The following is an 86,034-nucleotide window of genomic DNA, read 5'->3' as shown; positions in this document are numbered from 1 at the left end:
CGGCATACGAGATTCGGCGTTGTTCTTGGAACCACGCTCGCGACCGTTCCGCCAAGGCTCGGTTGTATACGTAACGGACACAGCCGAACGTGCGAGCGAGCTGATCTTTCTGCTCCTCGGTGGGATAGAAGCGATACCGGTACGACCGCTTCACCACCTGCACGCTCACACGTGACACAGTAGCGCACTTTCGTGTCACACTTGCCGTGCGGCGGGCCGGCGCTGAACAACCGGGCATGCGCACTAAGTCTCTCGGCCATCAGTACATCCGTGCGAAATGAGGGAAAGGGGAACAACCATCGATGTTTCTACAGCATCCTCGCAGCGATGGTGTCGTACTGTGCAAAGTTGTTGCCGGGCAGAGAGATTGTGTCAAGCCCGCTGTTGCAGATATCCCGCCAAGCGGGTGAGCGCCGTTTCGATATCGGCGGTGGCGCCGGCGAAGGAAAGACGGATCGTCCGGTTCCCGTTCACGGTGTCGAAATCCAGGCCGGGCGCCAGAGCCACCCCGGTATGCGCCAATACGTCCGCGCACCATGCCATCGAATCCTCGGTGAGGTGCCCGATATCGGCGTAGGCGTAGAACGCGCCGTCGGCGGGGGCGAGATCGGTGATGCCCAGCGCGGCCAGCCCGTCCAGCAGGATCCGGCGGTTGGCGGCATACCGTCGCACATGGCCGTCCAGTTCGGTCCGGGACTCGGTGCCGAAGGCGTGCACCGCCGCATACTGCGAGATCGCGGGCGGGCAGACGGTCATATTCGACGCCAGCCGCTGCAACGCCGGCCGGATCGCCGCGGGGGCCAGCATCCAGCCCAGCCGCCAGCCGGTCATCGAGAAGTATTTCGATACCGATCCGATCACCACCGCTGACCGGGAGGTCTCCCAGGCCGACGCGGTGCGTTCTCCGCCATAGGTGATGCCGTGATAGATCTCGTCGGAGATCAGCAGCGTGCCGTGCGTATCGCACCAGTGGGCCACCGCGGCGAGTTCGGCGGGCTCGATCATGGTGCCCGTCGGGTTGGCCGGGCTGGCCACGATCAGTCCACGCGGCGGTTCGGGCAGGCTGTCCAGCATCGCGACAGTGGGCTGGAACCGTGTTTCGGCGCGGCAGTCCAGTTCCACCACCCGGCAGCCCAGCGCCGCCAGCGTGTTGCGGTAGGCCGGATAACCCGGCCGCGCCACCACCACCGTGTCGCCGGGGTCGAAGGCCGCCAGGAAGATCAGCGTGAAGGCGCCCGACGACCCGGTGGTGACCACGACATCGTCCGGATCGACCGGGTAACCGTAGGTGCGCCGATGATGATCCGCGATGGCCTCACGTAACGGCAGAATCCCGAAAGTCTCGGTGTAACCGAACAATTCGGCTTCTATCGCCGCCTTCGTAGCACGCAACACCGGCGCCGGAGCCGGGGTCGAGGGCTGGCCCGCGGCCAGGCTCAGCACATCACCGTGCGTTCGGGCGCGTTCGGCGGCGGCTTTCCAGACATCCATCACGTAAAAAGGTGGAATGGTCGAGCGCCGAGATTCAGTGGACACCCGACCGACGGTAGAACACCGCTTCGGACGCTTCGACGGCTATGGTCTGCTCTGATGCTCGACAAGGCCAGCCGGCCGGCCGCCGGCCCGCCATCCGCCGAGCCCGGATCGACCGCTTCCGGTAGCGGCCCCGGGCTCCTCCGGCGTAGCTGGAGGCGGGCGATCCGCCCGATATCGACGGCCGCCCGCCACGCCCCGGGCTCCACCGGCTCCGGCTCCACCGGCCGCGACGGTGCCGACGCCGGAAACTCCGAGATGCCTACCGCCGGGAATCCCACAGCATCCGGCACCGGACCGCCGAAGTATTCCCCCGGGTCCACAGACCACGGGCCGGCCGCCCTGCTCTCGGCACACACCGGCTCGACAACCGCCACTTCCGCCGCAGCCGAGCCCGGGATCGTGCCGGTCACGCTGGAGTCGGCAGCCGTCCCCACCGTGGTGCCGGCCCGGCCCGCACCGGCCGGGCCGCCCACCCGAACATACCCGGCCGAGTCGCCCATCGAGACTCGAACAACCGGGGCGCCCGCCCGGCCCCGGCCGAGCGGGCCGCACACCGGAACCCCTCCGGCCGGAATCTGCGCCGAGTATCCAGAGGAAGGGGCGCCGGCGAGCTCGGCCGAGCCGGAGGCCGCGGCAGGTACCGCAACATCGCCGGCTGGACCGGGTATCGGGTTCGACGCGCCGGTCCCCGCCAATCGGGATGACGGCCATCCACCGGTAGCCCCCGGCCGGCGGACGCCCCTTCGGCACGCGGTGGTACTCGGCGGTGGTCGGCTCATCGCGCCCGACTGGCGCAAACGCGCAGCGCAGGCTCGGGAAGCCCGCCCGGCGTTCCGGCAGCGGTCGGCCGCCGCGTACCGATGGACCCGTCGGCAACTCACCGCGCTGCGCTATCGCGTGCCGACCCGCGCCGAGATCGCCGAACTTCTCGACAGGCGGCCGTCGGCGCAGGAAATCGCCGACTCCGCGCGGCGGCACCGTTTCCTCCTCGGCGGTCTGGGACTCACCCTGCTCCTGGCCGCCGGGGATGCGGGCGCGGGACTACTGGTGTCCGAGCAGCCCCCCGCGCCCGGTATCGCGCACCGTGTGGCGGTCGCCCATCCCCTGCAACTGTCCACACCGGTGCCCTCGATACGCCGCTATCTCGATGCCATCGACAACGGTGAACGGCTCCGTGAACAGGCCGTGGTGGCCGCCGCCGCCCGCGCGACCCTGCAGCGCGCGAAAGCGGAGGCGGCCGCCGCGGCGGCGGGTCAGGAACAACCGTGGATCAACAGCGCGCCCGGCGCTCCCGAAGGTGCGCTACCACCCGGCGCCGTCCTGCCCGGGCCCGGCGGATTCGTCCTCCCGGCTCCCGGCACGTTCACCTCCGGATTCGGCAGCCGCTGGGGCACCTTCCATCGGGGTATCGATATCGCCGGGCCGATCGGCACGCCGATCTACGCCGTCGCCGACGGTACGGTCATCGACGCGGGCCCCGCCCAGGGGTTCGGCCTGTGGGTGCGGATCCGGCACAACGACGGCACCATTTCCGTTTACGGCCATATGTACGATTTCTTCGTTTCGGTCGGCGAGCGGGTGCCCGCCGGAATGCAGATCGCCCGAATGGGCAATCGCGGCGACTCCAGCGGTCCACATCTGCACTTCGAGATCATCATGGACGGCCGGCATGTGGATCCGCAGCGCTGGCTGGCACTACACGGCCTTTCGTACGGCTGACTTTCCCACCGGGCAAATACTCGGTACTCGGCGAGGTGCACCGCCCGACGTGCTCCGCAGTGTGATCGATACCTCAAAATCACCAGGTACAGCCATTTCTCTCAGGATAATAGAACCGACCGTTATCGGTTGATTCACCTTTTGTTAACCTTCCGCAATCATTCTGTGATTCGCCGGAAAACAGAGCGCAAGCCCGCCTATCACGGCAACGATATTCATCCGAATATCCACCGCCCCGCAATCGCCGCCCCATCGGCGCACGGGATACCGCGCTACCGGCCGCGGACAACTGAATCCTCAGATTCCACAACGCAATCACAAAAGGAAACAGCGCAACAACGGCGCCGGCGATATCGCGGCGGCGTGGATCCCGCGCTGCCGGAGTTCGTTATGTATCTACGAAAACTGTTGCCCCTGGCCGTTGTCGCCGCCGCCCTCGCGGTCCCCGTGCAGGCCGCCGCCGAAGCTCCGGTTGCCGGCGTACCCGCGGAGCTGCAAGGCCCCGCGCAACAACTGCAACAGCAGGCCCAGCACTGGCAACAGCAGTTGCCGCAACCGCAGCGGGATCAGCTACAACAGTTCGTCCAGCCCCTACCGCAACCGCTACCGCAGTTGCTCCCGTCGAGCTTCCCCGACAATCTCGACGGCTGGATCCGCAATGCACTGCACATCCTCGGCCGGCGCGGCATCCCGGCGAGCTACGAGGGGATCCACCGCACCGCCATGCGGGAGTCCGGCGGCAACCCGCACGCAATCAATCTCTGGGATTCCAATGCCGCGGCCGGTATCCCGTCGAAGGGGCTGATGCAGGTCATCGATCCCACCTTCGCCGCCTACCACGTGGAAGGCACCTCGTGGGATATCTACGATCCGGTCGCGAATATCGCCGCTGCCTGCAACTATGCCGCGGCCAGGTACGGCTCGATCGACAACGTCTTCGGGGCATACTGACCGCAACCGGTTCCGGGCGCGACGCCACAGCCTCCGGGCGGTCGGCGTCGCGAACCTCGGAAATTCAGCGTCCCGCGTCCGGTAGCTCGGCCTCCCGACTCGCGAACACGCACAGGTCGTCCTGCCCCGCCGGCCACACGGCACCACCCTGCCTCGAGTGTTCAGCCTTGCGCCAGGAAACACCGTCGCGGCCGGCGGTAGCTCTTCGCCGAGTGCTCGGCGAACGTATGCCCCGAGAGTCAGAGCTCGATACGGCCCTCGACCGCGGCCAGCCCGATATCCGAACGGTAGTGGCTGCCGGGCAGTTTGATCCCCGCCAAGCGGTCGTAGGCGGCAACGCGCGCGGCCGTCAGGTCCACACCGGTACCGACGATGCTCAGCACCCGGCCGCCCGCCGAGACCAGTGCACCGTCCGCACGCTGCGACGTTCCCGCGTGCAGGACGATCGCCGCAGCATCGGTCGACGCATCGTTCGCCCCGGTGATCACATCACCGGTACGCGGCCGCGCAGGATAATTCTCGGCGGCCAGCACGACCGTGATCGCCGCCCCACTATGCCAGCGCGGTTTCGGCGCTTCGGCCAGAGTTCCGGTCGCGGTGGCGAACAGCAGCTCACCCAGCGGGCTGTCCAGCAGAGCCAGCACCGCCTGTGTCTCCGGATCCCCGAATCGGCAGTTGAATTCGACCACCGCCGGGCCCGCCGCCCCCATCGCCAGGCCGGCGTACAGCAGACCGCTGAAAGGGCAGCCGCGCCGGGCCATTTCGGCGGCGACCGGGGCCACCACCTCATCGACGATCTGCGTGACCATCCCGTCGGGCAGCCACGGCAGCGGCGTATACGCGCCCATCCCGCCGGTATTGGGCCCGGTATCGCCGTCACCCACCCGCTTGTGGTCCTGCGCCGGCAGCAGCGGCACCACCGTCTCCCCGTCCACCAGGCAGAACAGCGATACCTCCGGACCGTCGAGGAAAGATTCCAGCAGCACCGGATGCCCTTGTTCGAGCAGTTCGGCGGCATGATCACGGGCGGCCAGGCGGTCCTGGGTGACCACGACCCCCTTGCCGGCGGCCAGGCCGTCGTCCTTCACCACCCAGGTCGGGCCGAAACGGTCCAGCGCGGCATCCAGTTCGGCGGGAGTGTCCACGACCTCGCTGTGCGCGGTGCGTACACCGGCCGCGGCCATCACATCCTTGGCGAACGCCTTCGAACCCTCGATCCGGGCGGCCGCGGCCGACGGACCGAAACAGGCGATACCGGCCGCCCGCACAGCATCGGCCACACCCAGGACCAGCGGTACCTCGGGACCGATCACCACCAGATCCGCGGCCACCTCCCGCGCCAGCGCGGCAACGGCCTCCGCGGATCCGGCGTCTACCGGGCGCACCTGTGCGTGCTGGGCGATACCGGCGTTGCCCGGTGCCGCGATGAGCGCACTCACCGCCGGGTCACGGCGCAGCGCAAGGACGAGGGCGTGTTCACGGGCTCCGGAACCGATGACGAGTACTCGCACCCGGACAGCTTAGAGCCTGCCGGGAAACGGGCCGCGCGGTGCCGGACGCTCATCGCCGCGCGCACGAGGGTCGCGGATGCCACGGCCGGAAAGTGGCCGGGCAGCCGGTCTCCGGCCTGCCGGGTCGTCCGGTTTATGCCGCGCGGCAGCGCCGTCACCAGCGCGTTCCCGCCGCTCGGCGCCCGCCCGGGCCTACCATGTGGATGATGGTGGTGAAACACCCGAAGCGGGCGGGCAATTCGCGCACCGGCCCGCCGGGGTGAAACGCGCGACGAGAGGACGGTCGTCATGGGTCTGATGGACGGGATCATGGGCAATGCCGGGCAGATGGAACCGGCGCAGGCACAACAGGAATTCCAGCGGCTACTGGGCAACGGCGAACAGATCTATTCGGCCTACATCCTGATTCGCGACGCCATGCTGTTCACCAATCGCCGCCTCATCCTCGTCGACAAGCAGGGATTGTCCGGCCGGAAGGTGAGCTATCACAGTATCCCGTACCGCGCGATCACCCATTTCTCGGTGGAAACCGCCGGCACCTTCGACCTGGACGCCGAACTGCTGGTGTGGATCTCCGGTTCCGACACACCCCTGCAGAAGAGGTTCAACCGCCAGGTCGATATCTACGAGGTCCAGGGCATCCTGTCCCACTTCGTCGGCGTGTAGCACACCCGGCGGTGACGGCCCGGCCCCGGCGCGCCATAAGCTCACCGTATGGCTTCTGTTTTCAGTGCGATCATCGCCGGGGATCTGCCGGGCCGGTTCGTCTGGGAGGACGACGAATTCGTCGGATTCCTCACCATCGCGCCGGTGACCCAGGGGCACACCCTGGTGGTCCCCCGCAAGGAAATCGATCAGTGGCAGGATATCGACCCCGAGGTCTTCGCCCGACTCAACGGCGTGGCACAGAAAGTCGGGCAGGCCGTGCGGGCGGCGTTCGACGCGCCCCGGGCGGGTCTGCTGATTGCCGGGTTGGAGGTCCCCCACCTGCACGTACACGTCTTCCCGGCCTTCACCATGGGTAACTTCGATATCTCCGGGGCGGACCCGGATCCCGCCCCGGAATCGCTTGACGACGCACAGACCAGGATCAAGCAGGCTCTGCGCGACCTGGGCTACGGAACCCACGTCCCCCGCTGATCAGCGAACAGCGTGATTCCAGCCGGCGACCGCTGCACAGCCGTATCCCCGGGATCGAGGAGATCGCCCCCTGGACTCGACGCGCCCACCTGCAGCGGACTAGGCCGTGTCCCGGCGGGTACACCGGTGCGCGCGCCGCGAATTTCCGGGAGCCGGCAGTCAATCAACGCGTTGCCCGCCGTCGGCCGCGCGCGGCAGCCGCACGGTGAACGTGGTGCCACGGCCCAGCTCGCTGTCCACCGCGACGGCGCCACCGTGCGCCGCGACCAGCGCCTGCACGATCGACAACCCCAGTCCGGCTCCGCCGCTGGCCCGGCTCCGGGAATCGTCCGCACGATAGAACCGCTCGAAAACCCGATCGGCCTGTGCGCGCGACATCCCCGGGCCGGTGTCGGCGACCTCCAGCAGCACCTCGTCCTCGCCGGGCGTGAGCCGCACCGTCACCGACGCGTCGGACGGCGTGTGTACGAGGGCGTTGTTCAGCAGATTCGCCAGGACCTGCCGCAGGCGGGCCGCATCCCCCGGCACCTCGGTGGTCCCGGTGCCCGGTAGCACCTCCAACTCGATCGATCGCCCCGTATCGCTCTGCATCGCCGCCACCGCGCGCGCACTGTGTACCGCATCGCCGGCCAGCGACAACACGTCCACCGGCGAATACTCCACCGGTCGTTCGGCATCCACCCGGGCCAGCATCAACAAATCCGCGACCAGCAGACCCATCCGCTTCGATTCCCGTTCGATGCGGTCCAGCAGCATATCGGTATCGCGCGTGGCACCCTGCCGGTACAACTCCGCGAAACCCTTGATCGTGGTCAGCGGGGTACGCAGCTCATGGCTGGCATCGGCCACGAACCGGCGCATCTTGTCCTCCGAACGCCGGGCCGCCTCCTCCGAGGCCTCGGTCGCGGCGAACCCCCGCTGGATCTGCGCGAGCATGGTGTTCAGCGACCGCGCCAGCCGGTCCACCTCGGTATTCGCCGGGCGCACCGGCACCCGGCGGTGCAGATCCCCGGCGGCGATATCGGCGGCGATCTCCTCCACCTGTTCCAGCCGGCGCAGACCGCGCCGGATCACAAAATATGCGGCCACCGCCAGCAGCACCAGCACCAGCGCGCCGATCACCACCTGTAGCACCACCAGCCGCTCGACGATCGCCTCGGTGTCGTCCAGCCGCAGCGCGACCAAACCGGTGCCGTATTCGTTCTCGGTGAAGCGAACCCGCCACTCACCGGAACCGTCCCCGGTCGATCCGGTAGTGAACGTCCCCGGCCGCAGATCCTCGGGCAGATCCGGTCCACCGTTACGGTCGTCCTGCAGGAACAACCGGCCGCCGGTGTCCTGCACGCGGGTGTAGAACTTTACCGGCGGCCGCTCCTTACCGGGCTCCCCGGGGAGCAAAACAGGTGGCCGCCCTCCCGGCCGGGCCCAGCTGTGTGCCGCCTCCTCGAGCTGCTGATCCACCCGGTCGATCAATGTGCTCCGCAGCGCGGACGTCACCGCCGCCCCCGAGGCCAGCAACCCCACCGCGGCGAGCGCCACCAGCGCCAGCACCAGTGTCACCCGCAGCGGTAGAGCGGCTAGCCGTGCCACCGGCCCCTTCGGCGGTGGAACCGTCGCAAACTCGGCACTCACGACCGGCCCGCGCGCGATTCGCGCATCACGTAGCCGACCCCGCGCAAGGTGTGGATCAGCCGCTGCGGGCCGGTATCGACCTTTTTCCGCAGATAGGAGACATAGGTTTCCACGACCCCGACCTCGCCGCCGAAGTCGTAGCGCCACACGTGATCCAGAATTCGCGGTTTACTCAGCACCGTTCCCGCGTTCACCATGAAATACCGCAGCAGCGTGAACTCCGTCGGCGACAGCGCGACCGGCTCACCGGCCTTGAAAACCTCGTGGGTGTCGTCGTCGAGCTCGATATCGGCGAACCGGATCCGCGTCCGTTCCCGCTCGGGGGTGGCCCCACGCGCACGCCGCAGGATCACCCGCAACCGGGCCACCACCTCTTCCAGGCTGAACGGTTTGGTGACGTAGTCATCCGCGCCCAAGGTCAGCCCGGTGACCTTGTCCTGCACATCGTCGCGGGCGGTGAGGAACAAGACCGGCGCATCGACCCCGTCGGCCCGCAACCGCCGCAGCAGCCCGAACCCGTCCATCCCCGGCATCATCACATCGACGATCAGCGCATCCGGCCGGAAGCTGCGCGCCACATCCAGTGCCTGTGCACCGTCGGACGCGGAAGACACCGCGAACCCTTGGAACCGCAAACTCACGGTCAGCAGCTCGACGATCATGGCCTCGTCGTCGACCACCAGTACCCGCGCCTCGAGCGCTGTATCCGGCGCACCACTCATGACCCCATCCTGAACCAGCGCCCTGGTTCCAGCCTGCGACTTCGCTGTGAACACGCTGTGCGCTCCGGGTCCATCGGTACACGGGCGCCGCCGTGGGCGTAGAAATGCGTCCGCCGCGCATAAGGCCACAAGGGCGACCGGCCGTGCGAACGCGAGAACTCGAGCCCGCTCGGACTCGATGCCACCACTGTTTGCCTCGAGCGCGAGACCGGGCCGGGCCACGGCGTGCCGCACCGATCCAGCCACGAGGCGGGTCCTATTCGGAGTAGTCGCCCCCGTCGCCCGAGTCTGCGACCAGGGCTTTTCCGGCTACCTGCCCCTTGGCGAGGGCATCGAGGAAGGCGCGGGCCCAGCGGTCGACATCGTGGGCGAGGACCTGGCGGCGCAAGGCGCGCATCCGGCGGCGGCGGGTTTCGCGGTCGTCGGTCAGGGCGGAGACGATGGCGTCCTTCACGCTGTCCAGGTCGTGCGGATTGCACAGATAGGACTGGCGTAGCTCGGCGGCTGCGCCGGTGAACTCGCTCAGGACAAGGGTGCCGTTGAGGCCGCTGTGGCAGGCCACGTACTCCTTGGCGACCAGGTTCATACCGTCACGCAGCGGGGTCACCAGCATGACGTCGGCGGCGACGAAGAAGGCGATGAGTTCCTCGCGGGCGATCGGCCGATGCAGATAATGAACCACCGGATAGCCGACCCGGGCGAACTCCCCGTTGATGCGCCCGACCTGGCGTTCGATATCGCCACGCATCTGGATATAGCTCTCGACCCGTTCACGGCTCGGTGTGGCGAGCTGCACCACCACTGTGTCGGCCGGGTCGATTCGACCCTCGTCGAGCAGTTCTTCCAGCGCGTTGAGCCGGATATCGATGCCTTTGGTGTAGTCGAGCCGGTCGACACCGAGCAGGACATGCTTGGGGCTGCCGAGTTCTGCACGGATCTGTGCGGCGCGCTCTCGTACCGAACGTCGCCGCGAATGCTCGTCCAACCCGGCGGAGTCGATGGAGATCGGGAACGCGCCCACTCGCACCGTCCGGAACCCGACCTGCACCACACCCATCTTCGACCGCACCCCGACCGTGCCGCGCGAGGTGGGCTGACCGGCCAGCCTGCGGGCCAGATACAGGAAATTCTGGGCACCGCCGGGCAGATGGAACCCGATCAGATCCGCCCCCAGCAGACCTTCCACGATCTCGGTGCGCCACGGCATCTGCATGAACAGTTCGACCGGCGGGAACGGAATATGCAGGAAGAAACCGATGGTGAGATCAGGCCGCAGCATCCGCAGCATCTTCGGCACCAGTTGCAACTGGTAATCCTGCACCCAGACCGTGGCCCCCTCGGCCGCGACCTTGGCCGTCTCCTCGGCGAAACGCCGGTTCACCTGTACGTAGGCCGACCACCAGGCCCGGTTGTACACCGGGCGGACGATCACATCGTGGTAGAGCGGCCACAGCGTCGCATTGGAGAAACCCTCGTAATAGTCGGCGACCTCCTGCGCCGACAGCGGCACCGGATACAACTCCAGCCCGTCTTCGACAATCGGGTCGACCTCGACATCGGGCACGCCTGCCCATCCCACCCAGGCGCCGCGATTGCTGCGCAGCACCGGCTCCAGCGCGGTCACCAGGCCGCCGGGACTCCGTTTCCAGCGGGTGCTCCCGTCCGGCAGTTTCTCCAGATCCACCGGAAGCCGGTTGGCCACGACGACGAAGCCGGAACCGGCCCCGCGTTCCCGCAGGGGTTCGGCGTCCACCGCCTCGGGCTGGGCCTCCACCAGGTCGATCGGACCCGTGACCGGCCCGGAGCCGTTACCGGTTCCGGACGGGCCCGCGGATACGCCGGTTTCATCCTGGGAGGTGGAATCTCTGGACGGCTGATCTGTCATCTGGTCCACTCACGCATCCTTACGCGCGGCGCTGTACGCCCCGTATATACGGCATGATCGGGAGCCCTGCGTGGCAACGCGCCGCTACCGCCTTCAGGCCTGACCCGCTCATGCCATGTAGTTGTGTGGATCCGCTGACGTCGCCGTTGGCGCCGGCGGCCCACATGACCGTCAGCGCCCGGAGGCGATAGCTTGCGTGACCAGGCGCTCGGCCATGCGGATAAGGCTCAGCTTATTCGGTTCGGGCGCCCGGGCCGATCCCCAACATCGACAGGAGCATCCGGCATTCGTCGGCATCGGCGGCATAGGCGGCCACGACCCGCTGCGCCTGACGAGCGGTCTCGTCGGCGAGGGGTTCCAGTTCGTCGTCGGCGATACCGTTGGCGCTGCTTTTCGCGGCCATCTCAATCCTCCCGGCAGGTGCGCTGGTATGTGAAATGTCAATGGTATCTGTCCCACGAAGCGGTCGCTGCGGCCGCGGTAACACTACGTCCCCCGGAGGGCTATACCGTGGGCAGCGGAAACGATCAGGAAGGGGCCGTCAGCATGCCGTTGGCCACGGTGAACGGAATATCGCTCAACTATCAGATCAAAGGAGACCGTTCCAAGGGCACCGATGTGAAAGGCGGCGGCCCGCTGGTCGTGCTGATCATGGGGACGGGCAGTCCGGGCCGTGTCTGGGAGTTGCATCAGGTACCGGCCCTGGTCGCCGCCGGCTATCGGGTCTGCACGTTCGACAACCGGGGAATCGCGCCCTCCTACGAGGCCGCCGGCGGTATGACCATCGAGGAGATGGTCGCCGATACGGCAGGGCTGATCGAGTTCCTGGACGAGGGCCCGGCGTTGGTGGCCGGTACGTCGATGGGCGCCCGGGTGGCGCAGGAACTCGCCCTCGCCCGGCCCGAGCTGGTGCGTAAGGCCGTGTTCCTGGCCGGGCACGGCCGGCTGGACCGGTTCCAGAAGACCCTCTCGCTGGGTGAACACGAACTCGACGAGAGCGGGGTGAAACTGCCGCCGAAGTACGAGGCCGCCCTCACCGCGGTGATGAACCTTTCCCCCGCGACGATGGCCGACACCAACGCGGCCCGCGACTGGCTGGACCTGTTCGAGTTCACCGGCGGTCCGGTGACCCCCGGGATCCGCGCCCAGCGCAAGATGGATCACGAATTCGACCGGGTGCACGCCTACCGGGCCATTCGGGTGCCGTGCCTGGCGGTGGGTTTCGCCGATGACCGGATGATCCCGCCGTACCTGTCGCGGGAGGTCGCCGAGGCCATTCCGGGCGGTCGCTACCAGGAAGTTCCGGATGCCGGCCATTACGGCTACCTGGAGCGACCCGATACAGTGAACAAGATCCTCCTGGAGTTCTTCGCGTCCTAGGGGGAACCCGAAGTTAACGCCGGCCTTGCTAGGGTCGACACATCGTTGGGTTCGCGAAACGGCAGCCGGAGGTTCCCCCTCCCTGCCGTGCCGGACCCGGACAGATCCGTACACATACGCGCGAGCACCCCTGTGAGGTGAAATGAGCACCAACCCGTTCGACGACGAGGACGGCCGCTTCTTCGTTTTGGTCAACGACGAAGAACAGCATTCCCTGTGGCCGGCCTTTGCCGAGGTCCCGGCCGGCTGGCGCGTGGTCTTCGGCGAGGACAGCCGCGCCGCCTGCGTGGAGTACGTGGAGCAGAACTGGACCGATATGCGGCCCAAGAGCCTGCGCGACGCCATGGCGGCCGACGAAGCGGCCCGCAAGTAGTTACCCTCTCCGCACAGCCCGGCCGGTACCGACGCCGTTCCGGTGCGGCTCCTTCGTTCGGGTGCCGCGCCGGACGGCTTCGAGTTCGACGGCCGGGCTGCGTAGTGTTCCGGCCCGATCCGAGTTCGCCTTCGCCGTGGTGTCCATCCGGACACCTCCCGTCCGTTGTCACGTGAATCGGGTTCGCGAACTCGACGGCAGCCCCGTATGATCGGCTGCCGAGCGACTCGTAGCCGGGCCGCTCCGCCGCCTTGGCGCAACTGGCAGCGCAACGTACTTGTAATGCGTAGGTTGAGGGTTCGAGTCCCTCAGGCGGCTCGTAATTTCGCTCCGGCTCACCGATGTGTCGGTGGGCCGGAGTAGTTTTCGCGGTATGAGGCGATGCCGGGGGTGTTCAGAGCTGCTCATGAAGCGCAGCCAGAAGCTGTACTGCACAACGAGTTGCCAGCAAGCAACGCAGCGCGAGGCGAAGACCCGGCATCGGCTCACGACCGGCGAGGCGGATGTGGGTAGCTACCAGGGCCACTACATTCGCGACTACCTGGCCCGAGCCCAAGGTAACCGCTGCGCGATCTGCGATATCGGCGACGAATGGCACGGCTTGCTACTCGTATTCGTCCTCGACCACATCAACGGCCACGCGACCGATAATCGACGCGAGAACTTGCGACGGGTCTGTCCGAACTGCGATTCGCAGCTCCCGACTTATAAGAGCCGGAACCGGGGCAACGGTCGGCACCTGCGGCGGGCGCGTTATGCGCACGGCCAGTCGTACTAGCCGACCGGACGGGTTGAGCACCTCCAACGAACCCACTTACTCATCGAAACGAGTCAATAGCGGAGAACTCGAACGGCGGCTCTACCCGTCAGCGGGTCAGATCGGAGTGACCGCGGAGACGAGCCACTGGTCGTCGGATTTGTCCAGGGCGACCCGGACGCGGCTGCCGGTGGTGGTGCCCTGGGGGGCTTCCTTACTGGTGGTGACCTGGTTCAGGAACAGCAGGACCTCGGCATGCGCGCGATCGGCGGAAACCACGCCGCCGGCCTGGGTGGTGGCCTTGACGGTCAGTTCCTTTTCCTTGGCGCCCGGTACGATCGCCTTCTCGATGAGCTGGATGAAATCGGCGCGGAAATCGGGGGCCAGGCTTTCGGCAGCCTTGGGCAGTTCCTTTTCCACCGTCTGGTGCTCATAGCTGAAGATGGCCGAGACCGTGCGGCTCGCGGCAGCGACGGCGTCGGTGCGCGACTGCTCCGATTGGCGGTAGTCCCAATACCGGTAGCCGCCGATACCGGCCACCACCGCGGCGGCGACGATCACAACCGCGGTGAGGCCGATCAGGATTTTGTTGCGCAGTTTCATGCCGGTCCTCTCGGCGGGGCGCGTGTCCTCGGTCATGCTGTGCTCCGCTGCCGGGCCTGCCTCGCTCATGCCACGAACTCCACGTCCGAGGCGGTCAGGGCGCCATCGTCGGCACGCTGCACGGTCACCCGGAAGCGGTAGTACCGCTGCTGTTCGCCTTCGGCGCCCGCATTGGTGAGGGTTTGTTTGGCGGCGACCAGGATCACCGCGGAGTTCTCGTCGTCGCGTTCCACGGCGGCCTCGACGACCTCACCCGTGGACTGCACCTTCGCCTGTTTGACGATTTCGGTGAACGGGTCGATCCGGCCGTCGAACTCGGTTTTGAACTCTCCGGAGGCCATGGTGAGGATGCGGTCGATGTCCTCCTTGGCCGTATCGGCGCGGATGGTGGTCAGATTGAGGACCGTCTGGCGTGCGGTGGCCACATATTCGGCCCGGCGTTCGTCGCGCTGCTCGGTGGATTGGACGGCGATCATCGAGACCACCGCGGCACCGACCAGGCCGATCACCAGCACCGCGGCCGCGGTGAGCGCGACGATCCGCTTCCACGAGCGGGAGCCGCCCTTCACGGCAGGTTCGGCGCCACCGGATTCGGTCGCCGCGGATTTCTCCATCGAGACGACGGTCGCGCCGGTTTCCTTGTCGGCGGTGTCCGATGTCCCGGCGGATTCCGCTGCGGTTTCGACCGGTGCCACGGTTCCCGCGGCGGACTTGTCGATCCGCACGGTTTCGTCGGTTGCTCCCGATTCGGCGACGGGCGCCGATTCGGTGGTGGTATCGATCCGTTCGGTGACATCCTCCGACTTCGCCGCAATGACACCCTCCGACTTCGCCGAAGCCACATCCTCCGACTTCGCCGCAGTGACACCCTCGGGCTTCGCCGCAGAGGCGTCCACAGACTTCTCCGCGGCGGTCCCCGCAGACTTGCCCGCGGCGGCGCTCACGGCCTCGCCGATGGCCTTGTCCGCAGTGGACCCGGCCGCCGCCGAATCCACGGTGAGCTTTTCGGTCGCGTCCTCGACCGGTGGACCCGCCGTCCGGCTGGCCCGCCTACGGGTACGGCGGGGGTCCTTGGTCTCGCTCATTTCTGCTGCTCCTCGAACATTGCCTGCCAATCCGCGGGTACGGCGCCCGATCCGCCGGGTGCGATATCGCCCTGACGGTAGCTGCGACCGTCGGTGCCGGTATAGACCCCGGTGGCCGGATCGTACGAGAGAGCGGCGGCGGGGGTGCTTGCGCCCGAGAAACTAGCAGGTGCCGGGGGTACTCCCGCAACCCCGGGCCCAGTGTCGGGCGCGGCGGCGGGTGCGACACCGGGTGCGGGCGCGGCGGCCGGGGCCACCGGCTGCGGCGGCCCGAACGGCGGGTTCGTGCCCTCGGGAACGAATCCGGTGCGGCACAGTTCCGGGGTCGGTGCGCGGCGGCCCGGGAATTCCATACACGGCGTGTTGCGGATACCGCGCACCGCGCTGATGTCGTTCTGCGGGGTCTTGCAGTACAGGCCCTCGGGCGTCGGAATCGTATCGAGCTGGTCGGGGCCGCGGCGCTGATCGGGCGGCAGGAACCCGGTGGTACAGGCCGGCGGATCGTTGAGCACCGTCATGAAGTCGACGAGCGCCCCGTACTCCATGGGGCCGCGTACGGCGGTGAGCAGCGCGGCGATCAGCGGCGGATACACGACCAGGATCTGTTCCAGGCCGGCGTGGTAGGTGACACCGACCTGCCCCACGCTCACCAGATTGTTCATCAGCAGCGGCAGGGTGGGCCGCAGTTCGTCGAACTGCTGGGTGACCCGTTCCATCGCCGCGGGACCGTTGGCGAGAATACTGCGCAGTGCCGGGTCGTGGGCGCGCAACTGATCGGTGACGACCGCCAGGTCGCGGGTCCACGATCGGATCGCGGCATCGGAGTCGACCTGGGTGTCGAGCAGTGGGCCGATCTGTTCGATCAGCTGTTTGGTCGGCTCGACGTTGTCGTTCGCCTCCTGCACCAGCAGGGCCGCGGAGTCGAGGAACCGTTGCAGATCCGGTCCTGCGCCGTTGAACGCCCGGAACGCTTCGTCGATGACCTGGCGCAGCCGGGTGTCGGCGACGCTGGCCAGCAGCCGGTCGGCCTGGTCCAGCAGAGCGCCCACATCCTGGGGCAGTTCGGTGCGGTCCACGGGGATCACGCTGCCGTCGTACAGGTTGGCGTCCCCGGGCTGCTCCGGCGGGACCAGGTCGACGTACTGCTCGCCGATCGCCGAAACACTGCGTACCAGCGCTTTGGAATCGGCCGGGATCTTGTAGTCGCTGTCGACCGACAGCCGGGCTTCCACGCCCTCGCTGGTGAGCCGGACCTCCCGGACCACGCCGACGTTCGTCCCGCGATAGGAGACGTTGGCGTTCTGGTAGAGCCCACCGGTGGCGGCGAGTTGCAGGGTGACCTCGATACGCCCGATGCCGAGCATGGCGGGTACGCCCACATAGGTGCCGCCCATGACGGCCAGGCCGACCACCGTGAGGATGGAGAAGATGATCAGCTGGATACGGACGAAACGGCTGAGCGTCACGGGCCCTCGCCCCCTTGCGGCTGCCCGGGCAGCGGCACCGTCAGCCCGGGAATGGCGGGCAGGCCGGGGATCGGCGGCAGCCCGGGAATGGTCGGTTGCGGCTGGTCGCCGGGCGCCGGCGCGCCGGGGGGCGGCGCCAGTGGTGTGGCCAGCGGGTTGCCCTGTTCGCCGGCGGGTCCGGCCACCTGGCCGAGTGCGACCTCCACACCGCCGAACATGCCGCCGAGCCCGGTACCGGTGAGGAAGTTCGAGTCCAGCCGTTTGGCGGTCATGTCCACCGTCATGAACAGGTTCAGGTAGTCGCCCTTGATCGCGTTGTCGAGGTTCGTCAACGGGAACGGGAACGAGGCGAGGATTTTCAGCGATTCGGTGAGGTCGCCGCCCGTATCGGCCAGCGTCTGCAGGACCGGAGCGAGGTTGGCCAAATTCGCCTTCAGATCGTCGCCGCTGTCGGCGATCAACCGGTTCACCACATCGCTGAGTTCACCGAGCTTGGTGATGGTTGTGGTGATGTTCTGCCGGCGATCGGCCAGCACGGTCAGTGCGGGATGGATTTCCTCGATCGCCGCTTCCACCACATCGGTCTGCTCGACGAACTGGCCGGAGAGCCGGTCAAGTCCGCTGATCGCGGAGATGATGTCGTCGCGCTGGGCGTTCAGGTTGCCGATCAGATCGTTCATCTGCGGGAGCAGATCCCGGATCTCCTCCTCGTTGCCGACCAGGGCCGAGTTGAGTTCGCGGGTGATGTTCTCCAGCTGCGAGATACCGCCGCCGTTGAGCACCACCGACAGTGAGGACAGCACCTGTTCGGTGGTCGGGAAGACACCGGCACGCTCCAGCGGGATCACGTCACCGTCGGCCAGCTGTCCCTCAGGGGCGGTATCGGCCGGCGGCGCGAGTTCCACATGGTTGCTGCCGAGCAGACTGGTCTGGCCGATCTTGGCGGTGGCGTTGGCGGGCAGCACCACATCGGGGTTCAGCGAGACCGTCACCAGCGCGTGCCAGTCCTCGACTTCGATATCGGTGACCGCCCCGACCGATACGTCATCGACGCGCACCGGCGAGTTGCGGGTCAGCGTGGTGACGTTCGGCATCTGGATCTGCACCGTGTAGGCACCTTCGCCGGTACCTTCCGTGCCCGGCATCGGCAACGAGTTGAGCCCGTCGTACTGACAGCCCGTGAGGGGGAGCGCCAGCGCGAGCCCGACGGCGAGCGCGGCCGCCCGGCGCCGGAAACCCGGCGCGGGCAACGTCGGCCGGATGTCCGGTACCCGCAGTGCGAGTCGGCGCATCATCGTCCTCCTCCGGGCAGGCCGGGAATTTCGGGGAGCTGAATACCCGGAATCGCCAGCCCCGCGACACCGGCTGGAACCGTGACGGGTGCGGGCGCGGGCGCCGCCGGGGGGCCGACCTTCTGCGGATCGACCCGGCCGGGCAGGTCCGGGGTGGTGTAGTCCAACTGGTCCGGGAACGCGGTGACACCGGTCGCGGGGTTGGTCATGATGGGTACGTAGTTCATCGCCAGCGAATTGATCACCGGAGCGAGGTATTCGGCGCACAGGTCGGCACTGGTATCGGATTCGTGCTGTTCCAGAGCTCGTACCGAACCGCACAGGAAGCTCACCGGATCGGCGAAGTTGTTCAGCGAGATGGCGCCGGTCAGGGTGCCCTGGGCGGGTTTGTAGATCTGGTAGAAGTTCACCAGCGCGTTCGGCCCGGAGTGCAGTGCCTGTTCCAGTTCCGGTCGTTTGTCGACCAGGATCTGGGTCACGTCGGCCAGCCGCTGAACGCCTTCGGTGAGTTCGGTTCCGCTGCCGTCCAGGAAGCGTTTCACGTCGGCCAGCGCCAGATCGAGATTGTCCAGGCCGGCGCCGAGATCCTCGGAGACCCCGGCGAGAACCGACGATACGGAGGCCAGCCGGCCACCGAACTGCACGATCTGCTCGTTGCTCTTGGAGAGCACGTCCACGAACTTCTGCAGATTGCGGATGGTGCCGAACAGGTCGGTGCGTCCGTCGGACAGTGTGGTCAGGGTGGCCGACAGTTCCCGCAGGGTGCTGCGGAATGCTTCGCCGTTACCGTCGAGGTTTTCCGCGGCGGTGTCCACGAAGCGGCCGAAGGAGCCCTGGGGGTCGTCGCCGACCGGGCCGAGCGCGGTGGAGAGTTTGTGGAGTTCGGTTTTGATGTCGTCCCATTCCACCGGAACGGCGGTCCGTTCGATGGGGATTTCCGCGCCGTCGCCCAGGGTGTCCCCACCGGTGTAGGCGGGGGCGATCTGGATGAAGCGCGCGGAGACCAGCGACGGCGCGATGATCACGGCCCGCGCGTCGGCGGGCAGGTCGACGCTGCCGTCGACCGTCATGGTCACCTTCGCCTGTTCTTTGCCGGGTTCGATGGAATCGATCTTGCCGATGGGCACGCCCAGCACTCGCACATCGTCACCGGGGTAGATTCCGGCGGTGGAAGTGAAGTACGCGGTGATCTCGTTCTTGGTGAGCTGGTTGTACGCCAGGTAACCGCCGGTGGCGACCAGCGCGATCACCAGTACCCCGGCGACGATTCCCACCCATTTCTTCGGCAGTGCGCGAAGTGTGTCCTTGACCGTACTCATCGCGGCGGCTCCTGTGCGGACGGGCCGATCGAGGGACCGGGTTCGAGCAGATATGCGCGTAGCGATTCGGGCAGATGCTGCGGCCAGACCAGCGCGTCCACCAGCGGATGCAAGGTTTCACTGCTGGCGTTGACGACGTAGGCGTTGAAGTACGGGCCGCTGCCGACCTGTTCACCCAGCGCCGCGGCGAACGGGCCGAGACCGTCGAGCGCCTCGACGATGTTGTCCCGGTTGCGCTCCAGAAGGTCGAGTACCGAGTTGAGCTTGTCCAGTGCCGGTTTCAACTGGGCCTCGTTGTCGTGGACGAGTCCGGACAGCTGCTGGGCGAGCGAGTTGACGTAGGTGATCATCTGGCTGATCGCGGTGCGCCGCCGGTCCAGTTCGCCGAGCAGCTGATTCCCGTCGACCAGTAGCGCGTTGATCGCGTCGGCGCGGTCGGCCAGGATCTTGGTCACGTTCTGCGCGCGGGAGAGCAGATCCGACAGCGCCTGGTCGCGGGCGTTGATGGTGCGTGACAGCGCTGTGACACCGTCCAGCGCCGAACGCAGCGGTGCCGGCGTATCGGCGAAGGCCGCCGACAATTCGTCCAGCGTCTGGTTCACCTTCTGCAGGTCCAGGTCCTGCACGGTCCGGCCGAGGTCGCCGAGCGCCTCGTTCAGCGAGTACGGCGAGGTGGTGCGTTCGATCGGAATGGTTTCGGTGACTGTCAGGGTCCCGTCGCCGTCCGGGTTCACCGCCAGCGATTTGCGGCCGAGGACGGTATTGGTCTTGATCGCGGCGGAGGTCTTGTCGCCCAGTCCGATCGAGTCGTCGACGCTGAACCGGACCAGTACCCGGTCGCCGTCGAGGCTCACTTCCTCGACGCGACCGGATTTCACCCCGGCGACCTCCACATCGTCACCGGTCACCAGCCCGCCGGCATCGGCGAAATGCGCGGTGTACACGGCGCCGCCGCGGATGAACGGCAGCCGTTCGAACTGCAGCGCCGACAGTGCCACCGCGACCGCCAGCACCAGTCCGACGACACCGATGGTCACCGCACGTGATTGCTCCTTCATTCGCTCGCACACCTTCCGGTCGTCTGCTCACCGGGCAGCTCGAGTAGCAGGGGCTTGCCGTCCGGGCCGTCGACCAGGAAGTTGGTCGCGCAGACGTAGATGTTCAGGAACGAGCCGTAGGCGCCGATACGGTTCAGCATCTTGTAGGCCCCCGGCAATTCGCCGAGGACGTACTGCACGGTGTCCGAACCATTGTCGAGGTTGGTGGCCAGCCGGCCGGTCTGGGCGATGGTCGCGGCCAGATCGGGGCGGGCCTGCACCAGCAGGTCGTTCGTCGCGCGCGTGGCATCGGCGATCCGCGGCAGTGCGGCGCCGATGGGGTCGCGGTCTTCGGCGAGACCGCTGACCAGGCGGCGCAGTTCGTAGATCGTGGTGGCGAACTGGTCGCCGCGGTCGTCGAGGGTTTTCAGCACCGAGTTCAGGTTGTTGATCACGCTGCCGATGAGCGCGTCCCGGTCGGCGAGGGTTTTGGTGAACGAGCCGCTGCTGTTGAGGAGCTCGACGAGGGTGCCCCCCTGGCCCTGGAAGATCTGCAGCAGCGCGTTGGTCAGGTCGTTGACCTGCGCCGGATCCAGCCCGCGCAACAGTGGTTTGAAACCACCCAGCAGCATGTCGAGGTCGAGGGCGGGTGCGGTCTTGTCCAGGCCGATGGTGCCGCCCTCGTGCAGGGTGGTCGCCTCCCCCGGACCCTCCAACAGTTCCAGGTAGCGGTCGCCGACCAGGTTCTCGTAGCGGATGGTGGCCTTGGTGCTGGTGAGCAGCTGGTACTTGGTGTCGACGTCGAATTCGACGTGCGCGTGGTATTCGTCGTCGACCTTCACCGACGAGACCGAGCCGACCGGTACCCCGGCGATCCGCACCTTGTCCCCGGGCAGCATGCCCGAGGCGCTGGTGAAGACAGCGTGGTAGCCGTTCTGGCTGGCGAAACGCACCTGGGAGAAGACGATCGCCAAACCGGCGAAGACCAGTGTCATCACCAAGGTGAAGATGGTGAGTTTGACTGTGGTTGCGGTGTTCTTCATGGCTGGTCCACCCCCGGGAGTCCGCCGAACAGGACCTGGAAAACCTTGGGAGCGTTGAGGTTCAGCTTGGTGGAGGGAATGTAGGGATGCCCTTCGGAGGTATCGGTGACGACATAGTCGGCATGGCTGCCGGGCACGCGGTCGGTTGTCCCGGCGCATCGCGGGCCGCCGGTGGCGTTCACCTTCGGCAGGTCGTTGGGATAGCTGTAGGGCGGCGTGCCGTACATGAAACCGGTGTTCAGGGCCACGCCCTCCTGGTTACCGCCGAAGACTGCCTCACCGATCGGCATTGCCTTGGCCGCACCGCCGATGAGGCAGGCCAGCGCGGGCTTGTACTCGTTGAGCAGTTCCGTGGTCGGGCGCAGCAGGTCGAGGGCGGTCCCCAGCTGTGCCTCGTTCTCGTGCAGGACCGCGCCGGTGGTGTCGGCGAGGCCGGTGAGGTTGGCCAGCAGCGCGTCGACATCCGATTCGGCTTCGGCGATGGTGCGGGTGCTCACCGTGACATTGTCGACGGTCCGCAGCAGATCGCCGGAGACATCCGCGTACAAGTTGCCCACGGCCGCGGTGGCCTGCAGGTCGCGCTGCAGGGTCGGCATCATGGGGTTGATCTCGTGGAGCAGCGAATTGCTGTTCACCAGCAGCTGGCCGAGGGATTCACCGCGACCCTGCAATGCGGTCCCGAGCGCGGTGAGTGTGGCGCTCATCTTCTCCGGTTCGACCTGGGCCAGTACATCGCTGAGGTGCTGGAAAATCGTGTTGAACTCGACGGTGACCTTATCGGTCGCCAGCCGGGCGCCCGGTTGCAGCGATTGCTCCTGCGGGTTCTGCGGGATCACGAAATTGATGTACTTGGCCCCGAATACCGTGGTCGACCGGATATCGACCGTGGCGTTGGCGGGAACCAGACTCAGCTTGTCCGGGTCCAGGGCCAGGCGCAGATCGGTTCCGTCGTCGGTGGTTTCCAGCGCGGCGACCCGGCCGATCTGAACACCGCGCACCTTCACCTTGGCGTCCGGGTCCAGCACCAGACCGCTTCGGGGTGCCGCCACCGTCACGGTGACACTGGGCGTGAATCCGCCGAAGAACATCGTCAAGGAGACGAACACAGCCGCCACCAAAACCAGCACCATCGCGCCGCCGGCCAGTTTGAACCCGAACTTCTTCTGGAAAGCGGCCCACCCGTTCACCGGGCGCAGCGGCGCCGCGGGCTCGCCGGGATCCTGGACGCCGCTCGTAGCGCCGGGATCACGTCCGAGTTGATTGCTGTCCGATCGCATCATTTCAGTCATGGCGCCTATCCGGAAAGGTTGAAGTTGCCGGAGGTGCCGTAGAGGGCCAGGGAGATCAGCAGGGTCACCGAGACGACCGCGATCAGCGAGGTACGGACCGCGTTACCCACGGCGATACCGACCCCGACCGGGCCGCCCGATGCTGTGAAGCCGTAATACGTATGGATCATCATCACCGCCAACGCCATGACAATGGCCTGAACGAACGACCACAGGATGTCGCTCGGGATGAGGAAGGTGGAGAAGTAGTGGTCGTACACGCCCGCCGACTGCCCGTAGATGACGACGGTGGCGAACCGGCTGGCCATGAAGGAGGCGATCACGGCCAGCGAGTACAGCGGCACGATCGCGATCATCCCGGCGAGCACCCGTGTCCCGACCAGGTACGGCATCGGCCGGATAGCCATGGATTCGAGCGCGTCGATCTCCTCGGCCACCCGCATCGCGCCCAGTTGTGCAGTGGATCCCGCACCGATGGTCGCGGCGAGGCCGATTCCGGAGATGACCGGTGCCGCGATACGGACGTTGAGGAATGCGGCGAAGAAGCCGGTCAGCGCCTCGACACCGATATTGCCGAGGGAGCTGTAGCCCTGGACGGCGATGGTGGCGCCGGAGAACAAGGTCAGGAAGCCGACGATCACCACGGTGCCGCCGATGACCGCCAGGGCACCGGTTCCCATGCTGATCTCGGCGATGAGGCGGACGGTTTCGGTGCGGTAGTGCACCAGCGCCCGCGGCATGGAACCGACCGCGCGTCCGTAGAACACGGCCTGTTTTCCGAGATCGTCGAACGAATTCGAGAATCTGCGGACGCGCCGCACCGCCCTGGGGAAGCGGGATTGGATGATCACCGAGGCCGACATCGCGTCACCGCACCGAGAACTTGAGGCCGACCGCCGTGACGACGACGTTCACCACGAACAGCGCCATGAAGGCGAAAACCACTGTCTGGTTCACCGCATCACCGACACTTTTGGGACCACCTTTGACATTCAAACCCAGGTAGCAGGCAACCAATCCGGCGATCAGGCCGAAAAGTCCGGCCTTTACCTCGGAAATGATCAGCTCGGGAAGATTGGTCAGCAGCGTGATGCCGTTGACGAATGCGCCCGGATTCACGTCCTGCAGAAATACCGAGAAAAGGAAGCCGCCGACGATACCGATGGTGCAGACCAGGCTGTTCAGCATCAGTGCCACGAACATCGAGGCCAGCACCCGGGGTACCACCAGCCGGTGGATCGGATCGATACCGAGCACCTTCATGGCGTCGATTTCTTCGCGGATGGTGCGGGCGCCGAGATCCGCGCAGATGGCGGTGGCGCCGGCACCGGCGACGATGAGCACCGTAACGATCGGCCCGACCTGGGTCACCGCGCCGAACGCCGCGCCGGCACCGCTGAGATCGGCGGCGCCGATTTCGCGCAGCAGAATATTCAGGACGAATACGACGAGCACGGTGAACGGTATGGCGACCAGAACGGTCGGCAAGATCGATACCCGCGCCACGAACCACGATTGGTCGATGAATTCGCGCAGCTGAAAAGGTCGCCGCAAACTCGCTCGGGCCACCGCCGCGGTGAGTTCGAAGAATCCGCCGACGGCCCGCAATGGGACGGCAAGGACGTCGTTCACTGTGGATCCTCCTTGCCTGACTGGTCCCGCTGGCGGCCGATGGGGTCACACCCCGGGACACGCCCCGCTAAGTAGAACACGTTCATTTCCTATTTGGGGCCATTTTGAGGCTTGTGAACTGTTGACTTGTAACAATCTCAGACAGCGAGACTGGAACCTGTTTCATACGCCTTGGGCATCATTGTGTGAGGCCGGGCACAGTACGAACCCTTTGTTTACCAACTACTGGACGTTTGTACAACTCTCACCGGCCGGGCCGCACGAACAAATCGCGCAACCCGCCTCGGCAGAATCGGGTCAACCCAGTTCATGCAGCGCCGTTGCAGAGAAGGTACGGCCTTCGTCGCGCCCGGCGAAGTAACCGGTCAGCGTGGTGGCCAGATCGTCATCAGACCATTGCGCACCCGCCGCGTCGAAGCGCTGTTCGACCTCCGGCGCCGCCATCAACGCGACCATCGGTCCGTAGACAACGAAGACTTGTCCGTTCACCCGTTCGGCGGCCGGGGAGGCGAGGTATGCCACCAGGCGCGCCACATGTTCGGGCGACAGCGGATCCACCTCGTCCTCGGGCGCGGCACTGAAGACCTGTTCGGTCATAGCGGTACGCGCCCGCGGGCAGATCGCGTTCGCGCGCACACCTACTCGCTCCAGCGCCCGGGAAGCCGACAATGTCAGAGCCGTGATCCCGGCCTTGGCCGCCGCGTAGTTGGCCTGCCCCGCGGGCCCCAGGAGTCCCGCCTCGGAAGAGGTGTTGACAATCCGGCCGTACACCGGGGCGCCGGCTTCCTTCGACCGCGCCCGCCAGTAGGCGCCCGCATTGCGGGTCAGCAGGAAATGCCCGCGCAGATGCACCGACAGGACCGCGTCCCAGTCCTCGTCGGACAGATTGAACAGCATCTTGTCGCGGGTGATGCCCGCATTGTTGACCACGATGTCCAGGCCGCCGAAGGATTCGGTGGCGGTGGTGATCAACGCGTCGGCGGTGGACCGCTCGGCGACACTGCCCGCGACGAACTCCGCTTTGGCACCGAGGGCCCGGATCTGCTCCAGCGTCTCGGTTACGGCGTCGGACTCGGCGAGGTCGTTGACCACCACCGAGGCCCCGGCTCCGGCCAGAGCGAGCGCTTCGGCCTTACCCAGGCCCGCACCCGCTCCGGTCACGATCGCAACTCGCCCGGCAAGGCTGGTATCTGTATCGCTCACCGGGCCGACTCTAGAACGTGTTCTTATTCACGGCAAGAGCAGATTCACAGCAAACGCAAAGCCGCTTTCGGACATTGCGCAACCGCATCCGCGACCGCGGACTCCTGGTCGGGGGCCACCTCACCCTCGGCGACGTGCAGCATGTCCTCGTCGTCGAGTTCAAACACGTCGGGAGCGATTCCCGCGCAGATTCCGTTTGCTTCGCACTGATCGAAGTCAACGCTGACCTTCATCGAAACTCCTTTTCCCGCCCAATGGCGCAAGCCTAACAAGCAAGGTTCGCGCGGGCAGGCTACATGGGCTGATTACCTTTCAATACTGGAACATGTTTCAGTGCATATGCAATGATCGGAGCCAGGTATCGGAGATCCTTCCGCGCTCCGCGAGGGTGAGCGCGGCACGATCCCACGTCCAAGCCCATCTCCAACCCGCAGAACGAAGGCTCGAGGTACCGCCATGCGCATCGCGTATACCCCGGAACACGACCAGCTACGCGCCGAGTTGCGCGCCTACTTCGCGCGCCTGATCACCCCGGAACGGCGGGCCGCGCTCAGCGCCCAGACCGGCGAATACGGGCAGGGCAATGTGTACCGGGAGGTCGTCGCCGAAATGGGCCGCGACGGCTGGCTCGCGCTGGGCTGGCCCGAGGAGTACGGCGGCCAGAACCGGCCCATGCTGGACCAGTTGATCTTCACCGACGAGGCCGCCATCGCCGGCGCCCCGGTACCGTTCCTGACCATCAACTCGGTCGCGCCGACGATCATGCACTACGGCAGCGAGGAACAGAAGAAATTCTTCCTTCCCAAGATCGCCGCCGGTGACCTGCACTTCGCCATCGGCTACTCCGAACCCGGCGCCGGCACCGACCTCGCCTCGCTGCGCACCACCGCCGTCCGCGACGGCGACGACTACGTGATCAACGGCCAGAAGATGTGGACCAGCCTCATCGCCTACGCCGACTACGTCTGGCTGGCCGTCCGCACCGACCCCGCCGCCAAAAAGCACAAGGGCATCAGCATGCTGATCGTGCCCACCACCGCCGAAGGTTTCTCCTACACCCCGGTGCACACCATGGCCGGCCCCGATACCAGCGCCACCTACTACCAGGATGTGCGCGTCCCGGTGACCTCCCTGGTGGGTCCGGAGAACGGTGGCTGGCCGCTGGTCACCAACCAGCTCAACCACGAACGGGTCGCCCTGACCTCCGCCGCCGCCCTGCAGCTGGCCGTGGCGCAGACGACCGCGTGGGCGAAGGAGACGAAGGCAGCGGACGGATCGCGGGTGTTCGACCGCGAATGGGTCCAGCTGAACCTGGCCCGCGTCCACGCCAAGGTCGAATACCTCAAGCTCATGAACTGGGAGATCGCCAGCCGCGCCGACGCGGGCGGCGACGCCGCCCCCCGGCCGTGGGACGCCTCGGCGTGCAAGGTGTACGGCACCGAACTGTCCACGGAGGCCTACCGGCTGCTCATGGAGGTGCTCGGCCCGCAAGCGTCGCTGCGCCAGGACTCCCCCGGTTCGGTACTGCGCGGCCGATTGGAGCGGATGCACCGCTCGGCGCTGATTCTCACCTTCGGCGGCGGCACCAACGAGGTCCAGCGCGACATCATCGCCATGACCGCGCTGAAGCAGCCCGCCTCCGCCCGCTGATCTCGCCCGATTCCAGAAGTAGGAAGTTCACCATGGATTTCACTCCCACCGAAGCCCAGCTGGACCTGGCCCGGCTCACCGGCGAGGTCTGCGAGAAACTGGTCACCGCCGACCGGCTGCGCGAACTGGACGGCGGCACCGCCAAGTTCGACGAACCGCTGTGGAAATCGCTCGCCGAGACCGGGGTGCTGGCGGCCGCGCTGCCCGAGGAAGTCGGCGGTAGCGGTTTCGGCACGCTGGAACAGACCGCGATCCTGCGCGAACTCGGCAAGTCCGTGGCGGCGGTCCCCTACCTGTGGTCGGTCGTTCTCGGCGCGGGCGCGCTGGCCCGGTTCGGTTCCGCGCCGCAGCGTGAACTCGCTGCCGCGGCTGCTGCCGGCACGTCGATTCTGACCGTTGCCGTGGCCGAGGAGCACAACTGGGATCCGGCTCGGCCGACCACCACTGCCGCCGAATCCGGCGGCAGCTGGCAGGTGACCGGTGTGAAGACCACCGTCCCCGTCGCCGACCGTGCCGCGCGGATTCTGGTGCCCGCCTCGGTAGCAGGGCAGCCCGCCGTCTTCCTGGTCGATCCGGCCCATGAATCCGTCACGGTCACCGCGCAACAGGTCACCGACCGCAGTGCGGAATCGCTGGTCGAATTCACCGGCTCCCCCGCCGAACTACTCGGCACCGTCGCCGACGGCGCACAGATCCTGGCCTGGCTGCTCGACCGCGCCTGGCTCGGCCTGGCCGCCCAGCAGCTGGGTACCCTCGAACGCTCCCTGGAACTGGTCGCCGGGTACGCCCGCGAACGCGAACAGTTCGGCCGCGCCGTCGGCAGCTTCCAGGCCGTGGCCCAGCGCCTGTCCGACAGCTACATCAGCGTCCAGGGCCTGCGCCTCACCACCACCCAGGCGGCCTGGCAGCTCAGCGAAGACCTCGACGCCACCGGTGCGATCCACACCGCGAAGTTCTGGGCGGCCGAAGCCGGTCACCAGGTGGCGCACACGCTGGTCCATGTACACGGCGGGGTCGGGATCGATCGCGACCACATCGCGCACAACTACTTCACCGCCGCCAAACACAACGAATTCGCCCTCGGCGGAGCAATTAACCACCTGCTCCCCTTGGCCCGGTTCGTTCCCGAATCGGCCTAGCGACTGCACGCTGGTCGGCGGTGGTGGCCGTCGACCTGGTGGCGCGCTGGTTGTTTCAGGAGTTTCGCCCGCTGAAGACATCGACCTCGGCCACCAGTCCAGTGAGGAAGTCGGCCGGGCTCATGGTGCGGGCCCGCGACCTTTCGTGCTCGGTGACCGGCACGACATTGATGATCTGCACACCCACCTCGTCGATCACGATGTAGTCCAGCATTTCCTTCTCGTATGGACCGGCCAGGAATACCGCCCCGCAACCAGCGAAGCCGGGAAACTCGGCATCCACGCCGAGCGTCTGCCCCCAGTCCAGCTGGTTTCCGGTGATCCACGGATGTGCGGCAATATTGGCCAGGTGTTTCGCGATCGCCGCTTCCTCGGGCTTGCTCATAGCACCCCGTCGCGCGAGGCGGAGTTCCGCACGATGAGCCCGACCTCCGGTATCCCCGACCGGCATCTGTTCGACGGACAATCCCACGGTCACGAACGAGGTCATTTCACCATCCGGACCGGGCCGGTAGACCAACACGTCGAGTCGTTCGATCGGTCCCGGTCCGTTGGGGAAGGTGTATCCATCGTCCTCGGCGCCGAAGGTTTCGTGAAAGGCTTGGTAGACACCGCGTAGCAAGGGTGAAGCAGGCATTTCCGTCCATTCGGGTATCAGCCCGGCCCCACGGGCACAGCCAGGCAGCAACCGTCAGGGGCCGGGCTTGGTGGCCGATCCGGAGCTCGGCACCAAGGTCAGTTCGGAATATGGGGTGCTGCACCGTTGCTGCCAGCGGCACTCCCCGTAGTCAGCCGCATCAGGAGGTCCAGAAAGACCGCCGTGGACGAGCCGGTGGATGAACCAGTGCCCGGATCACCACAGCCGGCGCACGCGGCAGCCGTGCCCGCTCCGACGCCGACAGAAGCGAGGGCAATGGCCAGGGTTGTGGCACCGATAATTCCGAACTTCTTCATGATGTGGAAACCTCCGCGACTCTTCCAGCATCGGCGTCGGGGGACAGCCGACTGCAGCAGTATCCCCAACCCGACACTTCCAGCCTTCCCACAACTGGAAAGCGCAGGTCACGGTGTGTGTTGATCCCATCTTGGACAACGGCTAACGGCCCGGGAAGAAGGCGCTTCTATGTTCCCAGCTCAGCGTAGGCCCCCTCCTTACGCCGCGGCGGAGGCCTCGTATGTGTGGTCGACCCGAGCATGAGATAATCTCGGCCGGCGAGTTCCTCGGCGAGACCGGCGAGCGATGCTCTCGGCATGCTGAAGCCGGGCGAAAGCCCGACCGTCGGTAACAGGTGCCCCTATCGCAGCGCATCACGAAGGCGTGCGTTTGTATCTTGCTGAGCGAGTCCGGCGCGAAGCCCTCCAAGCCGAGCGAGGCGAGGATGAGCGCCGACTCCTCGGGCGTGGCATAAGGGTCCGGCCGGGGGCGGCAGCGCCACACCGAGCCCTGCCCCCGACGTGATGGGTGCGGTGGCCGCCGCCCCCAGCGCGACCGCGAGAATCGCTACGAAGGCGAGGAAACGAGTGACATCCACGGACTCACTTTCGCTCGTAACGATCACGTCCCGCCGAGTTTCGCAGACGGTCACCCTGTTCTGCATGAGGTGATTCCCCGGATCCTGCCGCTGCAAGCAGCTCCTCAGTGAGCTGGGAAAGGCGTTCGGCTGCAGCCGGGTCGAGGGTGGGCAGCGACAGATCGAGAGCGCGGCCCCGGTCGATTGCACGGAGGGGCACCGCGGAGGGTGTATCGACGAAATGGTGAATCGGGTGGACCGCGGTGGTCACGGGCCGGGCGACGAGCGCGGCGAGCGTCCTGATGGCGGCCCTGACAACGGGATTCAGCGGTGAGAGATCACCGCTGCGGGTGAATCCGGGGTGATAGAGGACGTAGGCGATCTTTCCGCCGAATTGTCCGGCGAACGAAACCCCCAGCAGATCGTTCGCCCGGCCGGCCTGCAATTGGGCGCGGACCACGCTGTAACCGTGCACCAGATGCGGATCGTCCCAGTTCACCGCTCCTTTCCGGACCCCGACTCCGGCGATGTTCACGATCACCGGCTGGGCACTGCGCTCGAGCAGCGGAACCAACCCGTACGAGAGCAGATACCGGCTGAGGTAGTACAGCGCGAAGGTGCGCTCGAAACCCTCCTCGGTCTGGATGCGCTTCGGTGAGGTCCGGTTCGCGAACAGCAGCAGCGCATCGACTGCCGCGTACTCCGAATCTATGTCGGCGACGGCTTTTCGCGTCTCCGCTACCGAACTAAGATCGGCCCGCAGAAATCGCGCACGGGCCGAGTCGGGCCCGGCGGCAGCCAGCAACGCATCCCCCTTGGCCTGGTTGCTGCCGATCGCCACGACCCGATCGCCCCGGGCAAGCCGCTCCAGCGCGAACGCGCGCCCCATACCATCGGTACCACCACTGATAACAACGGTTCTCGTCATCGCACCTCCGTCGGTCCACCTGTCGATCCCCATCCTCGACAACGGTTACCGACCCCGGAAGAAGGCACTTCTATGTTCCCCACCCCAGCGCAGGCCCCCTCCTTCGCCGCGGCGGAACTCCCCGCGACCGTCCCCAGCGCCGACTACCAAACCTGCCCGGTCACCGATATCGTCCGAATCCTCGGCGACAAATGGACCTTGCTGGTGATCGCCCTACTCGCGCGCCGCCCCTACCACTACAACGAACTACACCGCTCGATCGAAGACATCAGCCGCCGCATGCTGACCCGAACCCTGCGCTCCCTGGAGGCCGACGGCCTGGTCGACCGGACGGCCTACCCCACCGTCCCACCAACGGTCCGATACAGCCTCACGCTCCTGGGCGAAACGCTCCTCGATCCCCTCTCGGCTATTGCCGGCTGGGCAGTGGATCATGCAGGCGATATCGCCGCAGCCAGACTGGCCCACACCGGAACGACAGCGCGGTGATACTGAACCTGGTCGATCGAATGCGTGGCACCGCCGACAGTAAAGCCGTCGAACGGGCAACGACCAAGACGAACTGGGCCAGGTCAGGGCGGGAAAATGTTTCGTACAAGTATGCCCGATAAATGTACACTTGCCCGCATGACTGCACTTCCTGAGTTCGACGCCTGGGAACTACCCGTCAGCGAAGCGCGTGACAAGCTGGCCGAGGTAGTCGCGGCCGCCGAGGCGGGCAAGGTCGTCCATCTGACCAGGCATGGCCGTCGCGTCGCGGCAGTTGTCCCGGAGGTGATGGCGGAAACCGCCGATAGCCAGGTCCGCGACTTGTCGAAACGGTTCGCGTCCAAGCACCGCGCACTGCTCGACAGGCTCGCGGAATGACCGCAGCGCAGATCTACTACCTGACCGCCGCAGATCTCCGTGCGATCGCAGGCGATGTCGCGGGCGGATACATCGTACGCGATCCGGGGCTTCTCGAATCCGCGACAGCCCGGCCGCAGGCAACAGTTTTCGGTGCTGACGCGTACCCGTCGCTGTGGGACAAGGCCGCGGCCCTACTGCATTCCATCGCCAAGAACCATCCGCTGATCGATGGGAACAAACGGCTGGCGATCACGGCCGGTGCGATTTTCCTCGCCCGCAACGGCGTGGATATCGACGGCTTGAACGACGACCTGGCGTACGACCTGACGATCGCGGTCGCCACTGGCGAACTGGACGAGGTCACCGATATCGCCGAACAACTCCGGAAAGCAATCGGATCTTCGCCTTCCGGATAACACGCGTATCCGTCACCAGCGCACCGTGCGAGGGCTGCCGCAACCATGCAGCAGCCCTCGTAGGTTCAGTCGCCGATTACGAAGAGCTACCCGCCTGGGAATGCTCATCGGCGTCGCGCTCCTCGGTATACGCCTTGGCCCACTTGTAGTCGGGCTTACCGGCCGGGGAGCGTTTGATCTCGTCGACGAACCACAGGCTGCGGGGCATCTTGTAGGAGGAGATCTCCTGGGTCAGCACCGGGCGCAGCTCCTCGAGGGTGGGTCGCTTACCGCCGCGGCACTGCACCACGGCCGCCACCCGCTGGCCCCAGCGTTCGTCGGGAACACCGACCACCAGGGCGTCGAAGATCTCGGGATGGCATTTCAGCGCGCCCTCGACCTCTTCGGGGTAGATCTTCTCGCCGCCGCTGTTGATGCTCACCGAACCGCGGCCCAGCATCGTGACGGTGCCGTCTTCCTCGACCCTCGCGTAATCGCCGGGAATCGAGTACCGGACGCCGTTGAACTCCTTGAACGTCGCCGCGGTTTTCACCGGGTCGTTGTAGTAGCCGACGGGGATATGCCCCTTGCGAGCCAGCAGGCCGACCTGCCCGGAGCCGGGTGCCACCGGGTTGCCGTCGTCGTCGATCACCGCGGTGGAGGCGTCGATCTTCACCCGCGGCCCACCAGTATGGGTGGCGCCCTTGGCGGCGATGGAGATACCGCCGAACCCGGTTTCCGAGGAGCCGATCGAATCGGTGATGACCGTATTCGGGAGCAGCTCGATGTAGCGGTCCTTGAGCGACGGTGAGAACAGTGCCGCGCTGCTCGCCATGGCCCACAGGCTGGTGTGCTGGTAAGGCTCGCCCGTTTCCGGATGGCCGGCCTCGAGCGCGTCCAGCATCGGCCGGGCCATGGCATCGCCGGTGATGAAGATCATGTTGATGGCGTGTGCATCGACGGCCTGCCAGACGGTGTGCGCGTCGAATTCCGGGATCATGATGGTCTTGCCGCCGTCGAACAGACCGTGGAAGACGGCGGTCTGCGAACCACCGTGGATCAGCGGCGGGATCGGGTACCGCACCATCTGGCCGCCGGCCGCGCCATTCTTGGCCTGCTGCCATTCGTCCTGCACGTATTCGCCGGTCATGAAGTTGATACCGCCGCCGAGCACGCGCCACCAGTCTTCGTGGCGCCACATGACGCCCTTGGGCATCCCGGTGGTGCCGCCGGTGTAGAGCATGAAGATGTCATCGTTGGAGCGGTCGCCGAAATCGCGTTCGCCGGACGATTCCGCCAGGGCCGCTTCGTAATCCACCGACCCCTCGGCGGTGGCGGCATCGGTGCCGTCGTCGACCACGAGCACGGTCTTCAACTGCTGCACCTTCGACCGGACATTGGTCACCTTGCCGGTGTAGCGGCGCTCGTGGATCAGCGCCACCATGTCCGAATTTTCGAAGATGTATTGCAACTCGTTCTCGACGTAGCGGAAGTTGACGTTGACCATCACTGCCCGCGCTTTGAAGACCGCCAGCATCGACTCGACGGCTTCGATGGTGTTGCGCGAGTAGATGCCGACCTTGTCGCCCGGCTGCACTCCGTGTTCCAGCAGGTAGTGCGCCAGTCTGTTGGCGCGGTCCTCCAGCTGGGCAAAGGTCGCCGAGCGGTGGTCGTCAGCCAGCGCAACCCGGTCGGGCATGAGGTCGATGGTGTGTTCGACGAGGTCGGCTATGTTGTAGCTCACAAGGTCAAAAATAGAACGTGTTACTGTTTCCTGCAAGGGTCCGAGTAACAGGAGAAACAACGATGCCTCAATGCCTCGTCGAGAAGCGCGGCCACGTCCTCATCGTCACCATGAACCGCCCCGAGGCCCGTAACGCACTCTCGGGCGAAATGATGGCGATCATGCGCGACGCCTGGGATCAGGTGGACAACGATCCGGAGATCCGGGTCGCGATCCTGACCGGTGCCGGCGGCGCCTTCTGCGCGGGCGCCGACCTCAAGGGTATGACCCAGCAGCATCCCGGGGACTCGTTTGCCGGAGGTGGCTGGGATCTGTCCAAGATCGAGGCACTGCTCAAGGGCCGCCGCCTCACGAAACCGCTCATCGCGGCTGTCGAGGGGGCTGCCATCGCCGGCGGTACCGAGATCCTGCAGGGCACCGATATCCGGGTCGCCGCCGAGAGCGCCAAGTTCGGTGTCTCCGAGGCGCGCTGGGGCCTGTTCCCGCTGGGCGGCTCCGCGGTCCGGCTGGTTCGCCAGGTCCCCTACACCGTGGCCGCGGATATCCTGCTGACCGGCCGGCATCTCACGGCTGCCGAAGCCAAGGAGATCGGTCTCGTCGGCCATGTGGTCCCGGACGGCCAGGCGCTGGACAAGGCCCTCGAACTGGCCGACCTGATCGCCGCCAACGGCCCGCTCGCGGTCCAGGCGATCCTGCAGACCATTCGCGATACCGAGTGCATGCCCGAGGAAGAGGCGTTCCAGATCGACGCCAAGCTCGGCATGGCGGTCTTCCAGTCCGCGGACGCCAAGGAGGGCCCGAAGGCCTTCAAGGAGAAGCGCAAGCCCACCTTCAGCGGGAAGTGAGCTTCGGGGGCGCGCATAGCCGACGCCCCGTCCGGCTCACGGCGGCGGCCGCGTAAGCGCGGACCGGGAACCCCGGTGCCGTGCCGACGTGACGGGACCGCGCAACCTCCAGGCCCCACAGCCTGCGGTACTCCGCGCAGACCGGCGGCGCTCCACAGGACCTCGCCCGGATACGTGGACAACCGGACTCGAGGTGCCGTGGTCGTACGGGCCCGAGCGGCAAGTCGCCGATTGTGGCCCTTGCTACTTCTGGAGCCGGAACCACTGTCGCCGGCAGAGCCGAGACAGCAGAATGTCCCGGTCGACACCTGTCGACCGGGACATTCGTATCGGTACGCGCTGTTATTCGGCGCCGGGGTAGTTCATGAAGAACGGCTCCCACTGGTGCCCATCCGGATCCAGGAAGGTGCGGCCGTGCATCCCGACCTGCGCTTCCTGCGCCTGCTTATCGGTGTTGACCTCTTCGGTACCGCCGGCGGCCACGGCCGCATCGGTGAGCCTGTCCACCTCGTCGGCGCTGCCGAGCGAAAGCGCATAAGCCGCTCCGGTGGCGGCTTTGGTATCCGCGATCGGACGCTTGCTGAATACCCCGAAGTGCTCGTGGGTGAGCAGCATCAGGCAGATATTGTCGTCGACCACGATGCAGGCGGCGTTCTCGTCGGTGAAATCGTCGTTCACCTTCCAGCCCAGCGATTCGTAGAAATTCTTGGAACGTGCCAGATCGGTAACGGGCAGGTTCACGAAAATCATTTTGCTGCTCACGGTTTCGGTCCTCTCGAAGCGGTGGTGTGGTCTCTGGCCGGCTTATGGGTAGAGACGGCGACCGCACCGGAAACTCATCGGCGGCGCCGGAAGCTTTCCGCGGCGGCCCGGGCCGCAACCCCGTCGAGCTTCGAAATCTGGGGCACCTTCCTGTCCACCCCCGGAGGACTGCGTGCACCCGCGTCGCACGGAGGCGCGAGGGCAAAACATGGCCACCGATCTCGGCGAGCGCCCGAATGGTCCGCGCGTCCGACGGGCCGCAGCGTGCCGGCGCGTTCGCCGATTCAGACGCCCCCTTCGTCCACAGGGGTGGACAACGATCGCCCGCGGAGTATCCGGCACATGGTTCGCGTCGGCGGACCATATGAGGACCGGACGACCGGGCGCATTGCCCCCCGGAAGGGCAGGACCGGCAGTGCCCCGGCACAAACCTGCCGCGCCGGGACATCGCCGGCCCCGCGCCTCGAAGGATGTCGCACATGTGGCGGTTGTGCCTACCGGGACTGCAGTGGCGCACCTGTGAACAGGCTTTTTCATCCTCTGTTCACGTGTCGGTGCGCTGTGCCACAGTGGCACCATGAGCGAGCAGACCGGCACGATCGACGCCGACGTACTGAGATCCTTCGAATCACATCGGCGTGAGCTCTGCGCCTACGCCTACCGCATGCTGGGTTCGTCCTTCGAGGCCGAGGACGCCGTCCAGGATGCCTTCACCCGCGCCTGGAAGTCCTACGACTCGTTCGAGGGCCGATCCAGTCTGCGCTCCTGGCTCTACAAGATCACCACCAATATCTGCCTGGATATGCTCGACGGGCCGCAGCGCCGGGCCCGTCCGATGGATCTGTCCAGTCCCGGCACCCCCGATCATCCGCTCGGCCCGCCCAAACCGGATTACGTCTGGGTCGAACCCATCCCGAACTCGCTCGCCTTCGGGTCCGATCCGGCCGAACACGTCAGTGCCAAGGACAGTCTGCGCCTGGCCTTCGTCGCGGCCTGCCAGCATCTGCCCGCCACCCAGCGCGCCATCCTGATCATGCGCGAGGTCCTGCGTTTCTCGGCCAACGAAACCGCCGAGGCACTCACCATGAGCACCGCCTCGGTGAACAGTGCCTTGCAGCGGGCTCGGGCCACCATGAGCAAGGTCAAGCCGGCCGATACCGACAGCTACGACGAAACCGATACCGATCAGCAAAAACTGATCAACGATTTCGTCACCGCCTTCGAGTCCTACGATATGGACGCGCTCACCGCCCTGCTGAAAACCGATGTGGCGCTGTCCATGCCGCCCTTCGATCTTTGGGTCTCCGGTCCGGAGAACGTTGCCGCTTTCATGCTCGGCACGGGCGCGGCCTGCCGCAATTCCCGGCTGGTGCCGCTGGGCGGCGCCAACGGCCATCCGGCCTTCGGCCATTACAAGCCGAGCGGCGAACCCGGCCGCTGGGTGCCGTGGTCGGTGACGGTCCTGGAAATGCAGGACGGCGTGATCGCGGGCCTGAATTTCTTCCTCGATACCGAACGGCTGTTCCCGCTGTTCGATCTGCCGCCGGAATGGACGGAGGAACCGGCGAGCTGACCGGCCTGAAGATGCTCTGGGTCGCCGTTATCGACCGCCGACCTCAGCATGATGACGCCACAGTGAAATCACTGCTAGCATTGAGTTCATGGCAACGATAACCATCCGCGACCTAGACAGCGACGTCAAGGAACGTCTGCGCCGACGCGCCGCAGCGCATGGACGAAGCATGGAAGCCGAAGCCCGGGATATTCTCGCCGCGGCAGTGCGCCCGAAGCGGCTATTGCATGAGCTCTACGAGCGCAGCCGGCCCTACGCCGCCGAGCTGCACATACCGGAGCAGCCCGAGGCCGGGTCGGCTCAGCTGTGATCATCGCCGATACGAACGTGGTATCCGAGCTGTTCAAACCCGCTCCCGCTAGCCAGGTACTGACCTGGCTGGGGGAATCAGTCGATGTCACGATCAGTGCAGTGACCATCGGCGAGATCTGGGCGGGGATCGAGAATCTGCCAGAGGGATCTCGTAAGGCAGGTCTGGCCACATTGGCGACGGAACTGTTCGACGAATTCGGCGACGACGTCGAACCCTACGATTTCCGTGCGGCACGTATCTACGGCCGAATTGTCACCGAACGTCGCCGCCGCGGCCGGCCGATCGGCTATGCGGATGCCCAGATTGCCGCGATCTGCCTAGCCAACGACTGCCCAGTGGCAACGCGGAACGTCAAAGACTTCACCGACTTGGGTCTCGCCATCATCAACCCATGGGAAGCAGCCGCAGCGCACTGAATAACGCTGTCGTGCGTTCCTGGGGCCCGGGCTGTGGCGGATCGAGGCACCTGGCGGGTAGCCGGAACGCCCCACATCGAGTGCCAGCGCTACCCCACGCGGAGCTCCTTCAATTCCGCGGCGAATTCCGGATGGGCGGCCGACACGATCAGCGTGGTCCGGCCTTCGTTCAGCCGGGCATGCAGTATCGGCCGCGCGTAGCTGAACGCGCCCCGGGCAGCCACGAGTAGCGAAAAGAAGGTCGTCGCGAGGGCCGAAAACAGCTCGACGAACAGAATGCTGTTGTCGTAGATGGCGAGCGAGCGAAACCAGTCCGGCGCGGCGATCGACAGGAGCGACGAGACGGGTATGAGCATCGCGACTCCGACGAGCACCCGGCCCATCCAGCGTAAGAACCGCATGCGACGCCGGCACAACCGGCAGCAGGGCCATTCCGTAGTAACCATCGCATCGGCTGCCGGGGCCCGGAAGGCGCTCATCACCGAGCCATGGCCGGGGCCGTCGACTATGTCGTGCGTGAGGGTCAGCTGCGGAGATTCCGGAGCGGGCTCGCCGAATTTCGCCTCGATCCGGAGCCGTACCACCACCTCGCCTCCATGCTGGCTACATAGATCCGGTAGCGCCTCGGCTACCACGAAGACCGATGGCCTTCTGGTGGCGATACCGCCCTGTGCCCGCGGCCCCGGATCGGGACGAATCGCGATGGCCACCGGCCCCCGGTGGTCCGCGCTCATGTCACTCCAACCAGCCGCGGCGGCGGCGTTCCTGGAAGTACAGGTCGTCCTCATCCGGTTCGTCGGGGGTGACGACGATATCGCGCCACGATTTCTTCGGATCGCGTGCCGGTTGGGTGTTGCGAGAAGGGGAGGCTTCCGGGGCATTGGCCGCCGAATCGCCAGACGGACGATCAGCTACATCTATCGGCGGAGTCGGCTGTGTTTCAGGGACCGTGGACTCCATGCTCAGCCGATCGAGATCGGCCTGGCCCTGCTCGGCAAGTCGCTCACGCTCGGCGGCGGGTGTTTCGGCAGCCCAGCGGATCGCCGCCGGGGCCACATTATCGAGAATGTGGTTGAAAGCCGGGTTGTTCATCAGTTCGCGCGCACTCGACCGGCCACTGGCGATATCGCTGATCTGATTCTTCAGGTCCGGATCCGAAGAATGCTGGGCCAGTATCCGCAGGGCGCGGGTCGCCTGCTGGGAGAGTGCCTTGTCGCCGTGCGCGACGTCCAATATCGGCTGCTCTGGGGTATTCATGTTGCTATCGCTCCGGGGTGGTCATAGCCCTCGGCTGCCGTAATTCCAGGGATCTCCGGAAATTCGACGACGGCATTCATACCTGCCTCCACTGCCCCGAGAACCCCTTCGGAGGCGGCGAACCACATGCCGAACTGGCCGTGCAGAGCGATCCCATGTTTGATTACGCCGAGCGCGCGGACTGCCGCCGCCGCCTGCATGGCTGCCCCTGCCGGAGCTCCCGCGACAGTCGACGTCAAGGATGCGGCGGCAGCCTGGAAAACAAAGTAGAGAAACGCATCGTCGAACATCTTCTGCACGATCGCCGAGACGGTCTGTGCCATCAGGTACGACTCTCCTGCGAACGAGTCGATCCTGTAGGACATATCTTGTATGGCCTCGATTTGGCCGTTCAGCCCGTCGACGAGCTCCTGGAAGTATTCTCGCGATCCATCGGCCGCGTTTCCCTTCCAAGAGGTCTCGAACTCCTTGACGGCATCTTCGATCGCGGCACCGAAATCGGCATTGTATTTCGCCATGTTGCCGATAGCGATTCCGGCCTGATCGACGGCTGCCCAATCACCCGCAACATAGTTGGTTATCGTGCCGATCGGATCGAATCCGGTGAGTGTTTTGCACACCCCGTTCAGCCAGTAGGCGGGAGACACCAGGTTCGCATTCGTCGCTAGTTCCACCAAATCCGGGATCGGGTCCTCGGGTTCAGGTGTGGTCAACGCTTCGACGGGCCTGGCATTCATCGATCCCCCTTGTCGTAGGCACTGTCCAGCGCTGCGGCCGTGGCGTTGTCCGTCGTGCGATACATCCGAGCCGACGCGACGAGTTCGGCGGCGGATTCACCGGTCACTCGCCCCAGCTGACTGTAGTTCGATTGCAGTTTGGTCATCAGCTCCTGGATAACACCGGTGAGACCTTGGAGGATCAGCCCCTCCTTGGATTCCGGAAGCTCGAGCCACTGCGCCAGATAGGACTTGGTGTGGCCGTTGTCGTCTGCGAGAATCTGCAACTTGCCCGCGGCCGCGTCCAGATGGCTCGGCTCCACTTCGAATGGCTCCGCCACTCGCTGCCCCCTTCCCATAGTGCCGAACCAGTGAACCATGAGGCGTCCGAACCGGACAACCTCGCGACACTATTGGGGTTTGCCGAGAAGCCCGCCGCCGGAAGTCGGTCACCGCTCGATGCAACCGAAACGGAACTGCTCGGCCACGCTTCCTCGAGCCGAACCCGAAGTCGGCACCCCGCATTCGGTTTCACCGCCCAGTAGTGGACTATGGTCGGTCGAACCGGCCGGAACGGGTATTCGATGTGAAGGCTTCCCAGGCCGCAGGGGTGAAGGACAAAGCCGGGCTGCCGCGGTCCTTGGAATCGCGCACACCCACCACGTCTCCTTCGATGAACGCCACCTCGACGCACTCCCGGCTTCCACCGCTGTAGCTGCTCTTGAACCAGCAGGTTTCGGAACGATCGACGCTCATCCTGCGAACTCCCTCACTGATCGAATCTCAGGGGGCGGGCTACGACCGGTCGAACCGGCCGGAACGGGTACTCGCTGTAAAAGCATCCCAGGCCGCCGGGTCGAAGGCCAGGGCCGGACCCTGGCGGTCTTTCGAATCGCGCACACCCACCGAATCGCCCTCGATGAACGCCACCTCGACGCAATCCCGGCTGCCGCCGCTGTAGCTGCTCTTGAACCAGCGAGTTTCGGATCGATCAGCGCTCACCTTGCGAACTCCCTTGCCTTCTCGCGAAGCAGTTGCCTGCTGTCCTGCGCGGTCAATGCTACCCGCCGCAGGTTGGCGTGTGCCTCGCGAAACTGTTGAACCACGTCCGGCTCCTCGAAATACATATCCCCGATGAAACCTTCGGCATAGACCACGGGTGGCTCTACGGGACCGGCACTCACGGGGTTCACGAAGTCCAGGATTGTGAACGGCCCGGTCAGATCACCCAGCGGCACACCCGCGCCGAACGGTAGAACGCGGATGTCGATATTCGGCCGAGTTCCTATGTCCGCCAGGTGCCGAAGCTGTGCTTCCATAATGCGTCGGTTTCCGATCACCCTATGCAGCACCGACTCATCCAAGATGACGTCGATCGGCAGAGGATCATTCTTCTTCGTCAGCATGATCTGGCGGCGCCACCGCAACTCGACCCGCCGGGCGATCTCGCTGTCTGGTTCCGACGGGTGAACGATTCGAGTCAGCGTCCGCGCATAGTCCGGGATCTGCAACATCCCATGAACAAGTTCTTGGAAGGAAGTCAACTTTCGCGCCCCCGCCTCCAATCCCATGTACACGTCGAAATCAAGCGGGATCAGGTCGCCGTATTGATGCCACCAGCTCTTGGTGTTGCCCTGCTGGGCCAGACCTTTCAGCGCGTTGCTGGTCGTGTCGTCGGCACCGCATACCCGGCAGATTGCGTCGATATCCCAGAGCCGGATGCGTTCGGCCGTCCCCGTTTCCAGCCGCTGCACGGTCGTCGCCCCGCGCTCGATACGTCGCGCCAGTTCCGCGATCGTCAGCCCGGCGCCCTGCCGTAGCTCCCGCAGGTATCGCCCGACTTGGCGACGCGGGAGAGTCGAGCCGATATCTGCCATGACAACCTGCTTTCCCCGGATCACGCCCTCGAATTCGGTCTGAAGAAACTCATCGGACTGTGCGCCCGCGGCGCCGTCGTCAGCCGATACCCGGCACCATACCTGCGGAAATACCACTGCCCCACCAAGAATCGTGCCGAATCTGCACGACACTCCTGGTGGGGAGTAAACGCCGAGTCGATATCCATAATTCGCGCCCGCCTTCCCTGGATACGACCACCCGGATCTACGGATGACTGCCGAGCGACCATCGGATCACGTCCTGGGCCTGCGAATCGATTCGATCGGATCATCCGCACCGGCGCTGAATCCGCGAGTCCGTCCGCTCTACTGAGCCGGTCAGAAGAGCACAGCCCAAGCGAATCGACCGACGATCGGAGCCACCGATGCCGCGGATCCACACCGAACAAATCCAGACCGGGGAAACCGCGCTACCGCAGCGCAGGACACCGAGCCGCGCGGCGGCAAGGGCGGCGGCGCGGCTGTGGCGGACGGCCGAATGCGCCGACCTCGACGTTCTCGAACGAGTTGCCCGCGGCCTGCGCGAACTCGACACCGGCAGCGGACCCGTGATCCGCACCCAATACGAAATCGACGGGGTCATCGCCCGCTACCGCGCGGCCCACCCCGAGGCGCGATATGGCCGTTGACACCTGCGATCTGCACGCCGACCCCTGGATCCCGCTGACCGCGCTCGATATCTCGCGCCACGACGACAGCGAGCTCATCATCCGATGCCCCGAATCACTGCACTGCCTGCGCGGTGCACTGGTGACCGGTGGGCAGATCGCACCACATTTCCGGAATGTCGCCGGTCTGTGCCCATGGATCGGGGTCGGGGTACAACCCACCGCACCCCCGTGTGGGTGCACGCCGTTCATCACCACCCGGCAACTCCGTATCGTGACGCGTCCCGGCGCGACACCGTGGGGGCCGATCGCCTCGATCGCCTGCCCCGGCGGATGCCGGGAATTCGCACCGATCCAGGCCGGCCGGATCGGTCCACACGGATACCACCCCTGCCCATGGACCGGTATCCGGCTGGTCGACCAGGGGCTGCATCCACCACTGCTGTGCGCCCAGGACTATCGGTGAACCTCATGCGAGTACGAACCTCCGGCGAACGCACCAGGCACGTGCCCGCCCCCGACCGGCGGTCAGTAAGCCGCGTCGTCCGCCATCTCGCGCAGTGTTCGCTGAGCCTGTTCGATCCATCCGGTGAACACGGCGGTGAAGCCCTGCGCGGTCGCGGGCCGGAGCTCGAGATGGGTGCGGTTGCGTTGTTCCAGGTAGCGGCCGTCGCCGGTGATATCGAACCATTGCAGGGCGCGGTGCCGGTTGTGGGCGGCATGGAAGTTGCCGAGTCGCAGGATCGCGTGTCCGCCGCCGTCGGCGGGGCGACAGGCGAGCTGCGAGAATTGCCGGCGCGGGTTTCGCGGGTCGGTGTCGGGGACGTACCCGGTGTCCGCGGCGGGTTTCACATCCGCGAGATCGAAGGTGACGGGCTTGTCGCGGCCGGGCTCACACGGCGGAAGGGCGGCGGTGAGCGTGGCGGGAAGCTGGTCGGCGCGCACCAACTGGGCCCGGATATCGCTATCGGTCCCGTGCACGGCCGTCTGACTCAGCACGGCGGCGTGTGCGTGGGTGCGGGCGCCCACGAGACGCAGGTCCTTGCGGGTACGGCCGTCGCCGCCACGGTGTTTCACCGAGCCGAAAAGGATCTCGATACGCATATCGCAATGCGCGAGGGTGTGCACGAGCAGGGCGACTCGCTCCCGCTCCTCGGCGTCCTGACCGGCGCGTACGGCGGCGCGGTGTGCCTCGAATCCGTCGAGGGAAGGGAATCGGCTGCGGTAGCGCAGGGGTGCGGGCATGCGGTCGTTGCCTTCGCTGAACCAGTGCGCGGCGAAGGTATCCGGTTCCCAGGTCCAGGCCATCGGGGTGAAATCCGTTTCGGTAGGGGCGTTACCGGATCGGCGATCGCGAGATCGCCGATCCGGGCTGTGCGGAGTCGGATGAGCGGTACCCGGCGGGTGCGGGAATCGGGTATTGCGGTCGCACGTTCGGTGTACCGCCTGGATGGCGGTACCGGGCGGGCCGGCCGATCAGGAACCGGGAGGTCGTTCGGCGGGCTGCGCGGCGGGAGTATCCGCACCCAGCACACCACCGGGAATCGTCCGCGGCTCCTCGCCGAGGAGTTCCTGGGTGTTCTCCTCGTTGATCAAGTAATCGGGGGTCTGCCGGTCACGGTCGTCTTCTCCCGATCCGCCGCGGCCCGCGCCCGGCGCGCCCATCATCGGCATCCCACCACGAGCGGCCGGCGAACCGGGCGGGGCGCCGGTAGCGGCAGCCGGCATCGCGCCGGGAATACCACTGGGCGTACCCGGCACCGTCCGGCCCGGCATGGGCGCTACCGGGGCACCGGACGGACTGCCAGGGGAACCGGGTGTGCCGGAGGGCATCCCGGGGGATCCGGGTGGCGTACTGGTCGTGGTCGACGCGGGGGTCACCGCGGGGCTCCCGGTGGTGCTCGGCACGGTGGGTTCCGGTGTGGTGCCGGCGGTATCGGTCGACGCGGGCTCGCCGGCCGTCGTCTCCTCACCGGCCGGTTGCTGTTCGCCGGGCTGCTGTTCACCCGAGGGTTCCTCCCCCGGCGTCTGCGGGTCGGCCGGATCGCCCGAGGGGGAAGTCCCTGGGCCACCGGGGCCGGTACCACCCGGGACTCCGGGATCACCTACCCCGGGCGGCCCCACTGCCACCGGATCCTTCGGCTGCGGCAGGACCGGGATCTGGGCGTCCGCTGCGGCCATGCCGGCACCGTAGTTGTTGGTGACGTGCACACGAGCATTTTGTTCGGCCTCCGACACCCCACCGTCACCGTCGAACCAGTCTCCAGGAGACAGGATGGTCTGTGGATCGTCCACGACCGCCGGCATGCCGTTCTTCGTATTCAATACCGCGTTCGCCGCATCGTCGACCCGGTTCGCCAAACCCTGCAACGCCAGCGACAGGTTCGTGGCGTCGGTCGCGTAATCATTGACCGCCCGCCGGGAATCCTCCCCCGCCGGGCCCTCCCACGCCGATTGACTCGAACGCCGGATCCGAGCCGCGAACGTGGTGATGTCGTCTGCCCAACCGTCCGCGATCTTGGCGTAGTCGTCGCTGGCGGCGGAGGCTTCCGTGGGGCTCATATTCTCGAAGACTTGGCTGATCGCGGTATGCGAATGCGCCGCGAGATTGTCTCGCGCGCCCTGCTTATCGATCTGCGGCTGCTCATAGCCGATATCACTCACCGCTGCCCCTGAAATCCCTGCGGCGCTGACGCCATGATCTCGTTGTAGCGTGAGGCGAACTCGCTGTCGGTGTCCAGATAGCGCTGCGCGATCACCCGATGCAACTCCTGAATACCGTCGATGATCTGGTAGTGACGCTCCAGAATGGCGTGCACACTGTTGCCGGATTCATCGCCCATGGCTTTGTCCCGGAAACGCTTGACCAGGACCTTGCCCGACAGCGGCCAGGTCTCCGGGGTCTCGCCCAAACCCCACACCTCACGGTCCGCGATCCCCTCCGCGATCCCCTGGTAAACACGGATCCTGTCCTTCATCGCCGCGCAGTCGCGATCCATGTAGACGAACTCTTCCGCGTTCACCCGCACATCCGTGCTGAACGACATCGACAACTGGCCCTCGTTCGCCGCATCGATCTGACTCTGAAAGGGACGCTTACCCTCGTCCGCCACGGCCCACCCCTGCCCTGATACTCGAATACATCATAACTACTCCCCCTATGCGTCCGCCGGGACCAGCGGAAGCACCTTCTCCACCAACCGCATCCCGATATCACACGGATCCTGGTCTCCGGTCAGCCGACCCGACGGCGGATTATTGACCCGGAATTCGAGGCTTCCACCCGCCAACTCCGCATTCAACCCACACGCATCCGGCCCGTTGGACTGAGTGATAACGACCGTCCGGCCATCCACCACAGCCTCCCGTGTACCAGGCACTCCCCTCTCCCGCACCATGTCGATCGTCAGATTCGTCGCACTGATGGTGGCGCTGTAACCGTCGGACACCACCCAGATGCAACCGTTCCACGCGATATCACCACGCCGCATCTCATCCTTGTCCGGTTCGCTACCCGCAGCGTGCAGCCCTTCCGTATCCAAAACCGATTGGGGGATGTCTACGCACGGGTCGAACTTGTCCGGCACCTCCGGCGCCACAGACTTCCCCGCCACCGAAGTACCCGAAGGCTCCGCACTACCCTCGGTCGATGTCCCACACCCCGCCGCCACCAAGACGACACTCGCCCCGGCCACCACGCAATACGCCGACCTACGCCAGATGCCCAATTCGCTCCCCTGCGCCGATCCTGGAACATCTCCCGCAAGACCGGACCGGCTCCTCCGCCCCCGCGAGCTCACCCTGGAACGTATCGGAGGTTTGTCCACCGCCGCAACCGGAACCGGGGCCTGGGGTCACCACGGCACCGGCACGGGTGCCCGTACCGCGGGCCCGAACAGATTCGAGCCGACCGGGGGGTGTCCCTATGGTGTTCGTCAAGCTGCTGAGGCTGCCGGCGCCCGGTAGGGCTGTTTGCTGTGGAGCATGGCGTAGAGGACGTCGCAGCGTCGTCGGGCCAGGCAGATGAGGGCTGCGTTGTGTTTCTTGCCTTCGGCGCGTTTGCGGTCGTAGTAGGCGCGGCTGGCCGGGTCGTGCAGTGCGGCGAACGCGGACAGGAACAACGCTCGTTTGAGTTTGTGGTTTCCGGAGCGGGCGGGGTGTTCTCCGCGGATGGAGCTGCCGGAGCGGTGGGTGATCGGGGCGATGCCGGCGTAGGAAGCGAGGTGTGCCGCGGAGGCGAAGGCGGTGGCGTCGCCGACTTCGAGCAGGATGCGGGTGCCGGTCCTGACTCCGATGCCGGGCATCGAGGTCAGGACCTCGGCAAGAGGGTGATCGGCGAACATCTCCTCGATATCGGCGGCGATCTGCTTGCGTTGCAGCAGAACCGCTTTCAACGAATCCGCCAGCTTCGGCAGCACTGTTTCCGCGGCTTTCATGCCCGGAACGGTGACGGTTTGCGTGGGCAGCGCGGCCAGGATCTCCTCGACCAGCCGGGCGCCCATGCGAGGAGCGTGTTTGGTGGCGATGGCGGTGAGTTTGCGCCGGCCGGCGGCCCGGATCCCCTCTGGACCACCGCAACGCGACAGGATCTCCAGCACCGCCGGGTGCGCGATGCGGGGGCCGAGGACGCGTTCGAGGGCGGGATGGACGCTGGTGAGCAGGCCGCGGATGCGGTTGCTGGTGCGGGTGGCTTCGCCGGCCAGGTCGTCGTCGAACCCGGCCAGAACACCGAGTTCGGTGAGCGTTTCATCACCGATGTCGACCCGGCGCAGCGTGTGCGGCATCGTGCGGGCGGCGTCAGCGATGATGTGGGCGTCGCGGGCGTCTGTCTTGGCCTGACCTGGGTAGAGGTCGGCGATGCGGCGCATCGACAACCCGGGCAGGTAGGCGACGTCGTGGCCGCAGGCTCGTGCGACGGTGACCGGCAGGGCGCCGATCGTGTTGGGTTGATCGACCACGATCAACAGTCGGCCGTGGGTAGCGAGTTTGTCGAACACCGCCCGCAACCGGGACTCGTCGTTCGGCAGTGCTTTATCGAACAACCGTTTCCCGGCCGGATCGAGCCCGACCGCGTGATGTTCGCCTTTTCCCACGTCAACGCCGCAGAACACGGCATAAGGTTGTGTCACCTTGCTCGGTCCTCAACTGCTTCGAAACGCCTTCCGGACGGTCGCCGATCCAGCGTCAACGCCCGGCACCCACGTTACGAAGAGACCTACCAGCGGCCCTGTCCCCATCAGCGGTCCGTCGACGCCACCAGGACCCGGCGACACCACCCCCCGGATCATTCGAAAGGCAGGGGCAAGAAGTCATACCGGGCCTGGCGACCGTGGGCCCGGTTCCCGGGCCCACGAAAAAGGTAACGGGCGGCGCGAACCGGCACGGCGGGACCGCCGTGCTGTATCCGTCCCGGCCCCTACCGATCTGGTCCAGCACCGGCCGGACTCACATTTGATCGTCGTCCCCCTGGACCAGCACGCCCCAGTCCGTCCAGATGACCACAGAATGACCGTCTGAGCGACCACCACACTGCCGTCCAAATGACCACAAGCTAGCCGTCCAGATGACCACGAAGATAGCGTCCAGATGACCATCAGCCATGCCATAATCGCAGCATGAGCGGGATTCGACTGCTTCCCAGACATGCCGATGAACTGATTTCCGAGGCACTGGCAGACACCCGAGTGGTGCTTGTGAACGGTGCACGCCAATCGGGCAAGAGCACGCTCACTCGCCTGGCCGGGCGGTGACTGGCGGCCGAATACCGTCGTCCGCCTGTTGGACGATCCAGCCACTCTGCGGGCCGCCCAGGGCGATCCGGCCGGATTCGTCGATCGCGACAGCGGGCTGAAAATCATCGTGGCCGTTCGCGCAGGGCGAGATCGATGGGCAACCGGACGGATTCGTCGATGCGGCGTTCCGCCACGGCCCCGATATCGACCACTCGTCCACGCACAAACGCTGGGACTATCTCGAACGGGCAGTGATCGGCAGATTCGCGGAAGCAGTGCAGCGCACCGCCCGCCACCGCTCGGCATTCTTCGATTCGTACCTGCAGACCCTCATAGAGGGCGATGTGCTCCAACTCGCCACCATCGAACGCCATGGTGAAATGTTGAAACTGCTGACGCTGCTCGCAGGCCGGCTGGGCAGTCTACTCATCCCGGGAACGCTGGCGGGGCTGCCGGCCGGTCCGGAGGCGTGCCGACCAACCACACGTAGCCCGCCGGCCGGATCCAGGACTTCAAATCCTTTCGACACGTACGGGATGGCGTGCCAAGAGCTGGTTCATATCGTCGACGTCAGAGGTGAACACGGTGGTTTCGGCGCCCCGGGCCGATTCGCGCTGGGCAACGGCTGCCAGAACAGCGTCGATCGCGTACTTGTGGCCGTGTAATCCGGCTTCCTGCAGCATATTGCGCGCGGCGGAGATCACGTGGTCGTCGGTGTGCACAATGCGAATCCGGGACAGGGCCCCGCTCCATAATGCCTGCCGGGAAGTGTCGCGCGGGTTCCATGCCTCCACGGTGGTGAGGGCCGAGGTAATGATCGGGGTATCGAGTTGGGGAGCGGTCTTGATCAGCGCGGCCATCTCGCGATCACCATGGACTGCCTTGGCCAGGGCTTCCGAGTCGAACACGAAGACGCGCCTTCTCGGGCGGTGCGCTGCCATGCGCCGTGTCCGGCTCACGCGGCGCTGCCCGGACGGGAACGGCGCCCGTCATGCCATTCGTCCAGAGCTGCGATCCGGTCGAGTGCGGCCTGTTGCTCCTCTTCCGAGAGCTCGCCGTGTTCGTCTTCCAGATGTTCGGCGAGCTCATGCAAACGGTCCATAGCGTCCTGATGAGCGGCAGCAGCGGCGATATAGCCGGACACTCCCCGCGCGTCGACCCGGCCCTTGATCGATTCGACGAGGTCTTCCGGCACAGTGACGGTAATCTTCCGGGATGCCATACTTGAAGTATGGCACATATGTTGCGGCATCGCACTGCTTCGACGCCCGGCCATCTGGTGCGCTCTCACGCCGCAACATCAGGGGCGGGGTCCGACGCGATCTTCATGCGGAGTCCGGCCCGAGACGCCATCTGAAGAGGCCGGATTCGGCGTGGCGGTTTCGCTACACGCTACCCGCCGGAGGCACGAACACGGCGGGTAGCGGTACGGAGGATTTCTGAAACAAGTTCACCCGGCGTCGAGCAGTGGCGCCAAACGCTTCAGTTGGTCTACGTCGGGCACCGAGACCAACAGCATGGTCACACCGGAGGCCTCCCACACACCGATCTGCTCACGGACCTGAGCCTCGTTGCCGATGATCGCCGTCTCCAGCACCAGTTCGTCGGGGACCGCCGCGGCCGCCTCGGCCTTCTTGCCCGCCTGGAACAGGGTGCCGATCTCGTCGACCTCCTTCTCGTACCCCATCCGGCGGTACACCTGGGCATGGAAGTTGAGTTCCGGCGCACCCATCCCGCCGATGTAGAGCGAGGTGATCCAGCGCATCCGTTCGATCTCGGCGGCGACGTCGTCGGTGATGATCACCTGGGCGGTGGCGGCGATCTCGAAATCCTTCCGCGAACGCCGGGCACCCGGGCGCGCGAAGCCCTCGTCGAGCCATTCGTTGTACACATTCGCCATCCGCGGCGTGTAGTAGATCGCCAGCCAGCCGTCGGCGATCTCCGCGGTCAGCGCCACGTTCTTGGGACCTTCGGCGCCCAGCCAGATCGGCAGATCCGCACGTAGCGGGTGGGTTATCGGCTTCAACGGCTTTCCGAGGCCGGTGGTGCCGGGGCCGGTGTAGGGCAGCGAATAGTTCGGCCCGTCGTTGGTCACCGGCCCTTCTCGGGCCAGCACCTTGCGCACGATATCGACGTATTCGCGGGTGCGCTGCAACGGTTTGGCAAACGGCTGTCCGTACCAGCCCTCCACCACCTGCGGACCGGAGACGCCGAGCCCGAGAATGGCCCGGCCGCCGCTGAGATGGTCGAGGGTCAGCGCGTGCATGGCCGTGGCCGTGGGGGTACGCGCGGACAGCTGCACCACCGAGGTGCCCAGCCGTACTCGCTCGGTGGCCGAGCCCCACCAGGCCAGCGGGGTGAAGGCGTCCGAACCCCAGGATTCGGCGGCGAACACCGCGTCGAACCCGGCTTCCTCGGCGGCCACCACGACCTCCGCGGCGTGTTGCGGCGGCGCGGCGCCCCAGTATCCGAGCTGCAATCCGAACTTCACAACCGACCCCTTTCCGGCCTACTGCTTGCCAGCAGAATAAGAACCTGTTCTACTCGATATCGTGACTCATGGGAATACTGCACCCACGGTAATTACGCAGGAACGCCCGCCAGGACTGAAACCGAGCGATGTGCTCAGTGCGCCCTTGCGGATGGAGTTCGACTACACGCGTTCTGTGGGACCCATCATCGGCAAGTTCCTCACCGGCCTGCGCGAACGGCGCATCTTCGGTATCCGGGGCTCGGACGGCCGGGTGCTCGTACCACCGGCCGAGTTCGACCCGGTGACCGCCGATCCGCTGTCGGAGTTCGTGGAGGTCGCCACCACCGGCACTGTCAAGTCCTGGTCCTGGGTCCGCGATGTGCTGCCCGGCCAGCCCTTCGACCGGCCGTTCGCCTACGCGCTGATCCAGCTCGACGGCGCCGATACCGCACTGTTGCACGCGGTGGATGTGCAGAGCCCGGAGCAGATCAGCAGCGGTATGCGGGTCACCGCCCGCTGGGCCGACGAGCTCACCGGGTCCATCCACGACATCGTCTGTTTCGAACCCGGTGATGCCCCGACGGCGGAACCGGCGCCGGCCTCGGATGCCGAACCCGTCACGATAATCACCACCCCGATCGGGATGGACTACAAGCACACCGCCTCCCCGGAGGAGACCGCGTTCCTGCGCGGCTTGATGGAGGGCAAGCTGGTCGGCGGCCGCGCCGACGCGAACAGCAAGGTGTACTTCCCGCCGCGTGGTGTCGACCCGGTCGACGGACGGTCCACCGCGGACATGGTCGAACTCGCCGAGACGGGCACCGTCACCACCTTCTGCATCGTGAACGTGCCGTTCATGGGCCAGCGGCTCAAACCGCCCTATGTGGCCGCGTACGTGCTGCTCGACGGCGCCGATATCCCCTTCCTGCATCTCGTTCTCGGTATCGAGGCGAGCGAGGTGCGGATGGGTCTGCGGGTCAAGGTGGTCTGGAAGCCGCGTGAGGAGTGGGGCCACACCATGGCCAATATCGACCACTTCGAGCCGACCGGCGAGCCGGATGCCGACTACGACACCTACAAGCATCACCTGTGAGAGGGCTCCCCGCGTGACCATCACCGAGCGTTCCATCGATAACGCCACCGAGATCGCCGTCGTCGGCTTCGCGCACGCACCGCATGTGCCGGAGACCTACGGCACCACCAACGGCGTGGAAATGCTGGTGCCCTGCTTCCAGCAGCTCTACGACCAGTTGGGCATCACCAAGTCCGATATCGGCTTCTGGTGCTCCGGATCGTCGGATTACCTGGCCGGCCGGTCCTTCTCGTTCATCTCCGCGATCGACTCGATCGGCGCCGTCCCGCCGATCAACGAATCGCATGTGGAGATGGACGCTGCCTGGGCCCTGTACGAGGCGTGGGTGAAAATCCGCTCCGGACAGGTCCAGACGGCTCTCGTCTACGGCTTCGGAAAATCCTCCGCGAGCACCCTGCGCAAGGTCCTCACCACTCAGCTCGACCCCTACCTGGTCGCGCCGCTGTGGCCGGATTCGCTGTCCGTCGCCGGGTTGCAGGCCCGGGCCGGACTCGACGCCGGACGCTGGACCGAACGCGATATGGCGGCCGTCTCGGCCGCACACACCGTCGACGGAAAATCGATCGACGATCTGCTCGCCGCGCCCTACGTCGCCGACCCGCTGCGCGAACACGACTGTGCGCCCATCACCGACGGTGCCGCCGCGATCGTGCTCGCCGCCGGCGACCGCGCCCGCGAACTGTGCGAACGTCCCGCGTGGATCACCGGAATGTCGCATCGGATCGATTCCAGCGTGCTGGGCGCCCGCGATCTGACCGTCTCCCCCTCGACGGCCGCCGCCGGGCAGGCAGTGACGAACGGTGATACCAGCGGTATCGACGTCGCCGAACTGCATGCACCGTTCAGCCACCAGCAGCTCATCCTCGCCGAGGCGCTGGGACTGAAACCGGAGACCAAGGTCAACCCGACCGGCGGCGCGCTGGCCGCCAACCCCATGTTCGCCACCGGGCTGGAACGTATCGGCTACGCCGCGCTGCCCATCATGGCGGGCACCGCCGAGCGCACGCTGGCCCACGCCACCAGCGGCCCGGCCCTGCAACAGAACCTTGTGACAGTCCTGGATTCGGAGGCCCGCCGATGAGTTTCCCCGCCGCGGTGCTGGGCACCGGACAGACCCATCACGTCGCCAAGCGCGGCGATGTCTCGATGGCCGGGATGTGCCGGGAGGCGATCGACCGGGCACTGGCCGACTCCGGCCTGACCATGGCCGATATCGACGCCATCGTGATCGGCAAGGCCCCGGACATGTTCGAGGGCATGATGATGCCCGAGCTGTACCTGGCGGATGCGCTGGGTGCGCCCGGGAAACCGCTGCTGCGCGTGCACACCGCCGGCTCGGTCGGCGGCTCCACCGCCTGCGTGGCCGCCAACATGGTCCAGGGTGGCGTGCACGAGAAGGTGCTCGCCATCGCCTGGGAGAAGCAGTCGGAATCGAATGCCATGTGGGCGCTGTCGATTCCGGTGCCGTTCACCATGCCGGTGGGCGCGGGTGCGGGCGGCTACTTCGCGCCCCATGTGCGGTCCTATATCCGCCGGTCGAACGCGCCGCTGCATGTGGGCGCGATGGTTGCCGCGAAGGATCGCCGCAACGGGGCCAAGAACCCGCACGCCCATCTCAAACAGGGCGACAAGACGGTCGAAGAGGTCCTCGCCTCGCAGGTGCTGTGGGATCCCATCCGGTTCGACGAGACCTGCCCCTCCTCCGACGGCGCCTGCGCGGTGGTCATCGGCGGCGAGGAATCGGCCGCCGCGGTGGAGGCGTCCGGCAAGAAGGTCGGCTGGATCCACGCTACCGCCATGCGCACCGAACCGCTGGCCTACGCCGGCCGCGATCAGGTGAACCCGCAGGCCGGGCAGGATGCGGCCAAGGCGCTCTGGGCGCAGGCCGGGATCACCGATCCGCTGGCCGAGATCGACGCGGCCGAAATCTATGTGCCGTTCTCCTGGTTCGAGCCGATGTGGCTGGAGAACCTCGGTTTCGCCGCCCCCGGCGACGGCTGGAAACTCACCGATAAAGGCGAAACCGAAATCGGCGGCACGCTGCCGGTGAACCCGTCGGGCGGGGTACTCTCGTCCAACCCGATCGGCGCCTCCGGCATGATCCGCTTCGCCGAAGCCGCCAAACAGGTGATGGGCCGGGCCGGTGACTACCAGGTCGAGAACGCCCGCAAGGCGCTCGGCCACGCCTACGGTGGTGGCTCGCAGTACTTCTCGATGTGGGTCGTCGGGTCGGAACGCCCATGACACTGAAGTTCAGCCTCGGGGTCGCGCTCAGCCCGCTGGAACAGCTACCCGAACTGGCGAAAACGGCGGAGGAGGTCGGGTTCAGCTCGATCGCCCTGCCGGATTCGCTGTTCTATATGAAATCCCAGGCGGCGAAGTATCCCTACACCCCGGACGGCGCCCGGTTCTGGGGCCCGGACACCCCGTGGGTGGATCCGCTGATCGCCGCGACCGCTATGGCCGCGGTGACCACCCGGCTCCGCTTCTACACCAACGTGCTGAAACTGGGTTCCCGGAATCCGCTGCTGCTGGCTCGCCAGGTCGGGTCGGTGGCGAACCTGTCCGGTAACCGGTTCGGCTTCGGTGTGGGGATAGGCTGGGCACCGGAGGAATTCGAATGGTGCGGGGTGCCGTATGCGCGCCGCGGCGCGCGGGTCGACGAGATGATCGAGGTCATCAAGAAGGTCCTCGCGGGTGGCATGGTCGAGTACCACGGTGAGTTCTTCGATTTCGACGAACTGCAGATGAGTCCGGCGCCGAGCGAACCGGTTCCGTTCTATATCGGCGGTCATACCGAAGTGGCGCTGCGCCGTGCGGCCCGGGTGGGCGACGGCTGGACCTCGGCGATGATGAAATTCGAGGATCTGCAGACCACCATCGCCCGGCTCGGCGAACTGCGGGCCGAACACAACCGTGCCGATGTACCGTTCGAAATCCAGGCGGTCTGCGTGGACAAGTTCGGCCGCGACGGCTACCAGGAGCAGTACGACGCCGGAGTCACCGACGCGATCGTGATCCCCTGGCTGGCCGCCGGTATCGGATTCGACGGGGATATCGAGGCGAAGAAGGACGCGCTGCGCAAATTCGCCGACGAGAACATCCAGAACCCGATCACCTGAGCGTTGCCGCCACCGCTGGGGTGGCGGCAGCACAGGCTCGCCGAGAGGAAAACCCATGAGCAGCGACGAACATCCCGCACGGACGGCCGGACTGGCCTCACAGGCCGCTGTACGCGCCCGGGACAAGGACGCCTGGCTCGCGCTGTTCGCGCCGGACGGGATCGTGGAGGACCCGATCGGCCCCTCCGGTTTCGACCCCGAGGGCAAGGGACACCGTGGCCCGGAGGCGATTTCGGCGTTCTGGGACAAGGCGATCGCCGGCACCGATTCGATCGAGTTCCTGTTCGGTGATTCCTTCGCCTGTGGCGCGGAGGTCGCGTTCACCGGCACGATCCGCAGCACCATCGGCGGACACCGCATCGACGCCGAAGGTGTTTTCACTTACAAGGTGGACGACGCCGGGAAGATCCTGGCGCTGCGCGCGTTCTGGGAAGTAGATCGCGCGATGGCCACGGCCACCCCGATCGGCTGATCGGCTTCCGGGTTGCCCCCTCACAGCCCGCCTGCCGATCAGCTTCTCCACCGAAGCGGCCCCGCACACTTTCTCGGGCGTGCGGGGCCGCTTCGCGTTCGCCCGAGGTTCCCGCCCGATTGCAGTGCCCCGGACGCCGCCGGACGACTGAATCCGCAGCCGCTCACTACTTATCGTCGTACGGCTTCGGACGGTCGGTCAGGTCGATCCCGAGTGCATCGATGGCGTCTTCGCCGGTGCCGCCCGGCGGCGCCGGAGCGTCGGTGGAACGTAGGCGATATCGACCGGTCCGGTGTCGGTTCCCGGCGGGACGATCTCGTCGATATGGTCGAGCAGGCCGTCGTCGAGGAGCGTACCGGCTCCCGCAAGCAGGTCATCGAGCTGTTCGGGCGTGCGCGGACCGATGATCGCCGAAGTAACCGCCGGGTGGGCGGTCACGAACCCCAGGGCGAGGTGGGGCAGCGACAGCCCGGCCTGTTCTGCGATCCGGGCGACTGCTTCGACGGCGTCGAGCTTGCGTTCGTCGGTCATATGCCGCGGTGCCCAGTGCAGTCGCCCGGCCGACGCCGTTTCCGTGCTGCCCTTGCGGAGACGCCCGGCGAGCAGGCCCATCGCGAGGGGGCTCCACACCAGGACACCCAGCCCGTAGCGCTCGCAGACCGGCAGAATCTCGCGTTCGATCCCGCGGTTGAGAATCGAGTAGTGCGGTTGTTCGGAGCGGAAGCGTGCCAGGCCTCGCCGTTCGGCCACCCACTGAGCTTCGATGATCTCCGACGCGGGCAGGTTGGAATGGCCGATCGCCCGTATCTTGCCCGCGCGCAGCAGGTCGGTCAGGGCGCTGAGAGTTTCCTCGATATCGGTGCCGGGTTCAGGGTGGTGAGCTTGGTAGAGGTCGATGTGGTCGACGCCCAGGCGGCGTAGCGACCCCTCGACCGCGGATACGATCCACCGGCGGGAGTTGCCGCGCCGGTTGGGGTCCGACCCCATGGGCCCGTTGAACTTCGTGGCCAGCACGACATCGTCGCGGCGGCCGCGCAGGGCCTTGCCGAGGATCGTCTCGGAGATACCGTCACCGCCGTAGACGTCGGCGGTATCGATGAAGTTGATGCCGCCGTCGAGGGCGCGATGGACGATGCGCACGCAGTCGTCGGCATCGGGGTTGCCGTATGGTCCGAACATCATCGTGCCCAGGGCATAAGCGCTGACCTGGATGCCGGTCCGGCCGAGCGGGCGGATTTGCATGGTTCTCCTGCGACGGTAGCGGAGTGCGGCCGCGACCGGCCGCACTCCTTGCGGCGATGATCAGGACCGGGTGGATTCGGCCGCGACGTCGACGATCCAGGTGACGCCGAAGCGGTCGGCGAGCATTCCGAAGGCGGGCGCCCACTGCGCGGGACCGAACTCCTCGATCACGGTCGCGCCCTCGGCGAGCCCCTCCCACAAGGGCGTGACCTCGTCGATGCTCTCGCCACGGACCGAGAGGAAGAACGGCTCCTCGGTGATAGTGGTGCCGTTCTCACGACGGGTGGTGGGTGCGCCCGGATCGGCCGGCGCGTGCGGGCCGGGCACGTCGTAGGCCATGACCTGGAAGCCGTTATCGGCCACGACCTGGCCGAACACGATGTGGCCGGCGCCGGGGAGCTCGGCGGGCATTCCGAAGTCGGCATAGGTGGCGACGGTGAGCTGCCCGCCGAACACCGACTGATAGAACTCCAGGGCTGCCCGGGCCTGGCCGTGAAAGTTCAGGTGGGCGACAGCTTTGAGCGACATGGTGTTCCGGTCCTTCGCGAGTAGTTCCTGGTGCCGGAGGCTTCCGGCGACAAGAACGACGATGCCGGTAGTACCGGTCAGGGAACGTCCGCTTCTTATGGCATGGTCGAAACCATGCCGACAGCCTCTTCGACGACGACCTCCGGCCGGCTGCTGTCGCTGCTGTCCCTGCTGCAGGCCCGCCGGGATTGGCCGGGCGGTCTGCTCGCCCAGCGGCTACGCGTCAGCGAGCGGACCGTGCGCCGCGATATCGACAGGCTGCGCGAGCTGGGTTACCCCGTCCAAGCGGTGAAGGGCCCCGACGGCGGCTACCGGCTCGAAGCGGGTACGCAGATGCCGCCACTGCTGTTCGACGAGGAGCAGGCGGTCGCGCTGGCCGTGGCGCTGCGGATCGCCGCCGGGACGGGCACGGGTATCGAAGAGGCAGCCGCGCGGGCCCTGGCCACGGTGCGGCAGGTGCTGCCGGCGCGATTGCGCCAGCGTGTCGATGCCCTGCGGATCAGCGCGGCCGGACGCGGCACCGATCCTCAGATCGATACCGGGCTCCTGCTCACGCTGAGCGCCGCCATCCGAGCGGGCGAGGAGCTGCGGTTCGACTACCGTTCACCGGGACAACCCGAGGCCGCCGAGCCGCGCGCACCCCGCCGGGTGCAACCCCACCATTTGGTGGTGCGAGCCGGACGCTGGCACGTCGTCGGCTGGGACCCCGACCGCGGCGATTGGCGGACCTTCCGCGCCGACCGGATGACACCTCGAGTCCCGAACGGCCCACGATTCGCGCGCCGGGAAGTACCGGGCGGCGATGTCGCCACGTTTCTTTCGGCGCGGTTCAAGGGTTCTGAAGCCACGGATAGCTGGCCCTGCCGCGGCGAAGTGATCCTCGACCTGCCCATAGCGAAAGTTGCCCCGTTCGCCGGCGACGGAGTCGTCGAGCAACTCGGCACCGCCCGGACCAGGCTCACGGCGGGGTCCTGGTCCTGGGCCGCCCTCGCGGCAACGTTGGCCCGTTTCGACACCGAGATCGAGGTGATCGGCCCGCCGGAGCTGCGTGCGGCGTTCGCGGAGCTCTCCCGCCGGGCCGGACGCGCCGCGGGAGCCGGTTAGGTCGACCGGGATCGACGCGAGCGAAGTAACGCTGGCAGGTCCGCCGATCCAGAGTGCAGGAGCCTGCAGTCGCCGACCCTTGATAGAGCTTCGGTCCCGCTCCCCTCGGGAGTGCGGGACCGGCTCGTGGTTGCTCCGGGCTCGCCCATAGCGCGGTGGACCGTCACGTGGTTCGACCCAATCCAGTTCGCCGGTACTGCCCGAACGTCACCGGGCACGGAACGCGGCGCGCGGCAGGGCCGCAACTACGTCCCGAAGATCGGCATGGTCACCAATTCGTGGCCCGTTCGTGAACTGCTGAACGCCCGGCGCCCTCTGAAAGTTTCGGCCCCGCACCCGGAGGATGCGGGGCCGAACTGTGGGCCGCGCCGCCGCCACAACGGCGCGGCGCACACTCGATTCCGGTTACGGGCCGGCCCCGGACACCAGCGGTACCCGGGGCCGGAGGCTTATACCGCGGCGCTCAGCTCGCGGTCTGCCCCGTCACCGGGCAGGTCTTGTAGTCGACCTGGAACTCCTTGACACCGTTCAGCCAGCCGGAACGCAGCCGCCGCGGGTCACCCAGTTTGGAGATATCGGGCATATGGTCGGCGATCGCGTTGAAGATCAGGTCGATCTCGAGCTTGGCCAGGTTGGCGCCGATGCAGTAGTGGGCCCCGGTACCGCCGAAGGCCACATGCGGATTGTCCTCACGCATGATGTCGAACTTCATCGGGTTCTCGAAGACGTCTTCGTCGAAGTTCGCCGACCGGTACACCATCAGTACCCGCTGGCCCTTCTTGATCTGCACGCCGCCGAGTTCGGTGTCGGAGAGCGCAGTGCGCTGGAAGGTGGTGATCGGGCTGGCCCAGCGGATGATCTCGTCGGCCGCGGTCTTGGGGCGTTCCTTCTTGTAGAGCTCCCACTGGTCCGGGTTCTCCAGGAAGGCGATCATGCCGTGGGTGATGGCGTTGCGGGTGGTTTCGTTGCCGGCGACCGCCAGCAGCATCACGAAGAATCCGAATTCCTCGGATTTGAGGGCTTCACCGTCGATATCGGCCTCGACCAGGGTGGTGACGATATCGTTGGCCGGGCACGCCTTGCGGGCCTCGGCCATCGCATAGGCGTAGCCGAGCAGTTCGGTGGAGGCCTGCACCGGGTCCACATCGATTTCCGGATCGTCGTAGCCGGTCATCTCGTTGGACCAGGTGAATACCTTCATCCGGTCTTCCTGCGGTACGCCGATCAGTTCGGCGATCGCCTGCAGGGGCAGTTCGCAGGCGATCTGGGTGACGAAATCGCCCGACCCGGCCTCGGCCGCGGCCTTGACGATGGCCTCGGTCCGCTTCGACAGCTCGTCCCGGAGCGAGTTGATCGCGCGCGGCGTGAACCCACGCGAGATGATCTTGCGCATCCGGGTGTGCTCGGGCGGGTCCATGTTCAGCAGGATGAAACGCTGCAGTTCGATCTGCTCACGCTCGATATCGTCGTTGAACCGCGGCAGCGCTGTGTTCTCGAAGGTCGAGAAGACATCACTGCGCCGCGAGATCTCCTTGATATCGGCATGTTTGGTGACGACCCAGAAGCCGTCGTCGTGGAAACCACCGACCTCGGGCGATTTCTCCTGCCACCAGATCGGCGCGCTACGGCGGAGTTCGGCGAACTCCTCGATCGGCACCCGCTGCATGTACATGTCAGGGTCCGTGACGTCGAACCCCTCCGGCAGGTTCGGTCGGCCCATGCGCGTATCCACCACCAGATGTCTCCTTCGACAAACTGAAACACGTTCTACAATCATTGAAGCACAGGCATAAGAACGAGGAAAGAAACCGGACTGAACTCACCTCCGCCCGTGTGCGGAACACGTTACAGTTTTCTGTCCGAAACGAAAGGTTCAAGATGGGCACACCCGTTATCGTCGAGGCAGCTCGCACCCCCATCGGTAAGCGCAACGGCTGGCTTTCCGGGCTCCACGCGGCCGAGATCCTCGGTCTCGCCCAGCGCGGACTGCTCGATCGCGCCCACCTCGATCCCGCCAAGGTCGAGCAGATCATCGGTGGCTGCGTCACCCAGGCCGGCGCCCAGTCCAACAACATCACGCGAACCGCCTGGCTCGCCGCCGGACTGCCGTGGCAGATCGGCGCCACGACCATCGACGCCCAGTGCGGTTCGGCTCAGCAGGCCAACCATCTGATCGCCGGGCTGATCGCCACCGACGCCATCGATATCGGGGTCGCGTGCGGCGTCGAGGCGATGAGCCAGGTACCACTGGGCGCCAATGTCGGCGACCAGGCGGGCCCGCGCCGGCCGGCTTCCTGGGATATCGATATGCCCAACCAGTTCGAGGCCGCCGAGCGGATCGCCAAGCGGCGCGGCATCACTCGCGACGACGTCGACGCACTCGGTGTCCGGTCGCAGCGACTGGCCGCCCAGGCCTGGTCCGAGGGCCGCTTCGACCGCGAAGTGCTGACGATCACCGCCCCGGTGGTCGACAAAGAGGGCAACCCCACCGGCGAGAAGCAGGAGGTGAGCCGCGACCAGGGGCTGCGGGAGACCAGCGCGGAGAGCCTGGCCAAGCTGAAGCCGGTACTGGAGGGCGGTATCCATACCGCCGGCACCTCCTCGCAGATCTCCGACGGTGCCGCGGCGGTGCTGCTCATGGACGAGAAGGCCGCCGAGCGGGAGGGCCTGCGGCCGCGCGCCCGGGTGGTAACCCAGTGCCTCGTGGGCTCGGAGCCGGAGTTCCATCTCGACGGACCGGTGCAGGCCTGCAGCCGGCTACTCGAACGATCCGGGATGACCATCGACGATATTGATCTGTTCGAGATCAATGAGGCTTTCGCCTCTGTCGCGCTGTCGTGGGCTCAGGTCCACAAGCCGGATTTCGACCGGGTAAATGTGAACGGCGGCGCGATCGCGCTGGGCCACCCGGTCGGCTCGACGGGGTCGCGGCTGATCACCACCGCCCTGCACGAACTCGAGCGGTCCGATCGCAGCACCGCAATGGTTCTCATGTGCGCCGGTGGCGCACTTGCGACGGGAACGATCATCGAACGACTGTGACGCTACGCCGAATTCACCGGCGATGATCCGGCGGATCCGGGGTGTTAGTGCCCCTTCACAGGCACGAGCCCCGGATCTCCGTAATTTCCACACGTAGGTTGAACGTTCATCTCACCGTTGAGCAGACGTGTCGCACGCCACACAAATCGCTATACAGTGCCTCAGAAGGGGCATCAGCAATCCGAAGGCTACTCGCCATCCACCCGGGAACACCCCCCGGAGGGGCGGCTACCTGGCAGTATTACCGGCCCACAAGTTCCGTGCGGGGTAACCCGCAAACGCGATACCACGGTCCACTTCACCGGATACAACCTAGAAGCTTCAAGGAAATCCTGAATCAGGCGTAGGTTTTCAGTTACTGAGCCGCTAATATCAATGATAGGTATCCGAGATAACGACTGTTGGTACAGTGAAGGGAATTGGGCGGCTCACAATGGCTGATTTCGCGGCGCGGCTGAACAAGCTGTTCGAAACCGTGCATCCCCCGGGGCGTAAGCCGCACACCAATGCAGAGGTAGCGGCCGCACTGACGGCATCCGGTCATCCGATCTCCAAACCGTATCTGTCGCAGTTACGGTCGGGCCAGCGGACGAATCCGTCCGATGAGACGGTCGCCGCCCTGGCGAAGTTCTTCAAGGTCAAGCCCGACTACTTCTTCAACGACATCTACGCCGCGAAGATCGACCACGACCTCGAACTCCTGGCGCAGCTACAGGGTTACGGGCTGCGTCGGCTGTCCAGCCGGGCCTTCGACCTCTCCGAGGAGTCGCAGAACCTGCTGACGTCCATGGCGGAGAAACTGCGTGCCAGCGAGGGTTTGCCCGAAGTTCCTCCGGACGGAACGGAATAGGACCGGAAACAGGCACGGTGCGAGCCTCATCGGGATCGCACCGTGCTCGTTCATGTCAGGGGGTAACCGTCATACGGGCGGCAGAGCAGAGAAGAATTTCTACGGCAGCAGTATCGTCGAACCTCGAGATCTGCGGTGCCCGATAATCACAGTACCGACCACTCGGCATCATTCGCGAGCCGCCCCAAGTGTTATCACAGTGACGTAACGGACGTACCGCATACCTCGGGCAACTAGCGCGAAGCAGGCTCCCGTTGCGCGGCCTGTTCCGGCAGCGCGTCGAAGGCCTGGGCAATCGCCTGCACCCAACCGCGCGGGCTGATCCCCTCCGGCGGCGCGATCCACCGGGCATCCACCACCGCCGGTCCCAGCGGGTGCTTGGCCCACTCGGCAACCCGTTCGGCCCGCCGGCCGATCGCCGGCGGGGGGTCACCGGCAGCAGCGATCTCCACGCCACCGCCCGACTGCAGGTACAGCGCGTCCATGATCTGCGCCACCCGATCCGAGGCCTTGAGCTGGGTAGATGTCCCGGTTTCCTCCTGGACCACCTCCGGGAACCGCTTCACCATCACCTTGTGCAGGCTCTGCACACGGCGCAGCAACAACCGCGCCCGCAACCACATTTCGACCACGATCCACACCGCACCGAACGCAATCAGCAGCGCGGCAACCTGCCACAGCGGCCACGCCCACGTCGGCTTGCCCGGTTCGGCGCCGGGGGCATCGGCGAGCCCGCGCTGGATCTGCCCGGCGGCCAGCCCGATCACCAGCGCGGTTCCGGCGATGTATATCGCGATACCGCGGCCCAGCGCCGTCCAACTGAGATTGCGCAGCCCGGTCACCACAATGAAAATCCCCGCGGCCGCGACGACGGCCCAGCCGGGAGTGAACGACCACAGCAGCGCGGCGACAATCGCCAGAACCCCGAGACCGTATATCCCCCAGGCGATCTGGCGCAGATTCCGGCGCGAAACCACCGGCCAGGCCGCGGAGGCGACCACCGAGGTCGCGGTGGCGAACAGCAGCCAGGCACCGACGACCACGCCCTCGGACAGCAACCCACCAGGCAGACCACCGGGCAGTAGATTGTCGATCGACAGCCCCACATCGGGGATCGCCGCGGTACAGGCCAGAGCTACGGCAGCGACGGCGACCACGATCGCCACCCGGGCGGTGGTCGCCGGTTTGACGAGAACACGCCCCACCCGAGCGCCGGCGGCGACCCAAACCAGGAGGGCGGTCAACCAGAACGTCATCCCAGAGCCTCATCGAATCGAAGGACCGAGACGCCCGCGCCCCGGCTGTTGAAAACGCGCAAACGTGTCATCAGCATGGCGGCGAACGTTTCGGCCTCCCATTCGGCCTGGTCGTTCTCGCCGTCCTCGAGGGCAGTCTGATGTGCACGCTGACTCAGCATGTAGGCGATCAGATCGTCACTCACCTCGAGCGTCACCTCGGTGGCCGGGGCACCCTCGTGGTCGAAAACGATATGACCCAGCTCGTGCGCGAGCGTATGGTCGCGACTCGGCAGCGCGCTGGCCAGCACGATGATGTCCTTGGCCGGGTAATACCGTCGCTGCCCGCAGACACCGGGGCCGAGATCGGCATCGGCGATCTCGATCGGCCGGCCGCGCTCGGCGGCCACCGCGTCCACCACCTGATCCAAGGTGGTGGCGTCGGCGTCGGCGGCGATCGCGCACACCGCATCCACGGCGGCCGCGACGCGGCGGTAGGCACGAGCACTCTGTGTTTTGCTCTGCGTCATCGCGATCACGCACCCGTTCCGAAGAATTCGGACCGCGCGGCATCGATACGCGCCTGGGCCTGCGCGGCGCTCTGATAGCTCATCACGGCCGAACCGCCACCGGCAATGGCCAAGGCGACGAGCCCACCGATCACCGACAGCAGTTCCGGCTTCGGCAACAGGCCTTCGGCGCTGGTCGGGCGCACAGTGTGGTTCGGCGGTGCGGCGGCCACTGGTGGCGCGCTCGGGGCGGGAGCCGGAGCACCGGGTGCGGCGGGGGCCGGAGCCGCGGGAGCGGCAAGACCCGCCCCGACCGCGACATCCACCGCACTGGGTGCGCCGGGGGCCGCACCGGCGCCGCCGGGCGCGGGCAATGCCAGCGGCGGCCCGACCGGAGCCGGCGGTACCGGCGGCAACGGCAACAGGAGAAGGAGCAGCGGGGCGGCCGACCCCACACCGGCCGACCCCAGGGCGGCCGAACCGGTAGCAGCGGAACCGGCGGCCGCCGAACCCGTGGCCGCGGAACCCACTGCGGCCGAACCGAGCCCGGCCGAACCGGTACCGAGCACCCCGACACCGGCCGAACCGAGCGCCGCCGAACCTGTACCCAGCACGCCGATCCCGGCGGAACCCACTGCGGCCGAGCCCGTTCCGAGCGCGGCGGAACCGGTACCGAGGCCGGCCGAACCGGTGGCCCCCAGACCGGCGCCGGCAGAACCCACTGCGGCGGAACCGGTGCCGAGCGCAGCCGAACCCGTTCCCGCGGCCGCGGAGCCGGTCACCGCCAAGGGCGCAAGCGCCGCCGACCCGACCGCTGCCGAACCGGTGCCGAGAATCGTGCCGAGCGCGGTGCCCAGACCGATCGGGCCCACGGGTTCGGCAACCTCGCCGGGCGCGGGTGCGGCAGAAGCCGCGGAGTCAGCTGTCGGACCGGTCGCTGTGGAGCTACCGCGGCCCGGGATATCCAAAGTTTGCCATTGCGCGACCTCGCCGGATTCCGAACCACTGCTCCCGGTGGCGCCCGGCGGCCCGCTCGGCTCCTGGGCGGAGGGCACACCGGCCGGCGCGGGCGGCGCATCGGCGGGTGCGGGTGCGCCCGCACTGCCGGTACCGACGCCGGCGCCCGGGCGGTCGCCCTGGGCCGGCGCGGCTGCCCCGGGCCCCTCGTTCGGCCGATCGGGAATTCCGAGGGGTGCACTGGGGCCTGATTCCGGACCGGCGTGGCCGGGCGGCGTCGCCCCGTTGCCACCACTTCCGGTCGGCCCCTGCTCCACCTTGGGCGAGCGGCCCGGTTCGGCGGCTGCGTATCCCGGCCCCCCGAGTAGCGCCAGGCAACCCACTGCCCCCGCTACTGCGAGTAATCGCTTGCTGCGACCAACGGCCATGCGCCAGCCATCCCCTCGATCGATATTGCGGATCCCCCGGTGATGACGCCTTCCGGGCAGAACGAACAGATGGTTGCCCATGGTAAACCAGGGCTCTGACCGGCGCATAACAAAGTCGCGAGACAGCAGACGCCTCATGCTCCGGCGCAGGTGGAGGGACAGGCCACAGCGTCGATAACACGATCGAGCATGGGATTACTCACACTTACCGCTCGGCCGATCAGGTAACTGAGCCGCCCGCACAGCGGCAGTCCCCGACCGGCAGCCGGCCCGCAGCCCGCAGCGAGCGGCCCGCGCCGCGACGATCGTCTCGTCGGAGCGTCGGAGCGTCGGAGCGTCGGAGCGTCGGAGCGTCGGAGCGTCGGAGCGTCGGAGCACGATCGCCACCGCCGTCCCTTGCCCGCAGCCGCGGCCGATTCGCCGGATTCGGTCCAGATCTGGCCGGCCGACCAGAAATCGGCGGCGGCGCTGCGCTGGAGGCGCCACCGGCCGGAGAACGCGGTCGACCACTCCGTACCAGCGGGTGCCGACGGCCGCTGACCCGAATCCGTCCCGGTCTAGTTCGGGTGTGGGGAGGACGGCGGGGTCGAAACCACGGCCGACGACCACCCCGTAGTACGAGCGGGACTGCGCGCGCTGTACTCGAAACCGAACCAGGCCTGCACGTCGTCGCCGAAGTCGCTACCGCGGAGGACGTCGTCGACTACGCCGCCGCAGGTCGCCGGCAGCGAGCACTCCCCAGCTCCCCACGCCGGCTCCGGTAAAGCATGTCCGTCTGCGGCCGGCGTCATCCGAAGTAGGCATCGCACCCGGAACAGTGTCCCCGGTGCCCGGCCAACTTATCCGTGCCCGGACCTCCCGCTGCAGCGTGCGGCCCAGAGACATCCCGAGTCCGCGGGCAGTGAAGGCATGTTCGCGAATCGTGCATCGGCCTCAGCGGTGTTCGCAGGCCGCGGTCCGAGCACGGTCTCTGCACCCCGGTCCCGGCAAGCGCGGCGGCACTGTTCCCTCAACGGCACAGAAAGATGTGCTCAACCGGACCGGGAAATGGCGCACTATCGGAGAAGGGGCCTATCGGGACTCGCGCCGGGGCGACCGGCAGGCCCGCCGGAGGGGCGGCACGCCGTGTTCTGTCGCCGGCCCGGTCATGGCGCGGAGCACCCCGGCGGGGCGCAGACTCGACCATGCGGCCCGCCGGGTGCTCGGAGAAGGCCGGCTACGCTCCGTAGACCGGCTCCGGCGCGGCGCCCTTCGAGATCAACTCCGCCACCACGGGGCCGAGCTCGGCCGGATCCCAGCGCATCCCGCGGTCCACCGGGACGCCGTGCCGCCAGCCTTCGGCCAGGGCGATACGGCCACCCTCGACCTCGAACATCCGGCCGGTGATCCCGGCCGATTCCGGACTGCCCAGCCACACCACGATCGGCGAGATGTTCTCCGGCGCCATGGCGTCGAACCCGTCCTCCGGTTTGGCCATCATGTCGGCGAAAACCGTTTCGGTCATCCGGGTGCGGGCCGAGGGCGCGATGGCGTTCACGGTGACGCCGTAGCGGCCGAATTCGGCCGACGCGGTGAGGGTCAGGCCGGCGATACCCGCTTTGGCGGCGCCGTAGTTACCCTGGCCGACACTGCCCTGCAGGCCGGCGCCCGAGCTGGTGTTGATGATCCGGGCGTCGACCGGGCGGCCGGCCTTGGATTCCGCGCGCCAATACGCGGCCGCGTGCCGCATGGTGGCGAAATGGCCCTTCAGATGGACCCGGACCACCGAATCCCATTCGACTTCGGCGAGGTTGACCAGCATACGGTCGCGGACGAAACCGGCGTTGTTGACGAGCACATCGAGCCCGCCGAAGGTATCCACGGCCTGCTGGATCAGCCGCTGCGAACCGTCCCAGCTCGCCACATCGTCGCCGTTGGCGACCGCTTCGCCTCCGGCCGCGCGGATTTCGGAAACGACCTGTTCGGCAGGTGTTTCGGCCGTGGATTCACCGCTGAGGCTGGTGCCGATGTCATTGACCACGACCTTCGCGCCCGCGGCCGCGAAGGCCAGTGCGTGCGCGCGGCCGATTCCCCGGCCGGCGCCGGTGATGATGACTGTCCGTCCGGCGCAGATGCCCTCGGTTGCCATATCCGTTCCTATCCTCGATGGTCGTCACTGGTGTTGTCGCGTCGGTGGGGCGGCGCGGCCGCGTCAGGGCTGGGCGGGCGTCGCCGCGCCGGTGGAATGGGCGGCGTTGGCGGCCGAGAGGAAGGCCGGCGGTTCGCCGCCGCCGTGGATCTGCAGGGTGGCGCCGCTGATGTATGCGGCGAGCGGGGAGAGCAGGAATGCCACCCCGTTACCGACATCTGCGGGCCGCGCCATCCGGCCCATCGGGATCGTCTGCCCGACGGCGGCCACACCGTCGGCGTCGCCGTAGTGCAATTCGGCGAGTTCGGTTTCCACCGCGCCGACGACCAGCGAGTTGATCCGCACCCGGGGCGCCCACTCGGCGGCCAGCGAGACGGTGAGCGCGTCGACTCCGGCCTTGGCCGCACCGTAGGCGGCAGTACCGGGTGAGGGCCGGTGACCGCTGAGGCTGGAGATGTTGACGATCGAACCGCCGGATTCCTGTTCGCTCATCACCGCATGCGCCGCCTGCGCAACGTGCAGGGCGGCGAGCAGGTTCAATTCGATGATCTTGGTGTGGAATTTCGGGCTGGCATCGGCCGCCAGCGCGTAGGGCGCTCCCCCAGCGTTGTTCACCGCGGCGTCGAGCCGGCCGTACCGGTGCACGATCTCCGCGATCATCGCCTGCACCGCCTCGGCGTCACGCACATCGCAGGGCAGGAAGTCGATAGCGCGCCCGTCCACTTCCACCAGAGTTTCCGCCGGTCGGCGCGCACACGCCACCACGGTCGCGCCGGCGGCCAGCAGGACCCGGCTGATACCGGCGCCGACACCGCGGACGCCTCCGGTTACCAGAACGACGCGATCGGACAGGTCGATTTCGAGTGCCACCGTGTTAACCTACCAAGCAATTGCTTGCTTAGCCAAGATGCTCGAGAATGCGAGATGGGATACGCGATGGGGATCACCCGCCATTCGGAATCCGCCGGTATCGCCGTGGTCACGGTCGACTATCCGCCGGTCAACGCCATACCCTCGGACGGCTGGTTCGCCCTCGCCGACGAGATCCGCGCGGCGGGCCGCGACCCGCAGACCCGCGTGGTGGTGCTGCGCGCGGAGAACCGGGGCTTCAACGCCGGCGTGGATATCAAGGAAATGCAGCGCACACCCGGCCATCAGGCGCTGATCGACGCCAACCACGGCTGCTACGAGGCCTTCGCCGCCGTCTACGACTGCCCGGTCCCGGTCGTCACCGCGGTCCAGGGCTTCTGCCTCGGCGGCGGAATCGGCCTCGTCGGCAACTCCGACATCATCATCGCCTCCGAGGACGCCACCTTCGGCCTGCCCGAGGTCGACCGCGGCGCGCTCGGCGCGGCGACCCACCTCTCCCGGCTGGTCCCGCAGCACCTCATGCGCGCCCTGTTCTTCACCGCGAGCACAGCCACCGCCCAGCAGCTGCACCACTACGGTTCGGTACTGAAGGTGGTCCCCCGCGACGAACTCGACGCCGCAACACTCGAGGTCGCCAAGGACATCGCCGCCAAGGACGGCCGCGTGATCCGGGCCGCCAAACGCGCGCTCAACGGAATCGACCTGCAAGACGTACACCGCAGCTACCGCTACGAGCAAGGGTTCACCTTCGAACTGAACCTCTCGGGCGCCTCGGACGAGATCCGCGAGCGGTTCGACGACGACCTGGCAGCGCAGAAGGACAAGAACTGACATGGAGCGTAAAACCATGCGAGACAAGCGGAAATCGCTCGACGAGATCGTCGGCGAACTGCGCAGCGGAATGACCATCGGCATCGGCGGCTGGGGATCGCGGCGTAAGCCGATGGCCCTGGTGCGGGCACTGCTGCGGTCGGATGTCACCGATCTCACCGTGGTCACCTACGGCGGCCCCGACCTCGGGCTGCTGCTTTCGGCCGGCAAGGTCCGCAAGGCCTACTACGGTTTCGTCTCCCTCGACTCCGCACCTTTCTACGATCCGTGGTTCGCCAAAGCCCGCACCTCCGGGCAGATCGTGGCCCGCGAAATGGACGAGGGCATGCTCAAATGCGGGCTGGAGGCGGCCGCCGCGCGGCTACCGTTCCTGCCGATCCGCGCGGGCCTCGGCTCGGATGTGCCGAATTTCTGGGACGGTGAGCTGACCACCGTCACCTCGCCCTACCCGGGGCCGGACGGTAAATCGGAAACCCTGATCGCCATGCCCGCGCTGAACCTCGACGCGGCGCTGGTGCACCTGAACATCGGTGACGCGCACGGGAACGCCGCGTACCAGGGGGTGGACCCGTACATGGACGATCTGTTCTGCATGGCCGCCGAGAAGCGATACCTGTCGGTGGAGCGCATCGTGGACACCGAGGAACTGGTGAAAACCGTTCCGCCGCAGTCGTTGCTGCTCAACCGCATGATGGTCGACGCGGTAGCCGAGGCGCCGAACGGCGCGCATTTCACCCTCGGCGGGGAAAGCTACGGACGAGACGAGAAGTTCCAGCGCCATTACGTCGAAGCCGCCAAGTCGCCGGAAACGTGGCAGACCTTCGTCGACACCTACCTCAGCGGCTCCGAAGACGACTACCAGGCCGCCGTCGCGCGATTCAAGGAGGAGCAGTCGTGACCAGCACCGAAACCATCACCCGGGCCGAGGTGTGCGCGATCGCCTGCGCCGAAATCTTCCGGGATGCCGGGGAAATCTTCGCCAGCCCGATGACGCCGATGGCACAGTTGGGTGCCCGGCTCGCCAAACTCACCTTCGAACCCGATCTGCTGCTCTCCGACGGCGAGGCGTTCTTCCTCGCCGAAACACCACCCATCGGCGGTAAGGCACCGGTGGAGGGCTGGATCCCGTTCCGCCGCGTTTTCGATGTCCTGGCCTCGGGCCGCCGCCATGTGGTCATGGGCGCCAACCAGATCGACCGCTTCGGCAACCAGAACCTCTCCGCCTTCGGACCGCTGCAACAGCCGACCCGGCAGATGTTCGGGGTCCGTGGCGCGCCGGGGAACACAATCAACCACCCGACGAGCTATTGGGTTGCGCGGCACACCCGGCGAGTTTTCTGCGAGAACGTCGATATCGTCGCCGGCATCGGTTACGACAAGATCGACCCCGAGAACCCCGCCTACCGGTTCATGAAGGTCCACCACGTGGTCACCAACCTTGGTGTATTCGATTTCGGCGGACCCGGCCACACCATGCGCGCGCTGAGCCTGCACCCCGGCGTCACCGCCGAAGAGGTCGCGGAGAACACCTCGTTCGAAATCGCCGACCTCGGTACCGCCGGGGAGAGCCGGTTGCCGAGCACCGAGGAACTGCGGATCATCCGTGAGGTCCTGGATCCCAAGAAGATCCGCGAGAAGGAGGTCCCGCAGTGACACCCCGGCTGCGGACCCCGCTGACCGAACTCGTCGGGATCGAACATCCCGTCGTGCAGACCGGGATGGGCTGGGTGGCGGGCCCGAGCCTCGTTTCGGCCACCTCCAACGCGGGCGGACTGGGGATCCTGGCCTCGGCCACCATGACCTACGCCGAACTGGAAACGGCCATCGCCAAAACCAAGGCGCAAACCGATAAACCGTTCGGCGTGAACATCCGTGCCGATGCCTCCGACGCCCCCGAGCGGATCGACCTGCTGATCCGCGAGAACGTGAAGGTCGCATCGTTTGCGCTGGCGCCGAAGAAAGATCTCATCGCCAAGCTGAAAGACGCCGGTGTGGTGGTGGTTCCGTCGATCGGCGCCGCCAAGCATGCGGTGAAGGTCGCCTCGTGGGGCGCCGATGCCGTGATCGTCCAGGGTGGCGAAGGCGGCGGGCACACCGGCCCGGTCGCGACCACCCTGCTGCTGCCGTCGGTACTGGACGCCGTCGATATCCCGGTCGTCGCGGCCGGCGGTTTCTACGACGGTCGCGGCCTGGCCGCCGCCCTCGCCTACGGCGCCGCCGGTGTCGCCATGGGCACCCGGTTCCTGCTCACTCGGGAGAGCAGCGTCCCGGATTCGGTGAAACAGGAGTACCTGCGCCGGCAACTCGGCGAAACGGTGGTCTCGACGAAGGTCGACGGTATGCCCCACCGGGTGCTCAACACCGAACTCGTGCAGAAGCTGGAGGGTTCCGGCCGTATCCGCGGACTCACTGCGGCAGTCGGCAACGCGACCAAGTTCAAGAGTATGACCGGCATGAAATGGTCCACCATCGTCCGCGACGGCCTGGCCATGCGCAAAGCCAAGGACCTCACCTGGTCGCAGGTGATCATGGCGGCCAACACTCCGATGCTGTTGCGCGCCGGACTGGTCGAGGGCAATACCGAAGCCGGTGTGCTCGCGGCCGGCCAGGTGAGCGGCATCCTGGACGATCTCCCGACCTGCCAGGAACTCATCGACCGGGTCGTCACCGACGCGGTCGCCCGGATCAGTACCCTCGCCGCCCTCCCCCACGGCACCGAATCGGCAAGCTGACCGACGTATACCGGTGGCCCGTCCCCGATAGTGGGGGGCGGGCCACGTTTCTTGTCGGTACCGCTCACTACCTTACGAGGCTCGTCGAGCAAATCGTCCACGGTGAGGACATACGGCGGCCCTTGGGACTTACCCGCTCCTACCCACAGGACGCGGTTGTCAGATCGCTGCGCCTACAGGCTCGTACCTCGGTGTCCTTCGGCGGAGCCGAAGACCCGGTGACCGGTATCCGGCTGTCCCCGGCAGAGGCCGACCTGTCGATCGGTGACGGCCCGGACGTGAGTGGAACCGCACTGTCGCTGCTCCTCGCCATCTCCGGACGCCGGGGAGCACTGGACGACTTATCCGGGCCGGGAGTCGCCACATTGGCCACCCCCGCTTGACCGATTTTTCCTGCGCCGCGGCCGTCGTGCCACTCGCGCCGCCACCGTTATACGGCGGTGAACATCGATCTCAGCTCCTGTGTGATGTACTGGACATTCTGCAGATTTCTGCCGTAATCGAAATACGTGCCCGGCATCCGAGGACGGCTCTCGATGCGTACCTCACAGCGGTCTTCCCCCTGCGAAAGGACAGTGACACCGAGCTTCTCGCCGAAGCTCTTCCATGTGAATCCCGTTCGTGCTTCGATGCGGCCCAGCATCGGATCCCGCTGTTTCACAGTGGCCCCGGTGGACTCGATCAAGCGAACCGCGCGGTCGAACACGTCCATTGCATCGGAAGCCAGCACCACAGATTTCTGTTGCCGCACGGACGTGTCCACGCCCACGCGACGGGCAGAGCGGATACTCGCTCCCAGCACCAGCGCCATGATCACACCGAAGAACAGACCGACCACCACCGCTGTGAAGACAGCGCTGCGCGGGTCTTTGGTGGTAATCCAGGTATAAAGCCCGATGAGAAGAACGAGCAGAGGGCCGGTCCGCACAAAGACCCCACCGTAGACGCTCAACGAATCACGCACTGCTCCAACCTAATCAATCACTGTCACGCTGGTGGCCGTCATGTCATATCCGTCCGGATCCGCGCTCCGGCCGCGACGACGGCGAAGATTCCGGGACGGGTGCCGCCTGTTCAGCGCCTCGACATTCACGCCACAAAGCCTCCGGACCGGCAACGGGAGCAGAATCTCGTGTCCGATCGGCCGAGTCATGGCCGATCATTCGGATATGTGAACCGGTTGTAGTGGTCGCGGTCGAGTTCCGGCATACCGTCGGCGACGGAAACGGTGCGGCACCGGGCGGTCATCCAGGACGTGCGAGTGGTGTGGGCGCGGCGGACGTCTGCGCCGGGGGGCGATAATCGCCGGGGCCGGTCCGCATGTTCACATCCCGGCACTCAGAACGGCGCACCGGAGAAAGGGGCGGCGCGATCGCAGGGCACGGGTTGCGGATGTTCGGGGTCGAGGGCGTTGAGGGCGAAATAGGCCGCTCGGCGTGACCCGGCCAGTCCTGCGTGATCCGTGTAGTCGACCGGGCATCCTTCCTGGACCACGATGTTGTGGACGTTGCTGCCGCCCGGTGGCAGACCGGAGGTGTACGGCACGACGAGCTCGTCGTATTGCGTGGCGATATTGGTGTATTCGATCTCGGGCAGGTAGTGTCCGCCCGCCCGGATCGCGTGCATGAACGGCGAGCCGGGGTCCAATTCGGCGCACGCGTGGCGGATCGGGAAGCGCTCCGGTTGTATCCCGAGCCGCCGGGCGAGTGGTAGAACGATGTCAGCACCGGCCACGGCGGTGCCGTTCCACGCGGGAGCCAACGAGACATATTTGCCGATTTTGTCCCTGCCGCCGAGGTACTTCACGTAGTAGGCCGGCATCACCGTCCCCTGCGAATGGCCCACGATATTCACCCGGGCCGCCCCCGTGGCGGCGAGAACACCGTCGACGAACACGCCCAACCGGCGGGCACTCTCGGCGATTTCGCCCATTCCCCCGACTGCCGTGACCGGCCACGGCAGTCCGGCCGGGGCACCGTAGGTGAGGGAGAATACGCAGTACCCTGCTTTTTCACCGCCAGCCCTGTCACGACCGCACCGAAAACTGCCAGCAGCTTCCTCATGCGCGGAACCTGGCAAATGCTTGGTCGACGCAGGGGGGGCTTCAGCCGAAAGGCGTCTCCGGGCGTTGCTGGAGTTCGTCGTCGAGGTACAGATCCACCTTCTCGTTGTAGAAGCAGGCCAACCCGGCGATCTTCTGACTCTCCGGGGTGGGTGTGCGGTAGATCCACACCAGATCCGCGTACTCCGTGCCGCCGACCTCGATGTTCCAGTAGTCGGCATTGCCCTTGTACGGGCAGCTGGTGTGCGTATCCGACGGCCGCAACAGATCCATCCGGATATCGGTCAGCGGGAGGTAGTAGCGGGCGGGCAGGCCGGTTTCGAACAGAATGCGGGGTGTCCGTGAGTCCGCCACGGTGACCCCGTCGATCTCTACTCGCACATGCCGGGAACTGGCGAGGATATCGACGCGCGAGTACGGGTCGCGGGGGTGGACATAGATGGGCTCGTCCTCCTCGAACCATTCGTCCATCGCGTTCCATTCCAGCCGAACCAGTTCACTCAACTGCGATGAGCCGGGATAGATCCGCGCGGCACCGGCCGCGACGGCCCCATCGACCACGACGTCGTAGCCGACCCCGTCGCCGCGGCGCCGCGAGAGGTGCGTGGTGCCGTCCGGTTCCAGTTTCGCGCGCAGGTCGGCTGTCGGGATGTAGTAGGCGGGATAGTAAGGAATCTCCCATACCAAGGCGGGCCGGACGGTATCGGCGACCAACTGCCCGCCGAAGTAGACCCGCACCCGCTTCTGGATCGTTTCGACCCGGATCTCGTCTCGCTGCGCCTCGGTCATACCTCTCGAGCCTACGCCGGGGACGGCGTGGGCCGAACGCAAAAGGCAGGCCCCGTCGATAGACGGGGCCTGCGCCGGGACCTCTTGTGGAGGTCAGTCTCCGACCGTCAACGCCTGCGCTTCCTCCACGCTGTGCGGGGCGGGATCGTGGTCGTCGATATGGGCCAGCGCTTTCCGGCCCGCCAGCAGGACCACCACACCCACCGCGGTACAGGCTGCACCGACCCAGAACGGCAGCGAGATGCTGGTCTCGCCCAGTTTGCCCGCCAGCCACGGCGCGGCGGCGCCGCCGGCGAACCGGACGAAGCTATAGGCGGCGGAGGCGGTGGAGCGCTCCACCGGCGCGGAGACCATGACGGCCTCGGTGATCAGGGTGTTGTTCACACCCAGGAACAGCCCCGCGACGACCACACCGGCGATCAGCACCGGCTTGTGCTCGGCGAACAACGCCATCACGGCCAGGTCGGCGGCGAACAATCCCACCGCGAGCGCGATCATCGGCAGGGTGCCGAACCGGGCCTGCAGTTTCGGGGCGACGAACACCGAGGAGATCGCGAGCAGGATGCCCCAGCCGCAGAAGATGAAGCCGATGGCGTAGGTACCCATATCCAGCGGGAACGGGGTGTACGCGAGCAGGGTGAAGAATCCGAAGTTGTACAGCAGTGCGGTGATGCTCACGACCAGCAGTCCGCGATGACGCAGCGCTTTGAAGGGCGCGGCCAGCGAAGTCGGTTTCGCGGCGCGCGGGCCTTCGGGCAGCAGGACGACGATGGCGACCAGCGCGACGGCCATCAGCACCGAAACGCCGAAGAACGGCCCGCGCCAGCTGATTCCGCCGAGCAGGCCACCCACCAGCGGTCCGGTGGCGATACCGATACCGAGTGCGGCCTCGTACAGGATGATGGCCCGCGCTACCCCGCCGGTGGCGGAGCCGACGATGGTGGCGAGTGCGGTGGCGATGAACAACGCGTTGCCCAGACCCCAGCCGGCCCGGAACCCGACTATCTGCCCGACTGTATCGGACAGTCCGGCGGCCGCCGCGAAGACGATGATCAGTGCCAGACCGGCGAGGAGCGTTTTCTTCGCGCCGAACCGGCTGGACACCACGCCGGTGACGAGCATGGCGACGCCGGTGACGAGCATATAGCTGGTGAACAGCAGCGATACCTGAGAAGGGGAAGCGTTGAGCTGTTCACCGATGGGTTTGAGGATCGGGTCGACCAGGCCGATGCCCATGAACGCGATAACGCTGGCGAAGGCGACCGCCCAGACTGCTTTCGGTTGTTTGGCGGTGGTATCGGCCGGCGCGGTGGCCGCAGTGGTCGTGTTGCTCATGAAGGTGTCCTCGGTAGCGAATCCTGTTCGGCTGCGGTGTCGATCGCCGCCAGCAGTTCGCGAAGGTCGCCCGCCATGCGGGCGAGTCGTTCGGTGTCGAATCCGGCGAGCCGATCACTCAGTGCATTGCGTACAGCCGCCCGGAAGGCGGCGAGCCGGGCGCGCCCGACGGGGGTCAGTTCTACGAGTACGCCGCGGGAATCGGCGGGGTCGCGGCGCCGTGAGGCGTAGCCCTGTGACACCAGCCGGCCGATCAGTGCGGTCGCGCTGGGTTGTGACGAGCGATCGATCCGGGCGAAATCGCCGATCCGTAGCGCACCGTGATGGTCGAGTACGGCCAGGGCGCGCACTATGGCGCGGGGTAGATCGTCGGCACTGATCTCGCCGACCGACCGCGTGAGCCGCCCCGCGGTGACGATCAGGTCGACGACGGTGTCGTCCTTCTCGGTCCACGGGTACGGCTGCACCCCAATATTGTTACATAGGCTAACTATCTATTTCCAGCCCTGCCGGTGGGATGCCCGCCACATGCGGCAGTTGAGCGGCGGAGGTCGCACGGGGGCTGCTGCCTGCCACATCTGGGCAGCGACCACAAGCAGGGAGCAGTTCTTCCTTCGAGTAGAAGAACCGGTGCAGCATCGGACGCGTAACCTTCGCCGTCGGCGACATCCGACAGATTCAGCTTCCTGTGTCCGCGTATGTGGACTGAACAGAAACCGTTCTCCCCGGCCGGGTATCGCCGGAGCGCAACCGGCGATACCCGCGCACGGTGGTCTAGCGTTCGATCCGCTCGATGATGGTCGCGTTGGCGGTGCCGCCACCCTCGCAGATGGTGAGCAGACCGTAGCGGCCGTTGATCCGCTCCAGCTCGTTGAGCAGGGTCGCGAACAGCTTCGCGCCGGTAGCACCGAGCGGGTGGCCGAGCGCGATCGCGCCGCCGTTGACGTTCACCTTCTCCGGATCGGCCCCGGTCTCCTTCAACCACGCCAGGACCACGGGCGCGAAGGCCTCGTTGATCTCGATCGCGTCGATATCGTCGATGGTCAGGCCGGTCTTCTCCAGCGCGAACTTGGTCGCCGGGATGGGGGCGGTGAGCATGTAGAGCGGATCGGCGCCACGGGCACTGACGTGGACGATGCGGGCGCGCGGCGTCAGGCCGTATTCCTCGACCGCCCATTCCGAGGCGAGCAGGGTCGCGCTGGCGCCGTCGGAGATCTGCGAGGCCACCGCCGCAGTCAGCGGGCTCCCCTCCTCCAGTGCCGGCAGGGAGGCCATCTTCTCCAGGCTGGTTTCCCGCGGGCCCTGGTCGATCCAGAAATCGCCCACCGGCACGATTTCTTTGTCGAACCGGCCGGCCTTGATGGCGGCGCGGGCCCGCTCGTGGCTGCGCAGTGCCCACCGCTCCATATCCTCGCGGCTGATCCCCCACTTCTCGGCGATCATCTGCGCGCCGCGGAACTGGGACACCTCACCGGTGCCGTACCGGTGGTCCCAGCCCTTCGCGCCGACGAACGGGGAATCGAAACCGTATTCCTTACCGGCGAGCATGGCCGCGGAGATCGGGATGGCGCTCATGTTCTGCACACCGCCGGCCACGATCACCTCGGCGGTACCGCTCATGATCGCCTGGGCGCCGAAGTTGATCGCCTGCTGGCTGGACCCGCACTGCCGGTCCACCGTTACGCCGGGCACTTCCTCGGGATACCCGGCGGTCAGCCACATGGTCCGGCCTATATTGCCGGCCTGCGGGCCGACGTTGTCGACGCAGCCGACGATCACATCGTCGACATTCGCCGGGTCCAGCGGGTTACGCGACAGCAGGCCCTGCAATGCGGCCGCGCCGAGATCGGCGGGATGGACCTCGGCCAGCGCGCCGCCGCGCTTGCCGACCGGGGTGCGCACCGCGTCGACCACATAGGCCTCGCGCAGCGGCGTGTAGGGGCGGCGGGCAGCTGTAGCCATAGGTTTTCTCCTAATCGGTATGGCCCGGCACGGTGAGCCCGTCGAGCACAATGGTGAGGTACTGCTTGGCGAGGGTGTCGACAGTGACCGATCCGCCGCCCGGCTGGTACCAGCGGACCGCCACCCAGACGGTGTCGCGCAGGAAGCGGTAGGCCAGATCGACATCGAGTTCGGGACGGAAACTGCCGTCGGCGACACCGCTGGTGAGCACGCGCCGCCACAGTTCGCGGAATTCGCGGTTGTATTCGTCGATATAGGCGAAGCGTTCGGAGGTCTGTAGCCGTTTGGCCTCGGACTGATAGATGGCGACCGCGGCATGCGATCGATCGATTGCCTCGTAGGAGGCCAGCACCAGCGCTTCCAGGGTGGCGCGGCAGCTCAGGCCCGCATCGGCGATTTCGCGGTAGCGGCCGAAGAGTTCGTCGAGAAATCCGCGCAGGATCTCGTCTACCATCCCCTCTTTCGAGGAGAAGTGATGATAGAGGCTGCCGGAGAGGATCCCGGCGGCGTCGGCAATATCTCGCACCGTGGTCGCGCGCACGCCCCGTTCGGCGAACAGGTCGGCCGCCAAGTCGAGGAGTTCGGTTCGCCGGGCCGATTTGCTGGGGTCGGGTGCGGTCACCCGGCCATAATACAACCAAGCATTTGCTTGGGTCCATGGTAGTGGGAAACGAATCGGGCCCGGCGTTTCCGGCTCCCCCCTCACGTATCGGAGCCGGACCCGCCGGGCCCGAAGCATGCAACAGCACTCTCGCACTGCTGTCCGATCTGATTGGACGCGCGAATCCGCGAACCGGTTCCATCGATGCGGTGGCGGGTACATTCCACCCATGACGCAGCCGTTTCCGCAGTGGCAGTGGGGATCACAGGACAGCGCCCTGTCCCGGGTGGCCGGCAGGTTCGCCGCCACAACCGCCGGTTCCCGGGTGATCCGCACGCTCACGCCGCTGGATCGCCGGGTGCTGGAACGCACCGACGCGAAGTACACCGTACTGGGACCGATCGGGGCACCGGTACTGCTGCTGACCACGACGGGTCGCAAATCGGGGTCACCCCGCACCCAGCCGCTGCTGTACGTCCACGACGGTGACCGGTTGTACGTCATCGGCAGCAATTTCGGGCAAGCCCACCATCCGGCCTGGACGGCCAACCTGCTGGCCGAGCCGGGCGCGACCGTGGCCGTCGCGGGTGAACGGATCCCGGTCACCGCTACACCCGTCGACGGCGCGGCGAAAGAGGAGATATTCCAACGTTTCGTCGAACTGACCGGTGCCTATGCCGCCTACCGCGATCGGACCAGCCGAGATCTGCGGGTTTTCGCGCTCACCCGCGTCTGAACAGCCACTCACGTAACTCTGCCCCGGATCCAGGGGCGCGCCGACGGGCACGAGACATACGGCCATCGGCCAGGGGCGCGGCCGGCCGGTCACGCACGCGCCGGCCGGCCCCCGTGTCATGCCCGCTGACTGCTGACCGAGACGACCTCACCGGTGAGGTAGGTCGTGTAATCGCTGGCCAGCATGGCGATGGTGGCCGCCACCTCCCACGGCTCGGCGGCCCGGCCGAAGGCCTCGCGTTCGGAGAGTGCATCGAGCAGATCGCTGGAGCTGACCTTGTCGAGGAAGGCATGCCGGGCGATACTCGGCGCCACCGCATTGATCCGGACCCCGAATTCGGCGGCCTCCACAGCACTGCACCGGGTCAGGGCCATCACGCCGGCCTTCGCGGCGGCATAGTGCGCCTGGCCGTACTGGGCGCGCCAGCCCAGCACACTCGCGTTGTTGACGATCACGCCACCGTGCTTCGCGTCCCGGAAGTAGTTGAGCGCGGCGCGGGTGCAGCGGAAGGTGCCGTTGAGGGTGATGTCGAGGACCTTGTCCCACTGCTCGTCGGTCATATCGGCTACCGGCGTCTCGCCGCCGAGACCCGCATTGTTGACGAAGATTTCGACCCCGCCCAGCGCCGCGGCGGCGCCCCGGACGAGTTCGTCGACCTGCGTGGTACTGGTCACATCGCAGACGATCGCATGCACCTTGCGGTCGGCGAACTCCTCGGACAGTTCCGCACGAGTCGCCTCCAGGCGCCGCTCATGCCAGTCGGAGACCACCACGTCCGCGCCCTCGTTCAGCAGCCGGCGGGCGGTGGCGGAGCCGATTCCGGTCCCGGCGGCCGCTGTCACCACGGCGCGGCGGCCGGTGAGCAGTCCGTGGCCGGGGGTCTGGGCGGGTGGTACCGACAGCGGCCCGCTCACTGCCGGGCCTCGCGGGGCAGGCCGAGCACACGCTCGGAAATGATGTTGCGCTGCACTTCGTTCGAACCTCCGTAGATCGTATCGGCGCGGGTGAACAGATACAGCCGCTGCCATTCGTCGAGATCACCGTCGGCGGCGACCAGGCCGGCCGCGCCGCGTACCGCCATGGCGAGTTCGCCGAGTCCGCGATGCCAATTCGCCCAGAGCAGTTTGCCGACCGAGGCCTGTCCCCCGTCGTCGGCGGTTTCGGCCATCGTGCGCATGGCATGCGCACGCAGCACCCGCAGGCCCACCCAGGCGCGATCGACCTGTTCCGCGAGCAGCGGATCGTCGAGGGCGCCCGATTCACGGGCCATTTCCTCGATGGCCGCCAGTTCCCGGGCGAAGCAGATCTGCTGGCCGAGGGTGGAGATACCGCGTTCGACGTTGAGCGTGCCCATGGCGACGCGCCAGCCGTCACCGGGGTCGCCGACCACCAGACCGGCTTCCGTGCGGGCGTTGTCGAAGAACACCTCGTTGAACTCGGAGGTGCCGGTGAGCTGCACGATGGGCCGGACCTCGATACCCGGCTGGTTCATCGGAACCAGTAGGTAGGACAGCCCTTTGTGGCGTTTCGAGCCGGGTTCGGTGCGGCAGACCGCGAAGCACCAGTCGGCCACGTGGGCCAGGGAGGTCCAGATCTTCTGGCCGTTGATCGACCAGTGGTCGCCGTCGAGGCGGGCCGAGGTGGATACCGCGGCCAGATCGGATCCGGCGCCCGGTTCGGAGTAGCCCTGGCACCACAGTTCGGTGACGGTGCGGATACCCGGCAGGAACCGGTCGCGCTGGGCGTCGGTGCCGAAGGCCAGCAGTGTCGGGCCGAGCAGTTCCTCGCCCACATGCGAGACGCGGGCCGGCGCGTTCGCCTTGGCGTACTCCTCGTGGAAGATGATCTGCTGGGCCACGCTCGCCGCCCGGCCACCGTATTCGACCGGCCAGCCGAGGCAGGTCCAGCCCGCGGCGGCCAGGGCGCGGTCCCATTCCAGGCGTTCGTCGAATGCCTCGTGCTCGCGGCCGGGCCCGCCGAGGCCGCGCAACTCCCGGAATTCACCGTCGAGTTTTTCGTCGAGCCAGCCGCGTACCTGCGCAGCGAACTCACTGTCGCTCAGCGCGGCCACGCTGGTCCGCTCGACAGTTTCGCGCGCCTGCGCGGCCGGTTCGGCTGTTTGCCGCCCGCCGTCGCGACCGGTACCGGATTCTGAGGTCTGGATAACACCCACGCCGGTAGGATAACCTACCAAGCACTTGCTTTGTCGACTCCGTTCGAGACCGCGCGCACCGCACACGGCCGCACGACCATGAGGACACCCGTGACATCCCCTGCGCAAACCCCGCCGGTGGCACAGACCATCCCCGCGGCACTGCACGCCGCCGCCCAGACCTTCGGTTCGGCGCCCGCACTGGCCGACGGACCCGTCCGGTTCGACTGGAACCGACTGCTCACCGAGGTCCAGGACGTGGCCCGCGCCCTGCTCGCCCGCGGAATCCAGGTCGGCGACCGCGTGGCGATCTGGTCGCCCAATACCTGGCACTGGGTGGTCGCCGCGCTGGGTGCACACTATGCGGGCGCGACGCTGATTCCGCTCAACACGCGCTACGTCGCGGACGAGGTCGTGGATGTGCTGCGCCGGGTGGACGCCAAGGCACTGTTCATCGCGGGCACCTTCCTGAAACGCGATCGTCTCGCCGAACTACACGCGGCCGCGCCCGACCTGCAGATCGACACCGTCGTCGTACTGCCCGTCGAAGGCCCGCAGGACCGCATCGAAGGCGCGCTGAACTGGTCCGACCTGCCCGGAACCGCCGCCCCGGTGAGCCGGGAGCAGGCGCTCGAACGCGGGGAATCGATCGACGCCGAGGACCTGTCCGACATCCTGTTCACCTCAGGCACCACCGGCCGCAGCAAAGGCGTGCTGATCGCGCACCGGCAGACCCTGTCGACGGCCCGCGCATGGGCCGAATGCGCCACGTTGGACACCGCCGACAACTATCTGATCGTCAACCCGTTCTTCCACAGCTTCGGCTACAAGGCCGGGATAATCACCTGCCTGCTGACCGGCGCCACCATCGTCCCGCAGATCGTCTTCGATGTGCCGACGACCATGCGCCTGATCGACCAGGAGAAGATCACCGTCCTGCCCGGGCCGCCCACGATCTACCAGACCATCCTCGATTTCCCGGACCGCGGCGCATTCGATCTGAGCGGTCTGCGGGTGGCGGTGACCGGTGCGGCACAGGTCCCGGTTGCGCTGGTCGAACGGATGCGCGCGGAGCTCGATTTCGATGTGGTACTCACCGCCTACGGTCTCTCCGAATCGTCCGGTTTCGGCACGATGTGCCGGGTCGACGACGATGCCGAAACCATCTCCGGGACAAGCGGCCGGCCCATTGCCGGGTTCGAACTGAAGCTGAGCGAGGCCGGGGAGATCCTGTTGCGCGGCCCGAATGTGATGCTCGGCTACCTCGATGATCCGGAAGCCACGGCCAACACCATCGACGCGGACGGATGGCTGCACACCGGCGATATCGGCGTGGTCGACGAACGCGGATACCTGAAGATCACCGACCGGCTCAAGGATATGTACGTCAGCGGCGGATTCAACGTGTATCCCGCCGAAATCGAGCAGGCCCTCGCCCGGCTCGACGGTGTCGCCACCTCGGCGGTGGTCGGGGTCCCCGACAAGCGAATGGGCGAGGTGGGCAAGGCCTATATCGTCCGCAAGCCGGGCGCGACGCTCACGGAGGACCAGGTGTTCTCCTACGCCACCAAGACGCTGGCCAATTTCAAGGTGCCGCGTTTCGTCGAGTTCCGCGACGAACTGCCCTACAACGCCGGCGGCAAGGTGCTCAAACGTCAGTTACGTGAGGAGAATTCGTAATGTCGGAGAACATATCCCCGACCGGGACCGGGAGCATTCCCTACGAACCCGATGTGGTGACCTATGAGCGCCGGGGTGCCATCGCGGTGGTCACCCTGAACCGGCCGGACTATCGCAACGCGCAGAACTCCGTGATGACCTATGCGATCGACGCCGCATTCGAACGCGCGGTGGAAGATCCCGAGGTCAAGGTCATCGTGCTGGCCGGGAACGGGAAGCATTTCAGCGCCGGGCACGATCTGGGCACACCCGGTCGCGACCATCACGTGAAATACCAGAACAAGGCCGCGCTGTGGTGGGACCATGTGGACCGCCCCGGCGGTGATCAGCGCTTCGCCCGGGAGACGGAGGTGTACCTGGGGATGTGCCGCCGCTGGCGGGAGATCCCCAAGCCGACCATCGCCATGGTGCAGGGTGCCTGTATCGCGGGCGGTCTCATGCTGGCCTGGGTCTGCGATCTGATCATTGCCGCCGACGATGCCTTCTTCTCCGACCCGGTCGTACGTATGGGTATTCCGGGCGTCGAATACTTCGCGCACCCGTGGGTGATGGGACCGCGCGCCGCCAAGGAATTCCTGTACACCGGCGATCGTTTCGACGCCGCGCAGGCCAAGGAATGGGGCATGGTCAACCGGGTGGTTCCCCGGGCCGAACTGGAATCGGAAACCATGGCGCTGGCCGAGAAGATCTCGGCGATGCCACAGTTCGGGCTGGCGTTGACGAAGAAGGCGGTCAACCAGTCCGAGGACCTCATGGGTATGCGGGCCGGGATGGATTCGGTGTTCGGCCTGCACCATTTCGCGCACGCCCACAATGCCGAGGTCGGCACCGATTCCCTCGGCGGGTTGAACGCCAAATCGATGAAAGCGCAGGCGAGTTCCGCCGCGGAGACGAACGACGGGAAAGCCTGAATGGATCTCGATCTCGACGAAAGCACCCGGGAATTCCAGCGGGAAGTCCGCGAATTCCTGGCCGCCAATGTCCCCGCCGAACCGCTGCCCTCGATGGACACGGCAGCGGGTTTCGAAGCACACCGGGAATGGGAGCACACGCTGGCCGAGGCCCGTTTGTCCGTGGTCTCCTGGGCACCCGAATACGGCGGGCGCGACGCGTCGCTACTGGAATGGGTGCTGTTCGAACAGGAGTACTACGCGGCCGCCGCGCCGGGCCGGGTGAGCCAGAACGGTATCTTCCTGCTCGCCCCCACCTTGTTCGAACACGGCACACCGGAGCAACTGGCGCGGATCATGCCGCGGATGGCACGCGGCGACGATATCTGGGCCCAGGCCTGGTCCGAGCCGGAAGCCGGTAGCGATCTGGCCGGTATCCGCTCCACCGCGCGCCGTACCGGCGGCGGCTGGGTGCTGAGCGGGCAGAAGACCTGGAGTTCGCGGGCGGCATTCGCGGACTGGGCGTTCGGCCTGTTCCGCAGCGATCCCGAAGCCGAACGGCATCGCGGGCTCACCTACCTGATGTTCCCGCTCACCGCCGACGGTGTGACGGTCCGGCCGATCCCGCAGTTGGACGGCGAACCCGGCTTCGCGGAAATCTTCCTCGACGATGTCTTCGTCCCGGACAGCGATGTGATCGGCGCCCCGAACGAGGGCTGGCGGGTCGCGATGAGCACCTCCAGCAACGAACGCGGCCTCTCGCTTCGCAGTCCCGGCCGGTTCAGCGCCACCGCGCAGCGGCTGGTCGACCTGTGGACCGAAACCGGCGATACCGGCACCGCGGCCCGTGATGCGGTGGTGGACGCCTGGATCGGCAGCGAGGCCTACCGGCTGCACACCTTCGGCACCGTCACCCGGTTGAACGAAGGCGGCAAACTCGGCGCGGAATCCTCGATCACCAAGGTGTTCTGGTCCGAACTCGATATCGCCATGCACGAAACCGCGCTCGACCTGCTCGGTGCCGGCGCCGAACAGACGAGCCGCTGGACCGACGGTTATCTGTTCTCGCTGTCCGGCCCGATCTACGCCGGTACCAACGAAATCCAACGCAACATCATCGCCGAGCGGCTCCTCGGCCTACCACGAGGAGGTAGCCGATGAAATTCGCGCTCAGCCCGGAGCATCTGGACTTCGGTGCCAGTATCCGCAAGCTCTTCGAATCCGGTTCCACCCCCGCCGCGGTGCGCGCGTGGAGCGGTACGGATCCGGCGCCCGGCCGGGGCCTGATCGAGCAGCTCGCGGCCGCCGGCGCCCTGGGCCTGACGATCGCCGAGGATTTCGGTGGTCTCGGTGCCGAACCGCTCGACCAGCTGGTCGCGTTCATCGAGATCGGGCGGGCCGCTGCCCCCGGCCCGCTGGTGGAAACCGCGGCGGCCGTACCGGCACTGCTGCAGGCACTGGCCGAGACCGATCCGGCGCCCGCGCAACGCTGGCTGCCCGGTATCTCCGAAGGGACCTTGTCGGCCACCATCGCCTTCGGCGGGGCCACCGGCCCGGCGGTCGCGGTGGACGCGGACCGCGCCGACCTCGTCCTCCTGACTCAGGGCGACCGTCTGTCGACGGGCCGAGTGGGCGAACAGGTGCGCTCGCTGGATCCCGCCCGGCGGCTGTTCGTCGTCGAAGCCGGCGAAACCATCGCCGAGGGACCACAGGCCCGCACGGCTATCGCGGCAGGATTCGATTTCGGTGCCCTGGCCAATGCCGCGCAGCTGCTCGGCGCCGGTAAGGCCCTGCTCGACGCGTCGACGGAATACGTCAAGCAGCGCAAACAGTTCGGCCGGCCGATCGGTGAATTCCAGGCGGTCAAACAGAAACTGGCCGATGTGTTCATCGGCCTCGACCTGGCCGAACCACTGCTGTACCGGGCCGCGCTCACCACCGGGTCGCAGAATCGGGTCCGCGATATCTCGGCGGCGGCGGTGGCCGCTGCCGATGCCGCCTACCAGGCGGCCCGCACCGCACTGCAAGTGCACGGCGCTATCGGCTACACCGCCGAATACGACCTGTCGCTGTGGCTGACCCGGGTCACCGCCCTGCGCGCCGCCTGGGGCACCCCGGATCTGCATCGTGGCCGGGTCGCCGAGGCACTGCGCGCCACCGGAGCGGTGGACCCGTCGGGCGCACTCACCTGAGAACACCACCACCCGGGCGGCGGCCTGGGCCGCACGGGTGCACTGCCGGAGCATCCGGCGCGCACGTGGCGATGCGAGAACCGGCAGACAGTGGCAACAACCGGACGT

At 66.6% G+C, this 86,034-nt stretch carries 92 protein-coding genes, 1 tRNA gene and 2 pseudogenes; 39 read left to right on the top strand and 56 right to left on the bottom strand.

Features of this window, described 5'->3' with window-relative positions:
- Both NFL01S_RS37820 and NFL01S_RS06410 read right to left on the bottom strand, forming a co-directional pair.
- Positions 1-238: helix-turn-helix domain-containing protein (locus NFL01S_RS37820; protein ID WP_245670536.1), on the bottom strand; the 238-nt coding region annotated here is incomplete at its 3' end.
- Between the two features lie 134 nt (positions 239-372).
- Positions 373-1,536, bottom strand: a complete 1,164-nt coding sequence (locus tag NFL01S_RS06410; RefSeq protein ID WP_218019596.1) for a pyridoxal phosphate-dependent aminotransferase — start codon at positions 1,534-1,536, stop codon at positions 373-375.
- A gap of 753 nt (positions 1,537-2,289) precedes the next feature.
- Between NFL01S_RS06410 and NFL01S_RS06405 the strand changes: the two genes are divergently transcribed.
- Positions 2,290-3,255, top strand: coding sequence for a M23 family metallopeptidase (locus tag NFL01S_RS06405; RefSeq protein ID WP_062972523.1), 966 nt, complete (start codon positions 2,290-2,292; stop codon positions 3,253-3,255).
- Positions 3,256-3,645: 390 nt separating this feature from the next.
- Complete coding sequence (locus NFL01S_RS06400) at positions 3,646-4,206, top strand: transglycosylase SLT domain-containing protein (protein WP_174555640.1); 561 nt, start codon at positions 3,646-3,648, stop codon at positions 4,204-4,206.
- Between the two features lie 239 nt (positions 4,207-4,445).
- Here the strand turns inward: NFL01S_RS06400 and purD are convergent, their stop codons facing one another.
- The gene (purD, locus tag NFL01S_RS06395; RefSeq protein ID WP_062972344.1) at positions 4,446-5,717 is read right to left on the bottom strand and encodes a phosphoribosylamine--glycine ligase; all 1,272 of its coding nucleotides are present in this window, start codon (positions 5,715-5,717) and stop codon (positions 4,446-4,448) included.
- 288 nt (positions 5,718-6,005) lie between these two features.
- Here purD and NFL01S_RS06390 point away from each other — a divergent pair, with 288 nt between their 5' ends.
- Entirely contained in the window at positions 6,006-6,383 is a 378-nt protein-coding gene (locus tag NFL01S_RS06390) for a PH domain-containing protein (RefSeq protein ID WP_062972342.1), read from the top strand.
- 48 nt (positions 6,384-6,431) lie between these two features.
- Positions 6,432-6,857 carry an HIT family protein gene (locus NFL01S_RS06385; protein WP_062972340.1) on the top strand — a complete coding sequence of 142 codons (426 nt, stop codon included), beginning with the start codon at positions 6,432-6,434 and terminating at the stop codon, positions 6,855-6,857.
- Between the two features lie 159 nt (positions 6,858-7,016).
- Here the strand turns inward: NFL01S_RS06385 and NFL01S_RS06380 are convergent, their stop codons facing one another.
- The 4 genes from NFL01S_RS06380 to NFL01S_RS36045 form a co-directional block, all read right to left on the bottom strand.
- A complete protein-coding gene (locus tag NFL01S_RS06380; RefSeq protein WP_062972338.1) occupies positions 7,017-8,447 on the bottom strand; it encodes a sensor histidine kinase in 1,431 nt (476 codons plus the stop codon).
- Between the two features lie 38 nt (positions 8,448-8,485).
- Positions 8,486-9,211: a response regulator transcription factor gene (locus NFL01S_RS06375; protein WP_062972521.1), complete on the bottom strand. Its 726-nt coding sequence runs from the start codon at positions 9,209-9,211 to the stop codon at positions 8,486-8,488.
- A gap of 256 nt (positions 9,212-9,467) precedes the next feature.
- Entirely contained in the window at positions 9,468-11,096 is a 1,629-nt protein-coding gene (locus NFL01S_RS06370; RefSeq protein WP_245670545.1) for an alpha,alpha-trehalose-phosphate synthase (UDP-forming), read from the bottom strand.
- 232 nt (positions 11,097-11,328) lie between these two features.
- Positions 11,329-11,499 (bottom strand): hypothetical protein, encoded by a 171-nt coding sequence (locus tag NFL01S_RS36045; protein ID WP_168433875.1) that lies wholly within the window; start codon positions 11,497-11,499, stop codon positions 11,329-11,331.
- 143 nt (positions 11,500-11,642) lie between these two features.
- Here NFL01S_RS36045 and NFL01S_RS06365 point away from each other — a divergent pair, with 143 nt between their 5' ends.
- The 4 genes from NFL01S_RS06365 to NFL01S_RS06350 all read left to right on the top strand — a co-directional run bounded on the left by NFL01S_RS06365 (position 11,643) and on the right by NFL01S_RS06350 (position 13,627).
- Positions 11,643-12,476, top strand: coding sequence for an alpha/beta fold hydrolase (locus NFL01S_RS06365; protein ID WP_062972336.1), 834 nt, complete (start codon positions 11,643-11,645; stop codon positions 12,474-12,476).
- A gap of 142 nt (positions 12,477-12,618) precedes the next feature.
- Positions 12,619-12,849, top strand: a complete 231-nt coding sequence (locus NFL01S_RS06360; RefSeq protein WP_030522889.1) for an MbtH family protein — start codon at positions 12,619-12,621, stop codon at positions 12,847-12,849.
- Between the two features lie 245 nt (positions 12,850-13,094).
- Positions 13,095-13,167: transfer RNA gene (locus tag NFL01S_RS06355), tRNA-Thr, on the top strand.
- A 55-nt stretch (positions 13,168-13,222) separates the two neighbouring features.
- Positions 13,223-13,627, top strand: a complete 405-nt coding sequence (locus NFL01S_RS06350) for a hypothetical protein (RefSeq protein WP_062972334.1) — start codon at positions 13,223-13,225, stop codon at positions 13,625-13,627.
- 96 nt (positions 13,628-13,723) lie between these two features.
- On the opposite strand, the gene NFL01S_RS06345 is transcribed toward NFL01S_RS06350, so the two are convergent.
- The 12 genes from NFL01S_RS06345 to NFL01S_RS06290 all read right to left on the bottom strand — a co-directional run bounded on the left by NFL01S_RS06345 (position 13,724) and on the right by NFL01S_RS06290 (position 25,808).
- The gene (locus NFL01S_RS06345) at positions 13,724-14,245 is read right to left on the bottom strand and encodes an Rv1363c family protein (protein ID WP_063915877.1); all 522 of its coding nucleotides are present in this window, start codon (positions 14,243-14,245) and stop codon (positions 13,724-13,726) included.
- A 29-nt stretch (positions 14,246-14,274) separates the two neighbouring features.
- Positions 14,275-15,294, bottom strand: a complete 1,020-nt coding sequence (locus NFL01S_RS34185) for an Rv1363c family protein (RefSeq protein WP_062972332.1) — start codon at positions 15,292-15,294, stop codon at positions 14,275-14,277.
- A complete protein-coding gene (locus tag NFL01S_RS06335) occupies positions 15,291-16,760 on the bottom strand; it encodes an MCE family protein (RefSeq protein ID WP_062972329.1) in 1,470 nt (489 codons plus the stop codon). Before NFL01S_RS06335 ends, NFL01S_RS34185 begins: the two co-directional genes overlap by 4 nt.
- Entirely contained in the window at positions 16,757-18,052 is a 1,296-nt protein-coding gene (locus tag NFL01S_RS06330) for an MCE family protein (protein ID WP_084492444.1), read from the bottom strand. The genes NFL01S_RS06335 and NFL01S_RS06330 overlap by 4 nt, the downstream gene beginning before the upstream one ends.
- A complete protein-coding gene (locus NFL01S_RS06325) occupies positions 18,052-19,371 on the bottom strand; it encodes an MCE family protein (RefSeq protein ID WP_062972327.1) in 1,320 nt (439 codons plus the stop codon). Before NFL01S_RS06325 ends, NFL01S_RS06330 begins: the two co-directional genes overlap by 1 nt.
- Positions 19,368-20,429, bottom strand: coding sequence for an MCE family protein (locus tag NFL01S_RS06320; RefSeq protein ID WP_062972326.1), 1,062 nt, complete (start codon positions 20,427-20,429; stop codon positions 19,368-19,370). The genes NFL01S_RS06325 and NFL01S_RS06320 overlap by 4 nt, the downstream gene beginning before the upstream one ends.
- Complete coding sequence (locus NFL01S_RS06315; RefSeq protein WP_062972324.1) at positions 20,426-21,451, bottom strand: MCE family protein; 1,026 nt, start codon at positions 21,449-21,451, stop codon at positions 20,426-20,428. The genes NFL01S_RS06320 and NFL01S_RS06315 overlap by 4 nt, the downstream gene beginning before the upstream one ends.
- Complete coding sequence (locus NFL01S_RS06310) at positions 21,448-22,581, bottom strand: MCE family protein (RefSeq protein ID WP_062972513.1); 1,134 nt, start codon at positions 22,579-22,581, stop codon at positions 21,448-21,450. The genes NFL01S_RS06315 and NFL01S_RS06310 overlap by 4 nt, the downstream gene beginning before the upstream one ends.
- Before the next feature lie 164 nt (positions 22,582-22,745).
- Positions 22,746-23,603 carry an MlaE family ABC transporter permease gene (locus tag NFL01S_RS06305; RefSeq protein ID WP_062972322.1) on the bottom strand — a complete coding sequence of 286 codons (858 nt, stop codon included), beginning with the start codon at positions 23,601-23,603 and terminating at the stop codon, positions 22,746-22,748.
- Between the two features lie 4 nt (positions 23,604-23,607).
- On the bottom strand, positions 23,608-24,372 hold the full coding sequence (locus tag NFL01S_RS06300; RefSeq protein ID WP_033244067.1) for an MlaE family ABC transporter permease: 765 nt from the start codon (positions 24,370-24,372) through the stop codon (positions 23,608-23,610).
- Between the two features lie 297 nt (positions 24,373-24,669).
- Complete coding sequence (locus tag NFL01S_RS06295) at positions 24,670-25,575, bottom strand: 3-oxoacyl-ACP reductase (RefSeq protein ID WP_084492443.1); 906 nt, start codon at positions 25,573-25,575, stop codon at positions 24,670-24,672.
- 44 nt (positions 25,576-25,619) lie between these two features.
- A complete protein-coding gene (locus NFL01S_RS06290; protein ID WP_062972318.1) occupies positions 25,620-25,808 on the bottom strand; it encodes a ferredoxin in 189 nt (62 codons plus the stop codon).
- Between the two features lie 223 nt (positions 25,809-26,031).
- On the opposite strand from NFL01S_RS06290, the gene NFL01S_RS06285 reads away from it, so the two are divergent.
- Both NFL01S_RS06285 and NFL01S_RS06280 read left to right on the top strand, forming a co-directional pair.
- Positions 26,032-27,225: an acyl-CoA dehydrogenase family protein gene (locus NFL01S_RS06285; protein ID WP_033244064.1), complete on the top strand. Its 1,194-nt coding sequence runs from the start codon at positions 26,032-26,034 to the stop codon at positions 27,223-27,225.
- Between the two features lie 32 nt (positions 27,226-27,257).
- Positions 27,258-28,364 (top strand): acyl-CoA dehydrogenase family protein, encoded by a 1,107-nt coding sequence (locus NFL01S_RS06280; protein WP_062972316.1) that lies wholly within the window; start codon positions 27,258-27,260, stop codon positions 28,362-28,364.
- A gap of 55 nt (positions 28,365-28,419) precedes the next feature.
- Here the strand turns inward: NFL01S_RS06280 and NFL01S_RS06275 are convergent, their stop codons facing one another.
- The 3 genes from NFL01S_RS06275 to NFL01S_RS06270 all read right to left on the bottom strand — a co-directional run bounded on the left by NFL01S_RS06275 (position 28,420) and on the right by NFL01S_RS06270 (position 30,803).
- The gene (locus tag NFL01S_RS06275) at positions 28,420-29,001 is read right to left on the bottom strand and encodes a suppressor of fused domain protein (protein ID WP_084492442.1); all 582 of its coding nucleotides are present in this window, start codon (positions 28,999-29,001) and stop codon (positions 28,420-28,422) included.
- Positions 29,002-29,099: 98 nt separating this feature from the next.
- Positions 29,100-29,318 carry a hypothetical protein gene (locus NFL01S_RS35235; RefSeq protein WP_157116275.1) on the bottom strand — a complete coding sequence of 73 codons (219 nt, stop codon included), beginning with the start codon at positions 29,316-29,318 and terminating at the stop codon, positions 29,100-29,102.
- 582 nt (positions 29,319-29,900) lie between these two features.
- Positions 29,901-30,803, bottom strand: a complete 903-nt coding sequence (locus tag NFL01S_RS06270) for an SDR family NAD(P)-dependent oxidoreductase (protein WP_084492466.1) — start codon at positions 30,801-30,803, stop codon at positions 29,901-29,903.
- A gap of 72 nt (positions 30,804-30,875) precedes the next feature.
- Between NFL01S_RS06270 and NFL01S_RS06265 the strand changes: the two genes are divergently transcribed.
- The 3 genes from NFL01S_RS06265 to NFL01S_RS06255 all read left to right on the top strand — a co-directional run bounded on the left by NFL01S_RS06265 (position 30,876) and on the right by NFL01S_RS06255 (position 32,068).
- On the top strand, positions 30,876-31,292 hold the full coding sequence (locus NFL01S_RS06265) for a winged helix-turn-helix transcriptional regulator (protein ID WP_062972312.1): 417 nt from the start codon (positions 30,876-30,878) through the stop codon (positions 31,290-31,292).
- A gap of 138 nt (positions 31,293-31,430) precedes the next feature.
- Positions 31,431-31,670 (top strand): type II toxin-antitoxin system prevent-host-death family antitoxin, encoded by a 240-nt coding sequence (locus tag NFL01S_RS06260; RefSeq protein ID WP_062972310.1) that lies wholly within the window; start codon positions 31,431-31,433, stop codon positions 31,668-31,670.
- Positions 31,667-32,068 (top strand): type II toxin-antitoxin system death-on-curing family toxin, encoded by a 402-nt coding sequence (locus NFL01S_RS06255; protein WP_062972308.1) that lies wholly within the window; start codon positions 31,667-31,669, stop codon positions 32,066-32,068. The genes NFL01S_RS06260 and NFL01S_RS06255 overlap by 4 nt, the downstream gene beginning before the upstream one ends.
- A gap of 76 nt (positions 32,069-32,144) precedes the next feature.
- On the opposite strand, the gene NFL01S_RS06250 is transcribed toward NFL01S_RS06255, so the two are convergent.
- Positions 32,145-33,791 (bottom strand): acyl-CoA synthetase, encoded by a 1,647-nt coding sequence (locus tag NFL01S_RS06250; protein WP_062972306.1) that lies wholly within the window; start codon positions 33,789-33,791, stop codon positions 32,145-32,147.
- 62 nt (positions 33,792-33,853) lie between these two features.
- On the opposite strand from NFL01S_RS06250, the gene NFL01S_RS06245 reads away from it, so the two are divergent.
- Entirely contained in the window at positions 33,854-34,636 is a 783-nt protein-coding gene (locus tag NFL01S_RS06245; protein WP_062972298.1) for a crotonase/enoyl-CoA hydratase family protein, read from the top strand.
- Positions 34,637-34,978: 342 nt separating this feature from the next.
- On the opposite strand, the gene NFL01S_RS06240 is transcribed toward NFL01S_RS06245, so the two are convergent.
- Positions 34,979-35,398, bottom strand: coding sequence for a VOC family protein (locus NFL01S_RS06240; protein WP_084492440.1), 420 nt, complete (start codon positions 35,396-35,398; stop codon positions 34,979-34,981).
- A 577-nt stretch (positions 35,399-35,975) separates the two neighbouring features.
- Between NFL01S_RS06240 and NFL01S_RS06235 the strand changes: the two genes are divergently transcribed.
- The 3 genes from NFL01S_RS06235 to NFL01S_RS06230 all read left to right on the top strand — a co-directional run bounded on the left by NFL01S_RS06235 (position 35,976) and on the right by NFL01S_RS06230 (position 37,700).
- Entirely contained in the window at positions 35,976-36,971 is a 996-nt protein-coding gene (locus NFL01S_RS06235; RefSeq protein ID WP_062972294.1) for a sigma-70 family RNA polymerase sigma factor, read from the top strand.
- Positions 36,972-37,059: 88 nt separating this feature from the next.
- Positions 37,060-37,281 carry a FitA-like ribbon-helix-helix domain-containing protein gene (locus tag NFL01S_RS36755; RefSeq protein ID WP_084492439.1) on the top strand — a complete coding sequence of 74 codons (222 nt, stop codon included), beginning with the start codon at positions 37,060-37,062 and terminating at the stop codon, positions 37,279-37,281.
- Positions 37,278-37,700, top strand: coding sequence for a type II toxin-antitoxin system VapC family toxin (locus tag NFL01S_RS06230; RefSeq protein ID WP_062972292.1), 423 nt, complete (start codon positions 37,278-37,280; stop codon positions 37,698-37,700). The genes NFL01S_RS36755 and NFL01S_RS06230 overlap by 4 nt, the downstream gene beginning before the upstream one ends.
- 89 nt (positions 37,701-37,789) lie before the next feature.
- Here the strand turns inward: NFL01S_RS06230 and NFL01S_RS06225 are convergent, their stop codons facing one another.
- The 7 genes from NFL01S_RS06225 to NFL01S_RS06195 form a co-directional block, all read right to left on the bottom strand.
- Positions 37,790-38,434 carry a hypothetical protein gene (locus NFL01S_RS06225; RefSeq protein WP_218019595.1) on the bottom strand — a complete coding sequence of 215 codons (645 nt, stop codon included), beginning with the start codon at positions 38,432-38,434 and terminating at the stop codon, positions 37,790-37,792.
- 1 nt (position 38,435) lies between these two features.
- On the bottom strand, positions 38,436-38,957 hold the full coding sequence (locus tag NFL01S_RS06220; RefSeq protein ID WP_062972288.1) for a hypothetical protein: 522 nt from the start codon (positions 38,955-38,957) through the stop codon (positions 38,436-38,438).
- On the bottom strand, positions 38,954-39,694 hold the full coding sequence (locus NFL01S_RS06215) for a hypothetical protein (RefSeq protein ID WP_157116273.1): 741 nt from the start codon (positions 39,692-39,694) through the stop codon (positions 38,954-38,956). The genes NFL01S_RS06220 and NFL01S_RS06215 overlap by 4 nt, the downstream gene beginning before the upstream one ends.
- Positions 39,691-40,014, bottom strand: coding sequence for a type VII secretion target (locus NFL01S_RS06210; protein ID WP_062972284.1), 324 nt, complete (start codon positions 40,012-40,014; stop codon positions 39,691-39,693). Before NFL01S_RS06210 ends, NFL01S_RS06215 begins: the two co-directional genes overlap by 4 nt.
- A 208-nt stretch (positions 40,015-40,222) precedes the next feature.
- Positions 40,223-40,429 carry a DUF397 domain-containing protein gene (locus NFL01S_RS06205; RefSeq protein ID WP_062972282.1) on the bottom strand — a complete coding sequence of 69 codons (207 nt, stop codon included), beginning with the start codon at positions 40,427-40,429 and terminating at the stop codon, positions 40,223-40,225.
- 39 nt (positions 40,430-40,468) lie between these two features.
- The gene (locus NFL01S_RS06200) at positions 40,469-40,675 is read right to left on the bottom strand and encodes a DUF397 domain-containing protein (RefSeq protein WP_062972280.1); all 207 of its coding nucleotides are present in this window, start codon (positions 40,673-40,675) and stop codon (positions 40,469-40,471) included.
- Positions 40,672-41,667: a helix-turn-helix domain-containing protein gene (locus tag NFL01S_RS06195; RefSeq protein WP_245670535.1), complete on the bottom strand. Its 996-nt coding sequence runs from the start codon at positions 41,665-41,667 to the stop codon at positions 40,672-40,674. Before NFL01S_RS06195 ends, NFL01S_RS06200 begins: the two co-directional genes overlap by 4 nt.
- 269 nt (positions 41,668-41,936) lie before the next feature.
- Between NFL01S_RS06195 and NFL01S_RS06190 the strand changes: the two genes are divergently transcribed.
- Positions 41,937-42,200 (top strand): hypothetical protein, encoded by a 264-nt coding sequence (locus NFL01S_RS06190; protein WP_062972278.1) that lies wholly within the window; start codon positions 41,937-41,939, stop codon positions 42,198-42,200.
- Entirely contained in the window at positions 42,190-42,645 is a 456-nt protein-coding gene (locus NFL01S_RS06185; RefSeq protein ID WP_062972276.1) for a hypothetical protein, read from the top strand. The genes NFL01S_RS06190 and NFL01S_RS06185 overlap by 11 nt, the downstream gene beginning before the upstream one ends.
- Positions 42,646-42,707: 62 nt before the next feature.
- Here the strand turns inward: NFL01S_RS06185 and NFL01S_RS06180 are convergent, their stop codons facing one another.
- The 5 genes from NFL01S_RS06180 to NFL01S_RS06160 all read right to left on the bottom strand — a co-directional run bounded on the left by NFL01S_RS06180 (position 42,708) and on the right by NFL01S_RS06160 (position 47,308).
- Positions 42,708-43,487 carry an ESX secretion-associated protein EspG gene (locus tag NFL01S_RS06180; protein ID WP_062972275.1) on the bottom strand — a complete coding sequence of 260 codons (780 nt, stop codon included), beginning with the start codon at positions 43,485-43,487 and terminating at the stop codon, positions 42,708-42,710.
- Positions 43,488-43,655: 168 nt separating this feature from the next.
- Complete coding sequence (locus tag NFL01S_RS06175) at positions 43,656-44,843, bottom strand: hypothetical protein (RefSeq protein WP_062972273.1); 1,188 nt, start codon at positions 44,841-44,843, stop codon at positions 43,656-43,658.
- Complete coding sequence (locus NFL01S_RS06170; protein WP_062972271.1) at positions 44,840-45,292, bottom strand: hypothetical protein; 453 nt, start codon at positions 45,290-45,292, stop codon at positions 44,840-44,842. Before NFL01S_RS06170 ends, NFL01S_RS06175 begins: the two co-directional genes overlap by 4 nt.
- A gap of 45 nt (positions 45,293-45,337) precedes the next feature.
- Positions 45,338-45,850, bottom strand: a complete 513-nt coding sequence (locus NFL01S_RS06165) for a DUF3558 domain-containing protein (RefSeq protein WP_281181496.1) — start codon at positions 45,848-45,850, stop codon at positions 45,338-45,340.
- A 264-nt stretch (positions 45,851-46,114) separates the two neighbouring features.
- A complete protein-coding gene (locus NFL01S_RS06160; protein WP_062972267.1) occupies positions 46,115-47,308 on the bottom strand; it encodes an IS110 family RNA-guided transposase in 1,194 nt (397 codons plus the stop codon).
- 486 nt (positions 47,309-47,794) lie between these two features.
- Here NFL01S_RS06160 and NFL01S_RS37285 point away from each other — a divergent pair, with 486 nt between their 5' ends.
- Complete coding sequence (locus NFL01S_RS37285) at positions 47,795-47,929, top strand: hypothetical protein (RefSeq protein WP_281181493.1); 135 nt, start codon at positions 47,795-47,797, stop codon at positions 47,927-47,929.
- 104 nt (positions 47,930-48,033) lie between these two features.
- On the opposite strand, the gene NFL01S_RS06155 is transcribed toward NFL01S_RS37285, so the two are convergent.
- Entirely contained in the window at positions 48,034-48,285 is a 252-nt protein-coding gene (locus NFL01S_RS06155; protein ID WP_062972265.1) for a hypothetical protein, read from the bottom strand.
- Here NFL01S_RS06155 and NFL01S_RS37815 point away from each other — a divergent pair.
- Complete coding sequence (locus NFL01S_RS37815; protein ID WP_503826393.1) at positions 48,187-48,576, top strand: DUF8612 domain-containing protein; 390 nt, start codon at positions 48,187-48,189, stop codon at positions 48,574-48,576. The genes NFL01S_RS06155 and NFL01S_RS37815 overlap by 99 nt on opposite strands.
- Before the next feature lie 290 nt (positions 48,577-48,866).
- Here NFL01S_RS37815 and NFL01S_RS06145 read toward each other — a convergent pair whose 3' ends face one another.
- The gene (locus NFL01S_RS06145; protein WP_062972261.1) at positions 48,867-49,133 is read right to left on the bottom strand and encodes a hypothetical protein; all 267 of its coding nucleotides are present in this window, start codon (positions 49,131-49,133) and stop codon (positions 48,867-48,869) included.
- A gap of 228 nt (positions 49,134-49,361) precedes the next feature.
- On the bottom strand, positions 49,362-50,402 hold the full coding sequence (locus tag NFL01S_RS06140) for an LLM class F420-dependent oxidoreductase (RefSeq protein ID WP_062972259.1): 1,041 nt from the start codon (positions 50,400-50,402) through the stop codon (positions 49,362-49,364).
- A gap of 61 nt (positions 50,403-50,463) precedes the next feature.
- Between NFL01S_RS06140 and NFL01S_RS06135 the strand changes: the two genes are divergently transcribed.
- Genes NFL01S_RS06135 through NFL01S_RS06115 form a run of 5 tightly spaced genes read left to right on the top strand, consistent with a single transcriptional unit; the run spans position 50,464 to position 55,071 of the window.
- Positions 50,464-51,477 carry a Zn-ribbon domain-containing OB-fold protein gene (locus NFL01S_RS06135; protein WP_371851776.1) on the top strand — a complete coding sequence of 338 codons (1,014 nt, stop codon included), beginning with the start codon at positions 50,464-50,466 and terminating at the stop codon, positions 51,475-51,477.
- A 13-nt stretch (positions 51,478-51,490) separates the two neighbouring features.
- Positions 51,491-52,558: a thiolase family protein gene (locus NFL01S_RS06130; RefSeq protein ID WP_245670533.1), complete on the top strand. Its 1,068-nt coding sequence runs from the start codon at positions 51,491-51,493 to the stop codon at positions 52,556-52,558.
- Complete coding sequence (locus tag NFL01S_RS06125) at positions 52,555-53,721, top strand: thiolase family protein (protein ID WP_062972255.1); 1,167 nt, start codon at positions 52,555-52,557, stop codon at positions 53,719-53,721. The genes NFL01S_RS06130 and NFL01S_RS06125 overlap by 4 nt, the downstream gene beginning before the upstream one ends.
- A gap of 2 nt (positions 53,722-53,723) precedes the next feature.
- The gene (locus NFL01S_RS06120; protein WP_062972509.1) at positions 53,724-54,599 is read left to right on the top strand and encodes a TIGR03619 family F420-dependent LLM class oxidoreductase; all 876 of its coding nucleotides are present in this window, start codon (positions 53,724-53,726) and stop codon (positions 54,597-54,599) included.
- Positions 54,600-54,654: 55 nt separating this feature from the next.
- On the top strand, positions 54,655-55,071 hold the full coding sequence (locus NFL01S_RS06115) for a nuclear transport factor 2 family protein (protein ID WP_062972253.1): 417 nt from the start codon (positions 54,655-54,657) through the stop codon (positions 55,069-55,071).
- A gap of 198 nt (positions 55,072-55,269) precedes the next feature.
- Here NFL01S_RS06115 and NFL01S_RS06110 read toward each other — a convergent pair whose 3' ends face one another.
- A complete protein-coding gene (locus NFL01S_RS06110; protein ID WP_062972251.1) occupies positions 55,270-56,313 on the bottom strand; it encodes an aldo/keto reductase in 1,044 nt (347 codons plus the stop codon).
- 60 nt (positions 56,314-56,373) lie between these two features.
- Positions 56,374-56,841 carry a VOC family protein gene (locus NFL01S_RS06105; RefSeq protein WP_062972249.1) on the bottom strand — a complete coding sequence of 156 codons (468 nt, stop codon included), beginning with the start codon at positions 56,839-56,841 and terminating at the stop codon, positions 56,374-56,376.
- Between the two features lie 114 nt (positions 56,842-56,955).
- Here NFL01S_RS06105 and NFL01S_RS06100 point away from each other — a divergent pair, with 114 nt between their 5' ends.
- Positions 56,956-57,945: a helix-turn-helix transcriptional regulator gene (locus tag NFL01S_RS06100; protein ID WP_062972506.1), complete on the top strand. Its 990-nt coding sequence runs from the start codon at positions 56,956-56,958 to the stop codon at positions 57,943-57,945.
- Between the two features lie 463 nt (positions 57,946-58,408).
- Here the strand turns inward: NFL01S_RS06100 and NFL01S_RS06095 are convergent, their stop codons facing one another.
- Positions 58,409-59,665, bottom strand: coding sequence for a cytochrome P450 (locus NFL01S_RS06095; RefSeq protein WP_062972247.1), 1,257 nt, complete (start codon positions 59,663-59,665; stop codon positions 58,409-58,411).
- Between the two features lie 158 nt (positions 59,666-59,823).
- Here NFL01S_RS06095 and NFL01S_RS06090 point away from each other — a divergent pair, with 158 nt between their 5' ends.
- On the top strand, positions 59,824-60,987 hold the full coding sequence (locus NFL01S_RS06090; RefSeq protein ID WP_062972245.1) for a steroid 3-ketoacyl-CoA thiolase: 1,164 nt from the start codon (positions 59,824-59,826) through the stop codon (positions 60,985-60,987).
- Positions 60,988-61,420: 433 nt separating this feature from the next.
- Positions 61,421-61,837, top strand: coding sequence for a helix-turn-helix domain-containing protein (locus NFL01S_RS06085; RefSeq protein WP_033244044.1), 417 nt, complete (start codon positions 61,421-61,423; stop codon positions 61,835-61,837).
- A 233-nt stretch (positions 61,838-62,070) separates the two neighbouring features.
- On the opposite strand, the gene NFL01S_RS06080 is transcribed toward NFL01S_RS06085, so the two are convergent.
- The 5 genes from NFL01S_RS06080 to NFL01S_RS06060 all read right to left on the bottom strand — a co-directional run bounded on the left by NFL01S_RS06080 (position 62,071) and on the right by NFL01S_RS06060 (position 67,964).
- Positions 62,071-63,093, bottom strand: a complete 1,023-nt coding sequence (locus tag NFL01S_RS06080) for a hypothetical protein (protein WP_062972243.1) — start codon at positions 63,091-63,093, stop codon at positions 62,071-62,073.
- Positions 63,090-63,602 carry an ImmA/IrrE family metallo-endopeptidase gene (locus NFL01S_RS06075; RefSeq protein WP_062972504.1) on the bottom strand — a complete coding sequence of 171 codons (513 nt, stop codon included), beginning with the start codon at positions 63,600-63,602 and terminating at the stop codon, positions 63,090-63,092. The genes NFL01S_RS06080 and NFL01S_RS06075 overlap by 4 nt, the downstream gene beginning before the upstream one ends.
- A 5-nt stretch (positions 63,603-63,607) precedes the next feature.
- Entirely contained in the window at positions 63,608-64,966 is a 1,359-nt protein-coding gene (locus NFL01S_RS35225; protein ID WP_157116269.1) for a hypothetical protein, read from the bottom strand.
- Positions 64,967-66,182: 1,216 nt separating this feature from the next.
- Positions 66,183-67,094: an SDR family oxidoreductase gene (locus tag NFL01S_RS06065; RefSeq protein WP_062972239.1), complete on the bottom strand. Its 912-nt coding sequence runs from the start codon at positions 67,092-67,094 to the stop codon at positions 66,183-66,185.
- 63 nt (positions 67,095-67,157) lie between these two features.
- Entirely contained in the window at positions 67,158-67,964 is an 807-nt protein-coding gene (locus NFL01S_RS06060; RefSeq protein ID WP_062972238.1) for an SDR family oxidoreductase, read from the bottom strand.
- A gap of 66 nt (positions 67,965-68,030) precedes the next feature.
- Here NFL01S_RS06060 and NFL01S_RS06055 point away from each other — a divergent pair, with 66 nt between their 5' ends.
- The 5 genes and pseudogenes from NFL01S_RS06055 to NFL01S_RS06035 form a co-directional block, all read left to right on the top strand.
- Positions 68,031-68,795 carry an enoyl-CoA hydratase family protein gene (locus NFL01S_RS06055; RefSeq protein ID WP_062972502.1) on the top strand — a complete coding sequence of 255 codons (765 nt, stop codon included), beginning with the start codon at positions 68,031-68,033 and terminating at the stop codon, positions 68,793-68,795.
- 16 nt (positions 68,796-68,811) lie between these two features.
- A complete protein-coding gene (locus NFL01S_RS06050) occupies positions 68,812-69,693 on the top strand; it encodes a CoA transferase subunit A (protein WP_157116295.1) in 882 nt (293 codons plus the stop codon).
- Positions 69,690-70,448 (top strand): CoA-transferase subunit beta, encoded by a 759-nt coding sequence (locus NFL01S_RS06045; RefSeq protein WP_062972234.1) that lies wholly within the window; start codon positions 69,690-69,692, stop codon positions 70,446-70,448. The genes NFL01S_RS06050 and NFL01S_RS06045 overlap by 4 nt, the downstream gene beginning before the upstream one ends.
- Positions 70,445-71,527 carry an NAD(P)H-dependent flavin oxidoreductase gene (locus tag NFL01S_RS06040; protein WP_062972224.1) on the top strand — a complete coding sequence of 361 codons (1,083 nt, stop codon included), beginning with the start codon at positions 70,445-70,447 and terminating at the stop codon, positions 71,525-71,527. The genes NFL01S_RS06045 and NFL01S_RS06040 overlap by 4 nt, the downstream gene beginning before the upstream one ends.
- A gap of 74 nt (positions 71,528-71,601) precedes the next feature.
- Positions 71,602-71,910, top strand: a pseudogene (locus NFL01S_RS06035) (maleylpyruvate isomerase mycothiol-dependent enzyme family protein); the annotation flags it as partial.
- Between the two features lie 47 nt (positions 71,911-71,957).
- On the opposite strand, the gene NFL01S_RS06030 reads toward NFL01S_RS06035, so the two are convergent.
- The 7 genes and pseudogenes from NFL01S_RS06030 to NFL01S_RS06000 all read right to left on the bottom strand — a co-directional run bounded on the left by NFL01S_RS06030 (position 71,958) and on the right by NFL01S_RS06000 (position 78,297).
- A complete protein-coding gene (locus NFL01S_RS06030; protein ID WP_157116267.1) occupies positions 71,958-72,491 on the bottom strand; it encodes a hypothetical protein in 534 nt (177 codons plus the stop codon).
- A 374-nt stretch (positions 72,492-72,865) separates the two neighbouring features.
- Positions 72,866-73,531, bottom strand: a pseudogene (locus NFL01S_RS06025) (lipase family alpha/beta hydrolase); the annotation flags it as partial.
- A gap of 100 nt (positions 73,532-73,631) precedes the next feature.
- Positions 73,632-74,378, bottom strand: coding sequence for a DUF427 domain-containing protein (locus tag NFL01S_RS06020; protein ID WP_062972220.1), 747 nt, complete (start codon positions 74,376-74,378; stop codon positions 73,632-73,634).
- A gap of 93 nt (positions 74,379-74,471) precedes the next feature.
- Positions 74,472-75,713: an MFS transporter gene (locus NFL01S_RS06015; RefSeq protein ID WP_062972219.1), complete on the bottom strand. Its 1,242-nt coding sequence runs from the start codon at positions 75,711-75,713 to the stop codon at positions 74,472-74,474.
- Positions 75,710-76,180 (bottom strand): MarR family winged helix-turn-helix transcriptional regulator, encoded by a 471-nt coding sequence (locus NFL01S_RS06010; RefSeq protein WP_062972218.1) that lies wholly within the window; start codon positions 76,178-76,180, stop codon positions 75,710-75,712. The genes NFL01S_RS06015 and NFL01S_RS06010 overlap by 4 nt, the downstream gene beginning before the upstream one ends.
- Positions 76,181-76,487: 307 nt before the next feature.
- The gene (locus NFL01S_RS06005) at positions 76,488-77,642 is read right to left on the bottom strand and encodes an acetyl-CoA C-acetyltransferase (RefSeq protein WP_062972500.1); all 1,155 of its coding nucleotides are present in this window, start codon (positions 77,640-77,642) and stop codon (positions 76,488-76,490) included.
- 43 nt (positions 77,643-77,685) lie between these two features.
- Entirely contained in the window at positions 77,686-78,297 is a 612-nt protein-coding gene (locus NFL01S_RS06000; RefSeq protein ID WP_033244029.1) for a TetR/AcrR family transcriptional regulator, read from the bottom strand.
- Positions 78,298-78,505: 208 nt separating this feature from the next.
- Here NFL01S_RS06000 and NFL01S_RS05995 point away from each other — a divergent pair, with 208 nt between their 5' ends.
- A complete protein-coding gene (locus tag NFL01S_RS05995) occupies positions 78,506-79,012 on the top strand; it encodes a nitroreductase family deazaflavin-dependent oxidoreductase (RefSeq protein ID WP_062972216.1) in 507 nt (168 codons plus the stop codon).
- A 116-nt stretch (positions 79,013-79,128) separates the two neighbouring features.
- Here NFL01S_RS05995 and NFL01S_RS05990 read toward each other — a convergent pair whose 3' ends face one another.
- Positions 79,129-79,926 (bottom strand): SDR family oxidoreductase, encoded by a 798-nt coding sequence (locus NFL01S_RS05990; RefSeq protein WP_062972215.1) that lies wholly within the window; start codon positions 79,924-79,926, stop codon positions 79,129-79,131.
- The gene (locus tag NFL01S_RS05985; RefSeq protein WP_247606074.1) at positions 79,923-81,074 is read right to left on the bottom strand and encodes an acyl-CoA dehydrogenase family protein; all 1,152 of its coding nucleotides are present in this window, start codon (positions 81,072-81,074) and stop codon (positions 79,923-79,925) included. Before NFL01S_RS05985 ends, NFL01S_RS05990 begins: the two co-directional genes overlap by 4 nt.
- Before the next feature lie 201 nt (positions 81,075-81,275).
- Between NFL01S_RS05985 and NFL01S_RS05980 the strand changes: the two genes are divergently transcribed.
- Genes NFL01S_RS05980 through NFL01S_RS05965 form a run of 4 tightly spaced genes read left to right on the top strand, consistent with a single transcriptional unit; the run spans position 81,276 to position 85,926 of the window.
- On the top strand, positions 81,276-82,844 hold the full coding sequence (locus tag NFL01S_RS05980; RefSeq protein WP_281181491.1) for a FadD3 family acyl-CoA ligase: 1,569 nt from the start codon (positions 81,276-81,278) through the stop codon (positions 82,842-82,844).
- Positions 82,844-83,755 (top strand): enoyl-CoA hydratase, encoded by a 912-nt coding sequence (locus NFL01S_RS05975; protein WP_062972214.1) that lies wholly within the window; start codon positions 82,844-82,846, stop codon positions 83,753-83,755. The genes NFL01S_RS05980 and NFL01S_RS05975 overlap by 1 nt, the downstream gene beginning before the upstream one ends.
- A complete protein-coding gene (locus NFL01S_RS05970) occupies positions 83,756-84,895 on the top strand; it encodes an acyl-CoA dehydrogenase family protein (RefSeq protein ID WP_062972206.1) in 1,140 nt (379 codons plus the stop codon).
- On the top strand, positions 84,892-85,926 hold the full coding sequence (locus tag NFL01S_RS05965) for an acyl-CoA dehydrogenase family protein (RefSeq protein ID WP_062972204.1): 1,035 nt from the start codon (positions 84,892-84,894) through the stop codon (positions 85,924-85,926). The genes NFL01S_RS05970 and NFL01S_RS05965 overlap by 4 nt, the downstream gene beginning before the upstream one ends.
- Positions 85,927-86,034: the final 108 nt, after the last annotated feature.

This window comes from Nocardia flavorosea NBRC 108225 (assembly GCF_001613385.1).
Lineage (GTDB): Bacteria > Actinomycetota > Actinomycetes > Mycobacteriales > Mycobacteriaceae > Nocardia > Nocardia flavorosea.
Note: the sequence above shows the minus strand (reverse complement) of the source record. Positions and strands in the feature narration are given on the sequence as shown.

Bases quoted from the DNA above. Each gene is read 5' to 3' on its own strand.
- NFL01S_RS06400 (WP_174555640.1), top strand. From the start codon at position 3,646: ATGTATCTACGAAAACTGTTGCCCCTGGCCGTTGTCGCCGCCGCCCTC.
- NFL01S_RS06390 (WP_062972342.1), top strand. From the start codon at position 6,006: ATGGGTCTGATGGACGGGATCATGGGCAATGCCGGGCAGATGGAACCG.
- NFL01S_RS06385 (WP_062972340.1), top strand. From the start codon at position 6,432: ATGGCTTCTGTTTTCAGTGCGATCATCGCCGGGGATCTGCCGGGCCGG.
- NFL01S_RS06375 (WP_062972521.1), bottom strand. From the start codon at position 9,211: ATGAGTGGTGCGCCGGATACAGCGCTCGAGGCGCGGGTACTGGTGGTC.
- NFL01S_RS06370 (WP_245670545.1), bottom strand. From the start codon at position 11,096: ATGACAGATCAGCCGTCCAGAGATTCCACCTCCCAGGATGAAACCGGC.
- NFL01S_RS36045 (WP_168433875.1), bottom strand. From the start codon at position 11,499: ATGGCCGCGAAAAGCAGCGCCAACGGTATCGCCGACGACGAACTGGAA.
- NFL01S_RS06365 (WP_062972336.1), top strand. From the start codon at position 11,643: ATGCCGTTGGCCACGGTGAACGGAATATCGCTCAACTATCAGATCAAA.
- NFL01S_RS06360 (WP_030522889.1), top strand. From the start codon at position 12,619: ATGAGCACCAACCCGTTCGACGACGAGGACGGCCGCTTCTTCGTTTTG.
- NFL01S_RS06350 (WP_062972334.1), top strand. From the start codon at position 13,223: ATGAGGCGATGCCGGGGGTGTTCAGAGCTGCTCATGAAGCGCAGCCAG.
- NFL01S_RS06345 (WP_063915877.1), bottom strand. From the start codon at position 14,245: ATGACCGAGGACACGCGCCCCGCCGAGAGGACCGGCATGAAACTGCGC.
- NFL01S_RS34185 (WP_062972332.1), bottom strand. From the start codon at position 15,294: ATGAGCGAGACCAAGGACCCCCGCCGTACCCGTAGGCGGGCCAGCCGG.
- NFL01S_RS06330 (WP_084492444.1), bottom strand. From the start codon at position 18,052: ATGCGCCGACTCGCACTGCGGGTACCGGACATCCGGCCGACGTTGCCC.
- NFL01S_RS06325 (WP_062972327.1), bottom strand. From the start codon at position 19,371: ATGAGTACGGTCAAGGACACACTTCGCGCACTGCCGAAGAAATGGGTG.
- NFL01S_RS06320 (WP_062972326.1), bottom strand. From the start codon at position 20,429: ATGAAGGAGCAATCACGTGCGGTGACCATCGGTGTCGTCGGACTGGTG.
- NFL01S_RS06315 (WP_062972324.1), bottom strand. From the start codon at position 21,451: ATGAAGAACACCGCAACCACAGTCAAACTCACCATCTTCACCTTGGTG.
- NFL01S_RS06310 (WP_062972513.1), bottom strand. From the start codon at position 22,581: ATGGTGCTGGTTTTGGTGGCGGCTGTGTTCGTCTCCTTGACGATGTTC.
- NFL01S_RS06305 (WP_062972322.1), bottom strand. From the start codon at position 23,603: ATGTCGGCCTCGGTGATCATCCAATCCCGCTTCCCCAGGGCGGTGCGG.
- NFL01S_RS06290 (WP_062972318.1), bottom strand. From the start codon at position 25,808: ATGAAGGTCAGCGTTGACTTCGATCAGTGCGAAGCAAACGGAATCTGC.
- NFL01S_RS06285 (WP_033244064.1), top strand. From the start codon at position 26,032: ATGCGCATCGCGTATACCCCGGAACACGACCAGCTACGCGCCGAGTTG.
- NFL01S_RS06280 (WP_062972316.1), top strand. From the start codon at position 27,258: ATGGATTTCACTCCCACCGAAGCCCAGCTGGACCTGGCCCGGCTCACC.
- NFL01S_RS06275 (WP_084492442.1), bottom strand. From the start codon at position 29,001: ATGCCTGCTTCACCCTTGCTACGCGGTGTCTACCAAGCCTTTCACGAA.
- NFL01S_RS35235 (WP_157116275.1), bottom strand. From the start codon at position 29,318: ATGAAGAAGTTCGGAATTATCGGTGCCACAACCCTGGCCATTGCCCTC.
- NFL01S_RS06270 (WP_084492466.1), bottom strand. From the start codon at position 30,803: ATGACGAGAACCGTTGTTATCAGTGGTGGTACCGATGGTATGGGGCGC.
- NFL01S_RS06265 (WP_062972312.1), top strand. From the start codon at position 30,876: ATGTTCCCCACCCCAGCGCAGGCCCCCTCCTTCGCCGCGGCGGAACTC.
- NFL01S_RS06260 (WP_062972310.1), top strand. From the start codon at position 31,431: ATGACTGCACTTCCTGAGTTCGACGCCTGGGAACTACCCGTCAGCGAA.
- NFL01S_RS06255 (WP_062972308.1), top strand. From the start codon at position 31,667: ATGACCGCAGCGCAGATCTACTACCTGACCGCCGCAGATCTCCGTGCG.
- NFL01S_RS06245 (WP_062972298.1), top strand. From the start codon at position 33,854: ATGCCTCAATGCCTCGTCGAGAAGCGCGGCCACGTCCTCATCGTCACC.
- NFL01S_RS06235 (WP_062972294.1), top strand. From the start codon at position 35,976: ATGAGCGAGCAGACCGGCACGATCGACGCCGACGTACTGAGATCCTTC.
- NFL01S_RS36755 (WP_084492439.1), top strand. From the start codon at position 37,060: ATGGCAACGATAACCATCCGCGACCTAGACAGCGACGTCAAGGAACGT.
- NFL01S_RS06225 (WP_218019595.1), bottom strand. From the start codon at position 38,434: ATGAGCGCGGACCACCGGGGGCCGGTGGCCATCGCGATTCGTCCCGAT.
- NFL01S_RS06220 (WP_062972288.1), bottom strand. From the start codon at position 38,957: ATGAATACCCCAGAGCAGCCGATATTGGACGTCGCGCACGGCGACAAG.
- NFL01S_RS06215 (WP_157116273.1), bottom strand. From the start codon at position 39,694: ATGAATGCCAGGCCCGTCGAAGCGTTGACCACACCTGAACCCGAGGAC.
- NFL01S_RS06205 (WP_062972282.1), bottom strand. From the start codon at position 40,429: ATGAGCGTCGATCGTTCCGAAACCTGCTGGTTCAAGAGCAGCTACAGC.
- NFL01S_RS06190 (WP_062972278.1), top strand. From the start codon at position 41,937: ATGCCGCGGATCCACACCGAACAAATCCAGACCGGGGAAACCGCGCTA.
- NFL01S_RS06185 (WP_062972276.1), top strand. From the start codon at position 42,190: ATGGCCGTTGACACCTGCGATCTGCACGCCGACCCCTGGATCCCGCTG.
- NFL01S_RS06180 (WP_062972275.1), bottom strand. From the start codon at position 43,487: ATGGCCTGGACCTGGGAACCGGATACCTTCGCCGCGCACTGGTTCAGC.
- NFL01S_RS37285 (WP_281181493.1), top strand. From the start codon at position 47,795: ATGAGCGGGATTCGACTGCTTCCCAGACATGCCGATGAACTGATTTCC.
- NFL01S_RS06155 (WP_062972265.1), bottom strand. From the start codon at position 48,285: ATGGCGTTCGATGGTGGCGAGTTGGAGCACATCGCCCTCTATGAGGGT.
- NFL01S_RS06145 (WP_062972261.1), bottom strand. From the start codon at position 49,133: ATGGCATCCCGGAAGATTACCGTCACTGTGCCGGAAGACCTCGTCGAA.
- NFL01S_RS06125 (WP_062972255.1), top strand. From the start codon at position 52,555: ATGAGTTTCCCCGCCGCGGTGCTGGGCACCGGACAGACCCATCACGTC.
- NFL01S_RS06115 (WP_062972253.1), top strand. From the start codon at position 54,655: ATGAGCAGCGACGAACATCCCGCACGGACGGCCGGACTGGCCTCACAG.
- NFL01S_RS06110 (WP_062972251.1), bottom strand. From the start codon at position 56,313: ATGCAAATCCGCCCGCTCGGCCGGACCGGCATCCAGGTCAGCGCTTAT.
- NFL01S_RS06105 (WP_062972249.1), bottom strand. From the start codon at position 56,841: ATGTCGCTCAAAGCTGTCGCCCACCTGAACTTTCACGGCCAGGCCCGG.
- NFL01S_RS06100 (WP_062972506.1), top strand. From the start codon at position 56,956: ATGCCGACAGCCTCTTCGACGACGACCTCCGGCCGGCTGCTGTCGCTG.
- NFL01S_RS06095 (WP_062972247.1), bottom strand. From the start codon at position 59,665: ATGGGCCGACCGAACCTGCCGGAGGGGTTCGACGTCACGGACCCTGAC.
- NFL01S_RS06090 (WP_062972245.1), top strand. From the start codon at position 59,824: ATGGGCACACCCGTTATCGTCGAGGCAGCTCGCACCCCCATCGGTAAG.
- NFL01S_RS06085 (WP_033244044.1), top strand. From the start codon at position 61,421: ATGGCTGATTTCGCGGCGCGGCTGAACAAGCTGTTCGAAACCGTGCAT.
- NFL01S_RS06080 (WP_062972243.1), bottom strand. From the start codon at position 63,093: ATGACGTTCTGGTTGACCGCCCTCCTGGTTTGGGTCGCCGCCGGCGCT.
- NFL01S_RS06075 (WP_062972504.1), bottom strand. From the start codon at position 63,602: ATGACGCAGAGCAAAACACAGAGTGCTCGTGCCTACCGCCGCGTCGCG.
- NFL01S_RS35225 (WP_157116269.1), bottom strand. From the start codon at position 64,966: ATGGCCGTTGGTCGCAGCAAGCGATTACTCGCAGTAGCGGGGGCAGTG.
- NFL01S_RS06065 (WP_062972239.1), bottom strand. From the start codon at position 67,094: ATGGCAACCGAGGGCATCTGCGCCGGACGGACAGTCATCATCACCGGC.
- NFL01S_RS06055 (WP_062972502.1), top strand. From the start codon at position 68,031: ATGGGGATCACCCGCCATTCGGAATCCGCCGGTATCGCCGTGGTCACG.
- NFL01S_RS06050 (WP_157116295.1), top strand. From the start codon at position 68,812: ATGCGAGACAAGCGGAAATCGCTCGACGAGATCGTCGGCGAACTGCGC.
- NFL01S_RS06020 (WP_062972220.1), bottom strand. From the start codon at position 74,378: ATGACCGAGGCGCAGCGAGACGAGATCCGGGTCGAAACGATCCAGAAG.
- NFL01S_RS06015 (WP_062972219.1), bottom strand. From the start codon at position 75,713: ATGAGCAACACGACCACTGCGGCCACCGCGCCGGCCGATACCACCGCC.
- NFL01S_RS05995 (WP_062972216.1), top strand. From the start codon at position 78,506: ATGACGCAGCCGTTTCCGCAGTGGCAGTGGGGATCACAGGACAGCGCC.
- NFL01S_RS05975 (WP_062972214.1), top strand. From the start codon at position 82,844: ATGTCGGAGAACATATCCCCGACCGGGACCGGGAGCATTCCCTACGAA.
- NFL01S_RS05970 (WP_062972206.1), top strand. From the start codon at position 83,756: ATGGATCTCGATCTCGACGAAAGCACCCGGGAATTCCAGCGGGAAGTC.
- NFL01S_RS05965 (WP_062972204.1), top strand. From the start codon at position 84,892: ATGAAATTCGCGCTCAGCCCGGAGCATCTGGACTTCGGTGCCAGTATC.